Annotated in this window: 126 protein-coding genes and 3 tRNA genes (2 of these 129 cut by a window edge); 38 read left to right on the top strand and 91 right to left on the bottom strand. The window is 35.8% G+C overall.

Annotation, left to right across the window (positions count from 1 at the left end):
- Positions 1-248: the 5' portion of a hypothetical protein gene (locus KKI44_RS16680; RefSeq protein WP_214588372.1), read on the bottom strand. Its footprint begins 64 nt before the window's first position; only the first 248 of its 312 coding nucleotides appear in the window; the start codon lies at positions 246-248; its stop codon lies beyond the left edge, outside the window.
- 126 nt (positions 249-374) lie between these two features.
- Here KKI44_RS16680 and KKI44_RS16675 point away from each other — a divergent pair, with 126 nt between their 5' ends.
- Complete coding sequence (locus KKI44_RS16675) at positions 375-731, top strand: helix-turn-helix transcriptional regulator (protein WP_214588371.1); 357 nt, start codon at positions 375-377, stop codon at positions 729-731.
- Between the two features lie 49 nt (positions 732-780).
- Positions 781-1,071, top strand: coding sequence for a GNAT family N-acetyltransferase (locus tag KKI44_RS16670; RefSeq protein WP_214588370.1), 291 nt, complete (start codon positions 781-783; stop codon positions 1,069-1,071).
- Here KKI44_RS16670 and KKI44_RS16665 read toward each other — a convergent pair.
- The 5 genes from KKI44_RS16665 to smpB all read right to left on the bottom strand — a co-directional run bounded on the left by KKI44_RS16665 (position 1,060) and on the right by smpB (position 5,775).
- Entirely contained in the window at positions 1,060-2,031 is a 972-nt protein-coding gene (locus KKI44_RS16665; RefSeq protein ID WP_214588369.1) for a glycosyltransferase family protein, read from the bottom strand. The two genes, KKI44_RS16670 and KKI44_RS16665, sit on opposite strands and share 12 nt — an antisense overlap.
- Positions 2,028-2,855 (bottom strand): UDP-2,3-diacylglucosamine diphosphatase, encoded by an 828-nt coding sequence (locus tag KKI44_RS16660; protein ID WP_108411045.1) that lies wholly within the window; start codon positions 2,853-2,855, stop codon positions 2,028-2,030. The genes KKI44_RS16665 and KKI44_RS16660 overlap by 4 nt, the downstream gene beginning before the upstream one ends.
- A gap of 58 nt (positions 2,856-2,913) precedes the next feature.
- Positions 2,914-3,654 carry a YebC/PmpR family DNA-binding transcriptional regulator gene (locus KKI44_RS16655; RefSeq protein WP_214588368.1) on the bottom strand — a complete coding sequence of 247 codons (741 nt, stop codon included), beginning with the start codon at positions 3,652-3,654 and terminating at the stop codon, positions 2,914-2,916.
- A 94-nt stretch (positions 3,655-3,748) separates the two neighbouring features.
- The gene (locus KKI44_RS16650) at positions 3,749-5,239 is read right to left on the bottom strand and encodes an OmpA family protein (RefSeq protein WP_214588367.1); all 1,491 of its coding nucleotides are present in this window, start codon (positions 5,237-5,239) and stop codon (positions 3,749-3,751) included.
- Between the two features lie 77 nt (positions 5,240-5,316).
- Positions 5,317-5,775 (bottom strand): SsrA-binding protein SmpB, encoded by a 459-nt coding sequence (gene smpB / locus KKI44_RS16645; RefSeq protein WP_214588366.1) that lies wholly within the window; start codon positions 5,773-5,775, stop codon positions 5,317-5,319.
- 205 nt (positions 5,776-5,980) lie between these two features.
- Between smpB and KKI44_RS16640 the strand changes: the two genes are divergently transcribed.
- From KKI44_RS16640 to KKI44_RS16625, 4 genes are all read left to right on the top strand, one after another.
- Positions 5,981-7,603: an ABC-F family ATP-binding cassette domain-containing protein gene (locus tag KKI44_RS16640; protein WP_214588365.1), complete on the top strand. Its 1,623-nt coding sequence runs from the start codon at positions 5,981-5,983 to the stop codon at positions 7,601-7,603.
- 99 nt (positions 7,604-7,702) lie between these two features.
- Complete coding sequence (gene recJ / locus KKI44_RS16635) at positions 7,703-9,415, top strand: single-stranded-DNA-specific exonuclease RecJ (RefSeq protein ID WP_214588364.1); 1,713 nt, start codon at positions 7,703-7,705, stop codon at positions 9,413-9,415.
- 9 nt (positions 9,416-9,424) lie between these two features.
- Complete coding sequence (gene nadD / locus KKI44_RS16630) at positions 9,425-10,009, top strand: nicotinate (nicotinamide) nucleotide adenylyltransferase (RefSeq protein ID WP_087707954.1); 585 nt, start codon at positions 9,425-9,427, stop codon at positions 10,007-10,009.
- Between the two features lie 88 nt (positions 10,010-10,097).
- Positions 10,098-10,436, top strand: a complete 339-nt coding sequence (locus KKI44_RS16625; RefSeq protein WP_214588363.1) for a DUF3817 domain-containing protein — start codon at positions 10,098-10,100, stop codon at positions 10,434-10,436.
- A 60-nt stretch (positions 10,437-10,496) separates the two neighbouring features.
- Here KKI44_RS16625 and KKI44_RS16620 read toward each other — a convergent pair whose 3' ends face one another.
- Complete coding sequence (locus tag KKI44_RS16620) at positions 10,497-12,212, bottom strand: carboxypeptidase-like regulatory domain-containing protein (RefSeq protein WP_214588362.1); 1,716 nt, start codon at positions 12,210-12,212, stop codon at positions 10,497-10,499.
- Positions 12,213-12,605: 393 nt separating this feature from the next.
- On the opposite strand from KKI44_RS16620, the gene KKI44_RS16615 reads away from it, so the two are divergent.
- The 3 genes from KKI44_RS16615 (at position 12,606) to KKI44_RS16610 (ending at position 15,803) form a co-directional block, all read left to right on the top strand.
- A complete protein-coding gene (locus tag KKI44_RS16615) occupies positions 12,606-14,867 on the top strand; it encodes a TonB-dependent receptor domain-containing protein (RefSeq protein WP_214588361.1) in 2,262 nt (753 codons plus the stop codon).
- An 82-nt stretch (positions 14,868-14,949) separates the two neighbouring features.
- On the top strand, positions 14,950-15,123 hold the full coding sequence (locus KKI44_RS22730) for a hypothetical protein (RefSeq protein WP_250902084.1): 174 nt from the start codon (positions 14,950-14,952) through the stop codon (positions 15,121-15,123).
- Positions 15,093-15,803 (top strand): alpha/beta fold hydrolase, encoded by a 711-nt coding sequence (locus KKI44_RS16610; RefSeq protein WP_250902083.1) that lies wholly within the window; start codon positions 15,093-15,095, stop codon positions 15,801-15,803. Before KKI44_RS22730 ends, KKI44_RS16610 begins: the two co-directional genes overlap by 31 nt.
- Before the next feature lie 34 nt (positions 15,804-15,837).
- Here the strand turns inward: KKI44_RS16610 and KKI44_RS16605 are convergent, their stop codons facing one another.
- The 13 genes from KKI44_RS16605 to KKI44_RS16545 form a co-directional block, all read right to left on the bottom strand.
- Positions 15,838-17,595, bottom strand: a complete 1,758-nt coding sequence (locus KKI44_RS16605) for a discoidin domain-containing protein (RefSeq protein WP_214588360.1) — start codon at positions 17,593-17,595, stop codon at positions 15,838-15,840.
- Positions 17,596-17,624: 29 nt separating this feature from the next.
- Positions 17,625-18,650 carry a hypothetical protein gene (locus KKI44_RS16600; RefSeq protein ID WP_214588359.1) on the bottom strand — a complete coding sequence of 342 codons (1,026 nt, stop codon included), beginning with the start codon at positions 18,648-18,650 and terminating at the stop codon, positions 17,625-17,627.
- A gap of 34 nt (positions 18,651-18,684) precedes the next feature.
- Positions 18,685-20,175: an NAD(P)-binding protein gene (locus KKI44_RS16595; protein ID WP_250902082.1), complete on the bottom strand. Its 1,491-nt coding sequence runs from the start codon at positions 20,173-20,175 to the stop codon at positions 18,685-18,687.
- A 121-nt stretch (positions 20,176-20,296) separates the two neighbouring features.
- Complete coding sequence (locus KKI44_RS16590; protein WP_214588358.1) at positions 20,297-20,596, bottom strand: type II toxin-antitoxin system RelE/ParE family toxin; 300 nt, start codon at positions 20,594-20,596, stop codon at positions 20,297-20,299.
- Entirely contained in the window at positions 20,586-20,921 is a 336-nt protein-coding gene (locus tag KKI44_RS16585; RefSeq protein ID WP_214588357.1) for a hypothetical protein, read from the bottom strand. Before KKI44_RS16585 ends, KKI44_RS16590 begins: the two co-directional genes overlap by 11 nt.
- A 58-nt stretch (positions 20,922-20,979) precedes the next feature.
- Positions 20,980-22,494: a polyamine aminopropyltransferase gene (locus KKI44_RS16580; RefSeq protein WP_214588356.1), complete on the bottom strand. Its 1,515-nt coding sequence runs from the start codon at positions 22,492-22,494 to the stop codon at positions 20,980-20,982.
- Positions 22,487-22,702: a DUF350 domain-containing protein gene (locus tag KKI44_RS16575; RefSeq protein WP_214588355.1), complete on the bottom strand. Its 216-nt coding sequence runs from the start codon at positions 22,700-22,702 to the stop codon at positions 22,487-22,489. Before KKI44_RS16575 ends, KKI44_RS16580 begins: the two co-directional genes overlap by 8 nt.
- An 11-nt stretch (positions 22,703-22,713) precedes the next feature.
- Positions 22,714-22,911, bottom strand: coding sequence for a hypothetical protein (locus tag KKI44_RS16570; RefSeq protein ID WP_214588354.1), 198 nt, complete (start codon positions 22,909-22,911; stop codon positions 22,714-22,716).
- A gap of 3 nt (positions 22,912-22,914) precedes the next feature.
- The gene (locus KKI44_RS16565; protein ID WP_214588353.1) at positions 22,915-24,387 is read right to left on the bottom strand and encodes a DUF4178 domain-containing protein; all 1,473 of its coding nucleotides are present in this window, start codon (positions 24,385-24,387) and stop codon (positions 22,915-22,917) included.
- Positions 24,388-24,390: 3 nt separating this feature from the next.
- Positions 24,391-24,750, bottom strand: coding sequence for an S-adenosylmethionine decarboxylase family protein (locus KKI44_RS16560; protein WP_214588352.1), 360 nt, complete (start codon positions 24,748-24,750; stop codon positions 24,391-24,393).
- A gap of 24 nt (positions 24,751-24,774) precedes the next feature.
- Entirely contained in the window at positions 24,775-25,698 is a 924-nt protein-coding gene (ctlX, locus tag KKI44_RS16555; protein ID WP_214591176.1) for a citrulline utilization hydrolase CtlX, read from the bottom strand.
- Between the two features lie 10 nt (positions 25,699-25,708).
- On the bottom strand, positions 25,709-27,076 hold the full coding sequence (locus KKI44_RS16550) for a hypothetical protein (protein ID WP_214588351.1): 1,368 nt from the start codon (positions 27,074-27,076) through the stop codon (positions 25,709-25,711).
- Positions 27,077-27,087: 11 nt separating this feature from the next.
- Positions 27,088-28,002: a dimethylarginine dimethylaminohydrolase family protein gene (locus KKI44_RS16545; protein ID WP_076391890.1), complete on the bottom strand. Its 915-nt coding sequence runs from the start codon at positions 28,000-28,002 to the stop codon at positions 27,088-27,090.
- Positions 28,003-28,314: 312 nt separating this feature from the next.
- Between KKI44_RS16545 and KKI44_RS16540 the strand changes: the two genes are divergently transcribed.
- Entirely contained in the window at positions 28,315-28,476 is a 162-nt protein-coding gene (locus KKI44_RS16540; RefSeq protein WP_214588350.1) for a hypothetical protein, read from the top strand.
- Between the two features lie 68 nt (positions 28,477-28,544).
- Positions 28,545-28,979 (top strand): hypothetical protein, encoded by a 435-nt coding sequence (locus KKI44_RS16535; RefSeq protein WP_214588349.1) that lies wholly within the window; start codon positions 28,545-28,547, stop codon positions 28,977-28,979.
- Positions 28,980-29,052: 73 nt separating this feature from the next.
- Here the strand turns inward: KKI44_RS16535 and KKI44_RS16530 are convergent, their stop codons facing one another.
- From KKI44_RS16530 to KKI44_RS16495, 8 genes are all read right to left on the bottom strand, one after another.
- Positions 29,053-30,339, bottom strand: coding sequence for a citrate synthase (locus tag KKI44_RS16530; protein WP_076391888.1), 1,287 nt, complete (start codon positions 30,337-30,339; stop codon positions 29,053-29,055).
- Positions 30,340-30,429: 90 nt separating this feature from the next.
- The gene (gene eno / locus KKI44_RS16525) at positions 30,430-31,722 is read right to left on the bottom strand and encodes a phosphopyruvate hydratase (RefSeq protein WP_076391886.1); all 1,293 of its coding nucleotides are present in this window, start codon (positions 31,720-31,722) and stop codon (positions 30,430-30,432) included.
- Positions 31,723-31,876: 154 nt separating this feature from the next.
- Positions 31,877-33,088 carry a hypothetical protein gene (locus KKI44_RS16520; protein WP_214588348.1) on the bottom strand — a complete coding sequence of 404 codons (1,212 nt, stop codon included), beginning with the start codon at positions 33,086-33,088 and terminating at the stop codon, positions 31,877-31,879.
- An 11-nt stretch (positions 33,089-33,099) separates the two neighbouring features.
- Positions 33,100-33,591, bottom strand: a complete 492-nt coding sequence (locus KKI44_RS16515; RefSeq protein ID WP_214588347.1) for a hypothetical protein — start codon at positions 33,589-33,591, stop codon at positions 33,100-33,102.
- Positions 33,592-33,625: 34 nt separating this feature from the next.
- Positions 33,626-34,417: a YEATS-associated helix-containing protein gene (locus tag KKI44_RS16510; protein WP_214588346.1), complete on the bottom strand. Its 792-nt coding sequence runs from the start codon at positions 34,415-34,417 to the stop codon at positions 33,626-33,628.
- Positions 34,418-34,547: 130 nt separating this feature from the next.
- On the bottom strand, positions 34,548-35,342 hold the full coding sequence (locus tag KKI44_RS16505) for a sensor histidine kinase (RefSeq protein WP_214588345.1): 795 nt from the start codon (positions 35,340-35,342) through the stop codon (positions 34,548-34,550).
- A gap of 616 nt (positions 35,343-35,958) precedes the next feature.
- The gene (locus KKI44_RS16500) at positions 35,959-36,654 is read right to left on the bottom strand and encodes a hypothetical protein (RefSeq protein WP_214588344.1); all 696 of its coding nucleotides are present in this window, start codon (positions 36,652-36,654) and stop codon (positions 35,959-35,961) included.
- Positions 36,655-36,659: 5 nt separating this feature from the next.
- A complete protein-coding gene (locus KKI44_RS16495; protein ID WP_214588343.1) occupies positions 36,660-37,292 on the bottom strand; it encodes a response regulator in 633 nt (210 codons plus the stop codon).
- Positions 37,293-37,474: 182 nt separating this feature from the next.
- Between KKI44_RS16495 and KKI44_RS16490 the strand changes: the two genes are divergently transcribed.
- Entirely contained in the window at positions 37,475-37,894 is a 420-nt protein-coding gene (locus KKI44_RS16490; protein ID WP_214588342.1) for a hypothetical protein, read from the top strand.
- Positions 37,895-37,950: 56 nt separating this feature from the next.
- Here KKI44_RS16490 and rplQ read toward each other — a convergent pair whose 3' ends face one another.
- The 30 genes from rplQ to KKI44_RS16340 form a co-directional block, all read right to left on the bottom strand.
- Positions 37,951-38,475 carry a 50S ribosomal protein L17 gene (gene rplQ, locus KKI44_RS16485; protein ID WP_076391872.1) on the bottom strand — a complete coding sequence of 175 codons (525 nt, stop codon included), beginning with the start codon at positions 38,473-38,475 and terminating at the stop codon, positions 37,951-37,953.
- A gap of 6 nt (positions 38,476-38,481) precedes the next feature.
- Positions 38,482-39,477 carry a DNA-directed RNA polymerase subunit alpha gene (locus KKI44_RS16480; protein ID WP_062162712.1) on the bottom strand — a complete coding sequence of 332 codons (996 nt, stop codon included), beginning with the start codon at positions 39,475-39,477 and terminating at the stop codon, positions 38,482-38,484.
- Between the two features lie 33 nt (positions 39,478-39,510).
- The gene (gene rpsD, locus KKI44_RS16475) at positions 39,511-40,119 is read right to left on the bottom strand and encodes a 30S ribosomal protein S4 (protein ID WP_029297746.1); all 609 of its coding nucleotides are present in this window, start codon (positions 40,117-40,119) and stop codon (positions 39,511-39,513) included.
- Positions 40,120-40,138: 19 nt separating this feature from the next.
- Positions 40,139-40,528, bottom strand: coding sequence for a 30S ribosomal protein S11 (gene rpsK / locus KKI44_RS16470; protein WP_002983263.1), 390 nt, complete (start codon positions 40,526-40,528; stop codon positions 40,139-40,141).
- A 12-nt stretch (positions 40,529-40,540) separates the two neighbouring features.
- Positions 40,541-40,918: a 30S ribosomal protein S13 gene (gene rpsM / locus KKI44_RS16465; RefSeq protein ID WP_076391870.1), complete on the bottom strand. Its 378-nt coding sequence runs from the start codon at positions 40,916-40,918 to the stop codon at positions 40,541-40,543.
- Positions 40,919-40,927: 9 nt separating this feature from the next.
- Positions 40,928-41,044, bottom strand: coding sequence for a 50S ribosomal protein L36 (gene rpmJ / locus KKI44_RS16460; protein ID WP_007839480.1), 117 nt, complete (start codon positions 41,042-41,044; stop codon positions 40,928-40,930).
- Positions 41,045-41,107: 63 nt separating this feature from the next.
- A complete protein-coding gene (gene infA / locus KKI44_RS16455) occupies positions 41,108-41,323 on the bottom strand; it encodes a translation initiation factor IF-1 (RefSeq protein WP_055861802.1) in 216 nt (71 codons plus the stop codon).
- 3 nt (positions 41,324-41,326) lie between these two features.
- A complete protein-coding gene (gene secY / locus KKI44_RS16450; protein ID WP_072953559.1) occupies positions 41,327-42,706 on the bottom strand; it encodes a preprotein translocase subunit SecY in 1,380 nt (459 codons plus the stop codon).
- Between the two features lie 9 nt (positions 42,707-42,715).
- On the bottom strand, positions 42,716-43,165 hold the full coding sequence (gene rplO, locus KKI44_RS16445) for a 50S ribosomal protein L15 (RefSeq protein WP_214588341.1): 450 nt from the start codon (positions 43,163-43,165) through the stop codon (positions 42,716-42,718).
- A gap of 19 nt (positions 43,166-43,184) precedes the next feature.
- Positions 43,185-43,361, bottom strand: a complete 177-nt coding sequence (gene rpmD / locus KKI44_RS16440) for a 50S ribosomal protein L30 (RefSeq protein WP_007839493.1) — start codon at positions 43,359-43,361, stop codon at positions 43,185-43,187.
- Between the two features lie 11 nt (positions 43,362-43,372).
- On the bottom strand, positions 43,373-43,894 hold the full coding sequence (gene rpsE, locus KKI44_RS16435; protein ID WP_047401284.1) for a 30S ribosomal protein S5: 522 nt from the start codon (positions 43,892-43,894) through the stop codon (positions 43,373-43,375).
- 19 nt (positions 43,895-43,913) lie between these two features.
- On the bottom strand, positions 43,914-44,267 hold the full coding sequence (gene rplR, locus KKI44_RS16430; protein WP_100377194.1) for a 50S ribosomal protein L18: 354 nt from the start codon (positions 44,265-44,267) through the stop codon (positions 43,914-43,916).
- Positions 44,268-44,282: 15 nt separating this feature from the next.
- The gene (gene rplF / locus KKI44_RS16425) at positions 44,283-44,828 is read right to left on the bottom strand and encodes a 50S ribosomal protein L6 (protein WP_087707999.1); all 546 of its coding nucleotides are present in this window, start codon (positions 44,826-44,828) and stop codon (positions 44,283-44,285) included.
- 17 nt (positions 44,829-44,845) lie between these two features.
- The gene (rpsH, locus tag KKI44_RS16420; protein ID WP_116095828.1) at positions 44,846-45,244 is read right to left on the bottom strand and encodes a 30S ribosomal protein S8; all 399 of its coding nucleotides are present in this window, start codon (positions 45,242-45,244) and stop codon (positions 44,846-44,848) included.
- 145 nt (positions 45,245-45,389) lie between these two features.
- Positions 45,390-45,659, bottom strand: coding sequence for a 30S ribosomal protein S14 (gene rpsN / locus KKI44_RS16415; protein WP_029297771.1), 270 nt, complete (start codon positions 45,657-45,659; stop codon positions 45,390-45,392).
- A 3-nt stretch (positions 45,660-45,662) separates the two neighbouring features.
- On the bottom strand, positions 45,663-46,214 hold the full coding sequence (gene rplE / locus KKI44_RS16410; protein WP_214588340.1) for a 50S ribosomal protein L5: 552 nt from the start codon (positions 46,212-46,214) through the stop codon (positions 45,663-45,665).
- Positions 46,215-46,227: 13 nt separating this feature from the next.
- Positions 46,228-46,554 carry a 50S ribosomal protein L24 gene (gene rplX, locus KKI44_RS16405; RefSeq protein ID WP_214588339.1) on the bottom strand — a complete coding sequence of 109 codons (327 nt, stop codon included), beginning with the start codon at positions 46,552-46,554 and terminating at the stop codon, positions 46,228-46,230.
- A gap of 19 nt (positions 46,555-46,573) precedes the next feature.
- The gene (gene rplN, locus KKI44_RS16400; RefSeq protein WP_007839504.1) at positions 46,574-46,942 is read right to left on the bottom strand and encodes a 50S ribosomal protein L14; all 369 of its coding nucleotides are present in this window, start codon (positions 46,940-46,942) and stop codon (positions 46,574-46,576) included.
- Between the two features lie 2 nt (positions 46,943-46,944).
- Positions 46,945-47,199, bottom strand: a complete 255-nt coding sequence (rpsQ, locus tag KKI44_RS16395) for a 30S ribosomal protein S17 (protein WP_029297775.1) — start codon at positions 47,197-47,199, stop codon at positions 46,945-46,947.
- 12 nt (positions 47,200-47,211) lie between these two features.
- Positions 47,212-47,397 carry a 50S ribosomal protein L29 gene (gene rpmC, locus KKI44_RS16390; RefSeq protein ID WP_027381309.1) on the bottom strand — a complete coding sequence of 62 codons (186 nt, stop codon included), beginning with the start codon at positions 47,395-47,397 and terminating at the stop codon, positions 47,212-47,214.
- A 12-nt stretch (positions 47,398-47,409) separates the two neighbouring features.
- Positions 47,410-47,835 carry a 50S ribosomal protein L16 gene (gene rplP / locus KKI44_RS16385; protein ID WP_214588338.1) on the bottom strand — a complete coding sequence of 142 codons (426 nt, stop codon included), beginning with the start codon at positions 47,833-47,835 and terminating at the stop codon, positions 47,410-47,412.
- A gap of 97 nt (positions 47,836-47,932) precedes the next feature.
- The gene (gene rpsC / locus KKI44_RS16380; protein ID WP_087708000.1) at positions 47,933-48,685 is read right to left on the bottom strand and encodes a 30S ribosomal protein S3; all 753 of its coding nucleotides are present in this window, start codon (positions 48,683-48,685) and stop codon (positions 47,933-47,935) included.
- A gap of 8 nt (positions 48,686-48,693) precedes the next feature.
- Positions 48,694-49,092: a 50S ribosomal protein L22 gene (gene rplV, locus KKI44_RS16375; protein ID WP_050020604.1), complete on the bottom strand. Its 399-nt coding sequence runs from the start codon at positions 49,090-49,092 to the stop codon at positions 48,694-48,696.
- Positions 49,093-49,094: 2 nt separating this feature from the next.
- A complete protein-coding gene (rpsS, locus tag KKI44_RS16370) occupies positions 49,095-49,373 on the bottom strand; it encodes a 30S ribosomal protein S19 (RefSeq protein ID WP_002983209.1) in 279 nt (92 codons plus the stop codon).
- Between the two features lie 2 nt (positions 49,374-49,375).
- Entirely contained in the window at positions 49,376-50,197 is an 822-nt protein-coding gene (gene rplB, locus KKI44_RS16365; protein ID WP_027381305.1) for a 50S ribosomal protein L2, read from the bottom strand.
- A 21-nt stretch (positions 50,198-50,218) separates the two neighbouring features.
- On the bottom strand, positions 50,219-50,509 hold the full coding sequence (rplW, locus tag KKI44_RS16360) for a 50S ribosomal protein L23 (RefSeq protein ID WP_042720941.1): 291 nt from the start codon (positions 50,507-50,509) through the stop codon (positions 50,219-50,221).
- Positions 50,510-50,512: 3 nt separating this feature from the next.
- The gene (rplD, locus tag KKI44_RS16355; RefSeq protein ID WP_214588337.1) at positions 50,513-51,142 is read right to left on the bottom strand and encodes a 50S ribosomal protein L4; all 630 of its coding nucleotides are present in this window, start codon (positions 51,140-51,142) and stop codon (positions 50,513-50,515) included.
- On the bottom strand, positions 51,133-51,759 hold the full coding sequence (rplC, locus tag KKI44_RS16350) for a 50S ribosomal protein L3 (protein WP_076391854.1): 627 nt from the start codon (positions 51,757-51,759) through the stop codon (positions 51,133-51,135). The genes rplD and rplC overlap by 10 nt, the downstream gene beginning before the upstream one ends.
- A gap of 294 nt (positions 51,760-52,053) precedes the next feature.
- A complete protein-coding gene (locus KKI44_RS16345) occupies positions 52,054-52,866 on the bottom strand; it encodes a GLPGLI family protein (protein ID WP_214588336.1) in 813 nt (270 codons plus the stop codon).
- 135 nt (positions 52,867-53,001) lie between these two features.
- Positions 53,002-53,766 (bottom strand): DeoR/GlpR family DNA-binding transcription regulator, encoded by a 765-nt coding sequence (locus tag KKI44_RS16340; RefSeq protein WP_185144384.1) that lies wholly within the window; start codon positions 53,764-53,766, stop codon positions 53,002-53,004.
- Between the two features lie 115 nt (positions 53,767-53,881).
- Between KKI44_RS16340 and KKI44_RS16335 the strand changes: the two genes are divergently transcribed.
- The 7 genes from KKI44_RS16335 to KKI44_RS16305 all read left to right on the top strand — a co-directional run bounded on the left by KKI44_RS16335 (position 53,882) and on the right by KKI44_RS16305 (position 63,142).
- A complete protein-coding gene (locus KKI44_RS16335) occupies positions 53,882-55,471 on the top strand; it encodes a glycerol-3-phosphate dehydrogenase/oxidase (protein WP_214588335.1) in 1,590 nt (529 codons plus the stop codon).
- A gap of 20 nt (positions 55,472-55,491) precedes the next feature.
- Positions 55,492-56,988, top strand: coding sequence for a glycerol kinase GlpK (gene glpK, locus KKI44_RS16330; protein WP_214588334.1), 1,497 nt, complete (start codon positions 55,492-55,494; stop codon positions 56,986-56,988).
- Between the two features lie 17 nt (positions 56,989-57,005).
- Positions 57,006-57,737: an MIP/aquaporin family protein gene (locus KKI44_RS16325; protein ID WP_214588333.1), complete on the top strand. Its 732-nt coding sequence runs from the start codon at positions 57,006-57,008 to the stop codon at positions 57,735-57,737.
- Between the two features lie 17 nt (positions 57,738-57,754).
- The gene (locus KKI44_RS16320) at positions 57,755-58,555 is read left to right on the top strand and encodes a hypothetical protein (protein ID WP_214588332.1); all 801 of its coding nucleotides are present in this window, start codon (positions 57,755-57,757) and stop codon (positions 58,553-58,555) included.
- A gap of 350 nt (positions 58,556-58,905) precedes the next feature.
- Positions 58,906-59,319, top strand: coding sequence for a hypothetical protein (locus KKI44_RS16315; protein ID WP_214588331.1), 414 nt, complete (start codon positions 58,906-58,908; stop codon positions 59,317-59,319).
- Complete coding sequence (locus KKI44_RS16310; RefSeq protein WP_214591175.1) at positions 59,319-60,296, top strand: hypothetical protein; 978 nt, start codon at positions 59,319-59,321, stop codon at positions 60,294-60,296. Before KKI44_RS16315 ends, KKI44_RS16310 begins: the two co-directional genes overlap by 1 nt.
- 140 nt (positions 60,297-60,436) lie before the next feature.
- Positions 60,437-63,142 (top strand): hypothetical protein, encoded by a 2,706-nt coding sequence (locus KKI44_RS16305; RefSeq protein ID WP_214588330.1) that lies wholly within the window; start codon positions 60,437-60,439, stop codon positions 63,140-63,142.
- A 78-nt stretch (positions 63,143-63,220) separates the two neighbouring features.
- Here the strand turns inward: KKI44_RS16305 and KKI44_RS16300 are convergent, their stop codons facing one another.
- The 7 genes from KKI44_RS16300 to rpsL all read right to left on the bottom strand — a co-directional run bounded on the left by KKI44_RS16300 (position 63,221) and on the right by rpsL (position 70,585).
- Positions 63,221-65,476: a zinc-dependent metalloprotease gene (locus KKI44_RS16300; protein ID WP_214588329.1), complete on the bottom strand. Its 2,256-nt coding sequence runs from the start codon at positions 65,474-65,476 to the stop codon at positions 63,221-63,223.
- A 163-nt stretch (positions 65,477-65,639) separates the two neighbouring features.
- Complete coding sequence (locus KKI44_RS16295) at positions 65,640-66,125, bottom strand: low affinity iron permease family protein (RefSeq protein WP_214588328.1); 486 nt, start codon at positions 66,123-66,125, stop codon at positions 65,640-65,642.
- Positions 66,126-66,264: 139 nt separating this feature from the next.
- Positions 66,265-67,101: a GLPGLI family protein gene (locus KKI44_RS16290; RefSeq protein ID WP_214588327.1), complete on the bottom strand. Its 837-nt coding sequence runs from the start codon at positions 67,099-67,101 to the stop codon at positions 66,265-66,267.
- A 123-nt stretch (positions 67,102-67,224) separates the two neighbouring features.
- Positions 67,225-67,530: a 30S ribosomal protein S10 gene (gene rpsJ / locus KKI44_RS16285; RefSeq protein WP_002661363.1), complete on the bottom strand. Its 306-nt coding sequence runs from the start codon at positions 67,528-67,530 to the stop codon at positions 67,225-67,227.
- Positions 67,531-67,547: 17 nt separating this feature from the next.
- Positions 67,548-69,665: an elongation factor G gene (fusA, locus tag KKI44_RS16280; RefSeq protein WP_214588326.1), complete on the bottom strand. Its 2,118-nt coding sequence runs from the start codon at positions 69,663-69,665 to the stop codon at positions 67,548-67,550.
- A 6-nt stretch (positions 69,666-69,671) separates the two neighbouring features.
- On the bottom strand, positions 69,672-70,148 hold the full coding sequence (rpsG, locus tag KKI44_RS16275; RefSeq protein ID WP_214588325.1) for a 30S ribosomal protein S7: 477 nt from the start codon (positions 70,146-70,148) through the stop codon (positions 69,672-69,674).
- Positions 70,149-70,171: 23 nt separating this feature from the next.
- Complete coding sequence (rpsL, locus tag KKI44_RS16270; RefSeq protein ID WP_027381287.1) at positions 70,172-70,585, bottom strand: 30S ribosomal protein S12; 414 nt, start codon at positions 70,583-70,585, stop codon at positions 70,172-70,174.
- A gap of 439 nt (positions 70,586-71,024) precedes the next feature.
- Here rpsL and KKI44_RS16265 point away from each other — a divergent pair, with 439 nt between their 5' ends.
- From KKI44_RS16265 to KKI44_RS16250, 4 genes are all read left to right on the top strand, one after another.
- Positions 71,025-71,501 carry a Dps family protein gene (locus KKI44_RS16265; protein WP_076391832.1) on the top strand — a complete coding sequence of 159 codons (477 nt, stop codon included), beginning with the start codon at positions 71,025-71,027 and terminating at the stop codon, positions 71,499-71,501.
- Between the two features lie 92 nt (positions 71,502-71,593).
- A complete protein-coding gene (gene pncB, locus KKI44_RS16260) occupies positions 71,594-72,772 on the top strand; it encodes a nicotinate phosphoribosyltransferase (RefSeq protein WP_214588324.1) in 1,179 nt (392 codons plus the stop codon).
- A 165-nt stretch (positions 72,773-72,937) separates the two neighbouring features.
- A complete protein-coding gene (locus KKI44_RS16255; protein ID WP_250902081.1) occupies positions 72,938-73,204 on the top strand; it encodes a YciI family protein in 267 nt (88 codons plus the stop codon).
- Positions 73,205-73,216: 12 nt separating this feature from the next.
- The gene (locus KKI44_RS16250) at positions 73,217-73,951 is read left to right on the top strand and encodes a hypothetical protein (RefSeq protein WP_214588323.1); all 735 of its coding nucleotides are present in this window, start codon (positions 73,217-73,219) and stop codon (positions 73,949-73,951) included.
- A gap of 36 nt (positions 73,952-73,987) precedes the next feature.
- Here KKI44_RS16250 and KKI44_RS16245 read toward each other — a convergent pair whose 3' ends face one another.
- Complete coding sequence (locus KKI44_RS16245) at positions 73,988-74,161, bottom strand: bacteriocin-like protein (protein ID WP_214588322.1); 174 nt, start codon at positions 74,159-74,161, stop codon at positions 73,988-73,990.
- A gap of 128 nt (positions 74,162-74,289) precedes the next feature.
- Here KKI44_RS16245 and KKI44_RS16240 point away from each other — a divergent pair, with 128 nt between their 5' ends.
- Complete coding sequence (locus KKI44_RS16240) at positions 74,290-75,045, top strand: DUF5995 family protein (RefSeq protein ID WP_214588321.1); 756 nt, start codon at positions 74,290-74,292, stop codon at positions 75,043-75,045.
- 44 nt (positions 75,046-75,089) lie between these two features.
- On the opposite strand, the gene KKI44_RS16235 is transcribed toward KKI44_RS16240, so the two are convergent.
- Positions 75,090-75,749 carry an SGNH/GDSL hydrolase family protein gene (locus KKI44_RS16235; protein WP_214588320.1) on the bottom strand — a complete coding sequence of 220 codons (660 nt, stop codon included), beginning with the start codon at positions 75,747-75,749 and terminating at the stop codon, positions 75,090-75,092.
- A gap of 448 nt (positions 75,750-76,197) precedes the next feature.
- Here KKI44_RS16235 and rmuC point away from each other — a divergent pair, with 448 nt between their 5' ends.
- Both rmuC and KKI44_RS16225 read left to right on the top strand, forming a co-directional pair.
- A complete protein-coding gene (gene rmuC, locus KKI44_RS16230) occupies positions 76,198-77,706 on the top strand; it encodes a DNA recombination protein RmuC (RefSeq protein WP_410492750.1) in 1,509 nt (502 codons plus the stop codon).
- Between the two features lie 66 nt (positions 77,707-77,772).
- A complete protein-coding gene (locus KKI44_RS16225; protein ID WP_214588319.1) occupies positions 77,773-78,540 on the top strand; it encodes a TrmH family RNA methyltransferase in 768 nt (255 codons plus the stop codon).
- Between the two features lie 117 nt (positions 78,541-78,657).
- Here KKI44_RS16225 and KKI44_RS16220 read toward each other — a convergent pair whose 3' ends face one another.
- Positions 78,658-78,930, bottom strand: a complete 273-nt coding sequence (locus KKI44_RS16220) for a hypothetical protein (RefSeq protein WP_214588318.1) — start codon at positions 78,928-78,930, stop codon at positions 78,658-78,660.
- Positions 78,931-79,114: 184 nt separating this feature from the next.
- Between KKI44_RS16220 and KKI44_RS16215 the strand changes: the two genes are divergently transcribed.
- Positions 79,115-80,293: a hypothetical protein gene (locus KKI44_RS16215; protein ID WP_214588317.1), complete on the top strand. Its 1,179-nt coding sequence runs from the start codon at positions 79,115-79,117 to the stop codon at positions 80,291-80,293.
- Positions 80,277-80,858 carry a hypothetical protein gene (locus tag KKI44_RS16210; protein ID WP_116095792.1) on the top strand — a complete coding sequence of 194 codons (582 nt, stop codon included), beginning with the start codon at positions 80,277-80,279 and terminating at the stop codon, positions 80,856-80,858. The genes KKI44_RS16215 and KKI44_RS16210 overlap by 17 nt, the downstream gene beginning before the upstream one ends.
- Here KKI44_RS16210 and KKI44_RS16205 read toward each other — a convergent pair.
- Both KKI44_RS16205 and KKI44_RS16200 read right to left on the bottom strand, forming a co-directional pair.
- A complete protein-coding gene (locus tag KKI44_RS16205; protein ID WP_214588316.1) occupies positions 80,807-81,382 on the bottom strand; it encodes a 5-formyltetrahydrofolate cyclo-ligase in 576 nt (191 codons plus the stop codon). The genes KKI44_RS16210 and KKI44_RS16205 overlap by 52 nt on opposite strands.
- Positions 81,383-81,387: 5 nt before the next feature.
- Positions 81,388-82,755, bottom strand: a complete 1,368-nt coding sequence (locus KKI44_RS16200; RefSeq protein WP_214588315.1) for a rhodanese-related sulfurtransferase — start codon at positions 82,753-82,755, stop codon at positions 81,388-81,390.
- Positions 82,756-83,113: 358 nt separating this feature from the next.
- Between KKI44_RS16200 and KKI44_RS16195 the strand changes: the two genes are divergently transcribed.
- The gene (locus KKI44_RS16195) at positions 83,114-84,637 is read left to right on the top strand and encodes a trypsin-like peptidase domain-containing protein (RefSeq protein ID WP_214591173.1); all 1,524 of its coding nucleotides are present in this window, start codon (positions 83,114-83,116) and stop codon (positions 84,635-84,637) included.
- 301 nt (positions 84,638-84,938) lie between these two features.
- On the opposite strand, the gene KKI44_RS16190 is transcribed toward KKI44_RS16195, so the two are convergent.
- From KKI44_RS16190 to KKI44_RS16180, 3 genes are read right to left on the bottom strand one after another with little or no spacing between them, the layout of a single operon-like run.
- Complete coding sequence (locus KKI44_RS16190; RefSeq protein ID WP_108409502.1) at positions 84,939-85,391, bottom strand: hypothetical protein; 453 nt, start codon at positions 85,389-85,391, stop codon at positions 84,939-84,941.
- Positions 85,391-85,771, bottom strand: a complete 381-nt coding sequence (locus tag KKI44_RS16185) for a RidA family protein (RefSeq protein WP_214588314.1) — start codon at positions 85,769-85,771, stop codon at positions 85,391-85,393. The genes KKI44_RS16190 and KKI44_RS16185 overlap by 1 nt, the downstream gene beginning before the upstream one ends.
- Before the next feature lie 56 nt (positions 85,772-85,827).
- Positions 85,828-88,416: a putative LPS assembly protein LptD gene (locus KKI44_RS16180; RefSeq protein WP_214588313.1), complete on the bottom strand. Its 2,589-nt coding sequence runs from the start codon at positions 88,414-88,416 to the stop codon at positions 85,828-85,830.
- 65 nt (positions 88,417-88,481) lie between these two features.
- On the opposite strand from KKI44_RS16180, the gene KKI44_RS16175 reads away from it, so the two are divergent.
- From KKI44_RS16175 to KKI44_RS16150, 6 genes are all read left to right on the top strand, one after another.
- Entirely contained in the window at positions 88,482-89,768 is a 1,287-nt protein-coding gene (locus KKI44_RS16175; protein WP_214588312.1) for an N-acetylmuramoyl-L-alanine amidase, read from the top strand.
- A 56-nt stretch (positions 89,769-89,824) separates the two neighbouring features.
- Positions 89,825-89,899 (top strand) — tRNA-Glu (locus KKI44_RS16170).
- A gap of 10 nt (positions 89,900-89,909) precedes the next feature.
- Positions 89,910-90,230: a hypothetical protein gene (locus tag KKI44_RS16165; RefSeq protein ID WP_214588311.1), complete on the top strand. Its 321-nt coding sequence runs from the start codon at positions 89,910-89,912 to the stop codon at positions 90,228-90,230.
- A gap of 67 nt (positions 90,231-90,297) precedes the next feature.
- Positions 90,298-90,552, top strand: coding sequence for a 30S ribosomal protein S20 (gene rpsT / locus KKI44_RS16160; protein ID WP_076391798.1), 255 nt, complete (start codon positions 90,298-90,300; stop codon positions 90,550-90,552).
- A gap of 11 nt (positions 90,553-90,563) precedes the next feature.
- A tRNA-Glu gene (locus tag KKI44_RS16155) sits at positions 90,564-90,635 on the top strand.
- A gap of 93 nt (positions 90,636-90,728) precedes the next feature.
- Positions 90,729-90,800 (top strand) — tRNA-Glu (locus KKI44_RS16150).
- A 151-nt stretch (positions 90,801-90,951) separates the two neighbouring features.
- On the opposite strand, the gene KKI44_RS16145 is transcribed toward KKI44_RS16150, so the two are convergent.
- From KKI44_RS16145 to KKI44_RS16100, 10 genes are all read right to left on the bottom strand, one after another.
- The gene (locus KKI44_RS16145) at positions 90,952-91,893 is read right to left on the bottom strand and encodes a transporter (RefSeq protein ID WP_214588310.1); all 942 of its coding nucleotides are present in this window, start codon (positions 91,891-91,893) and stop codon (positions 90,952-90,954) included.
- 7 nt (positions 91,894-91,900) lie between these two features.
- Complete coding sequence (locus tag KKI44_RS16140) at positions 91,901-92,977, bottom strand: cytochrome-c peroxidase (RefSeq protein WP_214588309.1); 1,077 nt, start codon at positions 92,975-92,977, stop codon at positions 91,901-91,903.
- Positions 92,970-93,797: an MbnP family protein gene (locus tag KKI44_RS16135; protein ID WP_214588308.1), complete on the bottom strand. Its 828-nt coding sequence runs from the start codon at positions 93,795-93,797 to the stop codon at positions 92,970-92,972. Before KKI44_RS16135 ends, KKI44_RS16140 begins: the two co-directional genes overlap by 8 nt.
- A gap of 181 nt (positions 93,798-93,978) precedes the next feature.
- The gene (locus KKI44_RS16130) at positions 93,979-94,347 is read right to left on the bottom strand and encodes a hypothetical protein (protein ID WP_214588307.1); all 369 of its coding nucleotides are present in this window, start codon (positions 94,345-94,347) and stop codon (positions 93,979-93,981) included.
- A 4-nt stretch (positions 94,348-94,351) separates the two neighbouring features.
- Entirely contained in the window at positions 94,352-95,026 is a 675-nt protein-coding gene (locus KKI44_RS16125; RefSeq protein WP_214591172.1) for a superoxide dismutase, read from the bottom strand.
- Between the two features lie 110 nt (positions 95,027-95,136).
- Complete coding sequence (locus KKI44_RS16120) at positions 95,137-95,817, bottom strand: SCO family protein (RefSeq protein ID WP_214588306.1); 681 nt, start codon at positions 95,815-95,817, stop codon at positions 95,137-95,139.
- On the bottom strand, positions 95,804-96,079 hold the full coding sequence (locus tag KKI44_RS16115) for a YHS domain-containing protein (RefSeq protein WP_050378248.1): 276 nt from the start codon (positions 96,077-96,079) through the stop codon (positions 95,804-95,806). Before KKI44_RS16115 ends, KKI44_RS16120 begins: the two co-directional genes overlap by 14 nt.
- Before the next feature lie 386 nt (positions 96,080-96,465).
- Positions 96,466-96,828, bottom strand: coding sequence for a hypothetical protein (locus KKI44_RS16110; protein ID WP_214588305.1), 363 nt, complete (start codon positions 96,826-96,828; stop codon positions 96,466-96,468).
- 445 nt (positions 96,829-97,273) lie between these two features.
- A complete protein-coding gene (locus KKI44_RS16105) occupies positions 97,274-99,232 on the bottom strand; it encodes a heavy metal translocating P-type ATPase (protein WP_214588304.1) in 1,959 nt (652 codons plus the stop codon).
- 44 nt (positions 99,233-99,276) lie between these two features.
- The gene (locus KKI44_RS16100) at positions 99,277-99,696 is read right to left on the bottom strand and encodes a Fur family transcriptional regulator (RefSeq protein ID WP_214588303.1); all 420 of its coding nucleotides are present in this window, start codon (positions 99,694-99,696) and stop codon (positions 99,277-99,279) included.
- 439 nt (positions 99,697-100,135) lie between these two features.
- Here KKI44_RS16100 and KKI44_RS16095 point away from each other — a divergent pair, with 439 nt between their 5' ends.
- The 3 genes from KKI44_RS16095 to KKI44_RS16085 all read left to right on the top strand — a co-directional run bounded on the left by KKI44_RS16095 (position 100,136) and on the right by KKI44_RS16085 (position 103,553).
- Positions 100,136-100,816 (top strand): hypothetical protein, encoded by a 681-nt coding sequence (locus tag KKI44_RS16095; protein ID WP_214588302.1) that lies wholly within the window; start codon positions 100,136-100,138, stop codon positions 100,814-100,816.
- A 496-nt stretch (positions 100,817-101,312) separates the two neighbouring features.
- Positions 101,313-102,677 carry a hypothetical protein gene (locus KKI44_RS16090; RefSeq protein WP_214588301.1) on the top strand — a complete coding sequence of 455 codons (1,365 nt, stop codon included), beginning with the start codon at positions 101,313-101,315 and terminating at the stop codon, positions 102,675-102,677.
- A gap of 468 nt (positions 102,678-103,145) precedes the next feature.
- Positions 103,146-103,553: a type II 3-dehydroquinate dehydratase gene (locus tag KKI44_RS16085; RefSeq protein WP_185207733.1), complete on the top strand. Its 408-nt coding sequence runs from the start codon at positions 103,146-103,148 to the stop codon at positions 103,551-103,553.
- Between the two features lie 67 nt (positions 103,554-103,620).
- Here the strand turns inward: KKI44_RS16085 and pckA are convergent, their stop codons facing one another.
- From pckA to KKI44_RS16045, 8 genes are all read right to left on the bottom strand, one after another.
- On the bottom strand, positions 103,621-105,240 hold the full coding sequence (gene pckA, locus KKI44_RS16080; RefSeq protein ID WP_214588300.1) for a phosphoenolpyruvate carboxykinase (ATP): 1,620 nt from the start codon (positions 105,238-105,240) through the stop codon (positions 103,621-103,623).
- Positions 105,241-105,370: 130 nt separating this feature from the next.
- Complete coding sequence (locus KKI44_RS16075; RefSeq protein WP_214588299.1) at positions 105,371-106,273, bottom strand: GYDIA family GHMP kinase; 903 nt, start codon at positions 106,271-106,273, stop codon at positions 105,371-105,373.
- Between the two features lie 11 nt (positions 106,274-106,284).
- Positions 106,285-107,160: an ACP S-malonyltransferase gene (fabD, locus tag KKI44_RS16070; RefSeq protein WP_214588298.1), complete on the bottom strand. Its 876-nt coding sequence runs from the start codon at positions 107,158-107,160 to the stop codon at positions 106,285-106,287.
- A gap of 70 nt (positions 107,161-107,230) precedes the next feature.
- Positions 107,231-109,171, bottom strand: coding sequence for a LysM peptidoglycan-binding domain-containing protein (locus KKI44_RS16065; protein ID WP_214588297.1), 1,941 nt, complete (start codon positions 109,169-109,171; stop codon positions 107,231-107,233).
- 236 nt (positions 109,172-109,407) lie between these two features.
- Positions 109,408-110,994, bottom strand: coding sequence for a bacillithiol biosynthesis cysteine-adding enzyme BshC (gene bshC / locus KKI44_RS16060; protein ID WP_214588296.1), 1,587 nt, complete (start codon positions 110,992-110,994; stop codon positions 109,408-109,410).
- A gap of 13 nt (positions 110,995-111,007) precedes the next feature.
- Positions 111,008-112,942 carry a putative porin gene (locus KKI44_RS16055; RefSeq protein ID WP_214588295.1) on the bottom strand — a complete coding sequence of 645 codons (1,935 nt, stop codon included), beginning with the start codon at positions 112,940-112,942 and terminating at the stop codon, positions 111,008-111,010.
- A gap of 136 nt (positions 112,943-113,078) precedes the next feature.
- Positions 113,079-114,437 (bottom strand): RagB/SusD family nutrient uptake outer membrane protein, encoded by a 1,359-nt coding sequence (locus tag KKI44_RS16050; protein WP_410492749.1) that lies wholly within the window; start codon positions 114,435-114,437, stop codon positions 113,079-113,081.
- A 170-nt stretch (positions 114,438-114,607) separates the two neighbouring features.
- Positions 114,608-114,615, bottom strand: partial view of a SusC/RagA family TonB-linked outer membrane protein gene (locus KKI44_RS16045; protein ID WP_250902080.1) — the end only. 3,001 nt of this gene lie beyond the right edge of the window; 8 of the gene's 3,009 nt are visible here — the last part of the coding sequence; its start codon lies beyond the right edge, outside the window; its stop codon occupies positions 114,608-114,610.

Genomic DNA, 114,615 nt, shown 5'->3' with positions numbered 1-114,615 from the left:
CAGGCATAGGCATGTGCTTTGGAATCTGCATCGCCCAGTTTATAACAAACCGTATCTACGGCATTTGCGCTAGAATTACACCAAACTACCATCAGATAAGATTGGCAATACTGCTGCGGAGTAGATTCCTTTTCACATTTTTCAGTTTTGGTCTCTTCTGTTTGCTTGGATGGTTTCTTTTCCTCCGTGTCTTTTGCACTTAAAAATCCTACAAAGGAGACGGTTGCAATTAAAAATAATTTTTTCATCTGCTTTTTTTTCATTTGTTAAACAGATCAAAAATAAAAATTTAGTACAAGTAAATACAATTTTCTTTTTGCGATTTTATTGCGATTTTTCGCAAAAAATTTATCTTTACACTAAACTTTACAGAAATGGAAAAAACAAAACTCATCGAAGCCCGCAAAAGAAGAAACATCAGCCAGGAAAGAATGGCAGACATCCTTTCTATGGATGTTTCCAACTACAACCGAAGAGAGAAAGGAACGGCAAAAATTTCTTTATCGGAATGGCAGAAAATTGCCGAAGTATTGGAAGTTCCTTTCGAAGAGGTTTATGAAAATGAAGAGAGTTTAGTTTTTATTTTTAACGACAATTCTACAGGTAATGGAATTGTTAATACCAATAATTACAACATTCCGCTTTCTTTGTGGGAATCTCAGAAGAAATACATCGATAAACTGGAAGCAGAAATTGAAGCACTAAAAGCAGAAATCGCAAAATACAAATAATCTTTCGCGGTGCAGTTTTTGTATTTTACGCTTCATAAAAGTTTAAGTTATGAGATTTGAAAATAATAAATCGGGCAACGGCGGTGTAATTTCTTTAAATAATGAAGTAAAAGAAATCGGAAGATTAACGTACACTATTTTCCCCGAAGACAGCAAATTCATTATTTCCTTCGTTCTGGTTCATCCCGAATTTGAAGGTCGCGGAATGGGAAAATATCTGGTAGAAGAAGCCATAAAGTTTGCCCGCGAAAACAACTGGAAAGTTTACCCGCATTGTTCTTACGCGCGATCTGTGTTGATGAGAATGAAGGATGTGGAAGATATTTTTTTACAGCGTTAAAACTTCATTCACCAATATTTCCTCAATATCATCCGGATAATCTACTTTCAGATGCTGATCGGAATTTACCCAATTCTGTATTTCTTCGAGTTTCAATACTTTAGAATTCGGAATTCCCATTTTGTCTAAAGCACATGCGTTGCATTCCTGCTCATATTGATTATGAATAGGAATTACGAACAGTTTTTTATCCATAAAAAGTGCTTCTGCGGGACTTTCGAAACCTGCATTGCAGAGAATTCCATCGCAGTTTTCAAACGCTTTTAAGTATTGAATTTCATCAATCGGAAAAATTTCAACATTATTTTCCTTAAACTGCAATTTGGAATATTTGGAAAAAACTTTCCATTCTACCGGAATCTGCTTTAAAACTTTAATGATATTTTCATCCGAAAAACTCGGAAGATACACCAGATAAAAACCTTTTTTGTCGGGATTTAAGTTTCGGATTTTCCTTCTGATCACCGGCTTTTTTATCTGAGGATGATAATTTTCGAAATGGAAACCAATTCTTCTTTCGCTGGGAACATAATATTTCAGCACCATTTCCCCGAAAAAATCTTTTTTATCCGGTTTCGGCGTTTCTTTAAACAACATGGAAGCCTGATGACTGAGTTCTATCATCGGATGTTTTTTGAATTTACAAGCCCATCCTGTTAAAGGTTCATAATCGTTGATGACTAAATCGTACTGAGAAAGCTCGATTTCGCGGATCGCTTTGAAGGCTTCTAAAAAACTATTGTCTGTAAACGTTTTTCGATAGGATAAACCGCCTGTTTTATCATAAAGAAGGGAAACGCCTTTGTGTTTGAAATTAATGTCGAAATCTGCCTTTAACTGCGACTGATGTCCGCTGATAAGTGTATCGACAGAAGCATATTTTTTCAGGATCGGAACAATTTCCTGTGCGCGTGCGACGTGTCCGTTTCCTGTTCCCTGAAAGGCGTATAAAATTCTCATTGGCTGAAGTTGGTTACTATTTTTAAAAGCTCATCACTATCGATTTCCTGAATTTCCTCTGCGGTATCATCTTTTAAAGAATCTTTATGTTCGTCATAATAAAAAATCTTCCACTCGTTATTATTGTACTCCAGTGCGGAAAGATTTTCGATCCAGTCTCCGGAATTAAGATACGTACAGGAACCTTTTTTATTAATCACCTCCCGAATCTGCGGCTGATGAATGTGTCCGCAAACTACGTAATCGTAATGATTGTCGATGGCAAGTTCGGAAGCTGTAAGTTCAAAATCTCCGATGTATTTTACCGCTTTCTTCACATTGTTTTTAATTTTTTTTGAAAACGAATATTTTTCTTTACCCATTTTCTCCAAAAACCAATTGACAACATTATTAATCACAATTAATAAATCGTAGCCTTTTCCTCCCAGTTTTGCAATCCATTTCGAATGCTGAACAGAGGCATCAAACACATCTCCATGAAAGATCCATGTTTTTTTATTGTCTATGTCTAAACAGATTTTATTACAGACTTTAAGCTTACCCAGTTGGAAGTCGGTAAACTTCCGGAACATCTCGTCATGATTTCCGGTAATGTAGAAAACATCTGTGTTTTTTGTGGCAAAGGACAATATCTTTTTGATGACCTTTAAATGGGGTTTAGGGAAGTAAGACTTTTTGAATTGCCAGATATCAATAATATCTCCATTCAAAACTAAAGTTTTAGGCTGAATAGAATTAAGATATCGCAGTAATTCTTTAGCCTTACATCCGTAAGTTCCCAGATGAACATCCGATATAACAACTAATTCGACGTTTCTTTTCATAGTTTTATGCAAAGAAACTACTTGAAAGTTAACTGTATATGAATGTTATATTATTTTTTTAGAGCGTTTCCATCAACTCTTCTGTAATTTCCATATTATGATATACGTTTTGCACGTCATCATCGTCCTCGAAACGCTCAAGCATTTTCATATTTGCCTTGAACTGCTCTTCGTTTACTTCTTTTGTATTGTTCGGAATTCTCTGAAGTTCTGCGCTTTTTGCTTCAATTCCCAGTTCATCAAGCTTGTGAGATAAAGAACCGAAATCTTCGAAAGCTGTTGTAATCATAACTTCTTCTTCGTCTTTTTCTACGTCTTCTGCTCCGCCGTCAATCATTTCCATTTCAAAATCGTCCCAATCCATTTTAATTTGAGATAATTCTATGGTGAAAATTCCTTTTCTGTCGAAGATGAAAGCTAACTCACCATTTTTACCAAGATTACCGTCAAACTTATTGAAAATAGCTCTTACATTGGCAACCGTTCTTGTAGGGTTATTAGTAGTACATTCTACGAAAAATGCAACTCCGCCTTGTCCGTAACCTTCGTAAGTAATTTCTTCGTAGCTTTCTGCATCTGCACCACTTGCCTTTTTAATCGCTCTTTCTACGTTATCTTTCGGCATGTTTGCTCCTTTTGCATTCTGGATGCATCTTCTTAATGCAGGATTAGATTCAGGATCTGCACCTCCGGCTTTCACCGCTAATGCAATATCTTTACCTATTTTAGAAAATGTTTTAGCCATTTTGTCCCATCTGGCCATTTTAGAAGCTTTTCTATATTCAAACGCTCTTCCCATTTTATATTTTTAATTTTCAACAAAATTACTTAAAAGTGAACGAAAAAAAAATACCCCCAGAGAACTGGAGGTATTTATATTTAGAAAAATTTAATTATTTTTTCTTTTTAGCCGGAGCTTTTTTCTTAGCTGGAGCTTTTTTCTTAACTACTTTTACCGGAGTTGGATCTTCGTAGTCTCTCTTTTTAAGAGATTCCCACTGAGCCGCATCTTCGATAGCAGTTACAACTACTTTTCTGTCTACTTGTCTTTCAGCATCAGAAGCAGTAGCAGGAATTTTAGCTTTAGCTTTACCTACACCGATTGATTTAAGAGCGTTAGCGTCTACACCTCTTGCATCCAAAGCAGCAACTACAGCAGCAGCTCTTTCTCTAGATAATTTCAAGTTGTAAGCTTCAGATCCTTTAGCATCAGTTCTACCTTCTAATAGATAGTTACCACCATCTTTTTTGATTAGATCAGCAGCAGAATCAAGAGCGCCTTTAGACTCAGCCTTGATAGTAGCTTTATTGAAATCAAAGAATACGCTACCAAAGCTCTTCTCTAATTCTTCAGCTGTTTTTGTTTTTGGCTTAGGACATCCGTTGTATTCTGGAAGACCTGGAACAGTAGGACAAGCATCATCTTTATCTAAGATTCCGTCTCCGTCTGTATCTGGCCAAGGACAACCGTTGTTTTCAGCAGGACCTGCAACTGTAGGACAAGCATCATCTTTGTCGATTACACCGTCACCATCAGTATCTGGCCAAGGGCAACCATTGTTTTCAACCGGACCAGCCACATCTGGACATTGATCGTCTTTATCTGGAACTCCGTCACCGTCAGTATCAGGACATCCTTGGAATTCTGGTAAACCTGGTGTATCTGGACATAAATCGTCTTTATCTAAGATACCATCTTTATCTCTATCTCTGTTACCAAATCTAAAGTTCAAAGATGCTGAAGCTTGCCAGAAGTTAGCAACGTTAGATTTGTCTCCCGGAGTTGATACATAATCTCCCTGAATACCTAAACCGAAGTTTTTAGTTAACCAGAAGTTAGCACCTGCACCAGTAGCAACTGTAAAGAAGTTAGCTTTACCGTTTTCGTTTCCGCTATCTCCATTCGCCACAACTTCACCATTAGCATCCGTTCTAGGGAAAGTAAGAGAAGTATAATCGTGTCTTAAATAGTTAGCACCAACTCTTAAATATGGATCAAACCAAGATTCTTCGTTCCAAAGAAGACCTGCAGCCTTCGCTTGGAAACCTAAACCTGTCATCAACATAAACTCTTTACCCATGTTGAATCTTTTGTTCTCAACATTTCCAACAGTAGTCTGCCAGTCGATCACCAAACCTTTACCGATGTTCCTAGCTACAGTAAGTTTTGATAATGGCGGAGTAATAGAGAAGTTGTTCATATTGAACATTGTCTTCGTCAAATTATTAGCAGAGAACGTATTACTGAAATTGGTTCTCTGTGCCAAATGGTTTTCCGCGTGAGCACCAACTCCGATCAACCACGGATTGTTGGTAGTCTGAGCGAACACAGTAGAAGCAACAGTAAGTGCCAATGCTGAAATTCCTAATTTTAGATTTTTCATAGAATTAAATGATTAAATAATTGATAATGCAAAATAAATATAATTTTTCTTTATATACAAAGTTTTTCAGATGATTTTTAACTTTTCTTTAATATTCTGTCGAGGTTTCGTTTATTTTCTCTATCTTTTATGCTCTCCCTTTTATCGAAGAGTTTTTTCCCTCTACCCAGCGCTATGAGAACCTTTGCTTTTCCCCTGTCATTGATATATAACTTAAGAGGTATAACAGTGTTCCCTGCATCCTTTAACTTTTTTTCTAATTTCTGTAACTCTTTTTTGTGCAAGAGCAATTTCCGTTCCCTTTTTGTTTTATGATTGTAAAAAGTTCCTAATTTGTACTCATCAATCATCATATTAATGATGTACAATTCCCCATCAATAAACTGACAGAACGATTCTGCGATAGATGCTTTTGAAGAACGCAAAGATTTTATTTCCGTACCTGTTAAAACCATTCCCGCATCGTATTCTTCCAGAATTTCATATTCAAATCTGGCTCTTCGGTTTAATATATTGACTGTTTTTTCAATCTTCATTTTAAAATCCTTTTGTATTTATAAGATGTAAAAATTTAATAAAGTTGCAGGTGAAATTTATCTTTTCTGAAATTTTTTTTCTGCGTTTTATTAATTTAATGAATGAAATATATAAAAAATACCCCACATTTAAAAACCTGACTATTACAATATTGCGAAATACCCAAATTCTTTTCGTATTTTTGCGCCAAATTTACAAAACTATATGTTAACAGTATCTAACTTATCTTTACAATTCGGGAAAAGAGTTCTTTTTGACGAGGTAAACATTATGTTTACGAAAGGAAACTGCTACGGAATTATCGGAGCAAATGGTGCAGGAAAGTCTACATTCCTTAAAATATTAACAGGAAAGCAGGACCCGACAACAGGACACGTATCTTTGGAACCTGGAAAAAGAATGTCTGTTCTGGAGCAGGATCACTTTGCTTATGATCAATTTACTGTGCTTGAAGCGGTTTTGAGAGGTAACAAGAAATTATTCGAGATAAAAGAAGAGATGGACGCGCTTTATGCGAAAGAAGACTTCTCTGATGAAGACGGAATTAAAGCCGGAGAATTAGGTGTAATCTACGATGAAATGGGAGGATGGACTGCAGAATCTGATGCACAGACCATGCTTTCTAACGTAGGTATTAAAGATGATATGCACTGGCAAATGATGAGCGAACTTGAGAACAAAGACAAAGTAAAGGTTCTTTTGGCTCAGGCGCTTTTCGGAAATCCGGATGTACTTATTCTGGATGAGCCTACGAACGACCTTGACATCGATACGATCTCTTGGCTGGAGGATTTCTTGGCAGATTACGAAAACACAGTAATTGTTGTATCTCACGACCGTCACTTCTTAGACACGGTTTGTACGCACATCGGTGACTTAGATTATGCTAAATTAAATCTTTACACAGGTAACTACTCTTTCTGGTATCAGGCTTCTCAGTTAGCAACTAGACAGAGAGCTCAGGCGAACAAAAAAGCGGAGGAAAAGAAGAAAGAACTTCAGGACTTCATCGCGAGATTTAGTTCAAACGTTGCAAAAGCTAAACAGGCAACTGCAAGAAAGAAAATGATCGATAAATTAAACATTGATGATATTAAACCGTCTTCAAGAAGATATCCTGCCATTATTTTCGAAATGGAAAGAGAAGCGGGAGATCAGATTTTAGATGTAAAAGGTCTTGAAAAAACAAAAGACGGAGAATTACTATTCTCAAATATCGATTTAAATCTTAAAAAAGGAGATAAAGTTGCTGTTTTGTCTAAAAATTCATTGGCAATCACAGAATTTTTCGAAATTTTAGCAGGAAATGTAGAAGCAGACAAAGGAACTGTTGCTTGGGGAGTTACTACAAACCAGTCGCATATGCCTTTAGATAATACAAACTTCTTTCAGGAAGATTTAAGTTTGGTTGATTGGCTAAGACAATTCACGAAAAATGATGAAGAGCGTCATGAAGAATTCGTAAGAGGATTTTTAGGAAGAATGCTTTTCTCAGGAGATGAAGCTTTAAAATCATGTAAAGTACTTTCAGGAGGTGAAAAAATGAGATGTATGTTCAGCAGAATGATGCTTCAGAAAGCTAACGTTCTTTTACTGGATGAACCTACAAACCACTTAGACCTTGAAAGTATCACGACATTGAACAACTCACTGTCTAACTTTAAAGGAAATATTCTACTGGCTTCTCATGACCACGAAATGCTTTCCACAGTCTGTAACAGAATCATCGAACTTACTCCAAACGGAATTATCGACAGAGAAATGACTTACGATGAATATCTTGCTGATAAGAAAGTAAAAGAATTAAGAGAGAAAATGTATTCTTAAAAATATTTAAAAACCGTTCAACTGCTGAACGGTTTTTTTTAACACTTCCCCTTCAACAATAAACTTTTCTTTTAAATTATAATTCCCTATTTTTGTGAAATGAGTCAAAAATGGATTTACAAGCCCGAACCCGATGAGGAAATTGTGGATGGATTAAGTTCGTCTCTTGGTTTTGGAACTTTTGAATCTAAACTCCTCGTTCTCAGAGGAATTGACAATTATCAAAAGGCAAGAGAATTTTTTAAACCCAACCTTAACGACATTCACAGTCCGTTTTTAATGGCAGATATGCAAAAAGCTGTAGAGCGGATCGCCACTGCAATTGAGAATGGAGAAAAAATATTGGTATACGGAGATTATGACGTGGACGGAACAACTGCCGTTGCACTGATGTATCTGTACCTCAGCAAAATTGTTCAGAAAAAATATTTAGATTATTATATTCCCGACAGAAATTCTGAAGGGTACGGAATTTCCACCGAAGGAATCGACTTTGCGAAAGAAAACGGCTTTTCGCTAATTATCGCTTTAGACTGCGGAATCAAAGCATTAGACATGATCAGCTATGCCAAAAGTCTTGATATTGATTTTATCATCTGCGATCACCATTTACCCGGCGAAGAAATTCCTGACGCTGTTGCTGTTCTGGATCCGAAAAGAAGCGACTGCCGCTATCCTTTCAAAGAACTTTCCGGTTGCGGAGTTGGTTTTAAACTTTGTCAGGGACTGAATACGATTTATAAACTTCCTGAAGCAGAACTGTTTGAATTAACAGATCTTCTTGCGATTTCCATTGCCGCAGATATCGTTTCAATGACCGGAGAAAACAGGGTTTTGGCTAAAATGGGACTGAAAACTCTTCGAAAAACGAGAAATTTAGGCTTAAGATTATTAATTCCTGAAGACAAGCTTTCTCATTTTGAAATTTCAAATATTGTGTTTGAAATTGCGCCGAAAATTAATGCTGCCGGAAGAATTTCGCACGGAAAAGCAGCCGTTGAGCTTATGGTTTCGGATAACCTGAAACACGCCCATCAGATCGTGAGCGACATCATGAATCTTAACGATGAAAGGCGTGAACTGGATATGAATTCTACCCTTTCTGCTTTGAATCAGGTTATTGAATCTCAGCAGGAAACAAAATATACAACCATCGTTTATCATCCGGAATGGAATAAAGGAGTGATCGGAATTGTAGCTTCGAGACTGATTGAAACCTACTACAAACCTACTCTCGTTTTTACCGATGGAAATAATGGGGAAATGGTGGCTTCGGCGAGATCAGTTTCAGATTTTGATGTTCACGAAGCACTGGATATGTGTTCGGAATATTTTTTAAAATTCGGAGGACATCATGCTGCAGCAGGACTTTCTATGGAGAAAGAAAAATTTGCGGCTTTCAAAGAAAAATTTGAACGGGTGGTTTCCGAAAAAATCAAAGAACATCAGAAAGAGCCTTCGATCACGATAGATTCGGAAATACAGATTGATGAAATCAACAGGGAATTTATCAATTTCCACAGAAAACTGGCACCTTTCGGACCTCATAATATGAAACCGATTCTTACATTAACGAATCAGAAAATTTCGGGGTATATCAAAACGATGGGGAAAGATAATAATCATCTTAAATTCTATATCAAGCAGGAATCCACCGGAAGAAATATTGAATGTGTAGGCTTTAAATTAGGACAGTTTGCCGATGATTTCAGAAATAAATATTTTGATCTTGCCTTTACGCTGGAAGAAAACCACTGGAAAGGGAATGTAACGCATTATCTGAATATTAAAGATGTAAAATTCAGGGATTAGAAGTTGGTTATGAAAAAAATTGGTTTATTTTTCGGTTCGTTTAACCCGATTCATATTGGTCATTTAATTTTAGCCAATTACATTCTGGAAAATTCCGATATGGATGAATTGTGGTTTGTGGTAAGTCCGCAAAATCCTTTTAAAGAAAAAAAATCTTTGTTAAAAGATCATAACCGACTGGATATGGTGCAGCTTGCGGTAAAAAATTATCCGAGAATGCGCGCTTCAAATGTGGAGTTTTCATTGCCACAGCCAAGTTATACAATTGATACACTTACTTATCTTCATGAGAAATATCCCGACTATTCTTTTAGTTTAATCATGGGAGAAGACAATCTGGAAAGCCTTCATAAATGGAAGAATGCTGAAACTTTAATTAAGAATCATCACATCATTGTTTATCCGAGAGTTTTTGAAGGTGAAAAGAAAGATTCTGAATACCTTCAGCACGAAAATATTTCTCTAATCAACGCGCCGGTTATTGAACTTTCCGCAACAGAAATCCGAAACATGATTAAAAGCGGAAAAAATGTAAGACCGATGCTTCCTCCCGAAGTTTTTGATTATCTGGATGGGAGCAGTTTTTATAAGTAATTTTATATTTAGAAAATTAAAAATTAGAATTTAGAATTAATAATTGCAATTTTTTTCAACTCATAAACCGAATTTTCAATTCAATACTATGAACTTCATCGAAAAATTTTTCTTAAAATATCCTCAGGAAAAAATCATTAAATGGTTTAAAAACATCTGCCTTGCAGAAGCCGTTTCGTGGTTTTTTCTTTTCACGGCAATGATATGGATCCGCACCAATCCCGATGAAATTCTTCCTATTGTCTACATCAGTACCATCGGAAGTATTCACGGTTTCTTTTTTTCTCTTTATCTGATCTTTTTACCTGCTGTGAGAAAAATTTACGTGTGGGACGATGAAGACAGCGTTTTTGCCTTAATTGCCGCCTTCTTCCCATTTGCAACCATCTGGATTGATAAAAAACTTGCCCGTTTCGACAGAGAGTAATACCTAAACATACAAAAAGGACCTTTTCGGTCCTTTTCTAATTTTAGAATGTAATGATTTTTACATATCGCGTTTCACATGACCAGTTGCTGTGAACGTATGGCTTCCTGTTGTATTGGTATAAGTTCCGTTAACTGTGAAATCAATATAATCTCCAACCACACCAAAAGTAGAGATATTGACGATTAAATTTCCGTTGCTCGGTGTAATCACTGCCCCCGAAAGCTCAAACATATAATCCGTAGTAAAACTTGCAGCAACGCCCATCATATTGTTCTGAGTCATGGAAAAGTATGGTCCTGCAGGATTTACAGAGTTTATTCTCAGCTGTTTCGATGGTAAATTCGGTGTAGGCGAAGTAAGTCCGGACCATTGTGCGTTAAATGATCCCAGAACATAAGTCACTGCTTGATTATCGATTTTATAACTTACAAATTCGCTTACAGAATTACAAACCGTAATATTTCCCAAATTAACCGTATTGGTAGTTGCTGTAAAAGTAACTTCTCCGGTAGTCTGAAGATTGGCAACATCAAATCCTTCATAAATAAACTGTGGATTTGAAGTACACGAATAAGTACTCATGGTAAAGCTTCCATTGGCATTTACAGGAACCGAAAGATAATTGAAATAATTTGTTCCTGCAGCATTTCGCAATATCACATAACCGTCTGTAACATCTGTATTGGCACAGGTTTTCAGATTTCCCTGGATGGTATAGCTTGTTGAAGCAGAAGGATTAATTGTAATATCTGCTATCGTTGTTATAACTCCTGCCGGAAATGGTCCTACATTGGAAGTATAAATGACGTTATTACAAATATCATAAACTTTTAAATTAAGGACTTCATTTGCAGGAACAATTCCCGAAACCATTCCCATATTGTCTGTTATACCATAAGTCTCATACGTTTGAGAAGCTCTCTTTAAAGTTACTTTAATATTCGGAAGAACCTGTCCCGCAGTATTTTTCACTGTTACTTTCATGGTTGCCTGCTGAAACTGAGCATCACAATTCCACCAGGAAAAATGGCTTACTGTTCCCACATAAGTATTTCCAACTTTTGTGGCAGAACCTTCCTCATTCCACATTCCTGTCTGTTCATTGTAAGACCAAAGCGGAATCGTTGCCGGAGAAGAGGAAGTCTGAGAAGCGTCAATAGGTACTGTAATTTCTGCGGTATGTCCGTTGGCAATCTGAAGATTCTGTCCGGAACTTCCTGTCAGCTGAACATGTACCATTCCAAAAGTCTCCATGACTCTCGCATTCCCGCCTGAATTTGTCGCAAGCAGTGATCCCGGCATCAATTCATTAAGATAGGGATTTGAGGATGCCAGATTAAACAAAGCAACCTTTACACTTCCTGTATAGGCATTTCCGTTCGCATCTTTAAAGCTTCCGTCGAACTTTACTTTTGTTCCGTTCGGAAGAGAAACCGTAGAACTTGAACCCGAAGAAATTGTGGAAGTTGTGGCAGCAGGAATCATCATGATGTTTATTCTGTTCATTCCATTGGTAGGAACCAGAACACGCGAAGCATTTACAAATCCTGCTTTTGTAACTTTTACATGGGCAAAATTTTCTTTTACAGAGGCATTTTTAAATGTAAAGAAACCTTTGAGGTTCGTGGTGACTGTAGCTGTACCTATGGTAACCGCAGCTCCGGAAACAGGTGCACCATTGATGTCTAAAACCACACCCTGAAAGTTTTTTTGTACATCATTTCCAAAATTATAATTGGATTGGGGATTCGACGTGTTGTTATCAATTTCCATGAAAGATTCATCTTTACAGGAAAAAATTAATGATAACAACAAAAAAAGGAGGTAAAATTTTCTCATATGCTAATATTTTTAAGTTTTAACTAAATTAATCATAAAATACGTTCGCTTTTCTTTTTATTGAGATTTTAATTAATTATTGTTTAAAAACTGAAAATTATTTGGAGCCGTGTAATAGAATTTAGACCTGAATTGTCTAAATAAATAGCAAACCTACTACGATTAAAAATTTTATACAAAATTTTACTAACTGAAAATCAAGTAGTTAAATTTTAATTAAAAACATTTTAAGTACTTTGTATTGCAAGATACTTAATTTATTATATATCTTTGCAATGTTAAATAATAACAAATACAAGCTATTAAAACTCTCTAAAATATTATATCATGAAAACGACCATTCTTATCGCAGCTATATTCTTCAGTGGATTATCTTTCGCACAGCAAACTAAAAAAGATACTGTAAAAACAAAAAGCATAGAAGGAGTTACTTTAACCAAGCAGGTTTTCAAAAAACAAAGCGACCGTTTTGTCTATGATGTTGCTGCCTCTCCGATTGCAAAAGGAAATACAACGTTCGATATTCTAAAGCAGACTCCCCTTTTGTCTACAACAGATGATAAAACGTTAAAGATTGCAGGGAAAAATAATGCGCTGATCTACATTAACGGCAGAAAAAGCAATATGGATGCAGAATCTCTGGTTCAGTTTCTGAAAAACACACCCGCAGAAAATATCCAGAAAATTGAAGTGATTACAGTTCCGGGAAGTGAATATCAGGTGGAATCTTCCGATGGGATCATCAATATCGTTCTGAAGAAAAAAATGAGCGACGGAACCAGCGGAAACATGAGAATGTCTAATACCCAAAGCAAATACAATGCAAGCAACGCCAGTTTCTCTGTCAATTACAGAAAAGACAAACTGGGAATTAATGCGAATCTTAGCGGTGGCGAAAATATCAATCCGCAGTCTTACATTCTCAGAAACCGATCTGAAAATGTACAGAATGAATCTGTAGGGAATATTGATGATCCAAACAAAAATTTAGGAGGATATCTGAATATTGATTATCAGTTGAATGACAAAAGTAATCTGGCTTTATCATGGAATACATGGGCAAACAAAAGCTACAATTCTACGATTGATCTGATGAACACGATTACAAAATATGATACTAACGGCAATATACTTTCAACCGCTTACACTAAAACCAAAAATAAAGAGGACGCAAGAAGTTACAACAATTCTGTAAATTTAAACTATGAAGTAAAGCTTGATTCTTTAGGAAGCAAACTGAACGTGAATGCAGCTTATCTTAATTATAAAAGATTTCAGTACACGAATAACAACACGCTGATTCAGGATGCGGCAGGAAATTTCAACCAAAACAGCAGCAAAATAATTCAGGATCTTCCGCAGGTTATCAATAATTTTTCCGGGACGGTGGATTATATTCAGAAATTTAAAAACGATTTTACGTTCTCTGCCGGGGGAAATTACAATAAAACAAAAACAGACAACGACACCAAAAACTATTCATATCCATACGATCTTTCCGGTAACCAGTTAGCTTCTCAAAACGATTTTAACCATTTTGTTTACAATGAAAATATTTATGGTCTGTATGTAACTTTTGAAAAGAAGTTTTCGGATAAGTTCTCAGGAAAAATCGGAGCCAGATACGAAATCACGAATAGCTTAGGAACTGCAGACAGCTGGAAAAACAATGTAGAAACCAATCAGCAGATCGAAAGAAATTATAATAATCTTTTGCCTTATCTAAGTTTCAATTATGCCATTAATGATAAGAACAATATATCTTATTCATTTTCAAGCCGAATGAGAAGACCCAGCTTTTGGGAACTGAATCCTGTAAAAAATCTTATTACGGAAGATAATTATACCCAAAATAATCCTTTCGTAAAAGCATCTTCTACCTACAATCAGGAGTTAACGTATATGTACAAAAATTCTTATTTCCTGATTCTGAATCATACGTATGAAAAAGACCAGATTACACAGGTTCCCTTGCAGAGAAGCTATATCGATCCGAAAACCAATCAGAAAAGAGTTCAGTTGGCGTACATCAGAACCAATTTCGGAGACAAGCAGGAAATGTCTGCCATGCTGGGAATTCAGAAATCTTTATTCAAGCAATATCTTACATTAAACTTCAATGCGGGGGTACAGTATAACATCAACAACGGAACATTAGATACAGATCCTACAACAGGACAGGTTTTTGATACTTATTTAAACAACAGAAAATCTGCAAGTATGTTGATTACCAGCAACAACACCATCCGTTTAGACAAAAAGAAAACATGGTTCTTAGGCGTAAATTTCTTCTATGTGGATAAACAGCAGATAGAACTTGGTATGCTGAAAAACTTAGCAAGTTTAGATCTGAACATTAAGAAAAACTGGAACGACTGGACGTTTGCGGTAAATCTGAATGATGTTTTAAGAACCAATGTCGTGGAAATTGAAGATTTACAGGCTTCCGGAAACTATAACTACATTAGAAACGACCAGTACAGAAGAAGCATTAATGTAAGCATTACTTACAATTTCGGAAACCAGAAAGTGAAAAAGGTAAGAAACATCGAAAGTGCTTCAGACGAAATTAAAAACAGAACCAGATAACAATCATTTCTTCATATAAATCATTTTTTGTGGTAAACTCGCTGAGAAATCGGCGAGTTTTTTTATTTTTAATTAAAATTCAATGATGAAGAGTCGTTTAATTGCTTTAGCTGGTTTATTTCTTCTTACACTTTTAGACTGTAAGCAAAACACCATTGATTTCGGAAGTGGTAAATCTTTCACCATAGAAAAAATGTTTCCTACGGAAAAGACAAGGAACAGAAAATGGACGTTTATATTCCTAAGGCTTCTTTAAAAGATAAAGACGTTTTCATCGTTATTCATGGCGGCGGTTGGCGCGGCGGAAGAAGATCTCAGCTTACGGATTTCACCTATAATCTGATGAAAAAATTTCCTGAACATATTTTTGTCAATCTGGATTACAGGCTTGCTTCATCCAAGCGTTTTGCTCTTCCGAATCAAACAGATGATATTGCCAGTGCCATGAATGGTTTAGAAAAAAACTTAAAAATTCATCCCAAATATATTCTTCTCGGAAACAGCGCGGGCGGACATTTAGCAATGTTGTATGCTTATAAATTTGATCCGGACAGAAAGGTAAAAGCAGTTATCAATATCGTCGGTCCCACTGATCTGAACGATTCAGGATTTAAAAATTATGAAGATTATGCTTTCGTAGAAAAACATTTGATTGATCCTAAAATCGTTGACAGCAAAACAACGCTAATGGACTTTGGAAGTCCGGTTTACTGGATTACTCCAACTTCCGCTCCTACCCTTTCTTATTACGGAATTAATGACCATGTGGTTCCACTATCTCAGCAAAAAACTTTAGACTCCACTCTCACAAAAAACAAAGTCTATCATGAATCTTATGAATTTACCGGAGATCATCTCGGCTGGGATCAGTCTTCCAATGCAGATTTTCTGGTCAATAAAATTGAGGGATTTATGAAGAATATCGACAAAAAATAAACGCTCTGAAAAACTCAAAGCGTTTATTAATATTTTATTCAGACTTAAAAATCTCCGATCTTTCCGAAACTCCATTCGCATTGAAAGCTTCGATCTGGAAATAATATGCGTCCGCTCTATCGGCTCCGGTGAAGAAATATTCGTTTTTTCCGTACACCATAATGCTTCCGTACAATTTCTCTGGAGATTTCCCCCAATAAATGACGTATCCGTCTGCATCAGAGTTCTGCTGCCATTTCATCCAGATGCTTCTTCTTTCGCCGTATTTCTTAGGATCTGATCTCAACGGAACAAAACTCTGAACTTTTCCGGGAACAGTTCCTGCTCCTTTTCCGAATACCCTGAAACCGCTTAATGCAAATTTTCCGGTAGGCATTTTAAGATTTTCCATTTTCAGAAATCTCGCTTTTGTAGGTTTTTCCAATTCTACATAATCATGAGGAACATCTTTGGTGTTTTTGCTTTTATCCACAATAACATTCCATTTTTTACCGTCATCGGAACCATAGATTTTATACTGATGCATTTTACCCAGCGTTTTCCCCATAAACTCAACATCCTGATCGGCGTAATTGATCTGAATAGCATTAATGGTAGAAACCTCTCCCAAATCCGTCTGAAACCATTCTCCGGAATTTCCTGTTTTGGCACTCCAGTACGTTTTAATATCTTCATCCACCGCATAATTGGAATGATAACCACCTAAAGTGGATGAAACCTGAACCGGCTTATTGTAATTCAGCAGCATCCAACCTGCAAAAAGTCCTTTAGAGAAATCTTTTCCCTGTGCGTATTGCGGAAGATACGTCGGATAATCTCCGTAAGCCGTGTTGCAGTACATTACATCATCTTTATCAAATCCGGCAGGCCAGATTCCTAAACGTCTTTCAAAATTATTTTTGGTTGATATAAAAATGGTAGAAATGTGCCACCAGTTTTTGTAATTATCTTCAAACGTTGCACCATGTCCTGCTCCTCTCGCAAAACCTCCCGGTTTGTAAGAAAACGGATTGTGCTGTTGATATTCAAAACCTTCCAAAGGTTTATTACTCACATACACTCCATCCGAATATCCGCTGAATTCCGTTGCAGGAGCTCCGTACTGAAGATAATATTTTCCGTTATGCTTCGTCATCCAAGCTCCTTCTACGAAAGGCTGCAAGAAAACATTATCATTGTATTCCCCGAATCTTTCCCAGCCGTGATCTTCCGGTTTTAGTCTGATCGTAGGCTTTACAAAACCTTCGGACTGAAGGGTATTTACTTTTACTTCAGTTCCCAACAAAGGCCATTCATTGCTTGATCCCCAATACAAGTACAGCTTGTTTTTGTCTTCATCGTAATGAAATGCAGGATCCCAAGCTCCGACTTTTAAAGTATCAACGGCAATTTTCCAGTCGTCTTTGGTGGGATTGGTACTTTTCCAAATCGGGAAATCCTGTTCCCATGTAGATCCGAAAACGTATAACGTATCTTTCATTGCCCAAACTGCAGGAGCATTCAGATCGTGAGTATATTTATTGTCTCTTAAAAATTTTCGGTGGACAAACTTCCAGTCGAGCATATCATCGCTGTACCAATACCCTTCCTGATTGGTGGAAAAAAGAAAGAGCTTGTTTTTAAAATTAACAATCACCGGATCGGCTGTTGCACGGTGTTTTCCCTGTTTTGAAAAAACTTCAAACGGAGTATAACCATAATCGATATTAATCGGGTTACAAAATGTCTTCTGCTGAGCATTTAAACTGAAAAATCCCAACAAGAGCATGAATGAAAGGAGGCACTTCTGCATTTTCATATGTTTTAACTTTGAAGGCAAAATTAGTTAACTTTTTTCGGTTTTCTCCAAATAAAGCCATCCAATAAGTAATGCGTAAGCTGAGGAACGACTAATAAAGGGACTAAAAACTGAAACCAGTTTAACGAAACATTCAGATTTAATGAAAAATGTTCGTTCCAGACCAAAATTTCCCATAAAAACTCTTCGAAAAATGCAAAAGCTAGAATAACGAGAATAAATAAAAATATCCCGAAAGCAGATTTGAATAAAGAAAGACGGTTTAGATTTTGATCGTCTTTTTGTTGAATTTCTCTGATGTAAATTAAAGCAATGTAAGGAATTCCGTGTGAAATCACATTCAGAAAAGTGAAAACCAAATCGTTGTTGAAATAAACAATTCCGAAATACCACGACAGATAGGTTCCGGAAATTAAGGCAATTTTCGGAATATTAAATTGTCTGGTTTTAAAGATTTCAAAAATAGTTTTGAATAGCCAAATCATTAAAATCCCGAAATATAAAATCTTAATAACTGGAATATAATCCGGAAGATGCTGAAGCCATTTGAATTCATTTTGTACAAACCACGTAAAAGCTCTCGGCGTTTTAAACCAATACAACATCGGAAAAATTGTGGCAGAATACACCGCAATCTCATCGATTCTTTTACTCCGGCTATTAGGTTCAAATCTGGCATAAATTCTCATGAAACCATATTGCTGCCTGATAAAATGAAAAACCGCCACCAAAGCCAAAACCGACCAAAAAGTAAGACTTCCGAACTGGTATAAAATCAATCCTAAAATCCAGCTCAAGGCAGGAATTCCATAATATAAAAGTTTCCTTTTCCTGACTTCTTCTTTAACGAAATACGTTTTAAATAACGTTGAATACACATGCGCTACATCCACGAAAACAATCAGGAAAAGCCATGTGTAAAATGAATAATGATTTTCCAGCACCTGAATCTGTTTCTGAAATAAGAAAACAATCAGCAAAATAATAAAAGGCGGCGACAGAATAAACCAGCCGTCTGTTTTTGCGTTATGGATCCAGGGTTGTTTCATTTTTATTTTTTGAGAAACCTTATTTTAATTTTAATCAATCAAATTGCTGCATCTGCTTTGCGGTTCTCCATCCCTGATAAAAAGCTTCCTCGAAAATTGAAATTCCTGAAAGGTCTGAATGGGCAAAGAAAATTTTTCCGTCAATCGGCTGTTTTGCCATTTCTGAATTTCCAAAAATCTGGTTCGGAACAGGCGCAATCATCGCATGACCGATTTTGTGAAACTGCATTTCGAGGATAAAATCTTCAATCATAGGATGGGCTTTTTTTAAATCTTCCAAAACAAGGCTTTTCAACTCATCTTCTTTCAGACCGTATAATTTTTTTCTTGCTTTTTTACAGTCATTGGTAGAAAAACTTCTGTAGTAGGTAATCACTTTTTCACCCATAATCTGGTTTACATTCTGATGCTGATCGTAAATATAACCCAAACCATCGGAACCATAAATTACATTATCCCAAGCCAATTCTTCATCTCCTCCGAAAACGTTTTGTAAAGTAATCGTTGTTAAAAGCCACGGAACATAGTTAAAATGTTCAGCTCTTTTATTGTTGAAAATTCTTTCGTTGACGAATTGCGGAGTCGCAAACAGAACTTTTTCAGCAATGATCTTTTTTGTCTTTTTCTGAATATTGTCGAAACTTAAAACCTCAACATTTTTATCATTAATTTTTACCTCAAAAACTAAATTATTCGATGAAGATTTTCCTTCTGTATATTTTGAAAAATGTTTTGCCAGTCTTGCATTTCCTTCCGGCCATGTGAAAACCTGATCTTTGTATTTTTTGCTCCAGTTGTTTTTTCTTCCCGCAAAATAATGAATTCCCGCCCAGGCCGAAACGTAATCGATTCCCAAACCGTAATCGTCGCGACAGGAATAATCTAACAGCCAGAGTAATTCTTCAGATGTAAAATTTTCCTGTTTCAGCCAGTCTTTGAAAATAATTTTCTCTAGTTGTAAAACCTCATCTTCCCGACTGGAATCGTGAACAGGAATGGCAAACCAATATTTTCCTTCTGCATCTTTTTTGTGCTGAAAGTGATCCATCATTTTAAAAAACCGGTCGAATTCCGCTTTTGTTTCTGAGGAAATTCCGTTTTGCGGAACGATATCATTTTGCCATGAATTTTTGAAAAACAACCGTTCCTGTTGCGGGAAAGTCATCTGATATTCATCTAAAATCGGATCACCGTTTTCATCGTGTCCCTGATACATTTTGCATTCATTCAGAAATTCGATGATTTCAGTATTTTCTTTATTCGGCAATGGCAAATAATGCGCTCCCAAAGGAAATTTTGAAAATTTGTTCTGTCCGTTGGAAGAGTTTCCGCCTAAATGATTTTCCATTTCGAGCAACAGATAATTGTTTTCCTGATTCTGGCTGAAAAATCTACACGCCGAAAGTCCTGAAATTCCTCCACCGACAACGAGGTATTTTGTGCGAATTTCTTCCGTAGGTTCAGGAAAATCTTTTGCCCAGAGTTTGTGCCCTAAAATATGATTGGTTCCGGTGATTTTAAGCAATAACGATTTGCCTTTTTTACTGCAATAGTGTAAAAAAGGAATCATGAGACTGCCCAAGAACAGGGTTTTAAGGAAATCTTTACGTGAAAATTGAGTGGGTTGAGTTGGCAAGATTTAATGGTTATTTTGAGATGCTTTCATAGTTGTCTTCAGGATTCTGAAAATTGTTGATAACTCTGTGGATTCTCAACATATCATCCTGATAATCATAAATAATGTAGTTATGTTTCGTTACCAAATATTTCATAAACCCTGTATCTCTATATTTTTCAAAGTATACATTCTGTGTTTCTAAAATACTTATAGCATCATCTAACTGATCAAAAAACTTAAATAAGACTTTTCGATTCCATTTTCTTAAAAGATAAGATTCAATATCATCAATATCTTGCTGAGCCGCAATTGAAATATCAACTTTCACCGTCTGTTAGTTTTTTTAATTTCTCTCTTTTAGCTTTCATAAAGTCGTGATAAGAGACCGTTCTTCCCATTCTGAAATCTTCTTCGGATCTTTTCAACGATTCTAAAATCTCTTCATGGGTTTCGTTTCTATAAACAGGTTCCATTACTTTGGCAATAGAAAGCAGTTCTTCGGAAGTAAATCTCTTTTCTTTCATTTTTTTAAAAAAGGTCGGCTTTTTGATCCCTGTTTTTTCGATAATGTAAGAAATTTTAAATGGTGAATCTTTCAGAATCTGATCGATGTTGTTCTGGATTTCTATATATTTTTCAATTTCAGCTATCATATTTTTACAATTTAAGTATCAATTTATGATACAAATATAATAAATAATTGACACTTTTCTATTGAACTTTACCCCATTCTTCATCAAAATATCTTACTAAAATCTGGTTATCCAATCGATTGACTTCAATATCTTTGGTTTTCATATCTTTCGTAAAGTAAGAGAGTTGTGAAAAATTATAATCATAAAATTTCAGATTCGGAATTTTACGATATATTTTATTGTTGATCGGCTCAAAAGAAGCCATTGAAAATCCCCATTCTCCGAATGACGGAACATACGTGTGATATGCAGAAGTAAAAGGAAAGACCTCGTTAATTGTTTTCTCAATACACCAGAAAGATTTTGGAGCAAAATAGGGAGAAGTAGTCTGTCCCACAATTTTTGTATCTAAAGTAGTGAGTCTTTCGAGTTCTCTGTAAAACTGTAAAGAATACAATTTTCTTAAACTGTAATTGGAAGGATCCGGAAAATCGATAATGATGACATCGTACTTTTTAGAGTTTTCTTTTACCCAAATGTAAGCGTCTTTATTTATCACTTTTAACTTTGGACTGGATAAAGAGCTTTGATTCAATTGGCGCATGGTTTCATTATTCCTGAAAAAATCTGTCATTTCTCCATCCAAATCCACCAAAGTGATGTCTTTTACTCCTTTGTATTTTAAAACTTCACGAACTGCGAAACCGTCTCCACCGCCGAGAATTAAAATATGATCGATCTTTTTAGCCATCGACATCGCAGGATGAACCAACGCTTCGTGATAACGGTATTCATCTACTGAAGAAAACTGCAGATTGTTATTTAAATATAATCTGAATTCGCGGCTGTTTCTGGTTAAAACGATTCTCTGGTATGGTGAGCTTTTAGTGTAAACGACATTTTCACCGTACAGTTTTTCTTCTGAAAATGATAAAATTCTGTCTGAAAAGATAAAGAGAGTGACAAGCAGAAGAAAGGCTCCGATTGATTTAACTCTTAATGAAACTGGTTTTGAAAGTTCATTTTTCAGATAAAAACATAAAAATATGGCAATGGAAATATTAACCAAGCCAAAAAACAGAGGGGTTTTTACGATTCCCAACTGCGGAATCAATACCAAAGGAAACAGAATAGAAGCCAGTAAAGCTCCGATATAATCAAAGGCGAAAACATTTGAAACGAGATCCTTGAACTGAACCCTGTCTTTCAGAATATTCATCAACAACGGAATTTCTACTCCAACCAGACAGCCCGTAAAAAACACAAAAAGGTATAAAACAGCTTCAAAATGAGCCAAAGTGTTAAACAGAATAAATAAAACCACAGAGCTTATTCCGCCGATAATCCCAACCAGAATTTCAATTTCTATGAATTTATCAATTAAATTTCCCTTGATGAATTTGGCAAAATACGATCCTACTCCCATCGAAAAAAGATAGACTCCGATGATGAAGGAAAACTGCTTCACGGAATCGCCCAAAAGATAACTCGCCAAAGCTCCCGCTACCAATTCGTAGATCAGTCCGCAGGTTGCGATGACAAACACCGAAAACATCAAAAGCAGTTCAAGAGGAATCCTCTTTTTATCCATGAATTGCTGCGCTTATGATCATTGATATCCCGATGATGAATGCTCCGAAAATAATCGCCAAAGCAGTATTTTTATTGTGAGCGATTTCGTGCCATGTTTTTTCCGGCGTTATTTTCTCAATAATTAAATAGCAAACCAGCAATATGGCTATTCCCAGAAAGGAATAAATCACTGAATTGATGACCGGTAAAAAGTTGATCTGATTCATAGTTTATATTTTTATTTGTGATAGTATCTGTAATAGCCTACTCCGGAAGAGTGATGTGTTCTTGTGGTTCCGTCTCTGTAGGTTTCTGTTTTTTCGCAGTCGCAGAATTGGTTGCCGTCAAAAGTGAGGTAAGTAAACCAGCCGACAAAAAAAACTCCGATGAGACAGAGAATCCAGTGTTCTTTTATGTAATTAATAATATTTTCCATCGTTTATGAGTAGGTGTAAGGTGAATTTGAACTGTTGTACCATTTTGATCTTTCGAAAGATTTTCTTCCGAACCAGACTGCTGCGACAAACGCGATCATAAACAAAAGAACAAACACAAAATTCCTGAAGGAAACAGGAAGCCATTCTGCCTTAATTTTAACAGATTTATTTTCGCTGACTGTAGATGTAATGGTTCCGGCTGCAAGGTTGGTATTCAAAAGGGAGTCGATATCCGCTTTTCCTAACGTCTGATGAACAAATTGTCCAAGACTGCTCACAGTGTCTTCCTTAATCATTTTTGAGCTTCCGAAAGCCGTTGTTTCCATCGTGCTGTTGTTGGTAACGTTAATGGTTCCGTTGCTATCTCTGGATAAGGTTAAACTTCCGTCTTGGGTCGCGTAATATGATGGAGGCATAACCTTTGGAGTTTCCTGTTTTTCTGCCGAAATAATAAAGTGGTATTTTCCGGGAGCAACTCCGCAGAAATTAAAACTTTCATTCTTTCTTCCTTCGCTCCAGTTTTCACCGTCTTCATAACCGTGGTATTCCTCGATGTCTTTTGAAGCAAACACAATTTCGTTGGTTTTCTCGTTCACCAATCCTAAACCGACATTTGCCCATGAATTATCCACATTGGAATATACCTCAACTTTTAACGGGGCAGAACCGCCTGATAAATCAAAGCTTTTACTGACCATTTCTTTATTGCGGACATCTGCAAAATTAATTTCCTGCTCGAAAACCGATTTATTGGTTCTCGTCCCGACTACATACAATTGGATCAGACTAATTAGTAATGCCGAAACCGCCATAATATTAATGGTGTGTTTTACATTTACATAAAACGGCTGAACAATTCCTATTCCTGAATAATTGGGAAGGTTAGAAATTCCGAACGCTTTTTTTACTTTGTATTTTGAGATGTGTTTGCCGAAGAAGAATTCAATTTTTCCCTTCGACTGCTCTTGGGAAATCATCTGAGTTGCATTCACATATTCCTTGTATGTTGCCAGTCCGAAATTCAGTTTATCTTCAAAAAAACCTGCAGCAGAATGAATGGTGCATTCTGTAGTTTCGTACCAGCGGTAATTTCTTCCATGCAGTTCCACTGCTTTTCCGTTCATCTTTTTCTTTACATCCATTGCATTAATGATATGAAGAAAAGTCCAGTGTCCATCACTCTCACTTAAGAAAGCATCTTCTCCTTTTGTATCTTTTAAATAATATTCTCTCCAAAAGATACTGGTTCCGTATTTTCGGATGATAATTCCGGTAACGGTATATTCTGTATTGTCGATGATTCCTTTCTGCCCGATATCCAATACAACATTTTCTGTAGGAACTTTGATGTGTTTCTGATGTTTATTATTTTCGACATCAATAAGATAAGAACAGGTCTTACAGACATATTCTTTTATATCGAAAGTAAGATCCAGTTTATTTCCGGATTCGCAGGCGGGACAAACGTAAAACATTTTTTATCTGTAAATTTTGTGTTTCTGAATGGTTTTAGCTTTAAAATAGTCTATTACTTCATCTGCAATTTTTTCAACTTTTTCTGTGTTATCCTGCAGATAATTGCAGAGAAAAACATCAAAAGTAAGTTGTTTAAATTCCGGCCACGTATGAATACAGAGGTGGGATTCTTTAAGACAAACCGCGGAAGTAAAGCTGTTATTTTCAAAAATATGACTGGTAATTCCTACAATTTCCACGTCTTTTGTTGCGAGCATATCTTTGGTAAATGCCAAGAAACCGTCACCGTCTATTAACAAAGCTTCTGACTCCGTTTCCAAAGTCAGAAGAATATGTAAACCTTTGCTGGTTAATGATTCCAATTCAATGTATTTTCAGCAAATATATTATTTTTTTGGTAAGAAAACTTCTGCAAGCATACAACGTGCGCTTCCGCCTCCGTTTACTTCAATGGTATTTAAATCTGAGTAGATGACTTCACAGTGTTTTTCAATTGCTGCAACCTGATCCTGATGTAAGGATTTATAAGCGGTTTCGCTCATCACCAAAAATTTCTGTCCGTCTTTATTATTTACCTGAAGCATATTTCCTGCAAACTGCTGCATCTGCTCTTCAGAAATTTCAATAATTTCTTTTCCTGAGTTTTTAATGGTTTCAATGACTTTGCTTCTTTCGAGTTCATCATCGATACAATCCAGACAGATTACCACAAATTTATCTGCTACACACATCATCACGTTGGTGTGGTAAATCGGAAGTCTTTCTTCTCCAACGGTTTGGAATGAATGGAAAACAACCGGTGTAAAACCGTACTTTTCGCAAAATTCTCTGAACAGGTTTTCATCCAGTCTTAAAGAAACCGAACCGTAAGCAATTTTGTTATCGTGATCGAAGATCATGCTTCCTGTTCCTTCCAAAAAATGTCCCTGTGTTTCAGGAAAAGACCAGTCGTCGATTTCCGCTACTTCAAATCCCTGTTCTTTAATGGTTTCAATGATATCGTCTCTTCTTTCTACTCTTCTGTTGGAAGCAAACATCGGATATAAAACCACTTTTCCGTCTTTGTGAAAACTTACCCAGTTGTTCGGGAAAATAGAATCCGGAGTGTGCGGATCTAATGTATCTTTTACTGTGATGACGTTAATTCCTTTGCTTCTTAATTTTTCAACAAAAGCTTTAAATTCAGACAAAGCTTTGAACTGGGTATCGAAACCTTTCTGCTCTACCTGAAAATAATTGTTTTTTGCCGTTTCTGCATTAAATCCGAATGCAATCGGCTCTATCATTAATACTGTATCTGTTGTCTGCATACTTTGGGTTTTATTCATTTTTAATTAAAAATGTGTGTATTGAAAAAGATAAAATTTCCGGATTCTTAGCCAAATTAATAAAATATTTTTTGCCACTAATTGTTTCTGCCTCAACTTCTGTTCCATCGAAATATCTTAAAATATATCTTTCTTTTCTTCTGATACTTCTTGATGTGCTCCGAAACTCTTGATAAATGTCTTTTGATGTTGAATTGCTTGTTATAACTTTTGTATCATCTGTGAAATCTAAATAACTATAAATTATTTCTTCGTCTTCATCAATAGCATATATATCAAAATTATCTATAAAATTCTTTGCCAGTTTCGGAGTAAATAATATTGAGGAAGAATATAATTGTGGATAATAGTATGCTGAGAGATTTTTTTTCTTATCTGAATAACCAACACCACAACTCATTCTAATTCTCTCTACATTTTTTCTGAAAACTAAAATCCCATTTTTAAGTTTATATTCTTTTTTATTTGGAAATTTCCTACTTATTAATGTTCCTTTTCCGTCGTATTTTCTTTCTTCCCAAACGATCCATTCATTAAAAGAATTTTTATAATTCTGATAAATAATTTTCTCTCTTACAATTTCATTCTCATCATAAAAAATTTGTCTGAAAGATAATCCCGCATATTCTAATTTTTCACTTACTTTTCTTCCATATTTCTTCTCAATCGTTAAAACAGAATCTCTTTCAATCCTAATAATCTGATGGTTCTTATAATTTTCAAAATGATATTTTGTTAATTTAGAATCTTTAGTTAAGGTAGAATCTACTTTATTGTAATTCTCAAATTTTTCCTTCCTAACTTCTGTATTATTAAAATATTTCTTAGTCCATATTCTACCGTTATCATACGTCTCTTCATAACTTAATTCCGGATTTTGTTCATTAAAGAAATATTTTATTCTGAAAACATTTAAAGAATCATTCTTGTTTGTATCAAACCTGTATGTTTCCTTTTCTTCATAAGATCTATTATTAAAATTTACTTTAGAAAATTGATTATAAACTCTTATTCGATTATCATTAACTAATCTCGAAATCTTGTTGATAAAATTACCTTTAAAATTCAATCTGAATTTTTCATTCTGCTTAGCTTTAATAGATGTTACGGAAATAAGTCGGTTCTCATCATCAAATTCAAAAAGGTCTTCTGTTAAAGAATCTTTCACCAAAATTGAATTTTTTGAAATGACCTGAACCAAGCGAATTACTCTGCCTCCCTTTTTAAGCTTTAAAGATTTAATTTTATTAATTTCTAAATCTTTAGCATTTCCATATAAGATTTCAGCCCAATTAATTTTTTGCTGAGCATGAACTTTAGATATGAATATCAGAAAAAAAAATAAAACTAATCTTTTCAATAAACTTTAATTTACTCTCTTACTAATGGCATTGTCGAGCAACGTAAAAGTCCTCCCATTTTAGAAATCTCGCGGTACGGAATTTCTTCAACGGTCATTCCCCATTCGTTTCTGAGGTGATTGTTCATTCTGGTGAATGCTTTGTCGGAAACTACGATTTCCGGAGAGATTGAAAAAATATTCGGGAACATTTCAAACATTTCCTCCGCTGTAACGTGGAAGCAGTTTTCTTCACCGAAAATATCAATAATCAGACGATAATCGCTTTCGTCTACAAATCCGTCTTTGTAAATAATACATTTATCCTTTCCAATGGGGTTGAATGTACAATCCAGATGTAAAATTCCTTCGTACGGTATTCTGTCGTTCTTTTTCAGTTCCAGATCGATGATTCTTTTTTTAGGAAAGTATTCTTTGAGAATTTCGATGGCATATTCGTTAGTTCTTGCCGTTTTATAACTTCTGTAATCTTCACTGAAACATGTTCCGATGAACAGAAAATCGTCCCAGACAATTACATCTCCACCTTCAATGTGTGCAGTTTCCGGAAGATTAATTATTTTTCTCCACGCCACTTTTTCAAAAACCGTTTTATACGCTTCCTGTTCGTCTGCTCGGTCTGCAATCACATTGGAAATGATCATTTTATCATCAATTACGAAAGCTACATCTCTTGCAAAGACCTGATTGTAGTCTGCAATAATGTCCGGACGAAGAACTTCTACATCATATTTCTTTAAAACCGCTTCGAAAGCGTTCATTTCATGAATGATATCCGACTCTTTCGGATATATGTTATTTTCGATAGAATGATACGATTTTGCATCATAACTTTCCTCTAATGTAGGAACTGCTCCCATTGAATTGGGCTGCCCTAAAACCACTGATTTCAGCCTTCCCGTTTCGTTTTTTATATTTAGCTTCATAAAGATTTATGCAATGCTACAAATATAAGTAAAGGACTGAATCTGGGAAACTTTTGTCCTGTTTTTAGGTGATCTGCGCAATATAAATCTATGAAATAATCTTCTTACAGTTTTTTACTTCAGCAGATTGATAGACTAAAGCATTTATTCACTTAAATAAGCGATTTTATCAGATAATTTTATTCACAATAATTGGTTATGAATTATTTTTTGATAAAATGTAAAAAGTTTTAATTAAAATTCCTACCTTAGTGATATAATTTCTGTAGAAATTAAAACATAAAACATTAACAATCAAACACCAAAAAAATCATGAACGCAAAAAAAACCGTGCTTCTTAAAGCACAAAAATTAGGCAGAGAGCAACAAAAAAACATCATTGGAGGAGCAACCACCGCAAGACGTTGCTGCGAATATGATTTTGAAACAGGAAAATGTACACTCTGGACTTGCGACAGATGTCAATGTCCATAACAGAAAATTAGACTTAAAGCCTGCTTTTGAAGCAGGTTTTATTTTTTAGTTTATTTTTGTACTTTATCATGAAAAAATCCGATAAATTTTTACACACTATCTGTATAGCAAAAATTAAACGAAGTACAATACAGCCTTATGATTTTAAGTGGACTCAATTCTATGAAGATGATTCAAAAGAATTGTTTATAGATTATCCAATTGAATTACTTGACGAAGAACGAATCATCTGCTCCACAATTATAAATGAAGATAATTTCAGTATTTTAACTACCAAGAAACTCATAACTTTAAAAAACGGTAGACTTTCTTTGGGAAGTTGTATTAATGCAACAGATAAATTGTATGGAAAATTCAAAAGTAAAACAAAGGACTTCTCCTTAGGCTCTGTAGAACTGGAAAATGGCGAAATTTTAGAATATTTTATTGAAACAGGAAGAGCTTCGATGATAATGATCCAAGGTGTAAAGACGATGATACAAATTACAACCGTAAAAAAATAAAAAAGTCTCCAAAGCTGAGAAATAAAAAATCCCAAAGCAAGCTTCGGGATTTTTGTTTATAGTAAGATACTGATTATCTGTTAACCATATCAATATAATCTCTTTTTGGAGCTCCTTGATACACCTGTCTTGGTCTTCCGATCGGGTCTCCTTTCAGTCTCATTTCTTTCCACTGAGAAATCCATCCCGGTAATCTTCCTAATGCGAACATTACGGTGAACATTTCTGTAGGGATTCCTAATGCTCTGTAGATAATTCCTGAATAGAAATCCACGTTTGGATATAGTTTTCTTTCTACGAAGTATTCGTCTTCAAGAGCTACTCTTTCCAACTGCATTGCAATATCAAGCGCTTTATCCTGAATTCCTAATGCATTAAGAATATCGTCAGCAGCTTTCTTGATGATTTTTGCTCTAGGATCGAAGTTTTTGTATACTCTGTGTCCGAATCCCATTAAACGGAAGTTATCGTTTTTATCTTTAGCTTTCGCAATGTATTTAGATACATCTCCTCCATCTTTCTCAATCAGTTCAAGCATTTCGATAACCGCCTGGTTTGCTCCACCGTGAAGTGGTCCCCAAAGTGCAGAAACCCCTGCAGAAACTGAAGCAAAAAGACCTGTATGAGCAGAACCTACCATTCTCACTGTAGAAGTAGAACAGTTTTGCTCGTGATCTGCGTGAAGAATTAATAATTTATCTAAAGCACCAACAACAACAGGATCGATTTCAAATTCCTGATTTGGCATTCTGAAAGCCATTTTGTAGAAGTTTTCTACATAGTTCAGGCTGTTGTCTCCGTGATTAAGCGGCAATCCCTGAGTTTTTCTGTACGTCCATGCGCAAAGGTGAGAGAATTTTGCAATTAACAATTCTGCTGCATGATCCATTTCTTCTTTAGAATTTACATTAACTGCTTTTGGATTAAACGCCGTTAACGCTGAAGTTAAAGAAGATAAAACTCCCATTGGGTGAGCAGAACGAGGGAAAGCATCCATGATCTTTTTCATCTCCTCTGCTACGAAATTATATTTTTTAATGTTTGATTCGAAAGAATTGTACTGATCCTGAGAAGGCAATTCACCGTGTAATAAAAGATACATCACTTCTGTGAAGTTAGATTTCTCGGCAATCTGCTCGATCGGATATCCTCTGTAGAATAATTCTCCTTTGTCTCCGTCTAAGTAAGTGATGTCACTAAGTGTAGCTCCGGTGTTCTTATACCCTAAATCAAGAGTGATTAGACCTGTCTGGTCTCTTAATTTTGAAATATCGATTCCTCTGTCTCCGATAGTACTATCCACAATTGGATATTCATATGAATTACCGTCGTAATTCAATATTACCTTGTTGTCTGACATTATTTAATTTATTTTTTTCTAAATATACTACTTATTACAAAATACGGCAAACTAAAAATTTCGCTTGCCGTTATTTATAAATTCGATTAATTATCTTTTGATTTTAAAAGCATCTAAGCCCGGAAAAACTGCGGTTTCACCAAGAGCTTCTTCAATTCTCAACAGCTGGTTGTATTTCGCCATTCTGTCTGATCTTGAAGCGGATCCTGTTTTAATCTGTCCGCAATTCATTGCTACTGCCAAATCTGCGATTGTAGAGTCTTCAGTTTCTCCTGATCTGTGAGACATTACAGAAGTGAATCTGTTGTTCTGCGCCATTTGTACCGCTGCCATTGTTTCAGAAAGAGATCCGATCTGGTTTACTTTTACCAAGATTGAGTTTGCAATTCCTTCTTTTACTCCTCTTGATAGTCTTTCAACATTGGTTACGAATAAATCGTCTCCTACCAACTGTACTCTGTCTCCGATTTTATCGGTTAACATTTTCCAGCCTTCCCAGTCGTTTTCCTGCATTCCGTCTTCGATTGAAATGATCGGATATTTCGCTGCCAGTTCAGCAAGGTAAGAAACCTGCTCGCTGCTTGAGAACTGAGCGGCATCCGGAGTCTGGAATTTTCTGTAATCGTAGATTCCGTCTTTATAAAATTCAGAAGCGGCACAGTCAAGCGCCAACATAATATCGTCACCCGGCTTATAACCTGCTTTTTCAATAGCCTGAAGTAAAGTATCCAAAGCATCTTCAGTTCCTTTGAAAGTTGGTGCGAAACCACCTTCATCACCTACTGCAGTAGACAGACCTCTTGAGTGAAGAATCGATTTAAGGTTGTGGAAAATTTCAGTTCCTTTTCTCAATGCGTGAGAGAAAGAATCTGCTTTTACCGGCATGATCATAAATTCCTGAAACGCAATCGGGGCATCGGAGTGAGAGCCTCCGTTGATCACGTTCATCATCGGAACAGGAAGGGTATTTGCATTGACACCGCCAACATATTTGTACAAAGGCATTTTCAATTCTGCTGCTGCTGCTTTAGCTGCTGCCAAAGAAACACCAAGAATTGCATTTGCTCCAAGATTTCCTTTATTATTGGTTCCGTCAAGATCAATCATAATCTGGTCGATAAGATTCTGATCGTATACAGGAAGACCTACCAATTCAGGGGCAATCACTTCTCTTACATTTTCAACCGCTTTAAGAACTCCTTTCCCCATATATTCTGAACCACCGTCGCGCAATTCCACCGCTTCATGTTCTCCTGTAGAAGCTCCGGAAGGTACCGCAGCGCGTCCCATCGCACCACTTTCCGTAAATACATCTACTTCAACTGTAGGATTTCCTCTTGAATCCAAAATTTGTCTCGCTTCTATGTAAGAAATGTAACTCATTGTTCGTTTTTTTATAGTTCAGACAAATTTAATCAATTTTTAACTTTTTAAAGCAAATGAATGGGAATTTATGGGGTTATTGTGAGTTAAATTTTAGTTAATTTTAATTATTTATAAAATATTGATCATCAAATAAAATCATCTCTACTTTATTCTATAATTTAATTTTACCCAAGCCAACTATTAGATTCAAAGCAACAATTAAATTTCCTTTCTTTTCATATTCACCATCAAAATTTTTACCGAATGAAAATGTAAGTCGTTGGTTTTTTGCCAATTCGTATTCAAAATTAAGAAGATATTTCCATGAAGATTCAAAGTCAGATTTATTTAGAATACTCCTATACATACACTCTCCACTCATTAGGAATTTCTCATCAAGTAGTTTTAACACTAATCTTGATCCCATATCTAAAGTATGAAGATTTTCTTTTTTCAGTGCTAGATTTGCTAATGGAGAATCCGGATTGTATAAATATCTTCCCATAAAAATCAATGTTGAAGAATGTTTCTCCCAATTATATCCACCTGTAACCCAACCTCCTACTTTTGTAACTTTTGAATTATTAAATTTATTATTATTAAAATCTAAAACTGTTCCCATTGATATATCCAGAAAAAAACCATAGCGTTCTAATTTAAGATTTTCAATATCTTTTCTGATTTTATTATCTAACTGTATATTCTCTATATTATGTTTTTCTTCTAAATATGAAATGCGTTTACCTTCATTAATAGTTATTTCGGTAATCTTAGCATCTGTCTCTAGATATTCTAGACCTTTTGTATCTCTAATATTTTTCAATTTTTGTAATAGAATCATTTTTTCATTATAATACCTCAATAAATCTGCATCATTTTCTATAAACTCAATTCTTTTTTGTTTAATTAAATGATATTTATATATTTCAGATAAGATATCTTCAGTTTCTTTATTAAAATCCCCCCTTACTATGGAGAATTTTGTTCCAATACCCATTTTTGACTTCTCCTCAATATTTGCATCTTCATCTTCTTTCAAATTTTTAAAACCAAATGAAATTATAAAGCTTTGTTTAAAAGTTTCATTAAATTTTGAATTATCAATTAAATTTTGATACTTGCCATTCAACTTAAACGGTGCTACATCTACAGCAAATGCCGCTGGTAAATTAGAAAAATTGTCTGATCCTTGTCTTAGAGAAATCATCAAACTTTTTAAATCTGTAGGTTTTTCAATGTCTGAATTTGCTATGCCTAATAAGTTTGCGCCTGGAGATGCCTGCGCACGTAAAACATCTAAATTTATCTCATCATCATCTTGACTAAAACACAAATGAGAAAACAAGAGTAAAATTAGAAGAACACTGAGTTTTATTGTTTTCATAATTTTTGATTTTAATAAAATGTCAAATAATATGTAAAGCTTGCTGTAGCCCCCTCATTTCCAACATCTACAGTATGCTTATCATCATAAAGAACTCTATTTTGTTGCATTATTTTAACCGTTAAAACAGTGTTATTATTTTCAGGAACTTGATTAGAATCTGTTATATCTGCCGCAATACAAAGTACATTTCCAATTAAATCACTACAAATCCCTAATATAATATTGTCGGTAGATGATTTTATAAATTTAACAGGCTCATTAGTTCTTAAAATTTTAATCTTTGCAGAACCAAATTGATTTTCACCACCAAAATAGATTGAAACAGTAACCTGAGAATTATCATTTGGTAAAAGAAGATTTTTAGTCACTACATAGTTACTGTCTTTTTCTGTGGAGCTTAATAAAGAATTATTTGTCATATTCATTTCCATAATCTTATAATTAAGGAGCTGTGTTTGAGCATTTAAAATTCTTACTGATTGATTTTTTTTTGTTTTCATGATTATTAGTTTTAAGGTTATTCTAATTTTTTAATTAGCCATTATTTTGATATTTTTTTATAACCGTATTAATTATTGCTTCAATAATTTTTTTGGCAAATAATGCAGATAATAAGCAATAGCATGTGAAAACAAAATAATCCATATAAGTTTCAAATTTTAAGATATTACTGTCTCCTGCTTTTAATATTAAAATGGAAAAAAATGATGCTATAATTCCAAAAAGAATACTTGCTATAATCGTTTTATTTTCATTGTTTATGTCTTTCTTCAAATCTTCTAACTGAGCATTCACTTTCTTCAGCTCTTCTCCAATCTGGTTACTGTCATTCGTTGCTTCGGTAATAGTTTCTGCTTTATCTACCAATTTTTTTGTTGTTTCTAAAATATCTTTCAGATAGGTATAAAAATTACTTGCATAACCACCCAATATGCCACAAACAATAATAATTACACATACTAATAAAGGGGTATTATTTCCGAAAACAACCTTCATATATTTTAAAATGTCCTCATTTTTTTTATTTTGAAGAGCTTTGTATTCATCATAATTGACTTTGAAATTTTCTTCCAGTAAAGTTTTAAGATTTGCGTTTGTGGAATCTTTCTTCAGCTCTAAAATTTTTGTGTTTTGAGTTTTAAGCAAATTTGAAATTTTGGCTAAATCCAAAGAATCTTGTTTTTCAATTAGCCCTTTCTTTGCAATAAAAACTTTTGATTCACAACTTCGTCCTCCATAATAATATATGTACAGACTCCCCATAACAAATACACAAAGTATCAGAATAGTAATCCACATTTGTTTTTTTTCATTTAAAGTTTTCATAGCTATTAATTTTTAAGTTGTTCATCAAAGTTCCTTTAAAAACAAATCTCTGTCAATTACACAAAAGGGTGATTTAAAATAAAAACAGCACCATAAAATGATGCTGCCTGTGTTTAATATTTAAAATTTCTTATAAATCGATTCTGAAAAACAGATGTGTTCCGTTTTCTGTAGTGACTTCGCAGTGTCCGTTTTGTTCCTGCATTCTCCGTTTCATATTTCGAAGTCCGTTTCCTTCTGATTTTTCGTGATTAATTCCTATTCCGTTGTCGGAGATTTTCATCATGAATTCTTTGTCTTTCTGGATGAACGACAATTTAATCTGATTGGACTGGCTGTGTTTGTAAGCATTGTTTAGGGCTTCTTTTAAGCATAGAAATAAATTTCGTCTCTGTTCTGTAGTGATTACTGTTTCCAAAACAACGTTTTCACTTTCTGTAAGCAGGAGAATTTTTGTTTTCTTCAAAAAATTTTGTGCATACATCTTTGAATAATCGATGAAGCTTCCCAAAGTATCGTTTCCTGAATTGAGGCTCCAAAGCATTTCCCTCATGGAAAGATTCATTTCTTCGGAGGTTTTCAGGAGTTCGTCGATGTCATTTTTCAGATCATCATTTTCTGCCCGTTGTTTTAAAAATTCTGCCTGCAATTTTAACGCTGAAATTCCTGCACCGAGATCATCGTGCATATCGTGGGAAATTCTTTCCCGCTCTGCTTCAATTGATTTTTGTTTTTCGAGTTCTTTTTGGAGGAGCTGGTTGTGGTGTTCGGATTGTTGGAGTTGGTTTTCTTTAATTATCATTTGCTGCTTTCTCTTGTAATTTATTACAACAAAAAGCATAAAAACGAGCAACAACAAAACGAGCAATGTAGCTGAAATATATAATGTAATTACAGATTTATCTAAATAAAGTATTGCACTCATTTGTTTTTGTACATTAATACTAGTTTTAAAAAAATTGCATACGTAACAATATTTACACTAGCAAAGAAGATTCGAAGATTTTGCATGAATTCTTTATCCTCATCTTGAAAATAAAATCTGGGAATTGTTCTAAAGAGATACATTAAACACCAAAGCAACATTGCTGTTCCATACCAGAAAAAAGGAATACTTTGTATTTTTTGCTGTCCAAATTTTTCCCTTTCCATGATTAAATAAAAACCATACAAACAGGCTATGATAACATAAAAACAACTTATAATACCACAGAAATCACTGTATTGCGAGAGACAATACTTGTTAAATGTCAAGATCAAGAAAAGGGAAATAATTCCGTAAGATAAAAGAAACTTACTTTGCTTAAAGTGGATTTGAAAAAAGTAATAAACGTAAGTTATATTAAGAATATCCAATAAAAAATAAAGACCTGTGAGATTACTTTGATTTAAAAACTTAGCAAAATATACAATACATTCAATACCAAAAATTATTGTAAAATTCAGATATAAATAATTATTTCCTATTCCATCAGCTTTTTTTGCACATGACAAAATAGTTATAATTAATAAAATTGAGTAGTACAAATATATCAGTAAATCTAAGGCCATTGTTGACCACGATTAAAATATTCGTCATTTCCATTAATTTCTGCTATTCCAGCAAAACTAAGTTTATTACCATAAACAGTTGAAAACATAGATATTTTTGTAGGATTTCTTTGAGCTATGTCTTTTGCATACTTAAGCTCATCAACGATGTGTCGTGTTGCACCTAAACCCTTAGAAGCTATTTTACTATCAAATCTAGAATGAAAAGTTGTCACAGCAGTTTCAAAATCAGTGGGTTCTACTTTTATAAAAAATTCATTTTCTAAAATATAAAAAGAGTCGTCTTGATAATAGTTATCTTCAACGGCATCTGATTTACTAAATCTAATTCCCAAACCATATTGAGATGATGAAGTAAGAACAAAATAATTATAAATAAAATCATAACTACTATTATCATTGATAACTCTCAAAAAACTGTTAGGTCGGATTACAATAGGATTCTTTGGCAACGGATCAATTGCAAAAGTACGATCAAATTTGTTTTTCATACCGTTAAAGTCCACAGAACTTATTGGTTGATAAGCAAATTTAGCCTTAAAATTTTTTAGTGCTTTCAACAAATCTTCATTAATCTTACCTAAAGCTAATTCATTCGAATTACTAATATAAATTTCTTCTAGTTCATTGATATTATTTTTAATCAATTGTGAAACCTCTACCTGTGTATAAATTCTCTTTCCCATAATTCTCAGTTTTTAAAATGGTTAAACTTATTAATAGCCTCCACTTTGTTGTTAACGTGGAGTTTTCTGTAAATGTTTCCGACGTGCTTTTTCACGGTATCGATACTTATGAATTTTTTATCGGCGATTTCTTTGTAGAGCAATCCTTGAGATAAAAGTTCCAGTACTTCTTTTTCTCTTTCCGTAAGTTCATCATACCCTTGTATTTCTGGGAGTTTTCTTTCGAAGTGGCTGAGAACTTTTCGGGCAATCGAGAAACTCATGGGAGCCCCGCCGTTGTATACATCTCTTATTGAGGAAAGGATCTTATCCATGCTTTCGCCTTTTACAAGGTAGCCCATTGCGCCGGCTTTTAAAGAATTGAAGACTTTTTCGTCATCTTCAAAACTAGTACACATGATAAACTGCGTTTGAGGCAATCCCTTCCTAAGCTTTTCGATAATTTCAATACCGAGCATATCCTGTAGCTGAATATCCATCATTACCACATCCGGAGAAAGGTCAGAAAGATTTTTTAATGCTTCATTTCCATCAAAAAACTGCGCAACGACTTTCATGTCATCCTGATAATTGATGACTTTCTTCAACGCATTGTTGTAGTTTTTTTCGTCTTCTACTATGGCTATGGAAATGCTCATGTCGGTTATTTTGTTTAAGACAAATTTCAACAGAAAACAAAACAAAGTCAATTACCCTTTTGTGTAATATTCAGAGTTTGAGTTCATGGCTTTTGGTTTAGTTTTTGTTTTTACTAAATTTAGTGAAAATTATTTTACAAACGAAAATATTTAACAATCAATACCTTAAAAAAATTAACATCATGAAAAATGTACTTTTGATCGCTATTTCAGCGATTTCTTTGTCGTTGATAAGCTGCAAAAAAAGTGAAGAAGGGAATAAAAGTGTGCTGAAAACTAATAATTCAGGTCCCATTTTGGCAGATAATGGCAAAATAGACTCAACGGTAAGCTATGATACAGATATTAACGGAAAGAAAAGTATAAAGACAGATTATGTGTATAAAGCTACCGACGGAAGTCTCGCAAAAGTTGTTTTTAATTACCCGGAAAAAACAATGAGTATAAGAAGCAATAATAAGACTTTCATCCTGAATAAAGTAGAATCCAACGGCAGTGAAACCGTCTACGAAAAAATGGATATGAAAGCTACTGTGAAAAAAGACAGCCTGATCCTGAATCAGGGGAACAATATCATCCAGCTTGTAAAAACCAAAATATAATGCATAAAAAACCGCTCAGTAATCTGAACGGTTTTTATTTTTATATCTGATGAATATTATTCTTCAGTTTTTTCTTCTGTAGAATCTGCAGCTTCAGCCGTTGGCTCAGCAGCTTTTTCTTCTACTACAGGAGCTTCAGCTACTACAGCTTCTTTCTTAGCTGTTGCAGATCTTCTGCTTCTTCTTGTCGCTTTTTTCTCTTCCGCATTCGGATTGTAAAGCTCGTTGAAGTCTACCAATTCGATAAGAGCAGTATCAGCAGCATCACCTGGTCTGAATCCTGTCTTGATGATTCTTGTATAACCACCGTTTCTCTCAGCGATTTTTGGAGCTACCGTTCTGAACAATTCAGCAACTGCTTCTTTATTTTGAAGATATGAAAAAACAATTCTTCTGTTGTGTGTAGTATCTTCTTTTGCTTTTGTTAATAGAGGCTCAACATATACTCTTAAAGCTTTAGCTTTAGCAACAGTAGTGTTGATTCTTTTATGCTCAATTAGAGAACAAGCCATATTAGAAAGCATAGCACTTCTGTGAGAAGCTGTTCTTCCTAAGTGATTGAATTTTTTACCGTGTCTCATTATTAATTATTTATCAGCGTCTAACTTATATTTTGCAACGTCGAAACCGAAGTTAAGACCTTTTGAATGCACTAATTCTTCTAGTTCTGTCAAAGATTTTTTACCAAAATTTCTGAATTTCATCAAATCAGACTTACTGTAAGAAACCAATTCTCCAAGAGTTTCCACTTCAGCCGCTTTCAGACAGTTTAGGGCTCTTACGGAAAGATCCATATCTGCTAATTTAGACTTAAGTAATTGTCTTGTATGAAGAGTTTCCTCATCATATTGGATAGATGCTTTTACAGCTTCCGTTTCAAGCGTGATTCTCTCATCAGAGAACAGCATGAAGTGATAAATTAATATCTTAGAAGCTTCTGTTAAAGCATTCTGAGGACTGATAGATCCGTCAGTTTCTATATCTAATACAAGTTTTTCGTAGTCTGTTTTTTGCTCTACACGATAATTTTCAATGCTATACTGTACTTTCTTGATTGGCGTGAAAATAGAGTCAATCGCAATTGTACCTACAGGTGCATTGTTTGACTTATTTTGTTCAGAAGGAACATACCCTCTTCCTTTTTCTATATTGAAAGTAATTTCGAAAGTTACATCACTGTTCAGGTTGCAGATCACCAAATCCGGGTTAAGAACCTCAAATCCGTTGACAGACTTACCTAAATCACCAGCAGTAATAACCGTTTGACCTGAAACTTTAGCAACAACCTGCTCATTCGATTGGTTTTCTGCCGTAGCTTTTAATCTTACCTGCTTAAGGTTAAGAATAATTTCGGTAACATCTTCGATTACTCCTGGAATAGTTGAAAATTCGTGCTCTACACCTTCTATTTTGATAGATGAAATAGCATAACCTTCCAGAGAAGAAAGCAACACTCTTCTCAAAGCATTACCGATTGTAAGCCCGAAACCTGGTTCTAGTGGTCTGAATTCGAATTGACCTCTAAATTCATCAGAGTTAAGTAAAATTACTTTATCGGGTTTTATGAATTGTAAAATTGCCATATTATTGGGTTGAGCAAAAATTTGATTAAAAAATTATTTAGAGTAAAGTTCGACGATAAGCTGTTCCTTGATGTCTTCCGGAATTTGGATTCTCTCAGGAGCAGAAACGAAAGTACCTTCTTTCTTCTCATCGTTGAATTGTAACCACTCATAATTTGCTTTAGAAGCTAATGCATTTGTAACCACTTCAAGAGATTTAGACTTTTCTCTTACTGCAATTACATCACCTGCTTTAAGCAAATAAGATGGAATATTTACCAGCTCACCGTTCACAGTAATGTGTCTGTGAGAAACAAGCTGTCTAGCAGCAGATCTTGTTTTAGCAAAACCTAATCTGTATACTACGTTATCCAATCTGGATTCGCAAAGTTGTAATAGAACTTCACCTGTTACCCCTTTACTTCTGTGTGCTTTGTCGAATAAGTTAGCAAACTGTCTTTCTAAAATACCGTAAGTATATTTAGCTTTTTGCTTTTCAGCCAACTGAACTGCGTATTCAGATTTTTTAGCACCTCTTCTTTTGTTAGGACCGTGTTGTCCTGGCGGTTGGTTTTTTCTTTTCTCGAAGTTTTTGTCATCTCCGTAGATTGCAGCACCAAACTTTCTAGCAATCTTAGTTTTAGGTCCAATATATCTTGCCATAATGGGTAAATTCTAAAAATTAAACTCTTCTTCTTTTTGGTGGTCTACATCCATTGTGCGGCATAGGAGTCACATCAATGATTTCGCTAACTTCAATTCCTGAATTGTGGATGGATCTGATTGCAGATTCTCTACCTGCACCCGGACCTTTCACAAACACCTTTACTCTTCTTAATCCAGCTTCGTGAGCTACAGCAGAGCAATTTTCAGCTGCCATCTGAGCAGCAAATGGAGTATTCTTTTTAGAACCTCTGAAACCCATTTTACCGGCAGAAGCCCAAGAGATAACCTCTCCGTTTTTATTTGTTAAAGAAATGATGATGTTATTGAAAGAAGCCTGAATATGAGCTTCACCAATAGCTTCAACTTTTACTTTTCTTTTCTTAACTACTTTAGTTTGTTTTGCCATAATTCCTAACGATTATTTACTAGCTTTTTTCTTGTTAGCAACAGTTTTTCTCTTTCCTTTACGGGTTCTAGAGTTGTTTTTCGTTCTCTGGCCTCTTAAAGGTAATCCAAGTCTGTGACGTATTCCTCGTTGGCATCCTATGTCCATTAATCTCTTAATGTTCAATTGCACTTCAGATCTTAATTCTCCTTCTACTTTTACGTTTTCAGAGATGTATGTTCTGATTGCAGCCAATTCATCGTCATTCCATTCGTTGACTTTCTTGTCTTCGCTGATACCGGCAGCTTTAAGGATTTCTGAAGCAGTGCTTCTTCCCACCCCGTAGATGTAAGTTAAACCGATAACGCCTCTTTTGTTTTTTGGTAAATCAATACCTGAAATTCTCGCCATAATTTAATTTTAGCCTTGTCTTTGTTTAAATTTTGGGTTCTTTTTGTTGATTACGAATAGTACACCTTTTCTGCGTACGATTTTGCAATCAGCGCTTCTTTTTTTAATTGATGCTCTTACTTTCATTTTGATAGTATTTATTTTTTAACAATAGCCAAATGGAACGGATGCTCCATTTGGCAGATTGTTTTAATATCTAAATGTAATTCTCCCTTTCGTTAAGTCATAGGGAGACATTTCTAATTTTACCTTATCACCGGGTAAAAGTTTAATATAATGCATTCGCATTTTACCCGAAATATGAGCGATGAGTACATGCCCATTTTCAAGCTCTACACGGAACTGAGCGTTCGAAAGTGCTTCCGTAATAACGCCGTCTTGTTCAATATGTTTTTGTTTCGCCATAAATTAATATCCAGTCGTTCTTGACAATTTAGACTGCATTAAGCCATCATAATGATGGTTCAGCAGATAAGTATTAATCTGTTGAACGGTATCTAAAATTACTCCCACCATAATCAATAGTGATGTTCCCCCGAAAAATAGGGCAAACGCATCTGTCTGAACAAAGGTTCCATGCACAATTGCCGGAAGGATTGCAAAGATAGACAAAAATATTGCACCCGGCAAGGTAATTTTTGATAAAATATCATCTAAATAATCAGCCGTCTCTTTTCCCGGTCTTACTTTCGGTACTAAACCTCCGTTTCTCTTCAAATCATCAGCCATCTGGTTCACCGGAATTGTAATTGCAGTATAGAAAAACGAGAAGATAATAATTAATAGCGCGAACAATACATTGTACTGCCAGCTAAAAACATTCTTGAAACCTGCAAGAAAAGTATTGGACTCATCTACTTTCGTTAATAAACCAGGTACGAACATCAATGCCTGAGCAAAGATAATCGGCATTACACCGGCTGCATTCACTTTCAATGGAATCCACTGTCTCGCTCCCTGCATAAGATTTCTGTTTACACCTCCTCTTGCCTGAGCTCTGCTTACATACTGGATTGGAATTTTTCTTACTGCAACAGATAATACTACTGCAAGAAGAACCACCAACATCCAGAAAATTACTTCAATAAGGATCATGATAGATCCCATACCTCCTTTTCCGTTCTGCACTGCCATTTCCTGAACGAATGCTTCCGGTAATCTTGAAAGAATCCCCACCATAATAAGGATAGAGATACCGTTTCCGATACCTTTGTCGGTGATTTTTTCACCTAACCACATTGCGAATACTGAACCGGCAACCAAAATAACAATACTTGGTAACCAGAACATAATAGAATTTGGCTCTACATAATATGCAGATGAGAACTGAGCATACGGTAAAAACAACTGAGTGATCGATGTTAAATAAGAAGGTGCCTGTACAAGACAAACTCCGATTGTTAACCATCTTGTGATCTGGTTCAATGTATTTCTACCAGACTCTCCATCTTTCTGAAGCTTCTGAAGATAAGGAATAGCCATTCCCATCAACTGAACAATAATAGAAGCAGAAATATAAGGCATGATACCTAACGCCATTACGGAAGCGTGGCTGAAAGCTCCCCCCGTAAACGACGAAAGCAAGCCAAGGAGACCTGCTCCTTGCTTGTTACCGCCTTGATTTTTATAATGCTCTAAGAGATCTCCTACTTCCGCAAGGTTAATTGCAGGTAATGAGATATAAGATGCGAATCTATACACAAGGATAATTCCTAAAGTAAAGAGAATTTTATCTCTTAGTTCTTTAAGACTCCAAATATTTTTGAGGGTTTGTATAAATTCTTTCATTAGTGATTATTATAAGGTAATTGCTTTTCCACCTGCTTTAGCGATAAGCTCTTCAGCAGATTTAGTGAATTTGTCAGCAGAGATTGAAACCGCAGATTTCAATTCTCCTCTACCCATAATTTTCACTAATTCGTTTTTAGTAATTAAACCATTCTCAATCATAACTTCTCTTGTAATATCTCCTGTGATAGATTTATTTTCAATTAAAGTCTGGATTGTATCCAGGTTTACTCCTCTAAACTCTTTTCTGTTTACGTTTTTGAATCCGAATTTCGGTAATCTTCTTTGTAAAGGCATCTGACCTCCTTCAAAACCGATTTTCTGAGAATAACCAGCTCTTGCTTTCTGTCCTTTGTGACCTTTTGTAGAAGTACCACCTTTTCCGCTACCTTGTCCTCTACCAATTCTTTTTGAATTGAAAGTAGATCCTGCAGCTGGCTTTATGTTGTTTAAATTCATTTTAAAATTATTTTAAAAATTATTTTTGAACTTCAAGTAAGTGACTAACTGCAGCTATCATTCCTAAGATAGAAGGAGTAGCTTCGTGTTCTACAACTTGGTGAAGTTTCTTAAATCCTAATGCTTCAAGCGTTCTCTTTTGGGTTTTTGTTCTTCCAATAGCGCTTCTTACTTGCTTTACTTTGATTGTTGCCATTGTTTTATATATTAACCGTTAAACACTTTACTTAGAGAAACTCCTCTCATTCTAGCGATTTCTTCAGGTCTTCTGATGTCCAATAACGCTTTGAAAGTAGCTTTCACCACGTTGTGAGGGTTAGAAGATCCTTTAGATTTTGAAAGGATATCGTGAATACCAGCAGACTCCAATACCGCTCTTACCGCACCTCCGGCGATAAGACCTGTACCGTGAGAAGCAGGTCTTAAGAAGATATCTGCACCTCCGTATCTGGCTGTAGTCTGGTGAGGAATTGTGTGGTTCATTACAGGAACTTTCACAAGGTTTTTCTTAGCGTCTTCCACTGCTTTAGCAATTGCAGAAGCAACCTCTTTAGATTTTCCTAATCCGTAACCGATAACTCCATCTTCGTTACCTACAACTACGATAGCAGAGAATCCGAAAGCTCTACCTCCTTTAGTTACTTTTGTTACTCTGTTAACAGCTACGAGACGATCTTTAAGTTCTAATCCTCCCGGTTTTACTCTTTCTATATTATCTAGTCCTAACATATTTTCCGAAATTTAATGATTAGAATTTAAGTCCACCTTCTCTCGCACCATCAGCAAGAGCTTTTACTCTTCCGTGATATACGAATCCGTTTCTATCAAATACAATATTTTCGATTCCTGCAGCGATAGCTTTAGCAGCAATAGCTTTACCTACAGCAGCAGAAACTTCAGTCTTAGTTCCGTTAGCGTCAACTCCTTTCTCTCTTGAAGAAGCAGAAGCCAAAGTTTTTCCACTGTTATCGTCGATTAACTGAGCGTAAATTTCCTTATTACTTTTGTATACAGATAATCTTGGCAATTCAGAAGATCCGGAGATTTTTCCTCTTACTCTTCTTTTGATTCTTATTCTTTTTTCTAATTTACTTAATGCCATAATACTTATAATTTATTAAGCAGATTTACCAGCTTTACGTCTAACAATTTCTCCTACGAATCTTACCCCTTTACCTTTGTATGGTTCAGGCTTTCTGAAAGAACGGATCTTTGCAGCTACCATCCCTAGAAGTTGGTTGTCGTGAGACGTTAAAGTAATAATTGGGTTTTTACCTTTTTCAGTCAATGTATCTACTTTTACTTCGTTTGGAAGCTCAAGCACGATACCGTGAGAGAATCCTAAAGCCAACTCAAGTTTTTGACCTGCGTGAGAAGCTCTGTATCCTACCCCTACTAATTCCAGTTTCTTTTCGAAACCTGTGTTTACACCAACAATCATGTTGTTGATTAACGCTCTGTATAAACCGTGAAGCGCTTTGTGTTGTTTAGCATCAGATGGTCTGTTTACATTCAGTTCTCCATCTTTCTGTTCTATAGTAATTCCTGCTGTAAGCTCCTGAGAAAGTTCTCCTTTAGGACCTTTTACAGTTACCACACCATCTTTTTCAGTGATAGTAACTCCTGCTGGAACTGTTATAATTGCTTTACCAATTCTTGACATTTTCCTGTGATTAAAAATTAATAAACATAGCAGATTACTTCACCGCCTACTTTTTCTTCTCTAGCTTTCTTGTCAGTCATTACTCCTTTAGAAGTAGAGATGATAGAAATACCCAAACCGTTTAGTACTCTTGGAAGTTCTCCTGAACCTTTGTACTGTCTCAAACCTGGTCTAGAAGCTCTTTGAATAGACTTGATAGCTGGTTTGTTGGTTTGCTTATCGTACTTTAAAGCGATTTTAATCGTACCCTGAACAGCGCTATCTTCAAACTTGTAGTTTAAGATATACCCCTGATCGAATAAGATCTTAGTAATCTCCTTTTTGATTTTCGATGCAGGAATTTCCACCACTTTGTGGCCTGCGCTTTGTGCGTTCCTTACTCTTGTTAGGAAATCTGAAATTGGATCTGTTACCATTTTTCTTTTATAAATTATTGGTTAAAGAACAATCAGTATTGTAAGGACTTGAAGAGTAAAATATCAGACCTCAGAAATCTCGGTCTGATATTTTTATCTTTAGTATCCAGACAACTTAATTGTCCCGATTTTTAATTAGTAATTATTACCAACTAGCTTTTTTAACTCCCGGGATAAGACCGTTGTTTGCCATTTCTCTGAAAGTTACTCTGGAAATACCGAACGTTCTCATGTATCCTCTTGGTCTACCTGTTAGTTTACATCTGTTGTGTAATCTTACAGGAGAAGCATTTTTAGGCAATTTTTGAAGTCCTTCGTAATCACCAGCTTCTTTAAGAGCCTGTCTTTTAGCAGCGTATTTAGCAACTAGTGCTTCTCTTTTGCGCTCACGCGCTTTCATTGATTCTTTAGCCATTTCTTAGTTCTTTTTAAATGGTAAACCGAAGTGAGTTAATAATGCTTTTGCTTCTTTATCTGTTTTCGCAGTAGTCACAAAAGTGATGTCCATCCCCTGGATTTTTTTCACTTTGTCGATTACGATCTCAGGGAAGATGATCTGCTCAGTGATCCCTAAGTTGTAGTTTCCTCTACCGTCGAAACCATCAGCCTTGATTCCAGAGAAATCTCTGATTCTTGGCAAAGCAGAAGAAGTTAATCTGTCTAAGAACTCATACATTTTATTCGCTCTAAGAGTAACTTTAGCACCTACAGGCATTCCTTTTCTCAATTTGAAAGCAGCTTCGTCTTTCTTAGAGATCGTACCTACAGCCTTCTGACCAGTGATATTCGTTAATTCTTCAACAGCATAATCGATGATTTTTTTGTCTGCTGTAGCATCTCCTAAACCTTGAGATAAAACAATTTTCTCTAATCTAGGTACCTGCATTACAGATTTGTATCCGAATTCTTTCATCATTGCAGGAACAATCGTTTCTTTATATGCTTTTTTGGGTCTTGCTATATATTCCATGTGTTATTTAAAATTATAAAGTTTCACCCGTTTTTTTGTTGATTCTTACTTTCTTATCTCCTTCGATTTTGTAACCTACTTTGATAGCTTTTCCGTCTTTTCCAACTAAAGCTACGTTTGAGATATGAATAGAAGCTTCTCTTTCAACGATTCCTCCTTGAGGATTTGAAGCTGAAGGCTTAACGTGTTTTTTAACGATATTAAGTCCTGCAACAACTACTCTAGGGTCTTTTCCTTCTTTTTTGATCACTTCAATAACTTCACCTGTACCACCTTTAAGACCTTTCTTACCTGTAGTTACGATTACGTTATCTCCTCTTTTTATTTTTAACTTTGACATTTTTTTACAATTTTAAATATTAAAGTACTTCAGGAGCTAATGAAATGATTTTCATATATTCTTTGTCTCTCAACTCACGAGCAACTGGTCCGAAAACACGAGTTCCTCTCATTTCTCCCGCTGCGTTTAGCAATACACAAGCATTGTCTTCGAATTTGATGTATGAACCATCTTTTCTTCTAACTGCTTTTTTAGTTCTTACTACTACAGCTTTAGATACCTGACCTTTTTTAGCGTTTCCTGATGGTGTAGAATCTTTGATAGTAACAACGATTTTATCACCAACTGAAGCATATCTTCTTCTGGTTCCTCCCAGAACTCTGATAACCAATACTTCTTTAGCACCTGTGTTATCAGCAACTTTTAATCTTGATTCTGTTTGTAACATTATTACTTAGCTTTTTCAATGATTCTTACTAATCTCCATCTCTTGTTCTTGCTCAAAGGTCTAGTTTCCTGGATTAAAACTGTATCTCCTTCTGCGCATTCGTTGTTCTCGTCGTGTGCAGTATATTTTTTCGTTTTTAATACGAATTTACCGTACATCGGGTGCTTTACTCTCGTAGTTTCACTAACAACAATAGTTTTTTCCATTTTATTGCTGGAAACCACTCCGATTCTTTCTTTTCTTAAATTTCTATCCATTTTAAAATGAAATTATTGTTTGTTAGTTAACTCAGTGTTTAGTCTAGCGATTGTTTTTCTCAAATCTCTGATTTGGATCGGGTTTTCAATTGGGCTGATTGCATGAGCCAATTTCAATTTAGAATATTGAGCTTTTGCTTCAGTTAATTGAGCTTGAATATCACCCGCGCTTAAATTTTTAATATCAGCTTTTTTCATTGTATTCAAAGATTAAAGAGGTTTAACAAAATCGTTAGCAACTACAAATTTAGTAACAACTGGTAATTTTTGTGCAGCAAGTCTTAAAGCTTCCTTAGCGATATCGTAAGGTACACCTCCGATTTCGAACATAATTTTACCTGGTTTTACTACAGCTACCCAATATTCCACAGCACCTTTACCTTTACCCATACGTACTTCCGCAGGTTTTTTAGTAATTGGCTTATCCGGGAAGATTTTGATCCATAGTTGACCTTCTCTCTTCATATATCTTGTCGCAGCGATACGAGCAGCTTCAATTTGTCTTGCAGTGATCCAAGCACCTTCTGTCGCCTTGATTCCGAAAGTTCCATAAGCAAGTTGACTACCTCTCTGGGCATTCCCCTTCATTTTCATCTTATGAACTCTACGGAACTTGGTTCTTTTTGGTTGTAACATAATTTCTAAATTTTAGATTTTAGATTTTAGATTTTAGATTTTTTTTATTTTAAAAAAGTAACGGTAATTTAAAATTCAAAATTTCTAATCTAAAATTTTAATTATTATTGTTATTGTTGTTGTTTTTTCTAGGTCTTCTGTTGTCTCTGTCTCCTCCTCTGTTATCTCTTCTGTCTGACTGACCTCCTTTTTTCTGTTGTCCCACTAATGGAGAAAGTTCTCTTTTACCGTAAACTTCGCCTTTCATGATCCAAACTTTTACCCCTAGTTTTCCGTACTGAGTAAGTGCTTCACCGATGTGGTAATCGATATCTGCTCTGAAAGTAGACAATGGAATTCTTCCTTCTTTGAAAGATTCTGATCTTGCCATTTCAGCTCCGTTCAATCTACCCGAGATCTGAACTTTGATACCTTCTGCTCCCATTCTCATTGTACCTGCCATCGCCATTTTAACAGCTCTTCTGTAAGAGATTCTGTTTTCAATCTGCTTAGCAATGCTGTCTGCAACTAATACTGCATCAAGCTCAGGTCTTTTGATTTCGAAGATGTTGATCTGAATATCCTTTTTAGTCAATTTTTTCAACTCTTCTTTCAGTTTATCAACTTCCTGACCTCCTTTACCGATGATAAGTCCCGGTCTAGCAGTAGTAATTGTAACTGTTACTAATTTTAATGTTCTTTCAATATAAATTCTTGAAATCCCACCTTTAGATAATCTAGCTTCAAGGTATCTTCTGATTTTGTAGTCTTCCGCGATTCTGTCTCCATAATCGTTTCCGCCAAACCAGTTAGAATCCCATCCTCTGATGATACCTAATCTGTTACCAATTGGATTTGTCTTCTGTCCCATACCTTGATTTAGTTTTCTTTATTACCTAAGATTAATGTAACGTGGTTAGATCTTTTTCTGATTCTGTACCCTCTACCTTGCGGAGCTGGTCTTAGTCTCTTCAATTGTCTTGCACTATCCACGAATATTTCTTTAACGATAAGGTTTGCTTCCTCGATGTCAGCCCCTTCGTTTTTCACTTGCCAGTTAGCAATTGCAGAAAGAAGTAATTTTTCTAATTTGTTAGAAGCTTCTTTCTTAGAATATTTAAGGATATAAAGAGCTTTATCTACTTGCTCTCCTCTAATGATATCAGCAACTAATCTCATTTTTCTCGGAGAAGATGGGCAGTTATTTAATGAAGCTTTAACAACGTCTTTGTTAGCTTCTTTTCTTGCGATTGCGCTATCTTGTTTTCTTGATCCCATGATTATCTGCTTCCTTTGTTTTTGTTACCACCATGACCTCTGAAAGATCTTGTTGGAGAAAATTCGCCTAACTTGTGACCAACCATGTTTTCTGTAACGTATACAGGGATAAAAGATTTCCCGTTGTGTACAGCAATAGTTTGTCCTACGAAGTCCGGAGAGATCATAGATGCTCTAGACCAAGTTTTGATAACTGTCTTCTTACCAGACTCTATATTTGCCTGAACCTTCTTATCTAAAGTATGATGAATGAACGGTCCTTTCTTAAGTGATCTTGCCATAATTATTTTCTTTTAGATACGATGTAACGGTTAGACACTTTGTTTTTCTTTCTAGTTTTGTAACCTTTAGCCGGTTTACCATTTCTAGATCTTGGGTGACCTCCAGAAGAACGTCCTTCACCACCTCCCATTGGGTGATCTACAGGGTTCATTACTACCGCTCTTGTTCTTGGTCTTCTACCTAACCATCTGCTTCTACCAGCTTTACCTGATACAGTTAATTGGTGATCAGAGTTAGAAACAGATCCAATCATTGCCATACATTCAGTAAGGATCATTCTGGATTCTCCTGAAGGCAATTTAATGATTGCATATTTTCCGTCTCTTGATGTTAATTGCGCTGAAGAACCAGCACTTCTTGCTAAAATAGCACCTTGACCTGGCTTCATTTCAACACAAGAAATTACAGTACCCAATGGAATATTTTTCAATTTCATTGCGTTACCTACGTTTGGTTCTACGCTTTCACCTGAAACTACTTTTTGATCTACTTTGATACCGTTTGGAGCGATGATGTATCTCTTCTCTCCGTCTGCGTACTCTAATAAAGCGATAAATGCAGTTCTGTTTGGATCGTATTCTACAGATTTTACAGTTGCTTCAACGTTTGCTTTGTTTCTTTTGAAGTCAATAATTCTGTATTTCTTTTTGTGTCCACCTCCGGTGTAACGCATGGTCATTTTACCTGTTTGGTTACGTCCACCTGACTTTTTAATACCAACTGTTAGAGATTTCTCTGGTTTGTTAGTAGTAATTTCCTCAAAATTGTTTACAATTCTGAATCTCTGTCCCGGGGTGATAGGTTTTAATTTTCTAACAGACATTACTATTATTTATAATTATAATTAATTTACAGCAAAAATATCGATAACCTCACCTTCAGCAAGTTTGATTACCGCTTTTTTCAATTTATTTGTCTTTCCTACTTGAAGACCTTTTTTAGTGTATTTCGAAGAAACCTTCGGAGCATAAATCATTGTATTAACGTCTGCTACTTTTACACCATAAGCCGCTTCTACAGCTTTCTTAATCTGGATTTTATTCGCCTTAGTATCTACCAAGAAAGAATAAGAACCTCTTAAATCTGTAAGGTAATTAGCCTTTTCTGAGATAACTGGTTTAATGATAATAGACATGATTTATTTCTTTAAATTTTCCTGGAATTTTTCTACTGCACCTTCAAAGAATACGATCTCACCTGCGTTTACTAAATCGTAAGAACTGATTTCGTTGTAGTTCATTACTTTAGCTTTAGGTAAGTTTCTTGAAGATAAATACACATTCTTGTTAGCTTCAGGAAGAACGAATAAAGATTTTTTACCGTTAAGTTCCAATGCGTTTAATACATTGATGAAATCTTTAGTCTTAGGAGCTTCAAAGCTCATATCTTCTAAAACTTTGATGCTGTTGTCTCTCATTTTCTGAGATAAAACAGATTTTTTTGCTAATCTCTTAAGAGCTTTGTTCAATTTGAATCTGTAGTCTCTTGGTTTTGGACCGAATACTCTACCTCCACCTCTGAAAGTTGGAGATTTAATATCACCATATCTAGCAGAACCAGATCCTTTTTGCTTCTTAAGTTTTTTAGTAGAAGCAGTAATTTCGCTTCTTTCTTTTGCTTTATGAGTTCCTTGTCTCTGTGCAGCAAGGTACTGTTTAACTTCTAAGTAAACCGCGTGCTGATTTGGCTCAATTCCGAATACTGTTTCGTCTAGAGTTACTTTTCTTCCGGTCTCTTTTCCTGATGTATTTAATACTACTAGTTCCATTTTCTGATAATTACATAAGAATTTTTAGCTCCCGGAACAGCACCTTTTACTACTAAAAGATTTTGTTCTTGATCCACTTTTAATACCTGAAGGTTTTGTACAGTTACCTGCTTACCTCCCATTCTTCCAGCCATTCTCATCCCTTTGAATACTCTTGAAGGGTCAGATCCGGCACCGATAGAACCTGGAGCTCTAAGTCTGTTGTGCTGACCATGAGTTGCCTGCATTACACCTCCAAATCCGTGTCTTTTAACAACACCCTGGAAGCCTTTACCTTTTGAAGTACCTGTTACGTCTACGAATTCTCCTTCGTTGAACAAGTCTACCTTTACTTCTTCTCCTACTTTTACTTCATCAACGAATTCTCTGTAGAATTCTACCAATTTAGCTTTAGGAGCAGAACCAGCCTTTTTGAAATGACCAGCTAACGCTTTACCAACGTTCTTCTCACTCTTGTCATCGAAACCTAATTGAACTGACTTATAACCGTCTTTTTCAATGGTTCTGACCTGTAAAACCGAGCATGGACCAGCCTGAATAACTGTACAAGGAATATTTTTCCCTGCTTCGTCAAACAAAGAAGTCATACCGATTTTTTTACCAATAATACCTGACATTGTTTATGTTATAATAAAATTTATCCTTTATTTATCACCATTTTTGGAGGTCTGAAGTAATTTCTACTTTTGAATATAGGCATACTACGCCCCTAAAATGAGTGTGCAAATTTATGAATATTTTTATAACTGACAAATATTTACAGTAAAATATTTTGATTTTTAGTGATTTACAGAAAAAACCTGGAATCGTGAGTTTTTAAATCATGTAAAAATATTCTTCCCACAGACTTTTTTGCAAAAACGAAAGAAATAGCCGGAAGAAGGAAATGATATGACTTAATCACTGAATAATTAAGGAGCCAGTTCAATCGGATTATTTTTCTTTTTAATCCTATCCTTTATTTGTCGCTCTGTTCCTGAATCGAAGCTGAAGCCTCCTTTAGCAATTTCAGAGACAAAATTTTCATGAAAATTTTTAAATGCTTTATAAAATTCAGATTTCTTTACCGTTTTTCCTTTAACTCTCTTTCTGGAAATCCACATCTTAGGCTTTTCTGAAAAGGTTTTATAACTCACAAGCTCGAACGTATATTGTTTTTTAGAATCCTCAATCTCCACAATCAGCCCCGGAAGACCATAAAATTTATAAGGACCATCAGAAACCGGAATTTCGTTCGTGAACCACGCTTTATAATCACGTCCCGCATACGTAACCAACGCAGCCTGACATTTTAAATTTCCTATTTCTTTTGTTTCATCGGTAATCTTCCAGTTAAAATCAGGCTTTTCTTCGTAAATAAAATTGTCCTTAATAATATAATCATAATAAGAAATATTGTTTTTTTCAAAGTTTTTAATGACGCGAAAAGTAAAATTGGTTTTAGGTAAACTTTTAGGATCAAGACCAAAAGCAAAACGGTTTGCTCCACCAGCTAAAGAATCTCTGTTATATGAAGTTACTCCCATAAACTGAGATTTTTCTTTTCCCCTCTCCAAAATAAAATACTCTTCGTTAGAACTGGATTTATCCAGAGAATCAATCTGATATTTCAAAAGATATACATATCTGGATTCAACATCATCGATATTTACCTTTTCCTGAGCGGAAAAATTAAAAATCGCAAAAAAGAATAAAAAAGTAAAAATTGTGATTTTATAAGACATCCTATTTATATTTTATGATTGGAGACTGCATTTACGTTCCTAAAAATATAAATAAACATTCTATAATCAAAATTAATTACGAATAATATAGAAAAACAAGACAATAATATTTTGAATTAAAAAATTACGCCGTATTTATTTAACAATAACACTGATGCCAATCTCTTCAAGTTTATTTTTATCCTCGTCTAAAATATCGCCATCTGTAATCAGAAAGTCAATTTTATCCAGATCTGCGATTTTTCCGAAACCTTTTTTATTCAGCTTGGAAGAATCTGCAAGAATCACTACTTTGTCCGAACATTCAATCATTAATTGATTAAGATGAGCTTCCGCAGCATTCGAAGTACTGATCCCGAAATCCATATCAATTCCGTCTACTCCCAGAAATAATTTATTGCACGAGAAATGTTTCAGAATCGTCTCAGAGATGGAACCCACAATAGAAGTCGAACTTTTTCTCACCTCACCTCCCAATTGTATAATATTAATGTTCGGATTATTGCAAAGCTCGATCGCAACACGTAAAGAAGAAGTAAGAACTGTTAATGGACCAAAATTTACCAGCATTCGTGCAAGATAATGCATCGTGGTTCCTGAAGCCAGAATAATACAGTCGTTCTCCTGGATCAGAGAAAGCGCACCTTTCGCAATATTCTTTTTAGCCTCTACATTGATATTTTCCTTTTCATCAACATTTTTTTCGTACGCATACCTCACCTGCTTACTTGCTCCTCCGTGATTTCGGAACAGCAATCCAAGACTTTCAAGGTAATTAAGATCCTTTCGGATCGTAACCGACGAAACATTGAATTTCTCACAAAGATCCTGAACCAGAATATGATCTTTTTCGTCTAATTCCTTTAAAATATCATTATGCCTTGGAAGCAATTTCTCCATTATGTTTCGTTTTCTCAAAAATACCATTTTTATTTTGATTCGAAAAATTTCATTTATTTTCTTTTTGGTTTCGTTTTTAATTTATAACTTTGAAAACGAAACATAACGAAATATTATGAAACGAAACGAAGAACTCAGCAAATTATCCACCGTTAAAGAATGGGACTTTATCATTATTGGCGGAGGAGCGAGTGGATTAGGTTCGGCACTGGACGCAACGAGCAGAGGATTTAAAACGTTACTGTTAGAATCTCACGATTTTGCGAAAGCAACTTCCAGCAGAAGTACAAAACTGGTACACGGTGGCGTAAGATATTTAGCACAGGGAGATATAGGCTTGGTAAAAGAAGCTTTAAAAGAAAGAGGTTTACTGGCAAAAAATGCAGCACACGTTGTAAAAAACCAGTCTTTCATTATTCCTAACTATACGTGGTGGGAAGGAATTTATTATAAAATAGGACTTTCTATTTACGATTTTCTTGCCGGGAAACTGAGTTTAGGAAGAACGAAATACATCAGCAAATCAAAAACCGTAGAGAAACTTCCGACCATCGAACAAAAAGGTCTGGCAAGCGGAGTGGTTTATCAGGACGGACAGTTCGATGATGCAAGACTGGCGATCAACTTAACACAGACGATTATCGAAAAAGGCGGAACAGCGGTTAATTACGTAAAAGTGATTAATTTAATTAAAAATGATTCCAATAAAATCATCGGTGTTGTTGCCGAAGATCAGTTTACAAAACAGCAATTCGAAATCAAAGCGAAAGTTGTTATTAATGCAACCGGAGTTTTCACGAATGATATCTTAAATATGAACAACCCGAAACACGGAAAATTTGTCGTTCCAAGTCAGGGAATTCATTTGGTTCTGGATAAATCGTTTCTGAAAAGCGATGATGCCATCATGATTCCTAAAACTTCGGACGGAAGGGTTTTATTTGTCGTTCCGTGGCACGACAGAGCTTTGGTAGGAACAACCGATACTTTACTGGAAAACGAAAGTTTTGAGCCAAGAGCTTTGGAAGATGAAATTAAATTTGTCCTGAATACCGCAAGACAATATTTAGCAAAGAAACCAACCCGCGAAGACGTAAAATCTGTTTTCGCAGGACTCAGACCTCTCGCAGCTCCGAAAGATGGCAGCAAAAGCACAAAAGAAGTTTCCAGAAGTCATAAAGTCGTTACTTCAGACACGGGACTCATCTCGATTATCGGAGGAAAATGGACGACCTACCGTAAAATGGCGGAAGACACGATTGATGAAGCCATGAAAGTTCATAACCTCGGAATAACCACTTCCAAAACAGAACACCTTTCGATACATGGAAATGTGAAACCCGAAATGGTAGACAGAACGAATCATTTATATGTGTACGGAGCCGATATTCCGGAAATAAAAAAACTACAGCAGAACAATCCTGAATTATCAGAAAAAATACATCCTGATCATCCCTTCACCATGGCAGAAGCAGTCTGGGCAATACGAAGCGAAATGGCACAAACCATTGAGGATATTTTAGCACGAAGAGTCCGGCTTTTATTTTTAGATGCAAGAGCAGCAATCGACAGCGCGCATAAGATTGCACAGATCATTGCAAAAGAAAACGGACATTCTGCAGAATGGGCAGATGAACAGGAAAGAGAATTTATCGAATTGGCGAAAGGATATTTACTGACTCCTTATTCTCCAAGATCCATTTAACCTTAATTTAAGATTACAGCATGAGTGAAAAGTTGATTCTCGCTCTGGACCAAGGTACGACTTCGTCGAGAGCCATTTTATTCAATCACAGCGGAGAAATTGAATTTGTTTCTCAGAAAAGTTTTGAACAGATCTTTCCTACACCGGGTTGGGTAGAACACGATCCTAATGAAATCTGGTCTTCTCAGGTTTCCGTAGCAGCAGAAGTTATTGCCAAAGCCGGAATTTCCGGAAGAGAAGTTGCCGCCATCGGAATTACCAACCAGCGTGAAACCACCGTTGTATGGGATAAAGAAGCCGGAGAACCTGTGTATAATGCCATTGTATGGCAGGACAGAAGAACGTCCAAATATTGTGACGAATTAAAAGAGCAGGGTCATGCTGAGAAAATTAAAGAAAAAACAGGTCTTGTACTGGATGCTTATTTTTCAGCAACAAAACTGAAGTGGATTTTAGACAATGTAGAAGGCGCAAGAGAAAAAGCAGAAGCCGGAAAATTATGTTTCGGAACAGTAGACACTTTCCTTGTCTGGAAACTGACGCGCGGAAAGATGTTCATCACCGATGTTTCGAATGCAAGCAGAACCATGCTTTTGAATATTCATACTTTAGAATGGGATGATGATTTACTGGAACTCTTCAACATTCCAAGAGCGATTTTACCGGAAGTAAAACAAAGCAGTGAAATCTACGGAGAAACAGCTACTACATTATTCTCCACAAAAATTCCGATTGCAGGAATTGCGGGAGATCAGCAGGCTGCATTATTCGGACAGATGTGTACGACTCCGGGAATGGTAAAAAATACGTATGGAACAGGCTGTTTCCTTTTAATGAATACAGGAACAGAAGCCGTTTTATCTAAAAATAATTTACTGACAACCGTTGCATGGAAAATTAATGGAGAAGTGAATTACGCTTTGGAAGGAAGTGTTTTTGTAGGAGGTGCAGCGATTCAGTGGCTGAGAGACGGTCTAAAGTTAATTCGTTCCGCAGAGGAAGTAAATACTTTGGCACAATCGGTTGAAGATAATGGCGGGGTGTATTTTGTTCCTGCATTAACAGGTTTAGGCGCTCCTCACTGGGATCAGTATGCCCGCGGAAATATCGTTGGCGTAACCCGCGGAACCACAAACGGGCATATCGCAAGAGCTACTTTGGAAGGTATTGCTTTTCAGGTGTATGATATTGTAAAAGCAATGGAAGCTGATTCCGGAACGGAAAGTCTGGAATTAAGAGTAGACGGCGGAGCTTCCGCAAGTGATTTGCTGATGCAGATTCAGTCGGATTTATTCGGATTTAAAATTACAAGACCAAAAACTCTGGAAACAACCGCTTTGGGAGCGGCTTATCTTGCCGGACTTGCTGTCGGATACTGGGAAAACATTGATGAAATACAGTCTCAATGGATCATTGATAAAGATTTCCACCCGCAACTGGAAAAAGAAAAAGTGGAAAAAATGGTAAAAACATGGACAAAAGCGGTACAGCGTTCTCAAAACTGGATCGAAGATTAACCTTTTAAAATAAAACTATGACTCCATTTACAGCAGAAATAATCGGCACAATGCTGATGATCCTTTTAGGAAACGGCGTAGTAGCCAATGTTGTTTTGAAAGGAACAAAAGGAAACAATTCCGGCTGGATTGTAATTACCACCGCCTGGGCACTTGCAGTTTTTGTGGGAGTAACCGTTGCAGGTCCCATAAGCGGCGCACATCTGAATCCCGCAGTGACCTTAGGATTGGCTTTCGCAGGAAAATTTTCATGGGATCTTGTTCCGACATATATTGCCGGAGAAATGATCGGGGCAATGTTAGGTGCATCTCTGGTCTGGATTTTCAACAAAGATCATTTTGCTATTACGGAAGACGAAGGGGCAAAACTTGCGTGTTTCAGTACAGGGCCCGCGATCAGAAAACCTGTTTCCAATTTAATCAGCGAAATTATCGGAACTTTCGTTCTGGTATTCGTGATTTTTCATTTCGCAGATCCAAGTATGACTTTAAATAATGATCCGACCGCAAAAATAGGATTAGGAAGTGTGGGAGCTTTACCGGTAACTTTATTGGTCTGGGCAATCGGTCTTTCTTTAGGAGGAACCACAGGCTACGCTATTAATCCGGCAAGAGACCTCGGACCAAGAATTATGCATGCACTTCTTCCGGTAAAAGGAAGCAGCGATTGGGGTTACGCATGGATTCCCATTGCAGGACCAATCATCGGAGCAGGACTTGCTGCGTTACTTCACGGAATACTGAGCTAACAACACTACTTTACTTTATGAAAAAACTAATCTATTTATGCCTGATTTTATCAGGCACAGGGACTCTTTTTGCCCAGGAAAACACAGAAACGGCAGAAGAAAGCAGACTGGATTTTACCACAAACATTCAGAATAACCATCTTTGGAGAGGTTTAATAATTACCGATAAGCCAGTTGTGATGGGAAATATTTCTTATGCTCTGGATAAAGATAAAAAATGGAAGGTCGGAATTTGGGGCGCATCTGCTTTAGCGGACGATAAAGATAATACACATTATAAAGAAATCAATTATTATGTACAGTTTTCCAACGGAAGATTTTATATTGGATTGTGGGATCTATTTAATTCAAGAAATATAAACACCACGGTGGCTTCAGATGATATTTTTAATTATTCCAACAGGAGAACAGCACATATTATCGATTTAAGAACCAATTATACATTTGGAGCTTCTTTTCCTTTAAATATTGAAACAGATATTATGCTGTATGGAGGAGCCAATGCAGGAGAAGTGGTTCTGGAATATGACGGAACATATAAAAAGAATAAATATTCAACATATATTCAGGCGAGTTATCCTGTTATTAAAGATAAAAAAGTAAATCTGGACGCATTTGTAGGAGCCGGATTTGCCATAAATGACAAAAGATTTCTTTACGGAAATGGAAAAAACAGTTTTGATATTGTAAATGTAGGCGTGAAGGCTAGTAAGACCGTAAAAATTACCGATCATTATACCCTGCCTGTTTCCATGATGGCAATGTGGAATCCTTCGAATAAGTTCGCAAGAATTCAGCTTGCTGCAACAGTATTTTAAAAAATTAATTGTTAGTAATGTACACACCATCTTTTTTTGAGGTGGTTTTTTGTTTTTATTAAAAAACTTTGTTTTTCGAAAATAAGTGAAACACCTTTGTTTATCTAAATCTACGGTGTTAATAATTTGAATTTTCTTTGTCTTTCTTTGCGTTTAGTTTCATCGCTAAGTTAAACAAAGATTATTTTTAAATATATAGTATTTTAAAGATAGACAATGGCATTTCCGCTTATAAAACGTAAAACAAAGAATAAAATTAAACTTTACAAAATCTTGTCATAAAAGTAATCACCGTGATTTTACGGTGTAATTTTTGATAGGATATTTTTAATTTTGAGAAAAATTTACTCGTGAAAAAACTTTTATTTCTATTCCTCTTTCTCTCCTCCTTACTTTCATTGGCGCAGTCGAAAGTTCCGTTTTTCGGGAAAAGAGATTTCAATATAGAAGATGGAGCCAACGATTCCGGAACACCTAGTTATTATATTAATATCAAAGATAACGGGGATGTCTATTTCGGTTTTGTGCAGATCAATCAAGCAGACGGAACAGAAACTCAGGAAGAAATCAATGCCGGAAAATATGATCCGAAAGTGATGAAAGTTTATTTCAAAACCTATAATGAAACATTTTACGTAAAATTTGATAAAGAAAAAATTTATCTGACCGATGAAAACGGAAAAGTAAAAAAGTCTGACGACTGCTGTCCCGTTTCTGAAATGGAAAAAACAAATTGCGAATGCTCAGGAATATTATACCAATGATGAAAGTTACACCACTTCTGTTAATTTTATTCCTTGCTGTTTCCTGTGGTAAAAAACAGTCTCATCCGTACACTTTTTATTACTGGAAAACCCGTTTGGCTTTAGACAAAACAGAGAAAGATGTTTTACATAAAGCAACTGATCCTTATTTATACACCCGATTTTTTGATGTTGATAAATTGGAGGGTAAGTTTCAGCCTGTCGGAGTTATTACTAAGGATCAGAGTTTCAGCAATGATAAAAATATTGTTCCGACGGTTTTTATTACAAACCGTGCGTTTCTCAACATTACCAATGAGGAAATACAGTTTCTTGCAGCAAGCATTAATGATTTAATTACAAAAAAGAGTTCAGAATATCAGTTGAAGACCGGCAATCAAATACAAATTGACTGCGACTGGACTGCAGGAACCCGTGATGACTATTTTAAATTTCTGAAAAAATTAAAGGATGTTTCAAAAAAAACGGTAACCTGCACACTTCGTCTTCATCAGGTAAAAGATAAAAATATCATGGGAGTGCCACCGGTTGAGCAGGTATTTCTGATGTGCTACTCCACTTCTTCACCGCTGGAAAATTCTGATAAAAATTCTATTCTTGATGTTAATACTCTGAAAAATTATCTTTCCAAACTGGAAAATTATCCTGTTAAAAAGATCGAGGTTGCCCTGCCGATTTACTCATGGGGAATTGTAACCAACCATTTGGGAAAACATAAACTGATTAATGCTTTGTCTGAAAAGGATCTTAAAAACCCCGATTTCAAGCGAACATCCGATACGGAAATTGAAATACAAAAGGACGGATTTTATTTCGGAAGTTATCTAAACAAAGGTTTCAGAATTAAAATTGAAGAGATTTCTGATGAGCAGCTTCAGGAAGTTATCCGTTTTCTGGAGAAAAAAATAAGCAACTTCACTATTATTTATTATCAGCTAGACAGTAAATTTGTTACAGGTCAGAACTTTAGCTTGTAAACTCAATCAAAATTCTGCGTAAATTGCATTATGCTTAAAAAGATAGTTCTTACACATTTCTTAAACGGATCAGCGTAAGATTTTTTAAAATAAACATACATTCATTAAAATTATAAACTTAAAAAAACACCATTAACAAAATGAAAAAGTACTTTCTTTCGCTCGCGGTTCTATCGCTTTTTTACAGTAAAACTGAAGCGTGCGCATGGTCTGATCCGGATTATGAATACTTCAATCTGTTTACGCAGAGTATCATCAAGGATAAATCGTACCTGCCTTTTCTTCACAGCTATTCAACAAGATTTTATACTGATTTTAAACAATCCCAGATTCCTAATGAAAATGTGGATGCCTGGAAAAAATTCTTTAATAATCAACTGACTTTCGCGGAGACAGATTATCTGGTGAATAAAATGAACATCAGTGATCTGAATGCTCTTAAAAATGGCAGCACGAACAATCAGCTTCTTACAAAACTCGGATCTGGTTTCTATTCTAAATATAAGGAAGCGATTGATTATCTGATTGAGGCAAAATATCTTGAACCGTACATGAAAATCAACTATGTTGAAAGTCCTGATTCTTTTTATTACCGTGAAAGCGAAGGTTCACAAAATGCAACAAATCTTGATTACAATAAAACCATCACGGCATTAACCTCTCTTTACAATGCGGCAAAAAATCCTGAAATTAAGCAGCGTTACGGATATCAATTGGTGCGTTTCAACCATTATACAAGAAATTACGAAGCAGCGATTGAAGCTTTCAAGAATTATGTTGAACCCATAAAATTAAGAGGAGCAACCTATTTTATGGCTCTCGATCAATTGGCGGGTGCACAACGCGGACTGGATCTGAAAAGTGATGCCAACTGGAATTTCTTTCAGGTCTTTATGAACGGTAAAAGCCGTAAAGAGTCTGCCTTCGTGTCTATGAAACTTTCGGACACTGCTTCTTTTAATAATATTATGAAAAGAGCGGGAACGAATGAAGAAAAAAACATGGCTTATTTTCTTTTAGGCTATGAAGATTTCAACAATCCGATTCCGATTATGGAGAAAATGTTTGAAATAGATCCTGATTCTGAAATTCTGAAAGTGATGGCGGTGAGGAGCATCAATGAACTGGAAAGAAACTATCTTCCGATTTATTATTACACCAACAATAATGAAAAAACTGCGGTAAAAGTCTCTGCAAACACTACAACGGATCAGCCTAAAACTGAAGCTGCGGAAGCTCCTAAAGAGGAAAAAATATCGTTCTGGCAGAAAATTGTGCGCTTTTTTAAGAAGTTATTCGGCGTTAAAGATAAAACGAGTACTGAAATGAAAGCAGATCAAAGCGATGATGAATTGCTGGACAACCCGAACAGAATTCCGGTTTTCAACAAGAATAATTATTACTATGACGATCAGACGAAAGATTTCTTAGATGATCTTGAAAAATTCACAAGCAAAACGAAAGAAAAATCTAAAGACGAATACTGGCAAATTGCAGATGCTTATCTGAAGTTCCTTAAAAAAGATTATAAAGCCAGTACAGAGATTTTATCCCATATTCAAACCAGCAATCCCGAATATCAGGAACAGATTAAAAGAATGAAAGTTCTGAATGACATTGTGTCCCAGCCTAAAATTGATGCAGCTTACGAAGATCATTTAATGAAAGATTATGCCGAATATTTTGTGGATAAACCGGAACCTAAAAAAGACAGCACAGAAACAGAGTACGATTATTACGGTGAGGTTCCTTCTACAAAAGATTTCCTGAAAGATGTTCTTGCCAACCGTTATTTCCTGCAGGGTGAAGACGGAAAATCTTTCCTTATGAGCAATACGCTTTCTGATCTTCAGTACAACCCCAACTCCAGTCTGGTAAAAAGTGTGGAAGATTTTTACAGAAAGCCGAACAAAACGAAATTCGAAGAACAGATTATTGCTAAAAATATTGATGATGTAGGAAATATCGATGCCTTTTTTGCAGTGATTTATGGTGACAGAGCCATGAGACAGGCAGATTTTGAGAAAGCTAAATCATACTATGCAAAAGCACAGAATTTCACAGGAATTCCGAGAATCAATTATGACTGGGACGGGAATTCTCAGAAAAAAACGCCTCATCAATACGGAACTGCTGAATACAATGGTTTCAGAAGTATTTCGGATCTTGTTTTCGGACATAATGTTTGGGAAAGTTATCAGAGTGCGCCTGAAGAAAGCATGGTGAAGGAAGATTTTTCTCAGTTTTCTTTCATTAAACCTATGATGAATAAACTTGAATTGGCAGATGCTTTAATTCAGCTTAAAAAAATAGGAAGCGGTGAGGACGAAAAATCAACAAAAGCCAATCAGCTCATTGGAAATCTTCTTTACAATACTTCTTCTTTGGGATATTACAGACAGTTATTTGTGATGGATGTTGACAATACGAATGGCGGAAAATATAATTTCTGGAATACCGACAGTGAAACGCCTTATCAGTACTACTACAAGAACTTCACAAATACTACTTTTATTGAACCTGATAATTTTGATCTGGCAATTAATTATTATAAAAAAGCCTTGAATACATCAACGGATAAAGAACAGAAAGCAAGAATTCTGTTTCAGATGGCAAGTGCGGAACAGGGGAAATATTATCAGTATGAAACTAAAAATCCTTCGAATGTAGATTACTCGGATCCAAAATGGAGCGAGAAAACAGATGCTTTCCAAAAGCAGTTAGATCAGATTAAAAATCAAAAATACAGAACGTATTTTGCCATGCTGAAAACGCAGTATGCCGATACGGAGACTGCAAAAAATCTGATGGGAAGCTGTTCTTATTTCGGGTATTTTATGAAGTAGAAATTGAAATTCCCTCCATTTAATAAATAAACCTCTGATCGCTCAGAGGTTTATTATTGTATGACTTTTAATTTTTACTTACTTTTTAACAAATTTGGTTTTAAGAGCAGTTCCGTTTTCATCTATGCTGATAAAATAAACTCCTTTTACCAAATCTCTCACAACAATTTTACCATCACCTACAATTCCTTTACCGATTAACTGACCAGGAGCGCTGTAAATTTCGTAAGTTGATTTGGATGAAATATTTTTAACGTTCAATATATCATCTACGGGATTTGGATAAATCTGTACTGTTTTTACATTCCCAACTTCAGCTGTTGATAATGTTCCAACATTGTTTTGTTTTACAGCATAAAATACATTTCCGATCGCAGAAACTCTTATATGTCCGCTTTTTCCGGCCAATGAAGCAGGAACAAATACACTTGCCGAACCTGAATTTGGAACAGATGCTGCCAAAACAGTCCATGTTGTTCCATTATCGTATGTGTAATCTATTTTAACATTTGCCACATTATAAGGCGAAGCAGTAGTTCCGGAAACTACCCAGGTAATTGTTGAATTTGCATTTGGTGTTAAAGTAGCTGAGTTTACAGTAAATGCAGCAGCAGAACCAACAACAATTGTTTGTGTAGCATATGCTGTCTGCGCCTGTCCGCCAACTTTATTATCCCTTACAGTTACTCTGAAATTTGTGGTTCTTGCAACAGTTGATGCCGCTTCAAAGTCGGTAGTATTTTTTACAGCTCCTCCCAAAACAGTTGATAATCTCGGGAAATATCTTGTGGGACTCGAGCTAGCCGGCCAAGATCTAAAGCTTGCCCCCGAAGAGGTATTCCCAATAGCAGAGGCTCCATCACCAGTTCCGGATGCTTTACCAATGCCATTAGCTAATGAACTGGAATTTACCTGCTCCCAGTTATATGTTAATGCATCTCCATCCGGATCGGTTGCAGATGCTGTTAAAACAAATGCTGTAGATTTAGGAATTGTATAGGTAGTCGTCATTGCCGTAACTACTGGTGGATTATTTGTTATTGGAGTTTCCACATCTACGGTTACTGTTGAGAGATTGGTCTGTACCTGATCAATACTTACGCTGTGGAAATAAGGATCAGAGTGTTGCTGAACATCTGTGTTTGTACCGGTAATTCCTGCATATCCCATGATTGTTGATCCTGATCCTGGCTCCACACAAACTCCTGTTCCTTCGTTATAACTGTATGTATGATTATCGCCTAACTGATGGCCTATCTCATGAGCAACATAGTCAATATCAAAACTATCACCCATAGGAACTGCATTTGCAGGAGATGTTATACCACTTCCTTTGTAGTTACTTGGAGAATTATATCCATATGCTACTCCAGCTGAAGTTGTGCAAGCATCAGTGCTTGAAGCCGATATTGTCGTAAAAGTTACATCGTTACTTCCAATACAGCCAATACATCCAGCATTTCCTCCACCTCCTGTGGCACCAAATAGATGCCCGATATCAAACGTCGAGTCTGTTACACCGTAAGTCCCTCCGTGAAGAACATTCATTAATTCATAATTCCATTTACACATGTAATCAGCATCACTGTACGGATCTGTTGCTGCATTAGTGAAAATAAGATTGGGAGCATTTACCATATTCAAATGCAGGTTAAATTCCTGCTCAAAAACGCCGTTTACTCTTGTTAAGGTGGCATTTATCTGTGTGAGCGCATTGGCTGCTCCGCCAAAATAGGCTGTATACTCTCCGGTAACAGACATTGCCAATCTTAAAGTATGATATTTCTGATTATTTGATTTCGCTGTTTCTCCTTTTGCCATTAAATCCTGCATTCTGGCAACGGACTGTTTGTCTTCTTTGGTATTACAGACAAATGCGTGACCATTTTTAGCAGTTTTTCCATGGATAGAATAAATGGTTTTGTCCGCAGATGCAGGTTCTATAAATTCATATTTGCCTCCACTAATAATCATGGATTGAAAATCGTTTGGAGCAACACTGAATCTAACATATTTGCTGGGATCATCAACTCCGGTTCCAACATACGATCCCAGATTATACTGATTGGCAATTTCATGATCAATTACCGGAAAACTGTTAACTGCAAATTTTTCAATCTTTCCTTCCAGTGTAGGAAGGCTAATGATAATTTTTGAACCGCCAACTTCCTGGGCTCTCAAAAGCTGGGTTCTAATCATATTAATATCTAAACTGTAATAAGCCGAATGATCGTCTTTCTTTGTAACAGCTTTTGTAGGAGCCGTTCTATTCCACTGCGCATTCGCCATTGTACCTGCAGCAACTAACAGCAGAAAAGGTAATTTTGTTTTCATTAAAATAATTTTAGAAAGGCAAATTTAGGATTTATTACCATATTTACATCTATAGCTGTAAATTATTTTAAATTTTAACTATAAAATATCCTTGAACTATTAAAAATATAAAGTATTATTCATTTTATTAATTTAACATAAAAATAAACTCATTCTATTTTTGTCATGGTTTCTGTTTCTGCAACCATTCTTCATGTTTTTTTCTGAAAGCATTATGCTTACGATCCTGATTTATTTTAGCAGCATCAATCGAATGTGAAGAATGGATATCATCATCCTCTTCTGCAAAATCCGCTAACTTTTCATAATAATAATGAAGCTGATCGAGCTCTTTTTCCGTTAAATCTTCAATATCTACAATTCTGTTGCTGGCTTTTTCGTTAGCCGCGATCAATTCATTTAATTTGATCTGAATGGCTTTGGAATCTTTATTCTGTGCTTTCTGAATTAAAAATACCATGAGAAAAGTGATAATGGTTGTCCCTGTATTTATAACGAGCTGCCATGTTTCGGAATAGTTAAAAACAGGTCCCAAAACGGCCCATATAATCACGATTAAGGTCGCCCCGATGAAAGCGTAAGAACTCCCTGTAAATTTTGTTGCCCAATCTGAGAATTTTTCGAAAAAACTTTTGCCTGATCTTGCCATTTTTCTTTGTATTAGTAAGTTAATAAGCATCAAAAACTCCGCCGAAAAGCCAATGTAAAATTGTAATTTTTATATCCGCTAGATTAATTATCCAAATGATATTCCTGATGATATTCCTGATGTTATTTATATTTCAATATTATTTTTTTACTTCAGGGTACTTCACTGCTTTATCCACTTCAATTGGATTATTATATTTTTTAATTCTATGCTGTTCATCAAAAGTATATTGCCGAAGTTCTTCCGGTTTGTAAATGATTCTGCCATCATCCAGTCCTAATTTGTTATTTTCGTCAATTTTCACGTCACCGTTATTGATAAATTTTATTGGATCAAGATAATAACTTAGCAACATGGATTTGTATTTAGAATATGGAATTTCTATTCCTCTTGATTTTGCATTTTTATAGAAGCTTATCAACTGTGTTTCGGTTAAGTTTTCTGATCTGTTCAGAGAGAAATGATAATTTTCTTTATCATCATAAATTTCAATAATCATTCCCGGTAAACCGTGAAATTTATATGGTCCTTCCTGAAAAGGAAAGTCTTTTGCAAACCATGCGATCCAGTTTCTGCCCCCAAATATTGCCGTAGCTTTCTGAGCTTGAATGGAAGATGAAACTTTAGTTTCCTTTTCAATTTTCCAATTTATTTTAGGTTCATCTATTAATTTGTAAACATCGTAGCTTTGAATACTGTAAAGAACATATTGTTTTGTTTTAATCTTTTTACTGAGCAAATCTGTAACCTTCCCGTTAAACGTCCTTAAGCCGGAAACTTTTTCTATAGAATCACTGACAAAAAAAGATCTTTCATAATAGAATGTTTCATCCGGATTAATATCAAGATAATAGTTGGCTTTCCTTACTTCAGCAGAAGTTGAATCAGGACGATAAACTACATCATAAATAAACCGATGAGTCTGCGCTGATAAAGATACGTAAAGCAAGACTGTTAAAAGTAAGAGTTTTTTCATAAGAATATTTTCGTAAATATACATAACAGCAAAGATCTTTTCCTTCACAAAAAGGATAAAACTAAAAAAATCCGCTCCTCAAAAGGAACGGATTTTATATAATCATTGCAAAGTATGCAATTATCACACTTTAATTTCAACATCTACACCTGAAGGAAGTTCTAACTTCATTAGAGCATCCACAGTTTTAGAAGAAGAAGAGTAGATATCCATCAATCTCTTGTGAGCTGATAACTGGAACTGCTCTCTTGCTTTCTTGTTTACGTGTGGAGATCTCAACACTGTGAAGATTCTCTTGTTGGTTGGCAATGGAATTGGTCCGTTTACAACAGCACCAGTAGCCTTTACCGTTTTTACGATTTTCTCTGCAGATTTATCTACCAAGTTGTAATCGTAAGATTTAAGTTTTATTCTGATTCTTTGTGACATTTTAATCTAATTTAATATTAACCTTTAGCCTTAGCGATTACTTCTTCAGCAACGTTTGTAGGAGCAGCTTCGTATTTCTCGAATTCCATAGAAGATGTTGCTCTACCTGAAGATAACGTTCTAAGAGAAGTTACATAACCAAACATTTCAGAAAGCGGAACGAAAGCCTTGATAACTTTAGCGTTGTTTCTGTCGTCCATACCGTTTACAGTACCTCTTCTTCTGTTAAGGTCACCTACGATATCACCCATGTACTCTTCAGGAGTTACTACTTCAAGCTTCATGATTGGTTCCATGATAACCGCTTTAGCAGCTCTACCAGATTCTTTGAAACCTAACTTCGCAGCCAATTCGAAAGATAACTGATCCGAGTCAACCTGGTGGTAAGATCCATCTTTCAATGTAATCTTCATAGATTCAACCTCAAATCCAGCTAAAGGACCGTTCTTCATTGCTTCTCTGAATCCTTTTTCTACTGAAGGAATAAATTCTTTAGGAATGTTACCTCCTTTAATTTCGTTGATGAATTCAAGACCTGTTTTACCTTCGTCTGCAGGACCGATTTCGAATACGATATCTGCGAACTTACCTCTACCTCCAGACTGCTTTTTGTAAACTTCTCTGTGGTTAGCTTTTTGTGTAAGAGCTTCTTTGTATTCTACTTGCGGCTGACCTTGGTTAACCTCTACTTTGAACTCTCTTCTCATACGGTCTACGATGATATCCAAGTGAAGTTCACCCATACCAGAAATGATCGTTTGTCCTGAAGCCTCGTCTGTCTTAACCTGGAACGTTGGATCTTCTTCAGCTAATTTAGCTAAAGCGTTACCCATTTTATCCTGGTCAGCTTTCGTTTTAGGCTCAACAGCGATACCGATTACCGGATCTGGGAAGATCATTGATTCTAGAACAATTGGGTTCTTTTCATCAGATAATGTATCTCCTGTTTTAATATCTTTAAATCCTACAGCTGCACCAATATCTCCAGCCTCGATATACTCAACCGGATTTTGCTTGTTTGCGTGCATCTGATAGATTCTTGAGATTCTTTCTTTGTTACCAGATCTTGTGTTTAATACATAAGAACCAGCATCCAATCTTCCTGAATAAGCTCTGAAGAATGCTAATCTACCTACGAATGGGTCAGTAGCAATTTTGAAAGCTAATGCAGCGAAAGGCTCCTCAACAGATGGTTTTCTTTCGATATCAGCATCAGTTCTTGGATCTGTTCCTTTGATATTATCCTTATCTAGTGGAGAAGGAAGATATTTACAAACAGCATCAAGCATGAACTGTACTCCTTTGTTTTTGAAAGAAGATCCACAAGTCATTGGGATGATAGAAAGATCGATAGTAGCTTTTCTTAAAGCTTCGTTGATTTCCTCTTCAGAAATTGAATCCGGATCTTCGAAGAATTTCTCCATCAAAGTCTCATCATAATCAGCAACAGCTTCTACTAATTTCTCTCTATATTCAAGAACTTCATCCTTCATGTCTTCAGGAATTGGAACTACTTCATAAGTTGCTCCCTGTCCTGCTTCATCCCAGATGATCGCTCTGTTTTTAATTAAGTCTACAACTCCTTTGAAATCTTCTTCAGCACCGATTGGTAAAACGATTGGAACTGCATTAGATCCTAACATTTCTTTTACTTGTTTTACAACGTTCAAGAAGTCAGCACCCTGTCTGTCCATTTTGTTTACGAATCCCATTCTCGCAACTTTGTAGTTGTCAGCAAGTCTCCAGTTGGTTTCAGACTGAGGCTCTACTCCGTCTACTGCAGAGAATAAGAATACCAAACCGTCCAATACTCTCAAAGATCTGTTTACTTCTACGGTGAAGTCAACGTGTCCCGGTGTATCGATAATGTTGAAGTGGTAAGGTTTTGTTTCAGGTAATTTCTTACCCTGATCTGTTGGGAAATTCCAGTTACAAGTAGTTGCAGCAGAAGTAATAGTAATACCTCTTTCTGCTTCCTGTTCCATCCAGTCCATTGTAGAAGCACCATCGTGAACCTCTCCAATTTTGTGGTTTACACCTGTATAGAATAAAATCCTTTCTGTAGTGGTAGTCTTACCTGCATCAATGTGAGCAGCAATACCAATATTTCTTGTAAATTTAAGATCTCTTCCCATTTCAGATTAGAATTTGAAGTGTGAGAAAGCTTTGTTTGCTTCCGCCATTTTGTGAGTATCTGTTTTCTTTTTGAAAGCAGCACCTTCTTCTCTTGAAGCAGCTACTACCTCATTAGCCAATTTCAAAGCCATAGACTTATCATTTCTCTTTTTAGAGTAGCTAATTAACCATTTCATTGCCATAGAAATTTTTCTATCTGCTCTGATTGGCATAGGAATCTGGAAGTTAGCTCCACCTACTCTTCTGGAACGTACTTCTACGTGAGGCATAACGTTTGTTAATGCATCTTTCCAGATTTCAAGGGCTGTTTTCTCAGTATCTCCTTTTTTAGTTTCTACGATATCCAACGCATCATAGAAAATTTTGAATGCGATTGACTTCTTACCGTCAAGCATTAAATTGTTTACGAATCTCGTTACCAACTGATCATTAAATTTTGGATCTGGTAACAACGGTCTTTTTTTCGCTTTCGTCTTTCTCATTGTTTCTGTACCTTATTTAATGATTATTTTTTCTTTCCTTTTGCTGGTGCAGCTGGTGCCTGACCTGGTTTAGGTCTCTTAGCTCCGTACTTCGATCTTCTCTGCGTTCTTCCATTTACACCTGCAGTGTCTAATGCACCTCTTACGATGTGGTAACGTACTCCCGGTAGGTCTTTCACCCTTCCGCCTCTAACCAATACTATCGAGTGCTCCTGAAGATTGTGTCCTTCGCCCGGGATATAGGCATTCACTTCTTTACCGTTAGAAAGTCTTACCCTTGCAACTTTTCTTAGTGCAGAGTTAGGTTTCTTAGGTGTAGTAGTATATACTCTCGTACATACACCACGTCTTTGTGGACAAGAATCTAGGGCAGCCGATTTGCTCTTCTTGGCAAGCGTGGCTCTTCCTTTTCTTACTAATTGTTGAATAGTAGGCATTTAATTGCTTTTTATTTTAGGGTGCAAAAATAGTAATATTTTTTTAATTAACAAGCAGTTATATAGAAATAATATTTTTATTTAAAATTTAATTAACAGATAGTTACGGTTTATCAACAATTGCAACACGAACATTCCTATTCCAGTGAAAATCTTTGATATTATTTTTAAGTTCTTCCAGATTATTTATTAATACAAATGGGTATTGTTAAAATAAGCAGTGGCTCCAGCATCATTATCTACAATTTTTGACTTTACTATATAATAATATGTATATAGAACAAGGTTATTAAATTGGTGCCACAAATTGGAATGCAAAAACTATCACATTTAAATTCATTCTAAAAATATCAAAGATAAGTATCATCAATCATGAAACCGCATTTTCGGCACAATATTTACTTAATTTTGTTTCAGAAAAATAAACTACAATATAGATATGAAAAACGCCAACATTATCGGTCTTAAAGAAACCGACTGCAAAAAGATTTCAGAAAAATTAAATATTCTTTTAGCTAACTATTCCGTATTTTATCAGAATACAAGAGGCTCTCACTGGAACATTAAAGGAGATCAGTTTTTTACACTTCACCCTAAATTTGAGGAACTATACAACAGTCTTGTTTTAAAGATTGATGAAATTGCAGAAAGAATTTTAACACTGGGTGCTACACCGGCTCACAATTATTCAGACTACCTGAAAGTATCAACCATAAAAGAAAGCGTGGAAGTAAGCGATGCTACGAAAAGTGTTGAAAACATTTTAAATTCATTCAAAGTAGTTATTGATCTTCAGAGAGAACTTTTAGATATTACTGATGCAGCCGGAGACGAAGGAACAAACTCTCAGATGAGTGACTACATTACAGAACAGGAAAAAGAAGTATGGATGTACAATTCTTATCTTGGGAAGTAAAGAAAAAAATTTTCCTTAAAAAGTAAAAAAATCACCTTACATTTAGGTGATTTTATTTTTAATAACTATATTTGCGTATAAATTACACAATTATGCACAACGTACGATTAAACTCTATTTTAGATAACGACTTTTACAAAATAACCATGCAGAATGCGGTAGTAAAATTATTCCCAAGCTCTGTAGTGAAATATGAATTCATCAACCGCGGAAAACATCAGTTTCCTGAAGGTTTCGATGTAGCTTTACGAGAAGCCGTTGATAAAATGGCAGAACTAAAGCTGACGAAAGACGAAAAAAAGTTCATGGCAAGAACCTGCCCTTACATTGATCTTCCCTACTTAGATTTTTTGGAAGGCTATCATTATGATCCTTCCGAAGTTAAAATTCATCAGGAAGGAAGCGATCTTTCTGTAACGGTTGAAGGGCTCTGGTACAGAACAATTCTTTGGGAAGTTCCTTTACTCGCACTCATCAGCGAACTTCACTACGAAATGAACCACATGGGAAGAGACTCCAATGAAGTAGTGATGAATAAAACTTTGGAAAAAGCAGAAACACTGGCGAAACTGGGCGTTAATTTTGCAGAATTCGGAACCCGAAGAAGACACTCTCATAAAGTTCAGAATCTGGTTATGGAGGCTTTAACACAGAAGAAAAATTCTACATTTATTGGTTCATCCAATGTACATTTCGCCATGAAATACAATGTAAAACCTATCGGAACCCATGCTCATGAATGGTTTATGTTCCACGCAGCGGAATATGGTTTCAAGATGGCAAACGAACTGGCTCTGGAACACTGGGTAGATGTTTACCGCGGAGATTTGGGAGTTGCCCTTTCAGATACCTATACAACGGATGTTTTCTTTCAGCAATTTGATAAAAAGTTTGCAAAACTCTTCGATGGTGTTCGTCACGATAGCGGCGATCCTCTGGAATTCGCAGATAAAACCATTGCCCATTATGAAAGACATGGCATTAATCCGCTATTCAAATATATTATTTTTTCAGACGGTTTAAATCTTGAAAAAGTAGAAGAAATCACCAATTACTGCAAAGGAAAAATCGGAGTTTCTTTCGGAATCGGAACTAATCTTACCAACGATGTCGGCTTAAAACCGATGAATATCGTCATGAAACTTATCGGCGTTCAGGCTCCGAATAAAGAATGGATCCCAACCGTAAAATTATCCGACGAACACGGAAAATATACCGGAGATCCTAAAATGATTGAATTGGCGAAAGAATTTTTAAGAATAAAAGAGTAATACGATGAGAAAATTTTCATTGCTGATAGGTTTGTCTCTATTTCTTTAATCAAGAACTGGCTACAGAACTGGGAGCCGATAAATACGGAATGAAGCCGTACGTAATCGTAATGCTAACGACAGGAACTACAAAAATTGAAGACAAGACAAAAAATGGCTGAATTAATGAAAGAACATTTGGCCAACATCGGAAAACTTGCTAAAGAAGGAAAAGTTGTAGTGGCAGGACCATTTACCTCAGATAACAAACAAAATTTTGAAGGGATGTTCATCTTCAATACAAAATCCCAAGAAGAAGCAGAATCATGGGTAAAAACAGATCCCGCCGTAAAAGCAGGAGTCTTCGGATACGAAATCCTGCCATGGTATGGATCCGCAGCTCTGCCTTTATACCTGAAGCACCATGAGGAAATTGCAAAAGAAAATCCTTAATTACTAAGGTCAATGAGAAAATTATCTTACGTTTTATTGTTACTATCATTAATCAGCTGCAAGAATAAATCTTCCGTATTCGAAGTAAAAATAAATCATGTTTCAAAAAATATTATTGATGAACTTAAGCATTTAAAAGAAGAGGAAACCAACTTTTCCGGATTACTTTATAAAGATGAAAAATACGAAGTGCGGAAAAGCTGCTCCGGTGAATGGGGAGGAACTGTTTATTTTAAAAACAGACAAAACAACGTCATTCATTATGCCGCAGCAACCTGCCCTGTTTCTGTAAATAAAATAAACGGAAAATATTACGTTTCGAATTCTTTAGCACATATGCAGGGATTTTCAGAAATTCTGGAAATTTCAGATCCTGAAAAAATGGAAATCACCAAGAAGATTCCGGTTTATCATCCCGATATTATAACTCGGGAATATGAATCAGAATCAACGTTAGGAACAAAAAAAATTCTTGACACAACCAGAGTTCTCATCATATCAAGTTTCGTTTATAACAAAAAACTGTATTCAATAATTTCAGGTATTGACGGAACAAAAACAACCATTTCAGAATTAAAAAATAACCGGTTTGAAACAGTAACTGAACTTCCTGAAAAGATTTTTTATTCAGAACCCATTATTGTTAAAAAAGCAGAGAATGATCTTGAATTATATTTCCAACATCCCCAAAAAGGAATTATGAAACTTCATGATAATAAAATTCAAATAACGTATTACGAAAAATAAAAAAACAGGCTGTCAAAATTATGACAGCCTGGTTTTCTAATAATCAATGCAAATATAAGGTTTACGGGCAAGTACACAACAATAAGGATTACTGCAGAAGGTATATCCCGGATTACAGACTCCGTATTCTAAAGGAACTTGGCAGTTTTCATAAAGCCCTCCTGAAATTGTTTTCAGCTCTTTTCGGTTTAAAGATTTTAAATTTTTCATAGTATTTTGTTTAATTTGCTCCTACTCTTAAGATTTTCGGATACCTCTATAATTCCTTTTATAGAGATTTAAATATACAAAATATTTTTACACAAGGTTTTCTTATCTTTATAAAAAAACAAAACATCATGAAAACCATTGAAGAAGTTCTGAAAAAATTAGATGAAATCATTATTTGGGCGAAAGAAAATCAAAGTCCTGTCGGATATTTTGCCTGTACATACAGAATTATGACGGCGCAGGTTCTGAAAGGAATTCAGCAGAAAAAATTTGAAGACAATCCGAGAATGACCGTACTGGATATTGCTTTTGCCACACGTTATCTTGAAGCTTGGGAAGCCTATTCGAAAGGACAAAAATGCACCAACTCCTGGTTTATCGCTTTTGAAGCGGCAAAAAACAAAAATCTCCTCATTTTACAGCACATTTTCTTAGGCATGAATGCGCACATCAATCTCGATTTAGGAATTTCCGCTGCTTCCATTATGCCTTACCGAAAAATCAACCCACTGAAAAAAGACTTCGAAAACATCAACAATGTGATTGCCTCCATTAATCAAAAAGTTCAGGATTCTTTAAACAAGATTTGTTATCCGGTAGAATTAATTGACAAACTTTCCAACGGAAAAGACAACGCTGTTCTGGACTTTGCCATTTCAAAAGCGAGAGATACTTCATGGGCAACCGCCGTTATTGCATCGAATACACCCAACTTTCTGAGAGAAAACGTTATCGGAATCGTAGATTATGCCGCCGCAAAAGTTGCCACCCAAATTTTGAATCCTAAAATCCTGACTCCTTCTTTATTAAAGGAATTGAAAAAATGCGAAAGCAATGACGTGGTAAAAAACATTGAAATTCTGGCTTCCACCAGAAACGTTTAAGTTTCTTATGTAACCTTAGAATTAATTCAATTAGAGTAAGACTCTTAGTTATTACCAAGTTTTTTCATCAAAATAGCTTCCATCTTTTCGTAGCCTTTTGCTGTAGGATGAATTTCGTCTTCGGTGTAGATCTTATCCAGTCCGTTTCGGGAATCTTTCATTTCCGAATGATAATCCACGTACGGAATATTGTTCTTTTTCGCATACGCTTCAATCATTTTGTTCAGGGCAATTACTTTTTCCGCCGGATGCATCTCTTTTCTCCAGCCGAAATCATAAGCAGGAAGTACCGAACAAAGTACCACTTTTATATTATTTGTTTTTGCAAGTTCCACCATCGAAACAATATTTCCAAAAACTTTATCCAGGGAAATCGGTCCCTGATTTTCCGCAATATCATTCGTTCCGGCAAGAATAATAACGCGTTTCGGTTTTAGATTGATAACATCTTCACGGAATCTCAAGAGCATCTGCGAAGTCACCTGTCCGCTAATCCCCCTTCCGACAAAATTATTCTTTGTAAAAAATGAAGGATCTGTGGAAAACCACCCTTCTGTAATAGAATCCCCCATAAAAATGGTATTGGGAATTGTCTTTTTGGCTAAAACTTCCTGATTTTGCTTTTCATATTTAGCATAATTGGCAAAATCCTGCGCTGAAAAAATGGATGAAAACATAATGGCTGCAATGCTTAAGAATTTCATGAAACTTATTTTTGATTTGAAAAGATGAAATAACGGAAAACAAATTGATCCTGCAAATATCTTTCCCGAAAAACCAAAACTTTTAGTTGATTAATTTTTAACCACAATGTCACAAAAGATTTTTAATTTTTTATTATACCGATAGCTTTGAATATCGTAATCAACATATTATAATTGAATACCCGTTAAACAACCTATTACTATGCACTGATATGAAAATCAATTATTTATAACAGACACTTCGACAAGCTCAGTGTGACACCTCTAATACTAAACGCTTAATTTCTAACAATGTCAAGCTGAGCCTGTTGAAGCTTTAGTTTAATAAGCGGACAATAAATATTATAATGATCTTTTGCAGCTTTTGCGGCTAAAAAAAATAATTTCTAATATAAAACTTACGGTTTTCCATAAAAGAAATCAATTTTCCTTTTTGTAATTTTGAAAAATGGAGATGACATATTTAATTATAGGATTTATAGCCGGGGGAATTCTTGGTGCGGTTATTTTATATTTCGCCCAGAAATCTTCTACCGTTTCGAGGAATTCTTATGATGAACTCAATAACTTACATATTAAAAACAGTTCCGATTTAGAAAATTCAAATCAGAAAATTCAGGAATTAACACAGAATATCAGCAGAGAAAAAGAAATCAATGCACAGCAAAGCGACCTTCTGAATGATCTGAAAAATGAATTTGCCAAAATTTCTGCGGAACATGCTTCTTTAAACACTCAGTTTTCCGAACAGAAAGAATTTAGCGCTAAACAGAATCTTCAGATCGAAAATCTTTTAACAGAAAAACAGACTTTGTTTGCAAAAAACTCAGAGCTTTCAGCAATTAACGAAAGCTTACAGAAATCTTTGCAGACACAGAAAGAAGAAATCGCAAAAATTCAGGAAGAATCTAAATTGCAGTTTGAAAATTTAGCCAATAAAATCCTTGAAGAAAAGACGGAAAAATTCACCACCTTAAATCAAAACAACCTTAAAACCATCCTTGAACCTTTTCAGGAAAGAATCGCGGAATTGAAAAACCGCGTGAACGAAGCCTACGAAAAGGAAAACAAAGAGCGTTTTTCTCTTGCCGAAAAAGTAAAGGAATTAGCAGAACTGAATCAGCAGATTTCTGAAGATGCGAAAAAACTGACGAGAGCTCTGAAAGGCGAAAGCAAAACACAAGGAAACTGGGGCGAAATGATTCTGGAAAGCATTTTGGAAAAATCCGGACTTGTAAAAGGAAGAGAATATTTTCTTGAACATGAACTTCGTGATGAAGACAACAAAGCATTGTTCTCAGAATTTTCCGGTAAAAAAATGCGTCCCGATGCGGTTATAAAATATCCCGATGAAAGAAATGTTATCATAGATTCTAAAGTTTCGCTCACAGCTTTTACCGAACTGGTAGACGAAACCGATCAGGATGTTTATTTAATGAAACTTAATCAGCATTTATCTTCCATTAAAAATCACATTACGCAGCTTAGTCAAAAAGCATATGATGATTATGGAAAATCTCTGGATTTTGTGATGATGTTTATTCCGAGCGAACCGGCTTATATTGCAGCAATGCAGGCAGACCAGAATCTTTGGAATTTTGCTTATGAAAGAAGAATTCTGCTTTTAAATCCAAGCAATCTGATTACTTCTTTAAAACTGATTGCCGACCTTTGGAAACGCGAATACCAGAACAGAAATTCCATGGAAATTGCGGAAAGAGGAGCAAAACTTTATGATAAATTCGTAGGTTTTATTGAAAATCTGGAAAAAGTGGGGAAAAATCTGGATCAGGCAAAAAATGTTTATAATGATGCTTACAAACAGCTTTCAACAGGAAATGACAATTTGGTGATCCAAACCCAAAAGCTTAAATCTTTGGGGATAAAAAATAAGAAAGATCTTCCGCAGAGTCTGGTGGAAAACTCTCAGACTACATTGGAAAATTTAGAAGAATAAAATTTACAACCTCAGATCAGCTCTGAGGTTTTTTATTTAACTGTAAATTTTAACTAATTTTGCAGGATGTTAATAGAAAGTTTTCAGAACGAAAAAGTAAAATACATTACCAAACTTCTTACCGATAACAGGTTCCGCAAAAAATCGGATGTTTTTGTAGTGGAAGGACAGCAGGAAAACGACCGCGCTCAGAAATATCATTTTGAACCGCTGGAATTTTTTATCTGTGAAAGTATTTTTCAGAAAGAACTTCCCAAAGGAAAAATTCATCTTGTCAGCGAAAAAGTATACGAAAAAATCGCCTATCGTGGAACTTCGGAAGGAATTATCGGGGTTTATAAAACAAAAGAAGCGGATTTATCTTCATTTAAACCAAAAGAAGATTCTACGATCATTATTGTAGAAGGTGTTGAAAAACCGGGAAATCTGGGTGCTATTTTACGGAGTTGTGAAGCCTTCGGAATTGATGCTTTGATTGTTTCAGACGGGAAAACCGATTTTTATAATCCGAATGTAATCCGCTCAAGTGTTGGTTGTTTATTCGGAATGGAAGTTTTTCAGGCAGAAAATCAGGAAACGTTTGAATTTCTTCAGAAAAATAATTTCAATATTTACACAACGATTATGGATGAAACTGCCGAAGATCTTTACAAAAGAGATTTTAAACAGAAATCTGCCATTTTATTCGGGACAGAACATTCGGGATTAAGTGATTTTTGGATCGGGAAAGGAAAGAACACATTGATTCCGATGGCAGGAAGCATCGATTCTTTAAACCTGAGCAATGCGGTAGCAATCACTTGCTACGAAACACTGAAGCAGAAGAAGGGATAATTTGGCTGTTGGAGATTACTTGATTGTTATTGATCAGATCAATTGACAATCATTACAATATAAGCATAAAAAAACCGTTCCACTGAGTGAAACGGTTCTTTTATTTTTGAGCTAGAATTATTTCTTAACTTCAGTTTTAGCGTCTTTAGCAACTTCTTTAACGTCAGCTTTAGCATCTTTAGCAACTTCTTTGATTTCAGTTTTAGCAGAATCAGTAGCAACTTTTACTGAATCAGCAGTAGCAGTTACTGTAGAATCAGCAGCTTTAGCTGTAGAATCGATAGCTGTAGTAGCAGAATCAGCAGTAGCTTCAGTAGTGTTAGCTTCAGTTTTTTTACAAGCAACTAAAGAGATTGCAGCGATAGCAGCTACGAATAATGACTTTTTCATAATAAATTAAATTTAATTTTGTTAATATTGTTTTATAAAATCTTTTCTCTGTTCTGTTATTTGAACAAGACAAAGGTAGAGCAGATAGAAAATTTGTTTAGGAAAAATAATTGTAATACCTTTGTAAAATAGTTTTACAAAAAAACATTACTGATAATCAATAATTTAATCATTTTAGAATAAATTGACGGACTTAGATCTATTACATTTTGAGCAGCTGAAAAAGGATGTCCAGGCTCAATATCTGAAAGAATACACTCCTTCCTATGACGATATTTCGAAATGGAAGGGTATCGACATCATTTATTTTCAGGAAGATCTCAGAAAAAAGGCAAAAGGGAACATCAGCGAAAAATCTTTTTATACTTATTTCAAGAATTCTCCGGTTACTAAAATGCCACGAATCGATATGCTGAATTTACTCAGTATTTATGCGGGATACGACTCATGGTACGAATTCAAAAAACAGCATCTTTTTGCAGGTGAATTGCTGCAGGATGATGAAGATTTGAAAGACGATGAGCTGAAAGAACTGGAAAAAACAGTTTCCGCATCTCTGGATTTACCTAAAGATGAAGATTTACCTAAAAAACAGGAATTTAAAGCCCCTGAAAACTTAGATTTACAAAAATCAACACCTGATAATCAATTAATTAATAAAAATCCAGAGACTGAAAAAATTTCTTTAGCAGACGCTGAAAAACCGAAGAAAAATTTCTTCAAAAAGAACGTTTGGGCAATTGTAACGACTATTTTAGTAATTCTTACCGGACTTTTAGGATTTAAAGATGCGATCTTCCAAAAAACTTATGTATACTGTTTTACGGATGCCGACAGAAATTTAAGTATTCAGCGTGAAATAGAAATTAAGGTAATCAAGGAAAACGAATCTCCCATTCTTTACAGAATAAAACCCGGAGAATGTTTCAGATATGCTACAAAGGATAAAAATCTTAAAATGCAGATCAGTTCTCCGTTTTATGAATATCTCGAAGTAAACCGAAATTTGGAAAATGCCCCTGAAGAAGAAACCATCGAGCTTAAACCTGATGATTATAAGATGGCGCTTTATTATTTTTCCACAAAGGATGTAAAAGGCGGAAATTCTGAGGAGCAGAATGATCTTATCACCCAAAAAAGAAGACAGCTGGAAAACCGTATCAGCAATAACGCCGTAATTACACAGGTTTACGACAGCGATATTTACGGACTTGAAACTTTAGACAAGGAAGATTACATCACTTTAGTCACTACACCTACAACATCACTTAAAAACCTTAATGTTATCGAAATGAAAACAGATAACAAAGGAAAAATTGTATCTATTAAATTTAAAATCTCAGCCAATGAAAACAATAAATAACTTTTTGTTTTTTATCATATTAATAGGATTCACCATGACTTCGTGCGTTAAAAAAGAAGAAAACGGAGGACAGAGTGATCTGGAAAAGCTAAGAAACACGAATAACAAAACGGTAAAAATGGACAGTACCCAGGCTATCAATTCCATTACTTCACAAAAAGTACAGGATGTGCTGGATTTGTCTACGTTATATCTTTCCGGACAGAGAAATACGGAAATTGATACGGCAATTTACTCTAAAATAGAAAAGTATTTCCAGAAGTCCGATTCTACTACCTTTAAGGATCTTTTTAAAGAACTCGAAAGCCTGAATGTAAAAAAAGTACGCGTCAGCAATCTGAATGTTTTCCAGAAAATTAAGGAAAAAGACACGCTGAATTTTGCCAAATTCAATGTGGAATATTTTGGAGATAAAAATAAATCTTTGGGAAATTTTGAACGGAATGCACAATACACTTTGGTGTCAAAACCGTCTCAGAAAAGCAAGGAATTTAAATTTTACTTTGTGAAATTTTACTCTGATGCTCCTGAAAAAGACAGTACCGCATCAGGTGTCACCAAATAATCGAGCGGAATATCATTTTCCCAGACATCATCGATAATTTCATCGGGGTTAAAATAATTAACTCCGATTTTTTTTGTCTCTTCCGATACTTTTTCAAAAAAACCATCGTAGAAACCTTTGCCGTAACCTACTCTATTTCCTTGTCTGTCGCAGTATAAAAGGGGCGTAATTACAAAATCAAAATCCAGAATACCAGAATCTTCATCAGAAACCGGCTCGGAAATTCCCCAGCTATTCAATTCAAATTTAGAATATGCAAAAATTTCTACCGAAATCAGTCTTGTATCGACAATTTTAGGGACAAAAACACGGATCTTTCTGCTTAAAAAGTAGCTGACGAAAATCTGGGTATTTACTTCCCTAAACTTCTCAATCGGAATAAAAATATGGATTTTCTGGTTTTGAGAAGGTTTAAAATATTCGATGAAATTTTTAAAAACCTTTTCAGATAACAAGAAAGCCTCATCAATCGACAAGGCTTTTCTTTTTTGTATATATTTCTTTCTTAATTCTGCTTTTAACATATCGATTATGCGTTTTCAGAATCAAGGATTTTGTACAATTTATCAGACAGACGAACTCTGAAAGGCAGTTCAAAAGTAATCTGATCTCCTGCTTTTGCTGTGTCGCTGAAAGCTCCGTTCACAAAAATCTGAGAGATGGTTATTTCCTGATCTCCTGTTGTGGGTCCTGAAATTAACACTTTATCTCCTACTGCAAGTTCATTGTTTTCAATTAAAAACTGAGCAATCTTAGATTTTGAATAATAATGCTCCGCTTTTCCGATTAATGTCTTTTTAACTTTTATTTTCTGGCGGATATCTTTTGTTTCAGCTTTTGCTAAAGGCTTATCCGGCAGATCTCCGGATTTTTTGAATTTCAAAGCTTCAGATTTTCCTTTTCTGAATACTTTATTTCCTACCTGAAGACCCTTTCTTTTAGCAACCTGCTCTTCCCAAGGCAAATGAATGGTTTCCTGACATTCTGTTGAACAGCAGTTTTCCATCGCTGCTTTACATTCATCACACTGGATAAACAATAAATGACACGCATCGTTCGCACAGTTCGTATGATTGTCACACGGTTTTCCGCACTGGTGACACTGCGCAATAATATCGTCGGTAATTCTTTCCCCTAATCTGTGGTCGAATACAAAGTTTTTACCGATAAACTTACTTTTTATACCTTCTTCTTTTATCTGACGGGTGTATTCGATAATTCCACCTTCCAGCTGAAATACATTTTTGAAACCCTGATGTTTGAAATAAGCACTCGCTTTTTCGCAACGGATTCCTCCGGTACAGTACATCAAAAGGTTTTTATCTTCTTTGAAATCCTGTAGCTGCTCGTTAATAATCGGCAGACTTTCTCTGAAGTTTTCCACATCTGGAGTAATTGCTCCTTCAAAATGCCCGACTTCACTTTCGTAGTGATTTCTGAAATCTACGACAATAGTGTTCGGATCTTCAAGCAAACTGTTAAATTCTTTTGCTCTTAAATGAACGCCTTTATTGGTAACATCAAATGTCTCATCGTTCAGACCATCGGCTACGATTTTGTTTCTGACTTTGATGGTTAATTTTAAAAATGAATGATTGTCCTGCTCCACTGCTACATTCAGACGAATCCCTTTCATGAAATCATATACTTCGAGAGTGTCGCGAAATGCCTCAAAATTATCCGCAGGAACGCTCATCTGTGCATTAATTCCTTCATGCGCTACGTAAATACGACCAAGCGCATCAAGTGCATTCCAGGCTATAAATAAATCGTCGCGAAACTTTTTGGGATCTTCAATTTTGGCATACGCATAGAAAGACAGAGTAAGGCGCTCTTTTCCGGCCTCATCAATTAATCGAGCTCTTTCTTCTGCGCTTAAGGTGTTGTACAGTTGCATGCTATAAACGTTTTAAGTGAGAAAATTTTTGCAAAGATAATTATTTTAAGATAAATCCGAAATATAAAATTTATCAGGTATACATTAAGATTGGTATTCTTTTGGCTTCATCATTATCAGTCTGATTTAACTTTATGACAATACAAACATCAATATGCCATAATGTCATTAAGATTTTTTTAAGGATCGTTAATTGAGATTTTAAAATTTATGGGATAATGTATAAATTATTGCAATTGCTGTTAAATTTTAGTTAAAAATGAAACATTACATACCAATTGCATACGTATTTAGCATTAAATTTGTTTACAGTAAAATGAAAAAGTTAACATCAATAAATAACAAAGAAAGATATACAATGAAGAGTACTTTAAAAAAACTATTACCATTTGCAGTAGTGGGAGTTATTTCCGGTGCTACTACCGTTGGAGGATTACAATATTTTAATCACGATTCCAACAGTGCAGATCAATCATATTTTACGAAATCTTCCAATGTTTCCTTTGCGGGAATGAATTCTGCTGCAGTAGGAGATGATTTTGTAAAAGCTGCCAAAACGACAGTTCCGGCAGTGGTAACCATTAAAAACTATCAGTCCAGAAGTACAAGCAGAGCCTCTGAACAGGATATGTTTGATTTCTTCTTCGGAGATCCTTTCGGAGGAAGAGGACAGCAGAGACAAAAGCAGCAGGTTCCCGATAATATGCCTTCAGGAATGGGATCGGGAGTAATTATTTCGCCGGACGGATATATCATTTCGAACAACCACGTTGTAGCAGGAGCCAATAAGCTGGAAGTTGTTTTAAGCAATAAAAAATCTTATATCGCCACTTTAGTAGGAACAGATCCGAATACAGATATTTCCCTTCTTAAAATTGAAGAAAAAGGATTACCTTATTTAAATTTTGCCAATTCCGATAATATTGAAGTAGGACAATGGGTACTTGCCGTAGGAAATCCTTTGGGATTAAATTCTACCGTTACAGCAGGTATTGTATCTGCAAAAGGAAGAGGAATCGGAATTTTAAGTTCACAGGGAAAAGCAGCCAATCCGATTGAAAGTTTTATCCAGACCGATGCGGCTATTAATCCGGGGAACTCGGGAGGAGCTTTGGTCAATACAAACGGAGATTTAATTGGTATCAACTCCGCTATTCAGTCTACCACAGGTTATTACCAAGGGTACGGATTTGCAGTTCCTGCAAACTTAGCGAGAAAAATTGTTGAAGACATCAAGAAATTCGGTATCGTACAGAGAGGGTTCTTAGGGGTAACTTCTTTAGATCTTTCAGACGATCAGCTTGTTGCAGCATACAATAAAGATAAAAAGACCAATTATAAATCCGGTTCAGGGGTTCTGGTAACAGGATTCGGGGAAAGCAGCGGCGCAGAAGATGCCGGATTAAAAGTAGGCGATATCATTACCCAGATTGATACAACGCCAATTACAGATTTTGCTGATCTTTCCATTGCGATCGGAAGCAAACGTCCCGGAGATAAAGTGACGGTAACTTATCAGAGAAACGGAAAACCTTCCACAACAACCGTTACGTTAAGAGATCAGAAAGGAGGCACTTCTACAAGAACCAAAGCAGATCTTAGTGTAACGGAAAAAATCGGAGCCGATTTCCAGAGTATTGATGATAAAACAAAAGCGTATTATGGGCTGAACAGCGGAGTAATCGCCAAAAATGTAATTGAAGGCGGTGAAATGGCTAAAGCAGGAATCGTAGACGGATACATCATCACAGAGATCAACGGAAAACCTGTAAACTCACAGAAAGACGTAGAAAACATTCTAAATAAGTTCACGGGAACTGCCCAGATCAAATACATGGATGACTACGGAAGAGGGTATCAGAGAGGCTTTAAAATGCCTTAATAAAAGAGCTAAACTTCACTTCATATCAAAAACTCGGCTGTCTCAAATGAGACAGCCGAGTTTTTTTAATCTTCAGAAACATATTATTTAATTGAAAAAGACATATGGACAATAAATCGGCAGACCAACCTTCCTGAAAGCTTCCTGCACCCCTGCAACAGCTTTTCCGGAAACCGGGAAAGGATGTTGCACCCCCGCCGCAAACTTTCCGGAAAACGGGAAACCTTCCCGCACCCTAGTAAGAAACTTTCGGGAAATTGATATAAAACAAAAAACGCTGCAGACTGCAGCGTTTTTATAATTATGATTTATTCATTTTTTCAGCGATTCTTCTTTTCTTCTTTCGTTCATAAATGACTTCTACTATTTTACCTCCGATCCACGAAAACGGGAAGAAAGTAAGAAAAATTGAGATTTTATAGAAGGTAGGATGATAAGGAAAAACAATAACATCCAGCATGGCTATAAAAAGCATAATGAAACCGATAAGAATAGCATAAGCCACCTTAGCATATTTTACGATAATGGCAGTTGCCACACCTCCCACTGTAGTTCCCAATCCGGAAATAAACAGCAGAAAGCCAAAAAACGCACCGTCGTTCTGCTTGCTCTGAAGAAATCTCTGCCAATGCTCAAACGGAGCAAAAGCGTCGAAATTTACCCATTGCGGAAATGCTCTTATCCCAAGAGTAATAATGAGTCCTGCAATTCCAAGACCTACGATAACCGCAATTGTATTTCTTATAAAGTTCATTAATCCTGATGTGCAATCATAGAAATTTCAATATCCACATTTTTCGGCAGGCAGGAAACCTGTACCGTTTCGCGCGCAGGGAAGCTTTCAGCATCCAGATAGGAAGCATAAATATCATTCATTACAGCAAAATCATCCATACTTTTAAGGAAAATGGTAGCTTTTACAACATTTTTAAAAGTCATTCCTGCTTCTTTAAGAATAGCGTCCAGATTCTTCATTACCTGATGCGTTTCCTTTTCAATCCCTTCTACCAGCTTTCCGGTTGCAGGATCTACAGGGATCTGTCCGGAAATATACAATATTCCGTTTGCCATATTGGCTTGTGAATAGGGTCCAATAGCAGCAGGAGCATTAACAGTGTTGATTACTTTTTTCATGAAAATTTATTTTGGATGCAAATATAAAATTTATATTCTATTTCTAGAATCAAATATTAGAAAGGTGCATTAGGCTGTGTAAAACTTCTGTCTTTATACTTCAGCGCATCGCTTAAGATATTGGCTTTGATGCCGATAAAGAAGTCATATACTTTATACTGCCCGAAAGGAACCCAGTTAAAATTAATGGTAAAACTTCGCTGATCTCTTGCAAAACCAATTCGGGTATATGCCAGTTTCTGCGTTACCATATCATAGTGCGTACTCCCATTGATGTTCCAATACGGGGTAAGTTTAATACTCCCGTCGAGCCCTACAGAAGCAAGCTTGGTCGGGGTTCTGGATGCCGAACTTTTCGTGTAGGCATAATTTGCATTTACGTTTAATGTCCATGCCTGATTGAAATGCGCATAATTATCATCATCAAAATAATAATTTTCATTTCTAACCTCCCCTTTTGTTTTATACTTTTTGGCATAGTCTGTTTTCTCACCAAAAATTTCGCTGCTCAGAGGATAAGACATCTGAACATTGAATCCCTGAACACTGAAGTACCCGAACTGCTCTGTTCTGATTCCCGCATCCTGCCCCGGAAGGAAGATAATTTTATACGGATCTAAAGACAAACTCGTATTAAGACTTAGCTTATTATTAAAGAAAGAAGACTGCCCTGTAATCGTAATAATAGAAAAAGGGTGATCTTTTGCTGCAAAATTATAATTTCCAGAAAGGTTCAGAGATTCAAAAATCTTTATCTTCTTCACGCCTGTAGAATCGCTTTTCGATCTTACTTTCATTTCCAGATTGTTTCCGATGTTAAAGCCTAAAGCTCCTACCAATCCTGTGGTCGGGCTTCCGATAATTCCGCCTTCGAAAATAGAATACGGCGTTAAAGCTCCGTTTGCATCATAATAATTTTTAAAATATCCATAGCCGGAACCTCCGAAATCCGGAGAATAGGTAAACCCGATACTTGGTGTCATCATGTGTCTGATGGCTTCAATCGCAGAACCTTTCTTAAAGTTTGCCTGCCCGTACAAAGTAGTCTGAATACTTGCTGTGGTAGAAAATGTAGAATATCCGGAAATTCCTTTATTGGTTTCCGTGATTACTTTATTCTGAAGCGGATCGTAGAATTTATTGATGGTTTTTGTAGTTAACGCATTATCAATATTCGCCCCTAAACTGAATGTGAAATATTTCGCAACAGTTGTATTGGTTCCTAAAGCAATGTTATTTTTAACTCCTGTCTGTAATTTATCCCACATTGCGGCTTTAAACAGTTCCCCTTCATTGGTCTGAACAAAATTAGATAAATTCACCCCAGTATTTACGGTTAAATTTTCAAGCAGACCGGCGCGTACTCCCGTTTTTGACTTAAATAAGTAAAACTGATTAATTGCCACGTTCATCTGTGGCAGACGCAGATCTGATAAACCGGTTGCAAAATTCTGAGAATACGAAGCTGTTCCCGTAATGGTAACCGGAAGCTTTAAAAATCTCTTTGTAATGGTAACCGTAGAGTTCTGCTGGGTGTTTAAAACATTCTGATTTAAGATATAATTGTTGTTCAGTGTATTGTTATAAAACTTTGTACTTACAATATCTACCGATGCCGAAAACGTGAGGAAAGGATTGGCTTTTGAATCCTGCGTATGTCTCCACGCAATTCTGTACGTTCCTGTTTTACTGTAATTATCCAGACCTTTGATTCCGCGAACCATGGTTCCGATATCTGCAGAAAAATTTCCGGAATAGCGGTATTTCTTTATATAATTCATTTCCGGCCGCAAATTCCAGCTTCCTTTCGTATAAATATCCGAAAGAATTTTCAGATCGAAATGCTCTCCTATCGGCTGATAGTAGCCCAGACTATTCAGGAAAAATCCTACATCCTGTCTTTCCCCGAAACTCGGGATCAGAATACCTGCGGATCTTTTGCTTGAAAAAGGAAGGATCGCAAAAGGCATGATGAGCGGAGTGGGAACCTGCTCTATATACATCTGAATCGGTCCCGAAACAATGGAAGATTTGTTTTTTGTTTTTACAAGTTTCAGATATCTTGCTCTTAAAAAATAATCTGCCGCTGTATCTTTTTTCTTAATGTAATAATCGTCGGTTGTATAATCTGCGCGGCTCATCGCGAAGATACTGTCGTTGTACTTTTTGGTTTTGTTTGCCGTAATTACTCCTTCACTTTCTTCGGTTCTTGCATTATAGGCAATTGCCTGTCTTGTTAAGGTGTTATACTGAAATTCTGTGGTTTCATATTTTTTCCCGGCCTGCGTTGTAATAACAGGCTCGATAATTTTACCCAGAGAATCCTGTTTTCCACGTGCATACATGAGATGTTTCTGCTCATCAATGGAAATATAGTCTGCATCAATCTGCATATCCTGATATTTCACCTGGGCATTTTTGTTCAGATACACCATTTTTTTCTGGAAATCTCTTCTCTGATAATCCGCTTTTGTCTGCAGCACAGATTCCAGAGGCTCCTTTTTCAGAACAATGGTATCTTTTTTGGAAATAGTATCATTAACCGCATTTTCAGGCAATTTTTCAGGCTTTTGCTGTGCTAAAAAATTGTTAAAAATTAGGATAATTAAAATTTGTAATATATTTTTGGAGACGGTTTTGACCAATTTTTTGTTATATTTATATGTAAACAATTAAGGCTCAAAATTAACATAAATTTTAAAACTGTAAGATGCACAAAGTAAATTTTAAAATAATTTTATCATTTCTCTTCATCCTGTTTACCAACTTTATTTTTTCGCAAAAGAAATTTACCATTGTTTTGGACGCCGGACACGGAGGAAGTGATTACGGAGCTAACAGAACCTACACGGATATCGGAAGGATCTCCGAAAAGGATGTAACGCTTGCTATTACCCTTAAAGTTGGGGCAATGCTGGAAAAAAATAAAGATTTTAAAGTAATCTATACAAGAAAGATCGACGAATATCCTTCGTTATCCGACAGAACCAATCTTGCGAACAGAAGCAAAGCAGATCTTTTTGTTTCCATACACTGTAATTCTTCCAAAAGACCAACCGCGTACGGAACAGAAACTTATGTACAGGGACCGGATCAGAACGACACCAATCTTGAAGTGGCAAAAAGAGAAAATGATGTGATTTTCCTTGATGAAAAAGATAAACAGACCTTTGGTTCTTATGATGCAAGCTCACCGGAGTCTTTAATCGCTCTGAAACTTCAGCAAAGCAAATATCTGGAATCCAGCCTTCTTCTTGGCGGACTGGTAGAAAATAATTTTGTGAATAAAGACAAAAGAAGTTCTCGCGGGGTGTTCCAGAAAAACCTGCACGTTCTCCGTATGAATGCGATGCCTTCTGTATTAATTGAAACCGGATTTATCAATCATCCCGAAGAAAGCCATTATCTGGCATCAGAAAAAGGACAGGAGGAAATTTCGGAAAGTATTTATCAGGCAATTATTGATTATAAAAAAGCAATCGACAGGAAATCCGGTGTTTCGGCAGTGGTGAAAAAACCTGAACCGGATAAACTGGCGGAAGTAGCACTGAAAAACGATTTCAGAATCCTATTGCTTAGCTCTCCTGAAAAATACAACGACGGAGATCCTGCTTTAAAAGGTTTAAATTACATCCTGCCTATCAAAGAGAACGGACAGTACAAATATTATTACGGGGTTACCAACCTTGCTTCTGTAAGAGATATCAACATTAAAACGGCAAAAGATGCAGGGTTTAAAAATGCATATGCAGTTGGATTTATGCCGAACCAAAAACTGAGCACAGGGTATTATACGATTGAAGTATACGTTGGTGAAAAACTCAATGGAAATTCTTTCATTCTTCAGACGCTGAAAGATGTGGAAAGAAACAAAGAAAGCGGAGTTTTCTATTATACATACGGAAAAGTGTATTCTCTGGAGGATGCAGTGAAATTACAGAAAGATCTTGAGACTAAAGGAATTAAGAATACCGTAATTCAAAAAGTTTTCAAATAATAAAAAATAATTTTGAAGTTAAAAAGTTAATTATTACTTTTGCAACCTCAAAATTTGGCCTATTCGTCTAGTGGTTAGGACTCAAGGTTTTCATCCTTGCAACAGGAGTTCGATTCTCCTATAGGCTACCAAATTTATATCATGCCGGATTTAAAAATACAAGAAGCAAAATTGCTTTTTAAGAAAATCCACTCTAACCCAAAAAGTTACGATTTAAAAATCAATGAAGGCGGGATAACAGGCAGTGATGATAAAATAAGTTTCAGACTTGACAGGACTGGAGAAAGGGTCACTTTTGAAGTAACGATTGACGGACTTACCTTCACCAATACCACTGGAGAATGGAACAACGCGATAGTAATGCTTAGCAACACTATCAAAAAAATAGAAAGAGAAGAAGAGAATATTAAAATAGAACAGGCAATAGATAAACTCAGAAAATATTTATCTGAAGAAAATTAAAAATTTTTGAAAATAAATTTGGAGGATAAAAAAAAAGTTTTTACTTTTGCACTCACATTTGAACGATATGGCAAATCATAAATCAGCATTAAAAAGAATCAGACAAAACGAAGTAAGAAAACTTCGTAACAGATACTACCACAAGACTGCTAGAACAGCAATGAAAGTGTTAAGAAATGAAGAAGATAAGGCTGCTGCTGCAGAGCAATTGCCAAAGGTTATCTCTTTGTTGGATAAGTTAGCTAAGAAAAACATTATCCACAAAAACAAAGCAGCTAACTTAAAAAGCAAATTAACTAAGCACGTTAATAAACTAGCTTAATAAGTATAGTTGGCCCGTTCGTCTATCGGTTAGGACCTCAGATTTTCATTCTGGTAAGAGGGGTTCGATTCCCCTACGGGCTACAAAACTTAATTACTACTCTAACCTGGTAATTAATAAGAGTTGAAACTTATAAAAACAAAAACTAACCCTGCGATTATTCGCAGAAATTAGATGGCCCGTTCGTCTATCGGTTAGGACCTCAGATTTTCATTCTGGTAAGAGGGGTTCGATTCCCCTACGGGCTACAAAAGAGATTCATTATTGGATCTCTTTTTTGTTTATTCATCTTGCAGAAAACCATCTATTTCATCCCATTCTTAATATTAATTACTACAGTTTAGAAAAGAAAAACCTCCACTGTACAATGAAGGTTTTGGGTAGAATTATATATTAAAGTTATATTCCGAAATTCACGAAAACGCTGAATCGGGATTTGGCTTCGATATCTCCTCCGGCAAGATTTGTGTAAGCAGGAAGCATTACTTCACTTCCCAAACTGAATTTTTTGTAAGAGGCTTCAAAACCCAGCTTTCCGTATAAAGCGCTTCCGGCGGTTTTAGGCATTACTTCTCCAAACTGTCTGTTCCAGTCGAAGACTTCCCCCTGCATTCCGAATTTTCCGGATAAAATACTGTTTTCATTTTTCCAGAGTCTGTAAAATCCTGTCGCTGCATAATTCCACTGGTTACCGAAACGGTAATGTTTTTTGTTTTCTGTTTTTAAAGTATAATCGGTGTTCAGCAGCACTGCCAGTTTATCTTTCTGAAATTTATAATTCAGAACCATCTGATAATCCCAGCTTCCTGTTCCGAGCTGAAAACTGGGATTTACTCCGGTGATTCCTTTTTCATCAAACTTTCCGATCGGAATTTTCACACCGAAACCTCCGTTCAGTTGATGGGAAGAATCTTTGGAATCGATAATCTGGTAGATTCCCATCACATTCGCATCCCCGATTCCTTCAATTTTTATATCTCCCTGTAATGTTTTCTTGGTGTGAAACTGAAACGGAATACTTGCATACACACTTACATTTTTAGCAAGCGGAATTTTTCCCCAAAGCTGAAGCGTATTGAAATACTGATCCTGCGTAAGATCATTGACGAATAAATTTTCTTTGGCTCTGTAATGTTGTGCAAAATATTTAACGCCGATAAACTGAGGATTTAGTAAAGATTCAAAACCGGAAGATCCGTTTCCTGCGGCGCAGCCACACGCATCGCAATCATCAAATATAATTGGATTAAATTCTTTTGGAATAAATAAACTGTCGCGGATTTCTTTTGCCTGACTAAAAAAGCATCCGGCTAAACCCAATGTTAAAAATACCTTCTTCATAATTTTATTATTCTGCAAATTTTGGGTTGGTTATAAAATTTTTATCGCTTAACGTTTTCAGAAATGTGATAATGTTCTGTTTTTCAGAAGCCGTCATAGGAATTCCGAGGTGCCCGTTTTGTTTCAGCAACGGATCGAGATTAGGCTGGTTTTCTACATTTTCAGAATAAAAATTCATGACTGCTTCTAAACTGTAAAATCTTCCATCGTGCATATACGGAGCGGTATATTCTACATTTCTGAGACTTGGAACCCGAAATTTCATATTGTCATTCCAATCAAGTGTTACTCGATATCTTCCTCTGTCGCCAAATTGTGTATTGTAATACATTCCCGTATTCCGATAACTTTCATCGGTAAATAAATCTCCCGAATGACAAGATGCGCATTTATTCTGAAACAGAGCCATTCCCTGATTTTCTTCTGCTGAAAATACTTCTGTTCCTTTTTTCATCCTGTCGTACTTTGAATCGGCGGAAATCTTGGTTGCCATAAACTGCGAAATGGCTTTGAGAATTTTTTCACCGGTTATGTTTTCGTCCCCGAATGCGGCTTTAAACATTTTCTTGTAATTTGCATCGGCATTTAATTTTCCTACGGCTTCAGGAAGAGAGCTGTCCATCTCAAAATCTGTGGTGATGGGAACCAGAGATCTTTCATCCAGATTGTGACTGACTCCGTCCCATGTATAATTTTTCAGAAATGCCATATTCTGTATCGGCGGTGCATTTCGGATGCCTAATCTGTCATCGATTCCATGACTTACGGTGTGACCGTGGTGCGTAAAAGCATATTCCTGAATATGGCAGAATCCACATGAGATGGTATTATTTCTGGATAATTTTCCTTCGTAAAAGAGTTTTTTCCCCAGTGCTACTCCATTCACCGTGACCGGATTTCCTGTAACGTCGAAAGTGATGTCCGGAAAACCCGCAGGTTTGTCGAGACGATAGGCTTCATCTTTTGGCAAAGGTTCAATAACCTCATCACTTGTGCAGGAAGTTAATGCAAAAGCCAGAAAAAATAGGAAAATCCAAAGAGAGCCGGATTGCCCTCTTTTGGATTGCTGAAAACAATTAATCATTGTGAACGTGGTCTACTTTAAACATTTTTGAAATATTGTTCGTCACATTCACCAGATGCTGGTTTGATCCCATTGCCATCTCATTGGAACTGTCCAATGTTAAAGCAGTTTGTCCACTTAAATATTGATTAAGATCTGCCAAAATATGAACGGAAGGGGTTATTTCTTTTGATACTCTCGCCGTTGTAGGAAAATCAAGGGTAATTTCACGGTAAAGATCTGCGGTGTTGTTTGCTGAAGTATTGCCCATGTTTCCACAGTGGTTCATGAATTCTGTAGTGGCTGAAGAGGTTCCGTATTTTCCTTCGAGTTTTGTGAAGATGTATCCTGCAGCCCAAGACCAAGCCATTCCTGCGGTTTTTGCTTTCTGCCAGAAAACGCCCTGTCCGCTTTGTCCCAAAAGATAAGCGGACTGACTGATGCCTAAACCGATTCTTACTTTTTTGTAATTGTTTTTAGGAATTTCTTTCAGGTTGATGTAATTGATTCCGGCAACAGCTTCTACCTGATCTATTATAAAGGCTCCGTTGTCGGGATCGTTGTAATGGTATTTGAATTCTCCTCCGTTTTCATCGATTAAAGTGATGTTGCTGATGACATATTTCAGGGTTGAAAACTGGTGTTTTTGTCCGGTAACGGAAGTTTGTGTGGTTTGGTTTAAAACGATGTCTCCCAAATTATTGAATCCGTTTTCGAATTTCAACTGAAGGTTTCCGGGAATGGAATCTGCTGCCTCATCTTCGTCGCTAGTTCGGCATGATGAAAGGGTGAATAAAGTAAGGGCAATAAAGAATAGTGATAAAAATTTATGGATTTTCATTGTTGATTTTTTAGTGATAAAATATATTGATATGCCCCATCGCGATAGGGATGGAAGCGGTTATCCTTTTTTTGGATTCTGACGAATGGAAGAATCTAAAAAAAGATAGTAGCGGACAGCCCGACCCGTGCAGCGGGAAAAGCCAGGGAAAGGGGATCGCCCAAAATGATAAAATGATGCACTAAAAAACCGGTGGTCTGAAAATAGGTTTTAAAAACAGAAAGGAATACGCGGTTTCGTACAGAAAGTGAGCGTTTGAAAAGAATGCGCTTTCTGCTGTATGGATTTTGGTGATTTCAGGAAGAAGATATATATCAAGGAGTTTCTGTCCTGAATTTTTTGTTTTGTTTAAAGGGGAAGAATCGGTGTCATTGGTTTTCGCAATCTCCTTGCTCAGATAACATTTTCCGTTACAGTGAATTTCGGGATTGCTTTTGTTGACACATAATACTTCGGAGATGTAATGATAATTTACAGCATATTCCACCAATGGCACCAGAGGTCTGAATACCACAAATAAGGTAAGAAATATGCTGCAAATTAAGTTCATTGGATTATTTTTTGCTGATGGCTTCTTCGTATCTTCTGCTGATTTCTTTCCAGTTGGTTACGTTCCAGATCGCCGTTAAATAATCTGCTCTTTTGTTCTGATATTTCAGGTAATACGCGTGTTCCCAAACATCGATCCCGAAAATAGGGGTTCCTTTTTCTTCTACAACATCCATTAAAGGGTTATCCTGATTGGGTGTTGAGGAAACAAATAATTTTCCGCTCTTATCCACAGAAAGCCATGCCCATCCTGACCCGAAACGGTCGGCTCCGGCTTTTGCCATCTTTGCTTTAAAAGCATCCATGCTTCCGAATGTTTCGTTGATTGCTTTTGCCAGTTTTACAGAAGGCTGTGTATTTTTTTCCGGGGTTAAAACGGTCCAGAACAATTCGTGATTGTAATGTCCTCCTGCGTTATTTCTTACGGCAGCCGGTAATTTTGAGGCATTCGACATGATTTCGAATAAGGTCTGTTTTTCCTGCGGCGTTCCTGCGATTGCCTTATTCAGGTTCGCAACATAGGCTGCTGCGTGTTTGGAATAATGAATTTCCATTGTCTGTGCGTCAATATTTCCTTCCAACGCATTGTAAGCATACGGCAACGGTGTCTGCTTAAACTGTGCAAACGCAAACTGCGCTGCAAAAACTGCACTCAGGGCAGCTACTTTCAAAATCTTCATAACGTTTTGTTTTTTGTGGTTTATTTTGGCTGGGAGATGGGTGATGGAAGCCTGAAGTTCTTTACATACTCCATAAAACTTCCAGCCTCTAACTTCCATCTTCCAAATCTCTATTTTAACAATTTCTTAATATCCTCTATCAATATTTCTCTGTCGGGATGGTATTTTCCGGTAAGCTTCGGCGTTTTTCCTTCCGGATCTCCATAGTTTAATCCCGAATAATATAAAATCGGCATATTGTCTTTATTATAACGGCAACGGATATTTCCTTCTTTATCCACAAGGGCAATCATTCCGCTGTGATTCAGGTTTTCACTTTCATCTTCCTTATCTCCGACATAGATATTGAACTGATATGCCAGTTTCCCGATATAGTCTCTGTCTCCGGTAAGAAAATGCCAGTTCGGTGATTTTACCCCGATTCTGTCGGCGTGTTCTTTTAACGTTTGCGGGGTATCATTTTCCGGATCGATGCTTATGGAGATGATTCCGAAACCGGGATTGTTGATTTCATCTTCAATGGCTCTCATGTTGGTATTCATCACCGGACAGATCGTAGGGCATCTGCTGAAGAAAAATTCTACCAGATAGACTTTTCCGAGCATATCTTTATTGGTGATGGTTTTGTTGTTCTGATCGGTCAATTTGAAATCCGGAACTTTCATTACGGTGTACAGATTCTTTTTGAAATATCCCATTCCGACACCGATTCCCACAAAAAGCAGAGCAATAATTACAATCGGAACGATTACTTTGCTTTTGGAATTGCTGGTCTTTTTATTTTTTGGCATATTTCTCAGGATTCTTTTTGAATTCGTCTTTACAGTAAGCACTGCAAAAACCGTACGTTTTATTTTTATAGACTGCCGTATCTTTCATATCGGCTTCAGTGGGCATATTGCAGATGGGATCTACTGCATTGGCAAATTTCACTGTTTTTGTTCCGGAATTTGCGGTTGTTTTTGCTTTTTTATGCTTTACTTTAGGGGTTTCCTGTGCACATGCCATTAATGAAACAGACAATAATGCTGTTAAAATAAGTTTTGATTTCATTTTTGTTTACATTGAAATTAATAATGTTTGAATGGATTGATTTCTTAACTAAACTTACTGATGAATTTCTTGCTTTATCCTTAATTAATCATAATGCTTAATTTAAACGCAAAGGTCCGCAAAGTTTATTTTAACTACTAACTGTTTTTAAGTTCGCAAAGGCGTTCTACTTAGCAAAGAACCCAAAGATTTTAATGATGACAAATTACGGACAGTCATATATTGCTTAATTTTAACGCAGAGTTTATAAGAGCTTTTGAATAGTAACTTCTTTTTAAGTTCGTGAAGGTACTTCGACAAGCTCAGCATAAACTAAACACTTAGCGAATGATAGCTAGAAACTTTATTCACTATTAATTCAGTTAAAGAATTACCTGAAAATAATATTAAACTAAAGGAGGATGGAATATTCTGGAGAAATATTCTGAAGTATGGAAATTGATATATCTCGAATCTGATTTTTTGTTTGAAACATCAAACTGATTGCTCACCGAAAAGAAAAGAATTTCATGGGAGATAAAAACATCAATTCCTGAAATTTTCACTGTCTGATTGTTATTGGACTGTTTTTCTGTTTTTGCCAGTTCTTTGGCAACGTAGCATTTTCCTTTGCAGGTAGATTGTGGAATGTTTCTGTTTTCGCAAAGGTTTTTTACGATGTAGTCATAATTAACGGCGTAATTAATCAAAGGCAAAACGGGACGTAATGCAATCGTAAAAATGATAAATATGGAAACGAAAAACTTCAATGCGATATTCTACTCTACAAATATACTACTGAAATTTTGTTTAAAGGCAAATTATGATGAAAGTCAGTTTTGGTAATGGTTTTTAATTGTACGCTTTATTTTCGCAAAGATTTCTTAGATTCCAAAGCTTTGGATAAATAATTTAAAGCATTAGAAATCTTAATAATCTGCGAGAGCTTTATATTTTCTCCCGCAGATTTTGCTGATAAAACTGATTGTTTTACCACGAAAACCACGCTTTTCACAGATGAGTAAGATACTTTATGATGACTAAAAAGAATCTGCGTAACCTGTAGGAGAAAAATAAATTTTGGCTAAAGCCGGATTGAAAAATTCATCCTTGTAAACGGGCTAAAGCCCGTTCCTATTGATGATTAAACAGCTTTTTGACAATATATTCGCAATACAATAAGTTTCTATCATCCTACTTCCCTCTTCCGGCTTATTAAAACCTCATCCGTTGAATTCTCACGGCATTCAGGATAGCGAGTAAAGCGACTCCGACATCAGCGAAAACGGCTTCCCACATGGTTGCCAAACCTCCGGCTCCAAGAATAAGAACAACGGCTTTGATGGAAAATGCCAGAATGATATTTTGCCACACAATTTTCTTTGTCTGCTTTCCAATGTTGATTGCCATCGGGATTTTACTCGGCATATCATCCTGAATGACAACGTCGGCAGTTTCAATCGTCGCATCACTTCCCAATCCGCCCATTGCAATTCCGACATCACTTAGCGCGACAACGGGAGCATCATTCACTCCGTCTCCTACAAAAACAACGGTTTGATTTTTTGCTTTTATTTCCTTTACTTTATTCACTTTGTCTTCGGGAAGCAGATCTCCGTAAGCATTCTGAATGCCTAAAATATCGGCAACGTGTTTCACGACTGAGGATTTATCTCCGCTGAGCATTGTGGTTTTTACTCCTAAAGATTTTAATTTATTAATGGTTAATTGTGCATCTGCTTTAACAGAATCTGCAATTGTTAAATACCCGACAAACTTGTTGTCATACGCAACCGCTATTAAAGTATACACAATATTTTCAGTCTGAATATCATATCTGATGTTGAATTTATCCATCAGTTTAAAGTTCCCGACCAGCAGCTCTTTTCCATTGATAACTGCCTTTAAGCCATAACCCGCAATTTCTTCTGCATTTTCCAACAGAATTGAGTGATCGACTTCTCCTACATATTCATGAATAGCCGTTGCTACAGGATGTGAGCTTTTACTTTCCAGAGCATTAACGAGTTTTAAGATTTCATCGGTATTACATTCATCATTAAAATTAACTTCCTGTACTTTGAACACTCCTTCCGTCATGGTTCCGGTTTTATCCATGACTACATTCTGAACATTTGCAAGAATATCTAAGAAATTGCTTCCTTTGAATAAAATTCCGTTTCGGCTTCCTGCTCCGATTCCTCCGAAATACCCCAAAGGAATAGAAATCACCAACGCACACGGACAGGAGATCACAAGGAAAACTAAGGCTCTGTACAGCCACGCTCTGAACTGATACTCTTCTACAAATAAATAAGGTATAAATGTAATTCCGATTGCAAGAAATACAACAATGGGAGTGTAGATTTTAGCAAATTTCCTGATGAATAATTCTGTGGGGGCTTTTTGAGCGGTTGCGTTCTGAACGAGCTCTAAAATTTTGCTCAGTTTGCTGTCTTTGTAAGCGGTTGTCACTTTTACTTCGCTTACTGTATTGAGATTGATCATTCCGGCCAAAACAGTTTCGCCTTTTGTTTTGGTATCAGGTTTACTTTCTCCGGTTAATGCAGAAGTATTGAATGATGCGGTTTCAGATAATAATTCTCCGTCTAATCCTAATTTTTCTCCGGATTTTAACTGAATAATGTCTCCGATATTTACTTTTTCGGCTTTTACAATTTGTGGTTTTCCGTCTTTTAAAACGGTTACTTCATCGGGACGCTGATCGAGTAAAGATTTGATGTTGGTTTTGGCTCTTGTTACCGCCATTGCCTGAAAAACTTCTCCAACAGAATAGAAAAGCATGACCGCAACGCCTTCCGGATATTCTCCTATAGCAAAAGCGCCTACGGTTGCGATTCCCATCAGGAAAAATTCAGAGAATACATCTCCGTTTTTTATGCTTTCAAACGCTTCTTTCAAAACAGGAAGACCAACAGGAATATAGGCGATTAAGTACCAAACCAGACGAATCCAGCCGGAAAACCATTCTGCTTTGATGAAATTATCCAAAGCGATTCCTATTAATAACAATCCAAAAGAAATGATTGCGGGAAGAAACATCCTGAAAACAGACTGATCTCCTGTATCATGAGAATGATCGTGATCATGATCGTGACCTTCGTGCTGATGTTGATGTTCTTTTTTCGGTTTTGTGTTGCAACATTCTTCCATAACTTAAATTTTTATTCAAAATTACAGTCAAAATGCGTGCAATACTATTGCAAACTTTCCAGACAGTTTTCGCAGATTCCTTTAGCAAAAAGCCTTATTTCATCAATCCTGAATTGAGTCTGTATATTTTCCGGGACCGAAATATCTTCTTTACAGGTAGTCTGTTTGCAGATTTTACAGTAGAAATGAAGATGCCAGTCTTTGTGGGTATGTTCATCGCATCCATCGTGGCAGAGCTTGTATTTTGTTGTTGCATTTTCCTGAATGCTGTGAACAATTCCTTTTTCTTCAAATGTTTTCAGAGTGCGGTAAATGGTTGTCCGGTCTGCATTTTCAAAATGATTTTCAATTTCCGACAGAGAAAGGGCGGCTTCCTGAGAACTCAAAAAATCATATACCAAAATCCTCATGCTTGTAGGTTTGGTATTCTTATTCATTAATTTATTCTCAATGTCCTTTTTCATACGATTTACATTTGATGGATCTGCCCTTTCAAAGTTAGCAGTTTTAAAATTTGCTTAATTGTTATAGAGCATAATTTATATAAACTTAGTGTAAGAATTCTTAATATTATCTCTGTTTACCTGAAAAATACAAATCTCAATCTTCCATACTGCGATAAAAATGTTCCACAGTGCAACAAAAATCTTTAACAGTACAATAAAAATGTTCCACAGTAGAATAAAAATACTTAATACTTCAGTAAAATTACTCAACACTGCTTTAAATATCGTGTAAAAAGTAAAATTTATCCTAAACAATACACCGTTTCATGTAAATACTAAATTAAAAATAATCAACAGTATTAATAATCTTCTAAACAGTGCATTAAAAGCATACAAACCTCTAAAGATGAGGGATTAAAGTGTATTTTATTTTCCGAATTTTTAAAATAATTATATAATGGGAATCTTAAAAGAAGAGTATGTGCCGATTGCTGATGCATTACTAACAAGTTTAGCTAGAAACTTAGCCATTTTTCAAGCAGAAAATCATTTGTTCAATGCTGCCTATCTTTCGGTAATGCAAAGCAAGACGGATGAGGTAAGGGCAAAGGAAACCGGAGACGCATTGCTGATACAGCAAAAGCAGACTACAAAAGAACTTTATACATTGGGCAAAGAACTTTCTAAACCTATGAAACTGCTGAACCTCGTCTTTGATAAAGCCGGAATAAAAAATTCTTTAACCAGCGAGGTGCTGAAAAAAGTAAACAAAAGAAATTTTGAAGGCGTCCTGATGGGGCTTAAATCTCTGAAAGACGTTGTTGCAGCCAACAACGCTCTATTAACATCCTATGGGATGAAAGCCGATACCGAAACGGTGCTTCAAAACGCGTTTGATGCCATTACCACAAAAAGCAATGAGCAGAGCAGCTTCCAACAGCAGAGGAAAGCCTTTACCTCTGCCAACAAAGGGATTTACAGGGAGCTGTATGTCTATATAGGTGACGTGGCAAGATTGGGAAAAATTATATTTCAGGGAGAGCAGAAGGCTTCAGAATATACCCTTGAAAACCTCATTGCTATGGTAAATTCTTCCAGAAAGAACAAATCTATAGATGATACCCAAAATAAAGGATAACCTTTGAAAAAAATTTTGATGTGTTATAAAAAGTAATATTTTTTATTTCTATATTAGCATCCATAATTTTAACGAAACAAGCGTAAGCTATCAATTTTGGTCAAAGAAAACCGCTAATCTTCTTTTAAGGACAAAATTTTGATAGACTTACGCCCGTGTATCTATAACTGGCACGGGCGAAGCCTTTCTTGTCCTTTAGGTTCTTAGCGGTACCTCTTTGCCAGATCGATTTTTGCTCCGTGCCTTTTGCATGATTCTATCTCCCGATTAATTTTTGTCTAAGGCTTTTTATTAAAATTAATACGACAGCTTTTGCCGTACTGCAAATTTATTTTTACACATGAAAATGTTTAATTAAAAAATCTGAAAACGATGAAAATACTGAATAGGTCGGGATAAAATAACCCGCAACACTATGGACAAAAATATGGGGTTTTCCCTGTATTGATTAGAATTAAAAAAATATAAATTCACAACTTTAAAAATTAATAACAAAATGAAAAAATCTTATTTCATAATGCTAATGGCATTAATGTGTATTTTCTCCTGCAGAACAGAAAACACTTCAGATACTCTATCTGATCAAACGCACAAATCGAAGTTTGATGCAAGCTTTAAAGAAGTATTACAGGCTGCAAAATCTCCGGATGAAAGCTCTTTGATGGCAAAAGTACAGGACTTTACGGAAGATTATAATCCTTCTGATTTTATCATGGATACAGCCAAAATAAAGAAAACCTTAAAGAATGGTGAGGTTACCGAATACGCAATATATCTAAAAAAGAAAAACGAAACTGAAATCGGAGTCTTTTACAATCTGGTATTTACTAAAAAGATAGACAGCTGGAAAAAATATTTAGTAAAATTTACCCCTGCTATTATTCCTGAGACCAATAACAAGGTTGGTTACAAATGCGAGTTTATTTCAAAAAAAGCACAGGCTTCCAAGTGCGGATCTTCTTTTTATATGACAGAGTATTTCCAATGTTGGGCAGGACATACTGATCCGGGTGACGGAGATTGTAATGGATGCTGGAGATTAGGATCTTATGGGATTGCAAATACGTGCGATGAGGAAGCTCCGGATGATTTTAACGGAGCAGGAGATAATTACGGTGGCGGTGCAACTCCTAATGTGGATGGGCTTATCCATGTGTATGCAGACCCTTCTCATTGGGCTCTGTATAACAGTTTATCGGCTAAAAATAAATTTAAATGTTATCAGGCTTTGCTTTTGTCGAGTGATACGAGTTATGTAAATTTTTCAATAGATTTCTTTAGTAGTAATCCTACGGTAACAATACAGCAGTTTCAGAATTGGTTTGTGAACTCTAATGGGATGCCTAAGATACATTTTGATAGTTCATTAAATAGCAATAATACTGAGCATTATAGTTCTTGGCAAGAATTTTTTAATACACAAAATAATGGATTTACAGCTAATAATTCGCTCTTTGAACTTGGAACAAATGATAATAATGCTGAACTTGGTGATCCATATCCAATAACAAATTCGAGAGTAAAACTAAGATTGATGAAGTTTAATGATTCTGGTGTTAGTATTAAAGTGCGAAGTTATAATTTAGGTACAAGTGCATTTAATATTCATGATATTGTTATGAATCAGTATGGAATAACATCATTATGGAGCTTTGTATATGAAGATCCTAATAATAAATGGGATGGTCCATTTCCTTACATCAGTAATGGTAATGTGTATGCTAAAATTAACATAAATATTATTGTAAAAAAAGGAGTAACTATTCAAGGTTTAAATGTAACAATTGATACTCCAATAAAAATTACTATTATTGTTAATCCTAACAATGGAAATATTATTGGTTCAACATTTTCCTTTTAAAATTACAAAATCATGAATAAGTATATATTTTTATTACGTATCGTTTTTATCATTGCATTCATAATTCATTTAATCATTAGATATTTGAATCCTTTTTCCGAAAAGGTAAATGATAAATTATTAGCAGTATCTCTTTATGTTTCTATTATAAGTCTTGTTAGTGTATTACTAATTTATATACTTAGATATTATTTACGAATACAAGATAGAAAATAATAGTATGGAAATAAATGAATTTAGCCTTGGATTATTTGTATGGCAATCTATTATTTTTTTTTGCTCATACTATTAATTTATTTTGTTTATAAAATTTACAAAAAGCTAAAATGAAAAGAAAACCGCAGAAAATCTCTGCGGTTTTAACTTTGTTAAATTTTAAAATACCATCAAATAAAATTTTAAGAATAGAGGAAATTTTGCATTTAAATGTGTTTTTAAAATGTGCTATCTTTGGATAAATTATTTTCAATGAAAATTCTTATCGTTAATGGTCCCAATCTGAATTTATTAGGAACCCGAGAGCCCGAAATTTACGGAACAGTTTCCATGGAGGATTATCTGGATCGTTTAAGAACCGATTTTCCTTCGCATCAACTGGAATATTATCAGTCTAATATTGAAGGGGAAATTATCAACCAGCTTCAGAAAGATGAATTTGATGCCCTGATTATTAATCCGGGAGCTTTTACACATTATTCTTATGCTATTGCCGATTGTTTAAAAAACATCCGTAAACCAAAAGTTGAGGTTCACATCAGCAATATTTATAAAAGAGAAGAATTCCGCCAGAAATCTGTAACAGCAGCAAATACAGATGCTGTTTTATCCGGTTTCGGAATGGATGGTTACAGACTGGCTATTCTGAGCCTGAAGTAATTTTCCAACAGAAATCTGCCGGAATACAAATAAAAAAATCCTCATCAGGCGATGAGGATTTCTATTTTTAGTTGGTTGTCTGTTCTTGTAACTGAGGTCCGGAAGGAATTAATTTTTTACCTTCTTCGGTATTGCAGTACTGCTCAAAGTTCTTAATATATCTTGAAGCTAAATCTTTCGCTTTTTCTTCCCATTCAGAAGCATCATTATACGTATTTCTCGGATCTAAGATTCCTTCAGAAACATTTGGCAATGCGGTAGGAACTTCCAGATTCATGATCGGAATTCTTGTTTTCGGAGCATTTTCGATAGAACCATCGAGGATCGCATCGATAATTGCTCTTGTATCTTTAAGAGAAATTCTCTTTCCTGTTCCGTTCCAGCCTGTGTTTACCAGATATGCTTTTGCACCGTGTTCTTTCATTTTCCCGATCAATGTTTTAGAGTACATTGTTGGGTGTAATGTTAAGAAAGCTTCCCCGAATGCAGGAGAGAAAGACGGTTCCGGAGAGGTAATTCCTCTTTCAGTTCCCGCTAATTTCGATGTATACCCGCAAAGGAAATGGTATTGTGCCTGATCTTCATCCAGAATAGAAACCGGAGGCAATACTCCGAAAGCATCTGCAGAAAGATAAACGATCTTTTTAGCGTGTCCTGCTTTTGAAGGCAGAACAATTTTATTAATATGATAAATAGGATAAGAAACTCTTGTGTTTTCTGTGATCGATCCGTCTGTATAATCTGAAACTCCGTTGTTTACCACCACGTTTTCCAAAAGCGCATCTCTTTTAATGGCTCTGAAAATATCCGGTTCTTTTTCTTCCGAAAGATCGATTACTTTTGCATAGCAACCTCCTTCATAGTTGAAAACCCCGTTGTTATCCCAACCGTGTTCGTCGTCTCCGATCAGATATCTTTTCGGATCTGCAGATAAAGTTGTTTTTCCTGTTCCTGAAAGTCCGAAGAAAAGAGCTACGTCTCCTTCTTCTCCTACGTTTGCAGAACAGTGCATTGAAGCCATTCCTTTTAGCGGAAGGTAATAGTTCATCATTGCGAACATTCCTTTTTTCATTTCTCCGCCGTACCATGTTCCTCCGATAATCTGAAGTTTTTCAGTAAGGTTGAACATCACGAAGTTTTCAGAATTCAGTTCCTGTGCTTCCCAGTTTGGATTCGTTGTTTTAGAACCATTGATTACGGTAAAATCCGGCTCACCAAAGTTTTCCAGCTCGTAATGAGAAGGACGGATAAACATATTGGTAACGAAATGTGCCTGCCACGCTACTTCAACGATGAACCTCACTTTTAGTCTCGTATCTGCATTGGTTCCGCAGAAAGCATCTACTACATAAATTTTCTTTGCAGCAGCAAGTTGGTTCAGCACTAAATCTTTACAAGACGCAAAAATTTCCGGAGTAGTCGGCAAGTTTACTTTCCCGTCCCAGAAAATCGTTTCTCTTGTAACATCATCCTGAACTATGTACCTGTCTTTAGGAGAACGACCTGTGAAAATTCCTGTTTTTACTGATACTGCACCAGATTCCGTAAGCTCAGCTTTCTCAAAGCCCTGATTTTCAGGAGAAACTTCAGCCTGATACAATTCTTCGTAAGATGGATTGTACACTACTTCGTAATTTCCTTTAATCCCTAATTTTTCTAAATCTTGGATGATTTTAGCGTGTTTCATTTTACTTATATTTTCTATTTCTTTTTTGGGTATAACAAAATTAAATATTAATTAATTGTTAAAGGTGGTTAAATATAATGATATAAGTCAGAATGACAAATAAAAAATAAACCTTATAAAAGATTGAAAATCAAGCAATTATTTCAGACCATCCGAAAATTGTGTGAAAACCTTTTCCCCAAAAATAGTCCTTAAAGCCGTCAAATTTTGAGCTCATTACAAAATCTCCTCCCCAAGCTCCCAAACTTTTGACAAAAACAGGGCAATCTGCGAAAAATTTAGCCTTAACTGTAGGAATTTCAAGAAAATCCGATATTTTTTGCTCATGAATCAACATTAGTTCAGAAAAATTTTCCAATTTATTGCATAGTAAAATATTTCTTGTAATATCCGAAAATTCATCAACCCGTTTTTGGGACTTGGTTTTAGACTTGTAAAAATTAATTCCTTCGCGGCTGTCCTGTTTTTGATTTAAATGGATAAAAATCAATTCATCTTTAAAAGAAGGATTAAAATTTACCTTTTCATATTTAATTTCAGGAACACTTTGATACAGAACCGCCGATTTCTCTTTTGCCACAGCAATATCGTATCCGCTTCCGCCCAGACTTATCTTATTTAAATAAAATGGATCGATCTCCGCCCACTCCGCAAGATTGGTCATTAAAGTAGAGCTGCTTCCTAAACCGTAATCTGCAGGAAACTGAAGGTTGGTCTTTAAATGGTAAGTAAAATTATTTTTGAATGTAATAGCAGAAAGTGACTGAACGTTTTTTAAGGTTTTTAAAATAAATTCAGCACTGGCTGGAATGTTGGTTTCTAAAATCTGCCAGTTCTGATAATCGATGACAGCTTTCAGCCATAATTTGTTCTGATGATAAGCTTCCCACATAATGAGAGATTTTTCATCATGAATTTCTTCAAAAGAAAACTCTTGTCCCAGCCTGGTAGGTACCGCTAAGACAAGAGCTCCGTCCATTGCGAAATATTCTGAAGTAAGCATCAGCTTTCCCGGTGAAAATATCTCGCCCATGATTTTATTAATTAGATTGCAGAAGCTACATCTACAGAAGAATCAATTTTCTTGATGAGTCCCTGTAAAGTTTTTCCCGGTCCCACTTCCACGAAGTTATTGGCGCCGTCTTTAATCATATTCTGAACAGACTGCGTCCATTTTACAGGACCTGTAAGCTGTGCAATAAGGTTTTTCTTAATTTCTTCAGGATCAGAGATTGCAGTTGTTGTAATATTCTGATAAACCGGAATGGTCGCTTTTCTGAATTTTGTTTTTTCTATTGCCGCTGCTAATCTTTCCTGCGCAGGCTGCATCAATGGTGAGTGGAATGCTCCGTTTACCGGCAACAGTAAAGCTCTTTTTGCTCCTGCTTCTTTCAGTTTTGCACAAGCTTCTTCTACAGATGCCGTTTCACCGGAAATTACCAGCTGTCCCGGACAGTTATAATTTGCAGGAACGACAATTCCGCTGATTGATGCACAGATTTCCTCTACTTTAGCATCTTCCAATCCTAAAATAGCAGCCATAGAACTTGGATTGGCATCACAGGCTTCCTGCATTGCTTTTGCTCTCTCGGAAACCAGCTTCAGACCGTCATCAAAAGATAAAACTCCGTTGGCAACCAGTGCTGAAAATTCTCCTAAAGAATGTCCTGCAACCATTTCAGCTCCAAGACCGTTCACAGCTTTTAAAGCAGCAACCGAGTGGATAAAAATTGAAGGCTGGGTAACCTCCGTTTTTTTAAGATCTTCATCCGTTCCTCTGAACATTATTGAAAGGATATCAAACCCTAAAATTTCATTGGCAGATTCCATCAGATCTTTGATGTCTTTTCTAGAATCGTACAATTCTTTTCCCATTCCTACGAACTGAGAACCCTGCCCTGGAAATACAAGTGCTTTCATGTATTAATTTAAAATATTATGCAAATATAATTATTATGTTAACAATATTCTTTAGCCTTTATAAATCCTTTTAAGGAACGAGCCTGATGACACGGTATCCCGTGTTTACATAAGCACCGTTTGCTTTGGATTTTACAAACTCAAATTTTGTGGCAAGCTGAGTCTGTACTTTATTCATCTGCCTGAAAATCTCTCCTTTTTTGTTTTCTCTGGTAAGCATATCATTTACGATATCAAAACCTACAATGGCAAACTTAGGAGGTGTTTTGCAGTATTTATTTTTATAAGCGGCAAGAATTTCTTTTTCAAAACTACCTTCTGTATTGATCTTTCTGTCCATAAGGTACACTAAGTGTGCCTGACTAAGATCGTCTACTTTTTTCTCGAACACCAGAGCGTAATACATACTGAATGCTTTTACTCCCTGAACTTCTTTAGACAAAGTGATTACTCTGCTAGCAAAAGCTTCTCCTGCTGTATCATTATCACTTGCTAAAATCGCGATCACCGGAGCAGACTGTCCTGTCATCATATTTTTATCAAGCTGAATATCTGCCGAAGAGTTTACGATGGTGATATTTGGATTTCTGAGTGTTTTCTCAAGACCTGCTTTAATATAATTGGCATTTTCTTTTTTAGAATCTGCAACTATATAGATTTTCTGATCCGAGAATGCAGATTTCACTTCTTCTACAATTTTATCGGCGTAAGTCTGATCGTTTGTTTCCACGATAATCAGGTTGCTGTAGTTGTATAATTCCGGAGAGTTGGCAAATGGTGCAACAATCGGAATTTTCTGGTTCTTTGTAAAGTCCAGAACATCTACAACGTTCGACTTGAAGAACGGACCGATAATTAAGTCTGTATTATCCGTATTTATCTGGGTTAATGAATTTCGGAACGAAGCTTCATTTCCGGAATCCACAATTTTTATATCTAATTTTTGTCCGTTTCTGGCATTTCTTTCAATAGCAAGTTTTGCTCCCGTAAGGAAATCTAAAGCCATGGTACGATATTGTGTTTCTCCTGTGCTGTAGCCAAAAGGAAGCATCATGACAACGCTTAACGCATCACCGTTTTTCTTTACATAGGCAGGATCCAGTTTTTTTATTTTTAAAACCATTCCTGTTTTTAATCCTTTTGAAAGTTCGGGATTAAGAGCAATTAATTCATCAATGGTAACGCCGAATTTGTTAACAATGGAAAAAACGGTATCCCCCTGCTGAACAGTATAGGTTACATAATCGTCTTCCGAAGAAACCGTGTTAGATGAAGATTTCTCATTGCCTGAATCTACCTTTGTTTTCGGATTTGAATTTTCCTGAAAAACATCAGCTCCGGAACTTTTTGTTCCTGACTTCTTTACTTTAATAGACTCTCCCGGTTTTAAACCTTTTTCTTCCAATCCGGGATTCAGGGCAAACAATTCTTCTTTTGTGATATTGAACTGTCTTGAAATTCTGTAGTAATTATCTTTCTGCTGTACAATATATTCGTCGTCCGAAGCTTTTACAGCATGACTTTCAGCTACAGGTTCCACAGGTTTTTCCACCGGAGAAGTATGTACGGCAACATTTTGTTCTCCACCATATTTCTTAATGCTTTCAAGAGGCAGGGTAACTTCATCCCCGATCTTCATATGAGCATCCAATTCAGGATTCAGTTTTCTGAGGTCTGTTTCAGAGATTCTGTATTGTTTTGTGATACCGTAAATGGTCTGCTTTGGCTGTAGAATAATTTTTCCAAGCTGGGAGTTACTTATGGGCTTTGAAGCAGCAGGTGTTTTTGATGAAGCAGAAGCTGCCTTATCATTTTTCACGGTAAGAACATCTCCAAGCGCCAATTTACCGTCCTTCACGTTAGGATTTAGTTTTAGCAATTCTTCTACAGTAAGACCGTATTTTTTAGCAATATTATAAGGAGTATCTCCTTTTACAACGGTGTGTGATTTTTGAGCGGACATACCCAAAACCATACATAAACTGGACAGAATAAAAAACCTCTTTATCATATTCGGTGATTATAAGTGCAAAAATACTTCTTTAAAATTAAATGACAATAATTATTGCTTTTGAAAAGACTAAGCTTGTGTTCCGATCAGAATTTCATTGGACTATTCTGATAGTACATTCGCTTCGGAACTAAAGGCTGTTTTACCTGAAATATTCTTCATCTCCTGTATAAGAGAGGCTAAATAATTTTCCATCATTTCATTTTTTTTTAAATGCAATAATAGATTCTTTATTCTTAATAAGCAATAACTATAAATTCTGACTTTTCTATTTCTATTTTTTCTAAACAAAAATCTAACCATGAATATCCATGATCTGCAAAAAATACGCTGAAATTATAAACCCTTTCCTGCCAATTCTTAGAAGGATTTACCTCCAAAAAAAGATTTTCCAGCCGCTCCAATAATTCACTTTTTTTTATTTTTTCTGCATGAAGAAGACGTTTTTTCATTCTTCTGAAGGATTTCAACTGTCTTACCTCTTCTGCTTTCACCATATTTCCGAAAGATTTTTCGGTGGTTTCGGCAATATTTTTAAGTTCGGCAAACTGACTGATGAGTATATTTTCCTTTTGCTCCAACATTTCCAGAATGGAATTATCTTCCAGCATTTTATTGTTGATGACCGTCGTAAAGTTCTGGAAGAAGTCTTCTACTTTCAGATTCAGTTTTTCAATTTTCCCCAATGTTTTTTCTTTTAAAAACAGCATAGAATTTCGGGGAATAAGAATCGGGAAAGGGATATTTATTTTTGAAAAGTAATCTTTGAGTTCCAGCCAATACATGATTTCTGCATTTCCTCCGATGTAGGCAAGGTTAGGAAGAATTGTTTCCTGATAAACAGGACGCATCAGAGCATTCGGACTAAATTTTTCAGGAGAGTTTTCAAGTTCATTTAAAATTTCTTCTTTGGTAAACTGAATATTTTTATCTACCACAAAGTATTTCTGACCGTCAAAATCTATTCTGTCTCTCGTGTCCGAAAGGTAGAATAAATTAATTTCGCGCGGATTTACCTGAACTTTTCCGTATTTGCCGGTCAAGAAATCTACTTTTTCTTTTGAATTTTTATATAAGCTGAAATTCAGCAGTTCATCTTTAAAGGTTTCTTTGATCTGATTTTTAAGGTCTTTGGAATCACCATCCAAAATCAGTAAGCCAAAATCTGAAAACAGTCTGTTAACTAAGATCTGGATTGCCTGAGTTAATGTATGTCCGGATTTATAAGCTTCTTTCAGCATTAAAATCAGTTCCGTCCCAAAAACATAGTCTTTGAATTCTCTTTCAAATTCAGATATGAAAAATGTATCGTTAATTTCTATTCTTCCAACCGGACCGCCTGATTTTTCGTTGATTTCATAAAAATTGTTCTCGGTTTTAAAATGATTAATTTCCGCAAAGTCGTGATCTTCGGAAGCCATCCAATATACAGGAACAAAGTTGAAATCAGGAAAATTTTCTTTTAAGTACGTACAGGTTTTAATGGTCTGTAAAATCTTGTATATAAAAAAGACGGGTCCTGAAAAAAGATTCAACTGATGACCGGTTGTAATGGTAAAGGTATCAGAAAGTCTTAAATGATCTAAATTTTCTTTCTGTTTAGAAGAAAGTTCAAGATGGGCAAGCTGTCTTTCTAAGTTACTGGCTAAGATATTTCTTCGATCCGCAGTGAAAGAATTCTGTTTCTGCGCGATCTGTTTTTTAAAATGATCTAAAGAAAATGTTTTTTCTTCAAATCCCTCAATATCATGATTTAAAAAATCTTTGATTAGCTGAGGTATGCTCTGGATATCCTGAAAAGATATTTTATTTATAGTTTTCAACTCTGTATAAATTTTAGTTGAACAAATACCATACAATTCCCATATTCAGCCTGAAATCGTAGACCGGATAGCTTGGAAATGCGTACGCTTTGTTGTGAGAAAGGAAGGTTCCTACCTGTTGTCCTTCAATAAAAAAGAACATTTTTTTAACTTTCAGATTAAAATAAACATCAGCAATCGGCTGTCCTCCGATAGAAAATGAATTGGAACCCGGCAAAATATATTCGTTAAGAATAGGGAAAAATTCTCTTGAAGCAAATTTTGAAAAGTAATATACTTTAAGTCCTGTCTGAATTTCGGCAGCATTTTTAAATGCCTTCGACTGGAAAAAGAAGTTCGCACGACCTATAAAACTTGGTAACGGAAGCAAATCTTTGTTGGTTAAGACATTCTGGAAATGTAATCTTGTATTTAAGTGAAATTTTCCGTAGCTGAAGGTAGCATCACCTCCGATCTGAGAAATATTAACCGGACTTCCGCTTTGCTGAGGCATGGCAATTTCGTCAAAGTACGTATAATTATCTATTCTGTAATAGTTGGCAAATAATTCTGTTTTGAACCACTTCAAGCCAAGACTTCCTCCGATTTCTGTAACGGTTTGGTTTTGGGCATTCTGAAAATAATAGTTGTAATTATTATAGACTGAGGTATTCAGCAGATAATTGAAGGATGGATATGCGCTTTGAAAGTTTACTTTCGCATTTACGAAGTAATCTTTTACCGGTTCAAATTTAAGGTTATTTGTCGTTTTTAAATAAGTTCCAAACTGGCTTCCGTTAGAAAACTCTAAAAATGAATTCAGCTGAATTTTATCGAAAAGTTTTATCTGTAAATTTCCTACTGCCCCGATTCGGCTTTCTTTAATTTCTGTCGGAATCACTAAAATCGGAAGTGTAATTTCGTTGGAACCAAATTTCAGCATCTGGTAACGGAGACCTGCATCAAGTTTAAATTTCTCATTGTCCCAAACCAGACTTACCGTATTGCTGAAGTTGTCCGAATATTTTTTTGAAGTAAGCGGAGCTCCTGTTACAAGTTCATCCGGAGCATCATACCAATAATTTTCCGCCGCGCTCTGGGCATAATAATATTTATTTCCCTGATGAGAAATGGTATGTCTTATTTTAAAAGGTATTTTTTCTGATTTAAACGGTGCAAACTGATGGGTTAAATAATATCTTCTATAGGAATACTGTGAGCTAGAAGATGCAAGATTTACCTGCATATTCTGTCTGTTTTTTGAATTGCTGTCGCCGTTCTGAAACAAACTGTCTACTGCAATTCCACCGTTTTCCTGATTGTTCACATTTTGATGAAGATAGTGTGCAAACAATTCATAATTTCCGCTTTTTGAGACGTAATGTCCTGTAAACAACGTATTGTTATTGGATGCCAATGAATTCCTGTACATTCCCTGAGAACGCAATCCGCTGTATTCCAGAGAAAAATTAAATCTTTTCCCAATATTCTGGGTGTAAGAAGATCTTAAAGCGGCTCCATTTTTCATTGCATTATGATAAATGAAGGTTGCGGTCGGCGTTTTTACGTCATAGTAATTGATATCATTAACGCCTAAAATCCAATACGATTTGTTGGTTGGTAATAGTGATAAATTTTGTTCGGCATTCACTTCATAGATAAGCGGATTAAATCCTGCCCCAATATTTGCAACCTGCGCTCTTCCAAAATTATCTTTATTGTTATACTGAGAAAAAATATACGTTTTATCGAAAGTCATTACCGTATCAAAGACTTTCTTTTCAGAAAATTGCTTCTGATAGAGATAATCATTAATAGTCGGTTTAAATATTTTTAAAGAATCTTTTTTCCCCGAATCGACTACGATCGTGTCTTTATCTTTAGGAAGCTTATTGAAGTCTGTTTTGTTGACGACTTGAGCTTTTAAAAACACTGATACCAAAATCAATAATACAATTGAATATTTCATAATGAAGATTGTTATGCAAAAGTAGGAAAATTGAATTAAGTATGTATATAGGTGATTATACTATATGATATTTCGGGACTTAAATTAAAAAAGACTGCCTTAAAGACAGTCTTATATAATTATGTTTTAATAAAAATTATAATGGATTTTGTTGAACTAATCCATTGCTTGCATCAATTTCAGCCTTTGGAATAAGATATTGCCATCTCTTATCTCCTACAGGAACTGAATACACATTATTTACAACCGTTGCAGAATGGTTTGTGGTAGCAGACGTTCCTCTATCTAACGGAAGATTTAATCTTTTTAAATCAAGGAATCTGAAACCTTCTCCCCAAAGTTCTATTCTTCTGCTGTCTAAAATTTCATTGATATATGCAGTTCCAGTATTAGAAGAAGCAACATAACTTGGGTTTCTGTTTAACATGAACTGATTAAATATAACTCTAGAATCAGCTTCTTTTCCAGGAATTCTAGCTAAAGCTTCCGCTTCTATAAGATACATTTCTGCTAATCTCATTAGAGGCACATCACATCTACTATCTGAAGTACTCACAGCTAAGAATTTCTGACTTGTATAAGCAAATTTGGCAAAATTCGATGGCAGTCCCAAAGCTGTATGCTGTCCTGTAGGATCAAAATTCTTAGTTCTTACATCTGTTGCCGGAAACTTTTGGAATAAAAGTTTATTAATTGCTTTTGGAGCGGTACGAATATTTGTAGAGTTATAATTTCTAGACATATAAGCCCCATAATTTCCAAAATAGTCTGTTTGATCTGCAACAATGTAAGAACCCCACATCCATTCACTATTAGACAGTGTATTAAATCCTGAGGTGTAAGTTGAATTTGACATTAGACTTATGTTATCCGAAGAAGGGAGAGTTCTAGCTAACTTTGCATTATCTGCTGCAATTTGATAATTTCCCTGCGTAAGAGCTACTCTTGCTTTTAACCCTCTTACAACCTTTATATCAAAATGAGATTTTGCCACTCTACCTGTATATGTTGTAAGAAGTTCTATGGATTTATCTAAATCTGCATTAACCTGTGCATAAACTTCCTCCACCGTATTTCTAGCTTTTGGCGTAGTTTCCAATGAAGTTCTAATCGGCACTCCCAGCTGATTATTATTAGATCCATTTGCATATCTTATACCATAAAGCTGCACAAGCATATAGTGGCAAAAGGCTCTGTAAGCATAAGCCTCAGCTATTGCTTTATTCTTTATTGTCACATCACCTGTGGCATTTTGTCCTAAGTTAATTACCGTATTCGCGTTACGGATCAGGGCATAATAAAATTGATATGGATAAAAATCGTTTGCTCCATTTTCATTAATCTGATCCTGCCATCTTACAGTAGTTATATACCATCCGTTCCCAGTGGAAGGAAAGACTAAATCCTCGCCTAAAGCATCCATCATGATCATAATTCCAGCCTGACCATTTTGACCCTGATTAGAATTTTGTCTATAATAAAGATCACGGTGCATCCCATTAATAATTGTCATAAGATTGTCCGCAGTAGAAACTGCGGATACATCACCTACAGAATCTGTAGGTACTGTTTCTAAAAAGTCTCCACTACAAGAAGAAACTGACGCTAATCCAATAGCAAGTACAAAATTAATTATATATTTTTTCATTTTTTTTATTTTTCCGATTAGAAAG

The organism is Chryseobacterium sp. ZHDP1 (genome assembly GCF_018603435.1).
GTDB classification, from domain to species: domain Bacteria; phylum Bacteroidota; class Bacteroidia; order Flavobacteriales; family Weeksellaceae; genus Chryseobacterium; species Chryseobacterium indicum.
The sequence above is the reverse complement of the archived record's forward strand: the minus strand, read 5'-3'. Positions and strand labels throughout refer to the sequence as shown.

Bases quoted from the DNA above. Each gene is read 5' to 3' on its own strand.
- KKI44_RS16065 (WP_214588297.1), bottom strand. From the start codon at position 109,171: ATGATAAAGAGGTTTTTTATTCTGTCCAGTTTATGTATGGTTTTGGGT.
- glpK (WP_214588334.1), top strand. From the start codon at position 55,492: ATGAGTGAAAAGTTGATTCTCGCTCTGGACCAAGGTACGACTTCGTCG.
- KKI44_RS16075 (WP_214588299.1), bottom strand. From the start codon at position 106,273: ATGGGCGAGATATTTTCACCGGGAAAGCTGATGCTTACTTCAGAATAT.
- KKI44_RS16210 (WP_116095792.1), top strand. From the start codon at position 80,277: ATGAAAACAATAAATAACTTTTTGTTTTTTATCATATTAATAGGATTC.
- KKI44_RS16340 (WP_185144384.1), bottom strand. From the start codon at position 53,766: ATGGAGAAATTGCTTCCAAGGCATAATGATATTTTAAAGGAATTAGAC.
- secY (WP_072953559.1), bottom strand. From the start codon at position 42,706: ATGAAAGAATTTATACAAACCCTCAAAAATATTTGGAGTCTTAAAGAA.
- rplC (WP_076391854.1), bottom strand. From the start codon at position 51,759: ATGTCAGGTATTATTGGTAAAAAAATCGGTATGACTTCTTTGTTTGAC.
- KKI44_RS16090 (WP_214588301.1), top strand. From the start codon at position 101,313: ATGAAAAAATCTTATTTCATAATGCTAATGGCATTAATGTGTATTTTC.
- KKI44_RS16535 (WP_214588349.1), top strand. From the start codon at position 28,545: ATGAAAAAATCCGATAAATTTTTACACACTATCTGTATAGCAAAAATT.
- KKI44_RS16130 (WP_214588307.1), bottom strand. From the start codon at position 94,347: ATGAACTTAATTTGCAGCATATTTCTTACCTTATTTGTGGTATTCAGA.
- KKI44_RS16175 (WP_214588312.1), top strand. From the start codon at position 88,482: ATGCACAAAGTAAATTTTAAAATAATTTTATCATTTCTCTTCATCCTG.
- KKI44_RS16085 (WP_185207733.1), top strand. From the start codon at position 103,146: ATGAAAATTCTTATCGTTAATGGTCCCAATCTGAATTTATTAGGAACC.
- KKI44_RS16545 (WP_076391890.1), bottom strand. From the start codon at position 28,002: ATGAAGCTAAATATAAAAAACGAAACGGGAAGGCTGAAATCAGTGGTT.
- KKI44_RS16305 (WP_214588330.1), top strand. From the start codon at position 60,437: ATGAAAAAGTACTTTCTTTCGCTCGCGGTTCTATCGCTTTTTTACAGT.
- KKI44_RS16495 (WP_214588343.1), bottom strand. From the start codon at position 37,292: ATGAGCATTTCCATAGCCATAGTAGAAGACGAAAAAAACTACAACAAT.
- KKI44_RS16505 (WP_214588345.1), bottom strand. From the start codon at position 35,342: ATGAGTGCAATACTTTATTTAGATAAATCTGTAATTACATTATATATT.
- KKI44_RS16345 (WP_214588336.1), bottom strand. From the start codon at position 52,866: ATGTCTTATAAAATCACAATTTTTACTTTTTTATTCTTTTTTGCGATT.
- rmuC (WP_410492750.1), top strand. From the start codon at position 76,198: ATGGAGATGACATATTTAATTATAGGATTTATAGCCGGGGGAATTCTT.
- rpmC (WP_027381309.1), bottom strand. From the start codon at position 47,397: ATGAAAAAAGCTGATATTAAAAATTTAAGCGCGGGTGATATTCAAGCT.
- KKI44_RS16510 (WP_214588346.1), bottom strand. From the start codon at position 34,417: ATGAAAACTTTAAATGAAAAAAAACAAATGTGGATTACTATTCTGATA.
- smpB (WP_214588366.1), bottom strand. From the start codon at position 5,775: ATGAAGATTGAAAAAACAGTCAATATATTAAACCGAAGAGCCAGATTT.
- rpsC (WP_087708000.1), bottom strand. From the start codon at position 48,685: ATGGGACAGAAGACAAATCCAATTGGTAACAGATTAGGTATCATCAGA.
- KKI44_RS16220 (WP_214588318.1), bottom strand. From the start codon at position 78,930: ATGAAAAAGTCATTATTCGTAGCTGCTATCGCTGCAATCTCTTTAGTT.
- rpsK (WP_002983263.1), bottom strand. From the start codon at position 40,528: ATGGCAAAACAAACTAAAGTAGTTAAGAAAAGAAAAGTAAAAGTTGAA.
- KKI44_RS16530 (WP_076391888.1), bottom strand. From the start codon at position 30,339: ATGTCAGACAACAAGGTAATATTGAATTACGACGGTAATTCATATGAA.
- pckA (WP_214588300.1), bottom strand. From the start codon at position 105,240: ATGAAACACGCTAAAATCATCCAAGATTTAGAAAAATTAGGGATTAAA.
- rpsE (WP_047401284.1), bottom strand. From the start codon at position 43,894: ATGTTAGGACTAGATAATATAGAAAGAGTAAAACCGGGAGGATTAGAA.
- KKI44_RS16165 (WP_214588311.1), top strand. From the start codon at position 89,910: ATGCCGGATTTAAAAATACAAGAAGCAAAATTGCTTTTTAAGAAAATC.
- rplD (WP_214588337.1), bottom strand. From the start codon at position 51,142: ATGGAACTAGTAGTATTAAATACATCAGGAAAAGAGACCGGAAGAAAA.
- pncB (WP_214588324.1), top strand. From the start codon at position 71,594: ATGCACAACGTACGATTAAACTCTATTTTAGATAACGACTTTTACAAA.
- KKI44_RS16255 (WP_250902081.1), top strand. From the start codon at position 72,938: ATGAAAGAACATTTGGCCAACATCGGAAAACTTGCTAAAGAAGGAAAA.
- rpsQ (WP_029297775.1), bottom strand. From the start codon at position 47,199: ATGGATAGAAATTTAAGAAAAGAAAGAATCGGAGTGGTTTCCAGCAAT.
- KKI44_RS16120 (WP_214588306.1), bottom strand. From the start codon at position 95,817: ATGCCAAAAAATAAAAAGACCAGCAATTCCAAAAGCAAAGTAATCGTT.
- KKI44_RS16190 (WP_108409502.1), bottom strand. From the start codon at position 85,391: ATGAACTTTATAAGAAATACAATTGCGGTTATCGTAGGTCTTGGAATT.
- rplP (WP_214588338.1), bottom strand. From the start codon at position 47,835: ATGTTACAACCAAAAAGAACCAAGTTCCGTAGAGTTCATAAGATGAAA.
- KKI44_RS16240 (WP_214588321.1), top strand. From the start codon at position 74,290: ATGAAAACCATTGAAGAAGTTCTGAAAAAATTAGATGAAATCATTATT.
- KKI44_RS16205 (WP_214588316.1), bottom strand. From the start codon at position 81,382: ATGTTAAAAGCAGAATTAAGAAAGAAATATATACAAAAAAGAAAAGCC.
- KKI44_RS16480 (WP_062162712.1), bottom strand. From the start codon at position 39,477: ATGGCAATTTTACAATTCATAAAACCCGATAAAGTAATTTTACTTAAC.
- KKI44_RS16235 (WP_214588320.1), bottom strand. From the start codon at position 75,749: ATGAAATTCTTAAGCATTGCAGCCATTATGTTTTCATCCATTTTTTCA.
- rpsH (WP_116095828.1), bottom strand. From the start codon at position 45,244: ATGGTAACAGATCCAATTTCAGATTTCCTAACAAGAGTAAGGAACGCA.
- KKI44_RS16320 (WP_214588332.1), top strand. From the start codon at position 57,755: ATGAAAAAACTAATCTATTTATGCCTGATTTTATCAGGCACAGGGACT.
- KKI44_RS16490 (WP_214588342.1), top strand. From the start codon at position 37,475: ATGAAAAATGTACTTTTGATCGCTATTTCAGCGATTTCTTTGTCGTTG.
- KKI44_RS16055 (WP_214588295.1), bottom strand. From the start codon at position 112,942: ATGAAATATTCAATTGTATTATTGATTTTGGTATCAGTGTTTTTAAAA.
- KKI44_RS16225 (WP_214588319.1), top strand. From the start codon at position 77,773: ATGTTAATAGAAAGTTTTCAGAACGAAAAAGTAAAATACATTACCAAA.
- KKI44_RS16610 (WP_250902083.1), top strand. From the start codon at position 15,093: ATGGACGTTTATATTCCTAAGGCTTCTTTAAAAGATAAAGACGTTTTC.
- KKI44_RS16585 (WP_214588357.1), bottom strand. From the start codon at position 20,921: ATGATAGCTGAAATTGAAAAATATATAGAAATCCAGAACAACATCGAT.
- rpmD (WP_007839493.1), bottom strand. From the start codon at position 43,361: ATGGCAACAATCAAAGTAAAGCAAGTAAGAAGCGCTATTGGAAGAACA.
- KKI44_RS16095 (WP_214588302.1), top strand. From the start codon at position 100,136: ATGGGAATCTTAAAAGAAGAGTATGTGCCGATTGCTGATGCATTACTA.
- KKI44_RS16600 (WP_214588359.1), bottom strand. From the start codon at position 18,650: ATGAAACAACCCTGGATCCATAACGCAAAAACAGACGGCTGGTTTATT.
- rpsG (WP_214588325.1), bottom strand. From the start codon at position 70,148: ATGAGAAAGACGAAAGCGAAAAAAAGACCGTTGTTACCAGATCCAAAA.
- KKI44_RS16670 (WP_214588370.1), top strand. From the start codon at position 781: ATGAGATTTGAAAATAATAAATCGGGCAACGGCGGTGTAATTTCTTTA.
- infA (WP_055861802.1), bottom strand. From the start codon at position 41,323: ATGGCGAAACAAAAACATATTGAACAAGACGGCGTTATTACGGAAGCA.
- KKI44_RS16135 (WP_214588308.1), bottom strand. From the start codon at position 93,797: ATGAAAATCCATAAATTTTTATCACTATTCTTTATTGCCCTTACTTTA.
- KKI44_RS16105 (WP_214588304.1), bottom strand. From the start codon at position 99,232: ATGGAAGAATGTTGCAACACAAAACCGAAAAAAGAACATCAACATCAG.
- KKI44_RS16250 (WP_214588323.1), top strand. From the start codon at position 73,217: ATGAGAAAATTATCTTACGTTTTATTGTTACTATCATTAATCAGCTGC.
- rplF (WP_087707999.1), bottom strand. From the start codon at position 44,828: ATGTCAAGAATTGGTAAAGCAATTATAACAGTTCCAGCAGGAGTTACT.
- KKI44_RS16515 (WP_214588347.1), bottom strand. From the start codon at position 33,591: ATGAAAACAAAAAAAAATCAATCAGTAAGAATTTTAAATGCTCAAACA.
- rplR (WP_100377194.1), bottom strand. From the start codon at position 44,267: ATGGCATTAAGTAAATTAGAAAAAAGAATAAGAATCAAAAGAAGAGTA.
- KKI44_RS22730 (WP_250902084.1), top strand. From the start codon at position 14,950: ATGATGAAGAGTCGTTTAATTGCTTTAGCTGGTTTATTTCTTCTTACA.
- KKI44_RS16325 (WP_214588333.1), top strand. From the start codon at position 57,006: ATGACTCCATTTACAGCAGAAATAATCGGCACAATGCTGATGATCCTT.
- rplV (WP_050020604.1), bottom strand. From the start codon at position 49,092: ATGGGATCAAGAAAACAAGATAGCGCAATCGCAAGAAAAGAAGCTAAC.
- nadD (WP_087707954.1), top strand. From the start codon at position 9,425: ATGAAAAAAATTGGTTTATTTTTCGGTTCGTTTAACCCGATTCATATT.
- KKI44_RS16115 (WP_050378248.1), bottom strand. From the start codon at position 96,079: ATGAAATCAAAACTTATTTTAACAGCATTATTGTCTGTTTCATTAATG.
- rpsN (WP_029297771.1), bottom strand. From the start codon at position 45,659: ATGGCTAAAGAATCAATGAAAGCGCGTGAGCGCAAAAGAGAAGCACTA.
- KKI44_RS16145 (WP_214588310.1), bottom strand. From the start codon at position 91,893: ATGAAGAAGGTATTTTTAACATTGGGTTTAGCCGGATGCTTTTTTAGT.
- KKI44_RS16185 (WP_214588314.1), bottom strand. From the start codon at position 85,771: ATGAAAAAAGTAATCAACACTGTTAATGCTCCTGCTGCTATTGGACCC.
- KKI44_RS16245 (WP_214588322.1), bottom strand. From the start codon at position 74,161: ATGAAAAATTTAAAATCTTTAAACCGAAAAGAGCTGAAAACAATTTCA.
- KKI44_RS16665 (WP_214588369.1), bottom strand. From the start codon at position 2,031: ATGAGAATTTTATACGCCTTTCAGGGAACAGGAAACGGACACGTCGCA.
- KKI44_RS16195 (WP_214591173.1), top strand. From the start codon at position 83,114: ATGAAGAGTACTTTAAAAAAACTATTACCATTTGCAGTAGTGGGAGTT.
- KKI44_RS16290 (WP_214588327.1), bottom strand. From the start codon at position 67,101: ATGAAAAAACTCTTACTTTTAACAGTCTTGCTTTACGTATCTTTATCA.
- KKI44_RS16265 (WP_076391832.1), top strand. From the start codon at position 71,025: ATGAAAAACGCCAACATTATCGGTCTTAAAGAAACCGACTGCAAAAAG.
- rplW (WP_042720941.1), bottom strand. From the start codon at position 50,509: ATGTCTATTATCATTAAACCAGTTATCTCAGAAAAGGCTAATTACCTT.
- KKI44_RS16300 (WP_214588329.1), bottom strand. From the start codon at position 65,476: ATGAAAACAAAATTACCTTTTCTGCTGTTAGTTGCTGCAGGTACAATG.
- KKI44_RS16620 (WP_214588362.1), bottom strand. From the start codon at position 12,212: ATGGAAATTGATAACAACACGTCGAATCCCCAATCCAATTATAATTTT.
- KKI44_RS16310 (WP_214591175.1), top strand. From the start codon at position 59,319: ATGAAAGTTACACCACTTCTGTTAATTTTATTCCTTGCTGTTTCCTGT.
- rplQ (WP_076391872.1), bottom strand. From the start codon at position 38,475: ATGAGACACGGTAAAAAATTCAATCACTTAGGAAGAACAGCTTCTCAC.
- rplN (WP_007839504.1), bottom strand. From the start codon at position 46,942: ATGTTACAAACAGAATCAAGATTAAAAGTTGCTGATAACACAGGTGCT.
- rpsT (WP_076391798.1), top strand. From the start codon at position 90,298: ATGGCAAATCATAAATCAGCATTAAAAAGAATCAGACAAAACGAAGTA.
- rplO (WP_214588341.1), bottom strand. From the start codon at position 43,165: ATGAATTTAAACAACATAAAGCCAGCTGCAGGATCTACTTTCAATTCA.
- KKI44_RS16625 (WP_214588363.1), top strand. From the start codon at position 10,098: ATGAACTTCATCGAAAAATTTTTCTTAAAATATCCTCAGGAAAAAATC.
- KKI44_RS16580 (WP_214588356.1), bottom strand. From the start codon at position 22,494: ATGGATAAAAAGAGGATTCCTCTTGAACTGCTTTTGATGTTTTCGGTG.
- KKI44_RS16125 (WP_214591172.1), bottom strand. From the start codon at position 95,026: ATGAAGATTTTGAAAGTAGCTGCCCTGAGTGCAGTTTTTGCAGCGCAG.
- rplX (WP_214588339.1), bottom strand. From the start codon at position 46,554: ATGTCAAAGTTAAAAATAAAAAGAGGAGATAACGTAATCGTAACTACA.
- KKI44_RS16540 (WP_214588350.1), top strand. From the start codon at position 28,315: ATGAACGCAAAAAAAACCGTGCTTCTTAAAGCACAAAAATTAGGCAGA.
- KKI44_RS16675 (WP_214588371.1), top strand. From the start codon at position 375: ATGGAAAAAACAAAACTCATCGAAGCCCGCAAAAGAAGAAACATCAGC.
- KKI44_RS16655 (WP_214588368.1), bottom strand. From the start codon at position 3,654: ATGGGAAGAGCGTTTGAATATAGAAAAGCTTCTAAAATGGCCAGATGG.
- KKI44_RS16650 (WP_214588367.1), bottom strand. From the start codon at position 5,239: ATGAAAAATCTAAAATTAGGAATTTCAGCATTGGCACTTACTGTTGCT.
- ctlX (WP_214591176.1), bottom strand. From the start codon at position 25,698: ATGCAGACAACAGATACAGTATTAATGATAGAGCCGATTGCATTCGGA.
- rpsD (WP_029297746.1), bottom strand. From the start codon at position 40,119: ATGGCAAGATATATTGGACCTAAAACTAAGATTGCTAGAAAGTTTGGT.
- recJ (WP_214588364.1), top strand. From the start codon at position 7,703: ATGAGTCAAAAATGGATTTACAAGCCCGAACCCGATGAGGAAATTGTG.
- fusA (WP_214588326.1), bottom strand. From the start codon at position 69,665: ATGGGAAGAGATCTTAAATTTACAAGAAATATTGGTATTGCTGCTCAC.
- rpsS (WP_002983209.1), bottom strand. From the start codon at position 49,373: ATGGCAAGATCACTTAAGAAAGGACCGTTCATTCATCATACTTTAGAT.
- KKI44_RS16615 (WP_214588361.1), top strand. From the start codon at position 12,606: ATGAAAACGACCATTCTTATCGCAGCTATATTCTTCAGTGGATTATCT.
- fabD (WP_214588298.1), bottom strand. From the start codon at position 107,160: ATGAAAGCACTTGTATTTCCAGGGCAGGGTTCTCAGTTCGTAGGAATG.
- KKI44_RS16050 (WP_410492749.1), bottom strand. From the start codon at position 114,437: ATGCACCGTGATCTTTATTATAGACAAAATTCTAATCAGGGTCAAAAT.
- eno (WP_076391886.1), bottom strand. From the start codon at position 31,722: ATGAGTTACATTTCTTACATAGAAGCGAGACAAATTTTGGATTCAAGA.
- rpsL (WP_027381287.1), bottom strand. From the start codon at position 70,585: ATGCCTACTATTCAACAATTAGTAAGAAAAGGAAGAGCCACGCTTGCC.
- rpsJ (WP_002661363.1), bottom strand. From the start codon at position 67,530: ATGTCACAAAGAATCAGAATAAAACTTAAATCTTACGATTACAACTTG.
- rpsM (WP_076391870.1), bottom strand. From the start codon at position 40,918: ATGGCGAGAATTTCAGGTATTGATTTACCAAAAAACAAAAGAGGCGTT.
- KKI44_RS16100 (WP_214588303.1), bottom strand. From the start codon at position 99,696: ATGAAAAAGGACATTGAGAATAAATTAATGAATAAGAATACCAAACCT.
- KKI44_RS16520 (WP_214588348.1), bottom strand. From the start codon at position 33,088: ATGAAAACAATAAAACTCAGTGTTCTTCTAATTTTACTCTTGTTTTCT.
- rplE (WP_214588340.1), bottom strand. From the start codon at position 46,214: ATGGAATATATAGCAAGACCCAAAAAAGCATATAAAGAAACGATTGTT.
- KKI44_RS16640 (WP_214588365.1), top strand. From the start codon at position 5,981: ATGTTAACAGTATCTAACTTATCTTTACAATTCGGGAAAAGAGTTCTT.
- KKI44_RS16660 (WP_108411045.1), bottom strand. From the start codon at position 2,855: ATGAAAAGAAACGTCGAATTAGTTGTTATATCGGATGTTCATCTGGGA.
- KKI44_RS16605 (WP_214588360.1), bottom strand. From the start codon at position 17,595: ATGCAGAAGTGCCTCCTTTCATTCATGCTCTTGTTGGGATTTTTCAGT.
- KKI44_RS16140 (WP_214588309.1), bottom strand. From the start codon at position 92,977: ATGATTAATTGTTTTCAGCAATCCAAAAGAGGGCAATCCGGCTCTCTT.
- KKI44_RS16500 (WP_214588344.1), bottom strand. From the start codon at position 36,654: ATGGGAAAGAGAATTTATACACAGGTAGAGGTTTCACAATTGATTAAA.
- KKI44_RS16295 (WP_214588328.1), bottom strand. From the start codon at position 66,125: ATGGCAAGATCAGGCAAAAGTTTTTTCGAAAAATTCTCAGATTGGGCA.
- rpmJ (WP_007839480.1), bottom strand. From the start codon at position 41,044: ATGAAAGTAAGAGCATCAATTAAAAAAAGAAGCGCTGATTGCAAAATC.
- KKI44_RS16565 (WP_214588353.1), bottom strand. From the start codon at position 24,387: ATGTTTTACGTTTGTCCCGCCTGCGAATCCGGAAATAAACTGGATCTT.
- rplB (WP_027381305.1), bottom strand. From the start codon at position 50,197: ATGTCTGTTAGAAAATTAAAACCTATCACCCCGGGACAGAGATTCAGA.
- KKI44_RS16575 (WP_214588355.1), bottom strand. From the start codon at position 22,702: ATGAATCAGATCAACTTTTTACCGGTCATCAATTCAGTGATTTATTCC.
- KKI44_RS16335 (WP_214588335.1), top strand. From the start codon at position 53,882: ATGAAACGAAACGAAGAACTCAGCAAATTATCCACCGTTAAAGAATGG.
- KKI44_RS16570 (WP_214588354.1), bottom strand. From the start codon at position 22,911: ATGGAAAATATTATTAATTACATAAAAGAACACTGGATTCTCTGTCTC.
- KKI44_RS16200 (WP_214588315.1), bottom strand. From the start codon at position 82,755: ATGCAACTGTACAACACCTTAAGCGCAGAAGAAAGAGCTCGATTAATT.